General features: G+C 55.3%; 106 protein-coding genes (2 of these 106 only partly in view). 67 read left to right on the forward strand and 39 right to left on the reverse strand.

Annotation, left to right across the window (positions count from 1 at the left end; all coding sequences use genetic code 11):
• A protein-coding gene (locus tag RTX30_RS09935) for an autotransporter domain-containing protein (protein ID WP_312689330.1) crosses the window boundary here: on the forward strand, positions 1–43 show its end. It extends 2,249 nt beyond the left edge of the window; 43 of the gene's 2,292 nt are visible here — the last part of the coding sequence; its start codon lies beyond the left edge, outside the window; it ends in the stop codon at positions 41–43.
• Between the two features lie 88 nt (positions 44–131).
• Here the strand turns inward: RTX30_RS09935 and RTX30_RS09940 are convergent, their stop codons facing one another.
• On the reverse strand, positions 132–1,895 hold the full coding sequence (locus RTX30_RS09940) for a sigma-54-dependent Fis family transcriptional regulator (RefSeq protein ID WP_312689332.1): 1,764 nt from the start codon (positions 1,893–1,895) through the stop codon (positions 132–134).
• A gap of 272 nt (positions 1,896–2,167) precedes the next feature.
• On the opposite strand from RTX30_RS09940, the gene RTX30_RS09945 reads away from it, so the two are divergent.
• Together RTX30_RS09945 and adhP are read left to right on the forward strand one after the other, a co-directional pair.
• Positions 2,168–3,688 (forward strand): aldehyde dehydrogenase family protein, encoded by a 1,521-nt coding sequence (locus tag RTX30_RS09945; RefSeq protein ID WP_312689333.1) that lies wholly within the window; start codon positions 2,168–2,170, stop codon positions 3,686–3,688.
• 26 nt (positions 3,689–3,714) lie between these two features.
• Positions 3,715–4,746 (forward strand): alcohol dehydrogenase AdhP, encoded by a 1,032-nt coding sequence (gene adhP, locus RTX30_RS09950; RefSeq protein WP_312689334.1) that lies wholly within the window; start codon positions 3,715–3,717, stop codon positions 4,744–4,746.
• Between the two features lie 35 nt (positions 4,747–4,781).
• Here the strand turns inward: adhP and RTX30_RS09955 are convergent, their stop codons facing one another.
• Entirely contained in the window at positions 4,782–5,666 is an 885-nt protein-coding gene (locus tag RTX30_RS09955) for an alpha/beta hydrolase (protein WP_312689335.1), read from the reverse strand.
• Positions 5,667–5,751: 85 nt separating this feature from the next.
• Between RTX30_RS09955 and RTX30_RS09960 the strand changes: the two genes are divergently transcribed.
• The gene (locus RTX30_RS09960) at positions 5,752–6,099 is read left to right on the forward strand and encodes a MerR family transcriptional regulator (protein ID WP_312689336.1); all 348 of its coding nucleotides are present in this window, start codon (positions 5,752–5,754) and stop codon (positions 6,097–6,099) included.
• Between the two features lie 46 nt (positions 6,100–6,145).
• Here the strand turns inward: RTX30_RS09960 and gap are convergent, their stop codons facing one another.
• Complete coding sequence (gene gap, locus RTX30_RS09965) at positions 6,146–7,156, reverse strand: type I glyceraldehyde-3-phosphate dehydrogenase (RefSeq protein WP_312689338.1); 1,011 nt, start codon at positions 7,154–7,156, stop codon at positions 6,146–6,148.
• Positions 7,157–7,235: 79 nt separating this feature from the next.
• Positions 7,236–8,216, reverse strand: coding sequence for a helix-turn-helix domain-containing protein (locus RTX30_RS09970; RefSeq protein ID WP_312689505.1), 981 nt, complete (start codon positions 8,214–8,216; stop codon positions 7,236–7,238).
• 408 nt (positions 8,217–8,624) lie between these two features.
• Here RTX30_RS09970 and RTX30_RS09975 point away from each other — a divergent pair, with 408 nt between their 5' ends.
• Positions 8,625–8,834, forward strand: coding sequence for a hypothetical protein (locus tag RTX30_RS09975; protein WP_312689340.1), 210 nt, complete (start codon positions 8,625–8,627; stop codon positions 8,832–8,834).
• Positions 8,835–9,276: 442 nt separating this feature from the next.
• Positions 9,277–10,254, forward strand: coding sequence for a hypothetical protein (locus RTX30_RS09980; RefSeq protein ID WP_312689342.1), 978 nt, complete (start codon positions 9,277–9,279; stop codon positions 10,252–10,254).
• Between the two features lie 64 nt (positions 10,255–10,318).
• Here RTX30_RS09980 and katG read toward each other — a convergent pair whose 3' ends face one another.
• The gene (gene katG / locus RTX30_RS09985; protein ID WP_312689344.1) at positions 10,319–12,496 is read right to left on the reverse strand and encodes a catalase/peroxidase HPI; all 2,178 of its coding nucleotides are present in this window, start codon (positions 12,494–12,496) and stop codon (positions 10,319–10,321) included.
• Between the two features lie 272 nt (positions 12,497–12,768).
• Here katG and RTX30_RS09990 point away from each other — a divergent pair, with 272 nt between their 5' ends.
• The 3 genes from RTX30_RS09990 (at position 12,769) to RTX30_RS10000 (ending at position 16,390) form a co-directional block, all read left to right on the forward strand.
• Entirely contained in the window at positions 12,769–13,971 is a 1,203-nt protein-coding gene (locus RTX30_RS09990; protein WP_312689346.1) for a DUF4303 domain-containing protein, read from the forward strand.
• 152 nt (positions 13,972–14,123) lie between these two features.
• Positions 14,124–15,782, forward strand: a complete 1,659-nt coding sequence (locus tag RTX30_RS09995; RefSeq protein WP_312689348.1) for a DUF6138 family protein — start codon at positions 14,124–14,126, stop codon at positions 15,780–15,782.
• Entirely contained in the window at positions 15,779–16,390 is a 612-nt protein-coding gene (locus RTX30_RS10000; protein ID WP_312689349.1) for a hypothetical protein, read from the forward strand. The genes RTX30_RS09995 and RTX30_RS10000 overlap by 4 nt, the downstream gene beginning before the upstream one ends.
• 47 nt (positions 16,391–16,437) lie before the next feature.
• Here the strand turns inward: RTX30_RS10000 and RTX30_RS10005 are convergent, their stop codons facing one another.
• Complete coding sequence (locus RTX30_RS10005; RefSeq protein WP_312689350.1) at positions 16,438–16,959, reverse strand: SMI1/KNR4 family protein; 522 nt, start codon at positions 16,957–16,959, stop codon at positions 16,438–16,440.
• 355 nt (positions 16,960–17,314) lie between these two features.
• Here RTX30_RS10005 and RTX30_RS10010 point away from each other — a divergent pair, with 355 nt between their 5' ends.
• Genes RTX30_RS10010 through RTX30_RS10025 form a run of 4 tightly spaced genes read left to right on the forward strand, consistent with a single transcriptional unit; the run spans position 17,315 to position 21,778 of the window.
• Positions 17,315–17,770, forward strand: a complete 456-nt coding sequence (locus RTX30_RS10010; protein WP_312689351.1) for a MarR family transcriptional regulator — start codon at positions 17,315–17,317, stop codon at positions 17,768–17,770.
• Positions 17,771–17,797: 27 nt separating this feature from the next.
• Positions 17,798–18,976 (forward strand): efflux RND transporter periplasmic adaptor subunit, encoded by a 1,179-nt coding sequence (locus RTX30_RS10015; protein ID WP_312689352.1) that lies wholly within the window; start codon positions 17,798–17,800, stop codon positions 18,974–18,976.
• A 10-nt stretch (positions 18,977–18,986) separates the two neighbouring features.
• On the forward strand, positions 18,987–20,522 hold the full coding sequence (locus tag RTX30_RS10020; RefSeq protein ID WP_312689353.1) for a DHA2 family efflux MFS transporter permease subunit: 1,536 nt from the start codon (positions 18,987–18,989) through the stop codon (positions 20,520–20,522).
• 20 nt (positions 20,523–20,542) lie between these two features.
• Entirely contained in the window at positions 20,543–21,778 is a 1,236-nt protein-coding gene (locus RTX30_RS10025; RefSeq protein WP_312689355.1) for an MFS transporter, read from the forward strand.
• A gap of 21 nt (positions 21,779–21,799) precedes the next feature.
• Here RTX30_RS10025 and RTX30_RS10030 read toward each other — a convergent pair whose 3' ends face one another.
• Positions 21,800–22,534 carry a MerR family transcriptional regulator gene (locus RTX30_RS10030; protein ID WP_312689357.1) on the reverse strand — a complete coding sequence of 245 codons (735 nt, stop codon included), beginning with the start codon at positions 22,532–22,534 and terminating at the stop codon, positions 21,800–21,802.
• Between the two features lie 95 nt (positions 22,535–22,629).
• The gene (locus RTX30_RS10035; RefSeq protein WP_312689359.1) at positions 22,630–23,853 is read right to left on the reverse strand and encodes a diguanylate phosphodiesterase; all 1,224 of its coding nucleotides are present in this window, start codon (positions 23,851–23,853) and stop codon (positions 22,630–22,632) included.
• 271 nt (positions 23,854–24,124) lie between these two features.
• Between RTX30_RS10035 and ycgZ the strand changes: the two genes are divergently transcribed.
• The 4 genes from ycgZ (at position 24,125) to RTX30_RS10055 (ending at position 26,778) form a co-directional block, all read left to right on the forward strand.
• Complete coding sequence (gene ycgZ / locus RTX30_RS10040) at positions 24,125–24,364, forward strand: regulatory protein YcgZ (protein WP_312689361.1); 240 nt, start codon at positions 24,125–24,127, stop codon at positions 24,362–24,364.
• A 147-nt stretch (positions 24,365–24,511) separates the two neighbouring features.
• Entirely contained in the window at positions 24,512–24,823 is a 312-nt protein-coding gene (locus RTX30_RS10045; RefSeq protein WP_312689363.1) for a hypothetical protein, read from the forward strand.
• Positions 24,824–24,862: 39 nt separating this feature from the next.
• Positions 24,863–25,141 (forward strand): biofilm development regulator YmgB/AriR family protein, encoded by a 279-nt coding sequence (locus RTX30_RS10050; protein WP_312689365.1) that lies wholly within the window; start codon positions 24,863–24,865, stop codon positions 25,139–25,141.
• Positions 25,142–25,353: 212 nt separating this feature from the next.
• Entirely contained in the window at positions 25,354–26,778 is a 1,425-nt protein-coding gene (locus RTX30_RS10055) for an alpha/beta hydrolase (protein ID WP_312689367.1), read from the forward strand.
• Positions 26,779–26,825: 47 nt separating this feature from the next.
• Here the strand turns inward: RTX30_RS10055 and RTX30_RS10060 are convergent, their stop codons facing one another.
• The 7 genes from RTX30_RS10060 to RTX30_RS10090 form a co-directional block, all read right to left on the reverse strand.
• Positions 26,826–28,463 carry a methyl-accepting chemotaxis protein gene (locus RTX30_RS10060; protein WP_312689369.1) on the reverse strand — a complete coding sequence of 546 codons (1,638 nt, stop codon included), beginning with the start codon at positions 28,461–28,463 and terminating at the stop codon, positions 26,826–26,828.
• A gap of 119 nt (positions 28,464–28,582) precedes the next feature.
• Entirely contained in the window at positions 28,583–30,553 is a 1,971-nt protein-coding gene (locus tag RTX30_RS10065; RefSeq protein ID WP_312689371.1) for a methyl-accepting chemotaxis protein, read from the reverse strand.
• Positions 30,554–30,951: 398 nt separating this feature from the next.
• Positions 30,952–32,247 (reverse strand): MFS transporter, encoded by a 1,296-nt coding sequence (locus RTX30_RS10070; protein ID WP_312689373.1) that lies wholly within the window; start codon positions 32,245–32,247, stop codon positions 30,952–30,954.
• Positions 32,244–32,732, reverse strand: a complete 489-nt coding sequence (locus RTX30_RS10075; RefSeq protein WP_312689374.1) for a YhcH/YjgK/YiaL family protein — start codon at positions 32,730–32,732, stop codon at positions 32,244–32,246. The genes RTX30_RS10070 and RTX30_RS10075 overlap by 4 nt, the downstream gene beginning before the upstream one ends.
• 77 nt (positions 32,733–32,809) lie before the next feature.
• The gene (locus RTX30_RS10080) at positions 32,810–33,733 is read right to left on the reverse strand and encodes a dihydrodipicolinate synthase family protein (protein WP_312689376.1); all 924 of its coding nucleotides are present in this window, start codon (positions 33,731–33,733) and stop codon (positions 32,810–32,812) included.
• A 42-nt stretch (positions 33,734–33,775) separates the two neighbouring features.
• Positions 33,776–34,987: a ribokinase gene (gene rbsK / locus RTX30_RS10085; protein ID WP_312689377.1), complete on the reverse strand. Its 1,212-nt coding sequence runs from the start codon at positions 34,985–34,987 to the stop codon at positions 33,776–33,778.
• Positions 34,988–35,188: 201 nt separating this feature from the next.
• Positions 35,189–36,508, reverse strand: a complete 1,320-nt coding sequence (locus tag RTX30_RS10090; protein WP_312689379.1) for a cation:proton antiporter — start codon at positions 36,506–36,508, stop codon at positions 35,189–35,191.
• A gap of 322 nt (positions 36,509–36,830) precedes the next feature.
• On the opposite strand from RTX30_RS10090, the gene RTX30_RS10095 reads away from it, so the two are divergent.
• From RTX30_RS10095 to RTX30_RS10115, 5 genes are all read left to right on the forward strand, one after another.
• Complete coding sequence (locus tag RTX30_RS10095) at positions 36,831–37,319, forward strand: 2-oxo-tetronate isomerase (protein ID WP_312689507.1); 489 nt, start codon at positions 36,831–36,833, stop codon at positions 37,317–37,319.
• A 353-nt stretch (positions 37,320–37,672) separates the two neighbouring features.
• The gene (fdhF, locus tag RTX30_RS10100; protein WP_312689381.1) at positions 37,673–40,645 is read left to right on the forward strand and encodes a formate dehydrogenase subunit alpha; all 2,973 of its coding nucleotides are present in this window, start codon (positions 37,673–37,675) and stop codon (positions 40,643–40,645) included.
• The gene (locus RTX30_RS10105; RefSeq protein WP_312689383.1) at positions 40,645–41,124 is read left to right on the forward strand and encodes a DUF1641 domain-containing protein; all 480 of its coding nucleotides are present in this window, start codon (positions 40,645–40,647) and stop codon (positions 41,122–41,124) included. The genes fdhF and RTX30_RS10105 overlap by 1 nt, the downstream gene beginning before the upstream one ends.
• Entirely contained in the window at positions 41,117–42,517 is a 1,401-nt protein-coding gene (locus tag RTX30_RS10110; RefSeq protein ID WP_312689385.1) for a cytochrome ubiquinol oxidase subunit I, read from the forward strand. The genes RTX30_RS10105 and RTX30_RS10110 overlap by 8 nt, the downstream gene beginning before the upstream one ends.
• Positions 42,514–43,497, forward strand: coding sequence for a cytochrome d ubiquinol oxidase subunit II (locus RTX30_RS10115; protein WP_312689387.1), 984 nt, complete (start codon positions 42,514–42,516; stop codon positions 43,495–43,497). Before RTX30_RS10110 ends, RTX30_RS10115 begins: the two co-directional genes overlap by 4 nt.
• A gap of 10 nt (positions 43,498–43,507) precedes the next feature.
• Here RTX30_RS10115 and RTX30_RS10120 read toward each other — a convergent pair whose 3' ends face one another.
• The 8 genes from RTX30_RS10120 to RTX30_RS10155 form a co-directional block, all read right to left on the reverse strand.
• Positions 43,508–43,639: a DUF2474 domain-containing protein gene (locus tag RTX30_RS10120; RefSeq protein ID WP_312689389.1), complete on the reverse strand. Its 132-nt coding sequence runs from the start codon at positions 43,637–43,639 to the stop codon at positions 43,508–43,510.
• The gene (gene cydB, locus RTX30_RS10125; protein WP_312689391.1) at positions 43,639–44,649 is read right to left on the reverse strand and encodes a cytochrome d ubiquinol oxidase subunit II; all 1,011 of its coding nucleotides are present in this window, start codon (positions 44,647–44,649) and stop codon (positions 43,639–43,641) included. The genes RTX30_RS10120 and cydB (RTX30_RS10125) overlap by 1 nt, the downstream gene beginning before the upstream one ends.
• Positions 44,649–46,049 (reverse strand): cytochrome ubiquinol oxidase subunit I, encoded by a 1,401-nt coding sequence (locus tag RTX30_RS10130; RefSeq protein WP_312689392.1) that lies wholly within the window; start codon positions 46,047–46,049, stop codon positions 44,649–44,651. The genes cydB (RTX30_RS10125) and RTX30_RS10130 overlap by 1 nt, the downstream gene beginning before the upstream one ends.
• A gap of 70 nt (positions 46,050–46,119) precedes the next feature.
• Positions 46,120–46,995: a manganese catalase family protein gene (locus RTX30_RS10135; RefSeq protein WP_312689393.1), complete on the reverse strand. Its 876-nt coding sequence runs from the start codon at positions 46,993–46,995 to the stop codon at positions 46,120–46,122.
• Positions 46,996–47,014: 19 nt separating this feature from the next.
• Positions 47,015–47,521: a DUF892 family protein gene (locus RTX30_RS10140; protein ID WP_312689395.1), complete on the reverse strand. Its 507-nt coding sequence runs from the start codon at positions 47,519–47,521 to the stop codon at positions 47,015–47,017.
• A gap of 73 nt (positions 47,522–47,594) precedes the next feature.
• Positions 47,595–48,092: a ferritin-like domain-containing protein gene (locus RTX30_RS10145; RefSeq protein ID WP_312689396.1), complete on the reverse strand. Its 498-nt coding sequence runs from the start codon at positions 48,090–48,092 to the stop codon at positions 47,595–47,597.
• A 97-nt stretch (positions 48,093–48,189) separates the two neighbouring features.
• Positions 48,190–48,372, reverse strand: a complete 183-nt coding sequence (locus tag RTX30_RS10150; RefSeq protein WP_312689397.1) for a general stress protein — start codon at positions 48,370–48,372, stop codon at positions 48,190–48,192.
• A gap of 542 nt (positions 48,373–48,914) precedes the next feature.
• Positions 48,915–51,308: a phosphoketolase family protein gene (locus RTX30_RS10155; protein ID WP_312689399.1), complete on the reverse strand. Its 2,394-nt coding sequence runs from the start codon at positions 51,306–51,308 to the stop codon at positions 48,915–48,917.
• A 208-nt stretch (positions 51,309–51,516) separates the two neighbouring features.
• On the opposite strand from RTX30_RS10155, the gene RTX30_RS10160 reads away from it, so the two are divergent.
• Positions 51,517–52,410 carry an SDR family oxidoreductase gene (locus RTX30_RS10160; protein ID WP_312689401.1) on the forward strand — a complete coding sequence of 298 codons (894 nt, stop codon included), beginning with the start codon at positions 51,517–51,519 and terminating at the stop codon, positions 52,408–52,410.
• 97 nt (positions 52,411–52,507) lie between these two features.
• Here the strand turns inward: RTX30_RS10160 and gcvA are convergent, their stop codons facing one another.
• Positions 52,508–53,458 carry a transcriptional regulator GcvA gene (gene gcvA, locus RTX30_RS10165; protein WP_312689403.1) on the reverse strand — a complete coding sequence of 317 codons (951 nt, stop codon included), beginning with the start codon at positions 53,456–53,458 and terminating at the stop codon, positions 52,508–52,510.
• A 216-nt stretch (positions 53,459–53,674) separates the two neighbouring features.
• Here gcvA and RTX30_RS10170 point away from each other — a divergent pair, with 216 nt between their 5' ends.
• The 20 genes from RTX30_RS10170 to RTX30_RS10265 all read left to right on the forward strand — a co-directional run bounded on the left by RTX30_RS10170 (position 53,675) and on the right by RTX30_RS10265 (position 70,892).
• A complete protein-coding gene (locus tag RTX30_RS10170; RefSeq protein ID WP_312689405.1) occupies positions 53,675–53,956 on the forward strand; it encodes a hypothetical protein in 282 nt (93 codons plus the stop codon).
• A gap of 26 nt (positions 53,957–53,982) precedes the next feature.
• Positions 53,983–54,324 (forward strand): carboxymuconolactone decarboxylase family protein, encoded by a 342-nt coding sequence (locus tag RTX30_RS10175; protein ID WP_312689406.1) that lies wholly within the window; start codon positions 53,983–53,985, stop codon positions 54,322–54,324.
• Positions 54,325–54,377: 53 nt separating this feature from the next.
• Positions 54,378–55,055, forward strand: a complete 678-nt coding sequence (locus RTX30_RS10180; protein WP_312689408.1) for a cupin domain-containing protein — start codon at positions 54,378–54,380, stop codon at positions 55,053–55,055.
• Positions 55,052–56,119, forward strand: coding sequence for an FAD-dependent oxidoreductase (locus tag RTX30_RS10185; protein WP_312689410.1), 1,068 nt, complete (start codon positions 55,052–55,054; stop codon positions 56,117–56,119). The genes RTX30_RS10180 and RTX30_RS10185 overlap by 4 nt, the downstream gene beginning before the upstream one ends.
• Before the next feature lie 2 nt (positions 56,120–56,121).
• Positions 56,122–57,147 carry an alcohol dehydrogenase catalytic domain-containing protein gene (locus tag RTX30_RS10190; RefSeq protein ID WP_312689412.1) on the forward strand — a complete coding sequence of 342 codons (1,026 nt, stop codon included), beginning with the start codon at positions 56,122–56,124 and terminating at the stop codon, positions 57,145–57,147.
• Between the two features lie 83 nt (positions 57,148–57,230).
• Positions 57,231–57,554: a thioredoxin gene (trxA, locus tag RTX30_RS10195; protein WP_312689414.1), complete on the forward strand. Its 324-nt coding sequence runs from the start codon at positions 57,231–57,233 to the stop codon at positions 57,552–57,554.
• A gap of 133 nt (positions 57,555–57,687) precedes the next feature.
• Positions 57,688–59,109: a cytochrome ubiquinol oxidase subunit I gene (locus tag RTX30_RS10200; protein WP_312689415.1), complete on the forward strand. Its 1,422-nt coding sequence runs from the start codon at positions 57,688–57,690 to the stop codon at positions 59,107–59,109.
• Positions 59,102–60,106 (forward strand): cytochrome d ubiquinol oxidase subunit II, encoded by a 1,005-nt coding sequence (gene cydB, locus RTX30_RS10205; protein WP_312689417.1) that lies wholly within the window; start codon positions 59,102–59,104, stop codon positions 60,104–60,106. Before RTX30_RS10200 ends, cydB (RTX30_RS10205) begins: the two co-directional genes overlap by 8 nt.
• A gap of 12 nt (positions 60,107–60,118) precedes the next feature.
• Positions 60,119–60,259, forward strand: a complete 141-nt coding sequence (locus RTX30_RS10210; protein WP_312689418.1) for a DUF2474 domain-containing protein — start codon at positions 60,119–60,121, stop codon at positions 60,257–60,259.
• A 158-nt stretch (positions 60,260–60,417) separates the two neighbouring features.
• A complete protein-coding gene (locus RTX30_RS10215) occupies positions 60,418–61,356 on the forward strand; it encodes a LysR family transcriptional regulator (RefSeq protein ID WP_312689420.1) in 939 nt (312 codons plus the stop codon).
• 359 nt (positions 61,357–61,715) lie between these two features.
• On the forward strand, positions 61,716–62,993 hold the full coding sequence (locus RTX30_RS10220) for a transporter (RefSeq protein ID WP_312689421.1): 1,278 nt from the start codon (positions 61,716–61,718) through the stop codon (positions 62,991–62,993).
• 200 nt (positions 62,994–63,193) lie between these two features.
• Entirely contained in the window at positions 63,194–64,378 is a 1,185-nt protein-coding gene (locus RTX30_RS10225) for a PLP-dependent aminotransferase family protein (protein ID WP_312689423.1), read from the forward strand.
• A 79-nt stretch (positions 64,379–64,457) separates the two neighbouring features.
• Positions 64,458–65,663 (forward strand): cystathionine beta-lyase, encoded by a 1,206-nt coding sequence (gene metC / locus RTX30_RS10230; RefSeq protein ID WP_312689424.1) that lies wholly within the window; start codon positions 64,458–64,460, stop codon positions 65,661–65,663.
• A gap of 89 nt (positions 65,664–65,752) precedes the next feature.
• A complete protein-coding gene (locus RTX30_RS10235) occupies positions 65,753–66,673 on the forward strand; it encodes a LysR substrate-binding domain-containing protein (protein WP_312689425.1) in 921 nt (306 codons plus the stop codon).
• Between the two features lie 111 nt (positions 66,674–66,784).
• Positions 66,785–67,171, forward strand: coding sequence for a RidA family protein (locus RTX30_RS10240; RefSeq protein ID WP_312689426.1), 387 nt, complete (start codon positions 66,785–66,787; stop codon positions 67,169–67,171).
• Positions 67,172–67,258: 87 nt separating this feature from the next.
• On the forward strand, positions 67,259–67,741 hold the full coding sequence (locus RTX30_RS10245; protein ID WP_312689427.1) for an isoprenylcysteine carboxylmethyltransferase family protein: 483 nt from the start codon (positions 67,259–67,261) through the stop codon (positions 67,739–67,741).
• Between the two features lie 112 nt (positions 67,742–67,853).
• On the forward strand, positions 67,854–68,648 hold the full coding sequence (locus RTX30_RS10250) for an OBAP family protein (protein ID WP_312689429.1): 795 nt from the start codon (positions 67,854–67,856) through the stop codon (positions 68,646–68,648).
• Positions 68,649–68,662: 14 nt separating this feature from the next.
• Entirely contained in the window at positions 68,663–69,517 is an 855-nt protein-coding gene (locus RTX30_RS10255; RefSeq protein ID WP_312689431.1) for an MBL fold metallo-hydrolase, read from the forward strand.
• Between the two features lie 13 nt (positions 69,518–69,530).
• Positions 69,531–70,061, forward strand: a complete 531-nt coding sequence (locus tag RTX30_RS10260) for a GNAT family N-acetyltransferase (protein ID WP_312689433.1) — start codon at positions 69,531–69,533, stop codon at positions 70,059–70,061.
• 81 nt (positions 70,062–70,142) lie between these two features.
• Positions 70,143–70,892 carry a phage antirepressor KilAC domain-containing protein gene (locus RTX30_RS10265; RefSeq protein ID WP_312689435.1) on the forward strand — a complete coding sequence of 250 codons (750 nt, stop codon included), beginning with the start codon at positions 70,143–70,145 and terminating at the stop codon, positions 70,890–70,892.
• Positions 70,893–71,162: 270 nt separating this feature from the next.
• Here RTX30_RS10265 and RTX30_RS10270 read toward each other — a convergent pair whose 3' ends face one another.
• Positions 71,163–71,525 carry a helix-turn-helix domain-containing protein gene (locus RTX30_RS10270; protein WP_312689437.1) on the reverse strand — a complete coding sequence of 121 codons (363 nt, stop codon included), beginning with the start codon at positions 71,523–71,525 and terminating at the stop codon, positions 71,163–71,165.
• 333 nt (positions 71,526–71,858) lie between these two features.
• Between RTX30_RS10270 and RTX30_RS10275 the strand changes: the two genes are divergently transcribed.
• Positions 71,859–73,034, forward strand: coding sequence for an efflux RND transporter periplasmic adaptor subunit (locus RTX30_RS10275; RefSeq protein ID WP_312689438.1), 1,176 nt, complete (start codon positions 71,859–71,861; stop codon positions 73,032–73,034).
• 23 nt (positions 73,035–73,057) lie between these two features.
• Positions 73,058–76,210, forward strand: a complete 3,153-nt coding sequence (oqxB, locus tag RTX30_RS10280; protein WP_312689439.1) for a multidrug efflux RND transporter permease subunit OqxB — start codon at positions 73,058–73,060, stop codon at positions 76,208–76,210.
• Between the two features lie 63 nt (positions 76,211–76,273).
• Here oqxB and RTX30_RS10285 read toward each other — a convergent pair whose 3' ends face one another.
• From RTX30_RS10285 to pth, 3 genes are all read right to left on the reverse strand, one after another.
• Positions 76,274–76,753 (reverse strand): Rrf2 family transcriptional regulator, encoded by a 480-nt coding sequence (locus RTX30_RS10285; RefSeq protein ID WP_312689441.1) that lies wholly within the window; start codon positions 76,751–76,753, stop codon positions 76,274–76,276.
• Positions 76,754–77,088: 335 nt separating this feature from the next.
• Complete coding sequence (gene ychF, locus RTX30_RS10290; RefSeq protein WP_312689442.1) at positions 77,089–78,180, reverse strand: redox-regulated ATPase YchF; 1,092 nt, start codon at positions 78,178–78,180, stop codon at positions 77,089–77,091.
• Positions 78,181–78,305: 125 nt separating this feature from the next.
• The gene (gene pth / locus RTX30_RS10295) at positions 78,306–78,890 is read right to left on the reverse strand and encodes an aminoacyl-tRNA hydrolase (RefSeq protein ID WP_312689443.1); all 585 of its coding nucleotides are present in this window, start codon (positions 78,888–78,890) and stop codon (positions 78,306–78,308) included.
• A 272-nt stretch (positions 78,891–79,162) separates the two neighbouring features.
• Here pth and ychH point away from each other — a divergent pair, with 272 nt between their 5' ends.
• Both ychH and RTX30_RS10305 read left to right on the forward strand, forming a co-directional pair.
• Complete coding sequence (ychH, locus tag RTX30_RS10300; protein ID WP_312689444.1) at positions 79,163–79,438, forward strand: stress-induced protein YchH; 276 nt, start codon at positions 79,163–79,165, stop codon at positions 79,436–79,438.
• 115 nt (positions 79,439–79,553) lie between these two features.
• A complete protein-coding gene (locus RTX30_RS10305; protein WP_312689446.1) occupies positions 79,554–80,609 on the forward strand; it encodes a MerR family transcriptional regulator in 1,056 nt (351 codons plus the stop codon).
• On the opposite strand, the gene dauA is transcribed toward RTX30_RS10305, so the two are convergent.
• From dauA to lolB, 4 genes are all read right to left on the reverse strand, one after another.
• Positions 80,595–82,247: a C4-dicarboxylic acid transporter DauA gene (dauA, locus tag RTX30_RS10310; RefSeq protein WP_312689509.1), complete on the reverse strand. Its 1,653-nt coding sequence runs from the start codon at positions 82,245–82,247 to the stop codon at positions 80,595–80,597. The genes RTX30_RS10305 and dauA overlap by 15 nt on opposite strands.
• A 132-nt stretch (positions 82,248–82,379) precedes the next feature.
• Positions 82,380–83,327 carry a ribose-phosphate diphosphokinase gene (gene prs, locus RTX30_RS10315; RefSeq protein ID WP_007371855.1) on the reverse strand — a complete coding sequence of 316 codons (948 nt, stop codon included), beginning with the start codon at positions 83,325–83,327 and terminating at the stop codon, positions 82,380–82,382.
• Positions 83,328–83,452: 125 nt separating this feature from the next.
• Entirely contained in the window at positions 83,453–84,322 is an 870-nt protein-coding gene (ispE, locus tag RTX30_RS10320) for a 4-(cytidine 5'-diphospho)-2-C-methyl-D-erythritol kinase (protein ID WP_312689448.1), read from the reverse strand.
• Positions 84,319–84,942: a lipoprotein insertase outer membrane protein LolB gene (lolB, locus tag RTX30_RS10325; protein ID WP_312689450.1), complete on the reverse strand. Its 624-nt coding sequence runs from the start codon at positions 84,940–84,942 to the stop codon at positions 84,319–84,321. The genes ispE and lolB overlap by 4 nt, the downstream gene beginning before the upstream one ends.
• Before the next feature lie 201 nt (positions 84,943–85,143).
• Between lolB and hemA the strand changes: the two genes are divergently transcribed.
• The 6 genes from hemA to kdsA are packed head-to-tail and all read left to right on the forward strand — an operon-like array spanning position 85,144 to position 90,459.
• Positions 85,144–86,400, forward strand: coding sequence for a glutamyl-tRNA reductase (gene hemA / locus RTX30_RS10330; RefSeq protein ID WP_312689452.1), 1,257 nt, complete (start codon positions 85,144–85,146; stop codon positions 86,398–86,400).
• Positions 86,401–86,437: 37 nt separating this feature from the next.
• Complete coding sequence (gene prfA / locus RTX30_RS10335) at positions 86,438–87,520, forward strand: peptide chain release factor 1 (protein ID WP_312689454.1); 1,083 nt, start codon at positions 86,438–86,440, stop codon at positions 87,518–87,520.
• Positions 87,520–88,359, forward strand: coding sequence for a peptide chain release factor N(5)-glutamine methyltransferase (gene prmC / locus RTX30_RS10340; RefSeq protein ID WP_312689455.1), 840 nt, complete (start codon positions 87,520–87,522; stop codon positions 88,357–88,359). Before prfA ends, prmC begins: the two co-directional genes overlap by 1 nt.
• A 6-nt stretch (positions 88,360–88,365) precedes the next feature.
• Positions 88,366–88,758 (forward strand): invasion regulator SirB2, encoded by a 393-nt coding sequence (gene sirB2 / locus RTX30_RS10345; RefSeq protein ID WP_312689457.1) that lies wholly within the window; start codon positions 88,366–88,368, stop codon positions 88,756–88,758.
• Between the two features lie 3 nt (positions 88,759–88,761).
• Positions 88,762–89,571: an invasion regulator SirB1 gene (gene sirB1, locus RTX30_RS10350; protein ID WP_312689459.1), complete on the forward strand. Its 810-nt coding sequence runs from the start codon at positions 88,762–88,764 to the stop codon at positions 89,569–89,571.
• 36 nt (positions 89,572–89,607) lie between these two features.
• Complete coding sequence (gene kdsA / locus RTX30_RS10355) at positions 89,608–90,459, forward strand: 3-deoxy-8-phosphooctulonate synthase (RefSeq protein WP_312689460.1); 852 nt, start codon at positions 89,608–89,610, stop codon at positions 90,457–90,459.
• Positions 90,460–90,507: 48 nt separating this feature from the next.
• Here the strand turns inward: kdsA and chaA are convergent, their stop codons facing one another.
• Complete coding sequence (gene chaA / locus RTX30_RS10360; RefSeq protein ID WP_312689461.1) at positions 90,508–91,608, reverse strand: sodium-potassium/proton antiporter ChaA; 1,101 nt, start codon at positions 91,606–91,608, stop codon at positions 90,508–90,510.
• Positions 91,609–91,883: 275 nt separating this feature from the next.
• Here chaA and chaB point away from each other — a divergent pair, with 275 nt between their 5' ends.
• Both chaB and RTX30_RS10370 read left to right on the forward strand, forming a co-directional pair.
• Positions 91,884–92,114 carry a putative cation transport regulator ChaB gene (gene chaB / locus RTX30_RS10365; RefSeq protein ID WP_312689463.1) on the forward strand — a complete coding sequence of 77 codons (231 nt, stop codon included), beginning with the start codon at positions 91,884–91,886 and terminating at the stop codon, positions 92,112–92,114.
• Positions 92,115–92,267: 153 nt separating this feature from the next.
• Positions 92,268–92,966 carry a gamma-glutamylcyclotransferase gene (locus tag RTX30_RS10370; protein WP_312689465.1) on the forward strand — a complete coding sequence of 233 codons (699 nt, stop codon included), beginning with the start codon at positions 92,268–92,270 and terminating at the stop codon, positions 92,964–92,966.
• A 10-nt stretch (positions 92,967–92,976) separates the two neighbouring features.
• On the opposite strand, the gene RTX30_RS10375 is transcribed toward RTX30_RS10370, so the two are convergent.
• From RTX30_RS10375 to RTX30_RS10390, 4 genes are all read right to left on the reverse strand, one after another.
• A complete protein-coding gene (locus RTX30_RS10375) occupies positions 92,977–93,222 on the reverse strand; it encodes a DUF1883 domain-containing protein (protein ID WP_312689512.1) in 246 nt (81 codons plus the stop codon).
• Positions 93,223–93,435: 213 nt separating this feature from the next.
• Positions 93,436–95,220: a methyl-accepting chemotaxis protein gene (locus tag RTX30_RS10380; RefSeq protein WP_312689467.1), complete on the reverse strand. Its 1,785-nt coding sequence runs from the start codon at positions 95,218–95,220 to the stop codon at positions 93,436–93,438.
• A gap of 107 nt (positions 95,221–95,327) precedes the next feature.
• The gene (locus RTX30_RS10385) at positions 95,328–95,681 is read right to left on the reverse strand and encodes a DsrE/DsrF/TusD sulfur relay family protein (protein WP_312689469.1); all 354 of its coding nucleotides are present in this window, start codon (positions 95,679–95,681) and stop codon (positions 95,328–95,330) included.
• A gap of 105 nt (positions 95,682–95,786) precedes the next feature.
• The gene (locus RTX30_RS10390) at positions 95,787–96,338 is read right to left on the reverse strand and encodes a YbhB/YbcL family Raf kinase inhibitor-like protein (protein WP_312689470.1); all 552 of its coding nucleotides are present in this window, start codon (positions 96,336–96,338) and stop codon (positions 95,787–95,789) included.
• Positions 96,339–96,501: 163 nt separating this feature from the next.
• Here RTX30_RS10390 and RTX30_RS10395 point away from each other — a divergent pair, with 163 nt between their 5' ends.
• The gene (locus tag RTX30_RS10395) at positions 96,502–97,911 is read left to right on the forward strand and encodes a YchO/YchP family invasin (RefSeq protein ID WP_312689471.1); all 1,410 of its coding nucleotides are present in this window, start codon (positions 96,502–96,504) and stop codon (positions 97,909–97,911) included.
• 3 nt (positions 97,912–97,914) lie between these two features.
• Here RTX30_RS10395 and narL read toward each other — a convergent pair whose 3' ends face one another.
• Together narL and narX are read right to left on the reverse strand one after the other, a co-directional pair.
• Positions 97,915–98,565 (reverse strand): two-component system response regulator NarL, encoded by a 651-nt coding sequence (gene narL / locus RTX30_RS10400; protein ID WP_312689473.1) that lies wholly within the window; start codon positions 98,563–98,565, stop codon positions 97,915–97,917.
• Positions 98,558–100,357, reverse strand: coding sequence for a nitrate/nitrite two-component system sensor histidine kinase NarX (gene narX / locus RTX30_RS10405; RefSeq protein WP_312689475.1), 1,800 nt, complete (start codon positions 100,355–100,357; stop codon positions 98,558–98,560). Before narX ends, narL begins: the two co-directional genes overlap by 8 nt.
• A gap of 309 nt (positions 100,358–100,666) precedes the next feature.
• On the opposite strand from narX, the gene RTX30_RS10410 reads away from it, so the two are divergent.
• The 11 genes from RTX30_RS10410 to RTX30_RS10460 all read left to right on the forward strand — a co-directional run.
• Positions 100,667–102,058 (forward strand): NarK family nitrate/nitrite MFS transporter, encoded by a 1,392-nt coding sequence (locus RTX30_RS10410; RefSeq protein WP_312689477.1) that lies wholly within the window; start codon positions 100,667–100,669, stop codon positions 102,056–102,058.
• 391 nt (positions 102,059–102,449) lie between these two features.
• Entirely contained in the window at positions 102,450–106,193 is a 3,744-nt protein-coding gene (locus tag RTX30_RS10415) for a nitrate reductase subunit alpha (protein WP_312689479.1), read from the forward strand.
• Positions 106,190–107,725, forward strand: coding sequence for a nitrate reductase subunit beta (gene narH / locus RTX30_RS10420; RefSeq protein ID WP_312689481.1), 1,536 nt, complete (start codon positions 106,190–106,192; stop codon positions 107,723–107,725). Before RTX30_RS10415 ends, narH begins: the two co-directional genes overlap by 4 nt.
• Positions 107,722–108,432 carry a nitrate reductase molybdenum cofactor assembly chaperone gene (gene narJ / locus RTX30_RS10425; RefSeq protein ID WP_312689483.1) on the forward strand — a complete coding sequence of 237 codons (711 nt, stop codon included), beginning with the start codon at positions 107,722–107,724 and terminating at the stop codon, positions 108,430–108,432. Before narH ends, narJ begins: the two co-directional genes overlap by 4 nt.
• Positions 108,432–109,109, forward strand: coding sequence for a respiratory nitrate reductase subunit gamma (narI, locus tag RTX30_RS10430; protein WP_312689485.1), 678 nt, complete (start codon positions 108,432–108,434; stop codon positions 109,107–109,109). The genes narJ and narI overlap by 1 nt, the downstream gene beginning before the upstream one ends.
• 96 nt (positions 109,110–109,205) lie before the next feature.
• Entirely contained in the window at positions 109,206–110,213 is a 1,008-nt protein-coding gene (locus RTX30_RS10435) for a 3-oxoacyl-[acyl-carrier-protein] synthase III C-terminal domain-containing protein (protein ID WP_312689487.1), read from the forward strand.
• Complete coding sequence (locus RTX30_RS10440; protein WP_312689489.1) at positions 110,210–111,226, forward strand: NAD(P)-dependent oxidoreductase; 1,017 nt, start codon at positions 110,210–110,212, stop codon at positions 111,224–111,226. Before RTX30_RS10435 ends, RTX30_RS10440 begins: the two co-directional genes overlap by 4 nt.
• Positions 111,204–112,010, forward strand: a complete 807-nt coding sequence (locus RTX30_RS10445; RefSeq protein ID WP_312689491.1) for an MBL fold metallo-hydrolase — start codon at positions 111,204–111,206, stop codon at positions 112,008–112,010. Before RTX30_RS10440 ends, RTX30_RS10445 begins: the two co-directional genes overlap by 23 nt.
• On the forward strand, positions 112,007–113,293 hold the full coding sequence (locus RTX30_RS10450) for a F390 synthetase-related protein (RefSeq protein WP_312689493.1): 1,287 nt from the start codon (positions 112,007–112,009) through the stop codon (positions 113,291–113,293). The genes RTX30_RS10445 and RTX30_RS10450 overlap by 4 nt, the downstream gene beginning before the upstream one ends.
• A complete protein-coding gene (locus RTX30_RS10455; RefSeq protein ID WP_312689495.1) occupies positions 113,290–114,243 on the forward strand; it encodes an NAD(P)-dependent oxidoreductase in 954 nt (317 codons plus the stop codon). The genes RTX30_RS10450 and RTX30_RS10455 overlap by 4 nt, the downstream gene beginning before the upstream one ends.
• Positions 114,240–115,343 carry the 5' portion of a glycosyltransferase gene (locus RTX30_RS10460; protein WP_312689496.1) on the forward strand. It continues 21 nt past the right edge of the window, so the window shows 1,104 of its 1,125 coding nt (coding positions 1–1,104); its start codon is at positions 114,240–114,242; its stop codon lies beyond the right edge, outside the window. The genes RTX30_RS10455 and RTX30_RS10460 overlap by 4 nt, the downstream gene beginning before the upstream one ends.

Raw genomic sequence — 115,343 nt, forward strand, 5'->3', positions numbered from 1 at the left:
CACTAACCAGTCAGTGAGCCTGCGCTTTAAGAAACTGTTTTGAGTCATCAAAAAAGGCGCACCACCGTGCGCCCTTTATGCAAAAAAGCCGCTACCTTTGGGTTGCGGCTTTTTTGTTGCCTGCCTGCGGCTCAGCCCGGCTGGCGCTTTTCCAGCCGCCGGTAAAGTGTGCTGCGCGAAATCCCCAGTTTTTTAGCCGCCAGACTCATATTCCCCTCTGCTTCAGCAATGGCGCTTTGTTCATCCATTGCCGGCGCCGACACCTGCGCTTGCCGGGTAAGGGTGATTTCGCCAGGCAAATCCGCCAGCGTGATACAGTCGCCATCTTCTGCCAGCGCCATAAGCACACGTAACTGGCTTAACAACTGGCGCACATTGCCCGGCCAGGGGCGGTTCGCCAGCGTCTGGACCACCTCATCGCTCAGCGAAAGGTTGCGCTGTGCCGCCCCCATTTCGCGCCACAGTTGATGAATAAAATTCGCCACCTGCGGCCATTCGCGCAGTGGCGGAATGCGCAAATGATACTCCTGAATGCGGTACAGCAAATCTTCCCGAAAGGCGCCAGAGGCGACCCGCGCATGCAGATCCTGGTGCGTGGCGCAGATGAGGGCAAAATTGACGGGCCAGCTGCTGTTGGCACCAAGCGGCGTGACACTTTTCTCCTGCAATACCCGCAGCAAACGGGTTTGCAATGCCAGCGGCATATCGCCAATTTCATCAAGAAACAGCACACCACCGTCGGCTTCACGGCATTTGCCGATATACCCTTTCTGACTGGCGCCGGTAAAGGCGCCAGCAACATAACCAAACAGTTCAGATTCAATTAATTGTTCCGGCAGTGCGGCACAGTTAATGGCGACAAAATTGCCATTTCGCCACTGGCTGCGGGCGTACAGCTCCCGTGCAAGATGCTCTTTCCCACTGCCGGTTTCACCGGTTACGCACAGCGCAATCCCGGCATTTACAATGCGCAACGCTTTCTCTTTTTCCGCCGACAGCGCGTCTTGTGGATGCGGCATGCCGCGCCCGCTGTAGCGTCTTTCTGGCACTGTCCGCCGGGCGTAATAGCGGCGGTTATCATCACCGATCTGCAGCGTGTTGCTGGTGCGCAGGTCAATGCCGGGAAACAGCGCGGCAAGTGTCATGGCACCAAAGTGACCGCAGGTGAGCGAAAAGGCATCCATCGCCAGTTTATTGGCGCCGAGCAGTGTGTTGTCTTCAAAAATCAGCAGCAGTTCCTGAGCGCTGCCGAGCACCGCCGGATCATGATGCAGGCTCAGCAGCCAGCGATCGGCACCGAGTGCACTGCGGGCCCAGGCATGCTCAATCTCACACACTGCCCGGCGGATCACTGCGGCTGCATCGCGGCGGGGTGCCTGCGCCGGGGTCGACATGTCGAGCACACCAGCGATTTGCCCGTCCGGCCGGAACACGGGCGAAGCGGAACAGAACAGCCCGGCATTCCGACTCAGATAGTGTTCGCCGCCGGAAACTTCACAGTGGCGCTGCAGCGCCAGCGCCGTGCCGATAGCGTTAGTGCCGCGTGCATGCTCCCCCCAAAGATTGCCGGGCGACAGCGCGAAACGCTGCGCTTTGTGCATGAAATCACTGTTACCGTGCGTCTCGAGAACCAGTCCGTTGGCGTCCGACATCACCATAATCGACGGATGTCGGGCCAGCTCCGTCCCGAGGCGCGTCAACAGCGGCGCAACCAGATGGCCGACCCAGCCATTCTCCGCCCGCGCATCTTTCAACAGTGAGGTGGCTACCCACGGTTGAGCGTCATCGTCGCGCGTCAGGCCATAGTTGAGGCTGCGTTGCCAGGAGTCTTCAAGTTGACAGGGCAACCCGGTGTGGGGCTGAGCAGGGGCTAAAGACGGTGCACGTTGCGGCATGTCACTCTCCGGCATGGGTGTGTTGCATTTATGTAGCACAATGGTGTCCCACATGTAGCGACATGCGACACATTTCCCATACCGCGTTCGCCGGATTGTGCGACATGGCTGGGCATGCATCTTTTTTACGTTGATTAACTGACTGATCGCTAAGTGTTAATGCTGAATTGTTGCCGGAGTGTTAGAACCTGGCATAAGAACTGCTTATATCCCGTTGTCCGCATCTGAGCGAGACGCCTCACCTGTACCGCATAATAACAGAGGAACATCTTATGAAATACGCTCATCCAGGCCTTGATGGCGCTAAAGTCTCTTTCAAACAGCGTTATGGCAACTTTATTGGTGGTGAATTTGTCGATCCGGTAGAAGGGCGCTGGTTTACCAATACCTCGCCGGTGACCGGGCAGGTGATTGCTGAGTTCCCGCGTTCAGATGCGGCGGATATCGAAAAGGCTCTCGATGCAGCGCATGCTGCCGCCGACGCCTGGGGAAAAACAAGTGTGCAGGATCGCGCCAATGTGCTGCTGGCCATTGCCGACCGCATTGAAGCCAACCTGGAAATGTTGGCGTTAACCGAAACATGGGACAACGGTAAACCGATCCGCGAAACCCTGGGGGCCGATCTGCCGCTGGCGGTGGATCACTTCCGCTACTTCGCGGGATGCATTCGTGCGCAGGAGGGGACGGCGGCTGAGATCGACAGCAATACCGTTGCTTACCATATCTATGAACCGCTGGGCGTGGTCGGGCAGATTATTCCGTGGAACTTCCCGTTACTGATGGCGGCGTGGAAGCTCGCACCGGCGCTGGCAGCGGGTAACTGCGTCGTGCTGAAACCCGCAGAGCAGACCCCGCTTGGCATCTGTGTGCTGATGGAGCTGATTGGCGACCTGTTGCCAAAAGGCGTACTCAACGTGGTTCATGGCTTTGGGACCGAAGCGGGTGAGCCACTGGCGCGCAGCAAACGTATTGAAAAAATTGCTTTTACCGGTTCAACGCCAATCGGGCGGCACATTCTGTCGTGCGCAGCGGAGAATATCATCCCCAGCACGGTCGAGTTGGGGGGGAAATCGCCCAACATCTACTTCGAAGATGTGATGAATGGCGACGAGGGGTATATCGATAAAGCGGTAGAAGGCGTGGTGCTGGGCTTCTTCAACCAGGGTGAAGTCTGTACCTGTCCGTCACGCGTACTGGTGCAGGAGTCTATTTATCCGCAGTTTGTCGAGAAAGTCATTGCGCGGATGGCCAATATCCGCAAAGGCGATCCCTTTGATACCGACACGATGATTGGTGCCCAGGCCTCGCAGGAGCAGTACGACAAGATCCTCTCCTATATTGCTATCGCTCGCGATGAAGGCGGGGAAATCATTACCGGCGGATCGCATGTGGAACATGGCGATGGGCTGCAAAATGGTTTTTATATCCAGCCGACGCTGATCAAAGGCCATAACGGTATGCGCTGTTTCCAGGAAGAGATTTTTGGGCCAGTGCTGGGCATTACCACCTTTAAAGACGAAGCCGAAGCGCTGCGCATTGCTAACGATACCGAGTTTGGTCTGGGGGCCGGGTTGTGGACGCTGGACATTAACCGCGCCTGGCGGATGGGGCGCGCGATCAAAGCCGGGCGCGTCTGGACTAACTGTTACCACCTCTATCCGGCACATGCCGCGTTCGGTGGCTACAAAAACTCTGGCGTTGGCCGTGAAACGCACAAACTGGCACTGAGTCACTATCAGCAGATCAAAAACTTACTGGTGAGCTACAGCGGCGCACCGTTGGGTCTGTACTAATAAACCACAGTGGATGAGGTGAAGAAATGCAACTGAAAACCATGAAAGCGGCAGTGGTGAAAGCCTTCGGCGAACCCCTGGTCATTGAAGAAGTGATGGTGCCTGGCGTTGAGCCAGGCAAAATCCTCGTCAAAATCGAAGCCACCGGCGTCTGCCATACCGACTTGCATGCAGCAGAAGGCGACTGGCCGATCAAACCCAACCCGCCCTTTATTCCTGGCCATGAAGGTGTGGGCGTGGTGGTAGCGGTCGGGCAAGGGGTGACGCATGTCAAAGAGGGCGATCGCGTCGGGGTGCCATGGCTTTACTCTGCCTGCGGTCACTGCGAGCACTGCCTGGACGGGTGGGAAACACTCTGTCACGGTCAGCAAAACGCCGGCTACTCTGTGAACGGCACCTTCGCGCAATACTGCCTGGCGGACGCCAATTATGTGGGCATCCTGCCGGATAATGTCGACTTTCACAGCATTGCGCCGATCCTTTGTGCCGGGGTCACGGTCTACAAAGGGCTGAAGATGACCGAAGCCCGCGCCGGAGAATGGGTGGTGATTTCCGGCATTGGTGGACTGGGGCATCTGGCGATCCAGTACGCGGTGGCGATGGGTATGAACGTCGCCGCAGTCGATATCGACGACAGCAAGCTGGAGTTTGCCCGCAAGCTGGGAGCATCGGTGGTGGTTAATGCGCGTAATGAAGATCCCGGCACCCGCTTTCATGCAGAGTTTGGCGGTGCGCACGGCGTGCTGGTGACGGCGGTATCACCGAAGGCATTTGAACAGGCCACTACCATGATGCGTCGTGGTGGCACCATGGTGCTGAACGGGCTGCCACCGGGGAAATTCGACCTCTCAATCTTTGATATGGTTCTGGACGGCATTACCGTGCGCGGCTCGATTGTCGGCACGCGCAAGGATTTGCAGGAAGCGCTGGATTTTGCCGGGCGTAATAAAGTGCATGCAGAGATCGCCGTCGAACCGCTGGAGAATATCAACAGCATCTTTGACCGGATGCGTGCCGGGCAGATCACCGGCAGGATCGTGGTCGACATGTCGAAATAACCGCAACACGGGGCAGCGATGCCCCGTGAAGTGTGTTAACGCAGGGAATCCGCAAAATCCGCCAGCTGCTGGTTAAAACGGGCTGGCTCTTCAAGAAACGGGGCGTGCCCCGAATTGGCAAACCACACCGCGCTGATACGAGGATTTACGTTTCTGGCCCGCGCCAGCGAAGCCTGCGGATTAACCAGCTGGTCATGCTTGCCGTAGATAAACTGCACCGGAATTGTTGCTTTTCCTAACCCGTTCTCAAGCGCTACCTGCATTAACGGCACGGCACGCTGCATCTCCCATGAGGCCATAGCGGCGCTGGCTTGCAGGCGGGCAAATGTCACCGCGTCGGGCTGCTGGTAAAAGCAGAGTCGCAGAAAGTCGCGCTCGCCATCAAGATGGGTCGCTAAGTCTGCCGAGGTCATCGCTGCATACACCTGTGCATGCGCCGGGATTTGCGCTGGCGTTAACTCCACCACGGCATCGACATACAGCGCCCCGGACAGGGACTTATCGCCAAAGCGTGCCAGATAGTGGCTGATCACTGCGCCGCCGAGCGACCAGCCCACCAGCAAAGGCTTTTTGGCATGGCTTGCGGTTATCACGGCAGCCACATCCTCCGCCCAGCGCCTTCCCTGGCGATACGCCTCCGTTTGTGTGGGTTTTGCCGACAGCCCATGGCCGCGTAAATCAAAACTGATTAACCGAAAGCGTTGTAAGGCAGGATCCTGGCGCTGTTTTTCCCAGTTCAGGTGGCTGCCTAATAAACCATGAATAAAGATAATCGGCTGGCCCTGTGGCGCACCGGACTCCTGTACGGCCAGGACCACACCGTCCGCTGAGGTCACGGTATACTTCCTGTCGCTGGCAAACAGCGTGGCGGAAAAGCATAACAACAACATGGCAAAACAACGGGCAGGGGATAACCGCATAAAATGTTCCTCCGGATGAATGTACGCCGCTATCCTCAACCCTGACACTGGTGTCAGAGTCAAGCTTTTTACCGGGAGGAAGAAAATGTTATCGATTGGCGAGGTCGCCCGACAGACGGGCATTAGCGTGCGTTCAATCCGCCATTATGATCGCCAGGGGCTGCTATGCAGCACACGCGCCTGCAACGGGTATCGCTACTTTCCACCGCAGGTGATAGGCCAGGTGCGGCAAATTCAACAGTTAATCGCAACCGGTTTCAGCCTTGCTGAAATAGCTGCGTTTCCGGCCTGCATGCGCAATGAAGAAGGGACCGCGTGGTGCCCGCAAACCCGCGCGTTGCAACGTCAACGGCTGGCGACGATTGAGGCGCAAATCGCCACCCTCGAACGCCGTCGCGCACAGCTTCTTGCCGCCCTTGCGGGCACTGAGTAAAAAACGACGCCCGGAGGCGTCGTCGCGTTGCGATGGGCGAGAGGTGTTACAGGCCGCGTCTGGCAATCACATTCGCCAGTTCGACCAGACGGTTGGAGAAACCCCACTCGTTATCGTACCAGGCGAGGATTTTTACCAGATTGCCGCCAATCACCAGTGTCGACAGACCATCGATAATGGACGAGCGCGGATCGCCCTGATAATCGCTGGATACCAGCGGCTCGTCGCTATACCCCAGAATCCCTTTTAATGGGCCAGCTTCTGCCGCTTCGCGGAACGCGGCATTCACTTCATCGACGGTGACATCGCGTTTTAACGTGACGGTGAGGTCAACAATGGACACCACCGGTACCGGTACGCGTAAGGAATAACCGGTGAGACGCCCGTCCAGTTCCGGGATCACTTTGCCGAGCGCTTTAGCCGCGCCGCTGGAATAAGGCACGATAGAGAGCGCCGCGGCACGTGCGCCACGCAGATCTTTTTCCGGCTGGTCGTGCAACGCCTGGCTGTTGGTGTAGGCGTGCGTGGTATTCATTAGCCCGTGTTCAATGCCAAAACGTTGGTGTAACACCTGTGCTGCAGGGGCCAGCCCGTTCGTGGTGCAGCTGCCGTTACTGACGACAAAGTGACGCTGCGGATCGTATTGCTGGTCGTTTACGCCCAGCACGATGGTCAAATCGTCATTTTTACCCGGCGCAGAAATAATGACGCGTTTCGCTCCGCCATGGGTGATGTGCACCGCGGCTTTTTCACGATCGGTAAAGAAGCCGGTCGCTTCAATCACGATCTCTACACCGACGTCGCGCCAGGGAATATTCGCCGGGTCACGCTCGCTAAACACACGCACCGGTTTGCCATCCACCAGAAGCTGACCTTCACCGGCTTCAACCGGCACCGGTAGCGTCCCTAACAGGGAATCGTGTTTGAGCAGGTGAGCAAGGGTTTTACTGTCTGTCAGGTCATTAATTGCCACGATCTGTACGTCGGCATTACCTAATGCTGCACGCAATACGTTACGTCCGATCCTGCCAAAACCATTTATTCCAACCTTCACCATGATTGACTCCTTCTTATGCGGTAACTGCATTCACTGTAGGCCGGAGGGGAAATGGCGTAAATGACAAAAAAGGATCACTTTAGGCCATATTGCGACAGTGGAAGCGCTGACGATATTCGCCGGGTGTCAGATGCAACTGGCGTTCAAAGGTGCGGCGTAAATTGATGCTGCTACCAAAGCCGGTGGCGGTGGCGATCCGTTCCAGTGTCTCGCGGGTCTGCTCAAGACGATGGCGGGCGGCAGCAAGGCGGGCTTCGGCGACATACCTTGCCGGAGAAACGCCGCATTCACGGGTAAAAACGCGGGTAAAGTTGCGCGGGCTCATTGCCACACGTTCCGCCAGTTTTTCCACGGACAACTCTGCCGCCAGGTTTGCCAGGATCCAGCTTTGCAGCTCGCTGATGGGACCCTCGTTTTCAGCCTGTTGCAACTGGTAGCGGCTGAACTGCAGCTGTCCGCCGGGGCGGCGCAGGTACATTACCAGGTCCTGCGCAACATCGCGGGCAAGGGTAAAACCGTAATCCTCTTCCACCAGCGCCAGCGTCAGATCGAACCCCGAACTGACGCCGCCCGAGGTCCAGACTGGCCCATCCTGTATATAGAGCGGGCCACCTTCAACCTTCACCTGTGGAAATGCGCGTTGCAGGGTTTCCAGCAGCCGCCAGTGGCTGGTTGCCCGGCGGCCATTAAGCAGGCCGCTTTCCGCCAGCAGCATTGCGCCGCCGCAGATGGACGTCACCCGTCGGGCATGCGGCGCGGCAAGCTTCAGCCAGTCCACCACGGCGGTGCCTTCCTCTGCATCAATACCGCGCCCGGTAATCATGATGGTGTCGCGTGGCTCCCGCGGATCCAGATCGGGCAAACGATAGTCAGCCAGTAAATTTAAGCCGGACTGACCATGGATAACCTGGTGCGGTTGAGTGGTGGCGATGCTGATTTTATAGCGCGGCGCGGCACCCGCTTCAGTGTGCAGGCGGTTGGCCTGCATCAGGATGTCGGCAATACCGGCGGCTTCAAACAACATGCCGCCATCAGGAACGATAATCAGGAATGTTTTCATGGCCTGAAAAGTACGCTGATCACACAATAAGTCAACAGCGAGAGGTAATGTTTCGACAAAGACATACGTGACAACGTCACGTAAGAAAGCCTGCGCAGCACAATGAACAGTCACGCGTTGCCAGCCCCATTGCAGGCAAGGTAAAGGTTGCGTCCGTCCTGGCCAGCAACAGCACTTGCCAGAGGAGACCGGGAGTGTGATAGATTTGCTCTGCTTTTTGAAAGAAGGGCCATCGTGAGGCCTTTGTCAGTCAGGACAGATCGGCGGCGGAAACAAGTTTGCCGTTGGCGTTGAGGCTCAGCTCATTCTGAAACGCCGTTTTTTTAGCAGCAGGCATGCTCGTTAGTCGCTACTCTATAGAAAGGATATCCATTTCATGTCAGCAGCGTACCGCGTGAGGAATGATCCATGGCTATAGCAAAAGCGTACAATTTAAAACAGGCTTATCAAATGATTAGCTCAGGAAAGCACAAAGAAGTTGAGCTGGCTTTTGATGTTGATGCCGATGCATTTTTTATGTTGTCGACGAATTACGGTATGACCGGGGCAAAAATTGCCCGCCACGACAATCATTTTGTCCTGCGGCTTGAGCAGGAAGCCTCTTCCGCTTCAGGCTAAAAGCAGGGCACCGCTGTGATTGCAGGCGGCACGATAAGAACATGGCCGCCTGACCTCTTTTTTGGCAATCCGTGCGCATGTCATCAGCTTTAAATAATTTTCCCTTTAAATAACCGCGAGCCCTGTCACGGACTCTGCTTCACCCGGCTGACGGCTTCCTGTGTTGTTACCCTTATTTTGGCGGCAGGATCTGCCGTCGTACCTGACTCGTTATCTGTCACTCGCTTCCCGGCACGCGCCGGGATTTTTTTCGCATGATGGCGCAGCGATAATCGCTTTAATGTGCCCTGACGAAAATTTCTGTTAATTAATACTGTAATCAAAGAGAGCCGTAAAAAAAGGAGAAAAATTAAAAAATGTCACCTAAGGTAGCCCATTAACAGGTTTGCGCAGGCAAACCGCTACCGAATATCTGACGTTGATGAGTAACAGGGGAGTGACAATGGTACTACCGCCTTATTCTTCATCTGTGCGCTGGCACGACTTTCGTATTGATACGCCAACATTTGAACTAACCCCGGTCGAAAAACCTGATATGTCGCCCTTTCTTTTTCATATGACCGGACGCAAAGCTATCGAATCTATTTTGTCACCAGAGGATAATTTTCTTTATTGTGAGGGATTTTTACGCGCTTCCATTCCCGAAGCGCAAAGTGAAGATCGTCATTATCAGGCTAAGGTGGTGTGTTTCTCAGAATCGCCTACGTTTGCGCTGGATTTTTTCCGTTATCGTAGTTACAGGCGCTGGAGCAGCGATCAGTTATATGGGATTGGTTTCGATAAAAGTGCTTTAGCGAAGTTAGGTGCCCGACCTTGTATCTATGCTGATGAAAAGCTCAAAAAAGACATCCTGTTTATCAAGCAGAAACTGGACAAGGCAGACATTACTGACGACGAGTTAGCGCAAAGGCTCACGTCGCTGGTGAGTGGCACTTATCCATTAATGATGCCGTTGCTTGAAGATACGGCGAAACAGGGGTTTATGTGGGAACGAGAATGGCGGTATGCAAACGAAGAGATGGGGGGGCTTGTTTTCCCCTATAGCGCTATCCGGGTTATCTGTTGCCCGGAAGATGAGGTTATTAACATCAAACGTATTCTGGGGCAAAGTGCTGAGACAATCGCTTTTATTCATTCCTGGCGCGAATATGATGAAGTGACGACTTATCTCCGGAACCGTAAAAAAGAGATGCATATTCCGCAATCGTGGCATCACAGTAATGAAAAAGAGTTTCTGGAATCCCTTGTCGAACAGTTAAATAACCATGAAAAGGTATTAAATAAAATCAGCGCATTTAAAGGATTTATTGACACCATTGAAAGCAAAGAGTCGGCCACAAATGCAGCCTTGCAGGAATTACAAGAGTCAATCCAGACGATGCAAGCGCAGGTCGATAAATTGAGAGAAAGACTGAAATAACGGCAATCGCCGAAGATAAGAAAAAAAGCCCGGCAAAGGTTATTTTTTCTGCCGGGCCATCAAATTACAGCAGGTCGAAGCGGTCCAGATTCATCACTTTCGTCCAGGCTGCAACAAAGTCGTTAACGAATTTCTGACCGCCATCGTCGCTGGCATAGACTTCTGCCAATGCACGCAGGATAGAGTTGGAGCCAAACACCAGATCGTTACGTGTGGCGGTATATTTCACTGCGCCACTCTTACGATCGCGGCCTTCAAACAGCTCTGCTTTTTCATCAGCCGCACGCCAGGCGGTGCGCATATCCAGCAGATTAACGAAGAAATCGGTGCTCAATACGCCGGGTTTATCTGTAAAGACGCCGTGCTGGCTGCCATCATAGTTTGCCCCCAGCACCCGCAACCCACCGACCAGCGCCGTCATTTCTGGCGCGGTGAGCGTCAGTTGCTGCGCTTTATCAATCAGCAGTGTTTCGGTGGTAATACCGTCCCACACCCGACGGTAATTACGGAAGCCATCGGCTTGCGGCTCCATCAGACTGAACGACTCCATATCAGTCTGGTCCTGGCGTGCATCGACGCGACCCGGTGTGAACGGTACCGTGACCTGAATCCCGGCAGCAGCAGCGGCTTTCTCGATACCGACAACCCCGGCCAGTACAATGATATCCGCCAGCGACGCTTTGCCTGAAGTTTGCTGAATGCTCTGCAACGCCGGCAGCGCTTTGGCGGCAATAGCGTTCACCGGCCAGTCTTTCTGCGGTGCCAGCGCCAGCCGCGCGCCATTGGCGCCGCCACGTTTGTCACCACCACGGAAGGTCGAAGCAGAAGCCCAGGCAACAGACACCAGTTCACTGACCGACAGACCGGATTCGGCAATGGCGGCTTTCAGGCTGGCGATGTCTGCCCCGTTCGGCTGATGGACTGCCGCTGGCAGCGGATCCTGCCAAATCAGATCTTCTTTCGGCACTTCCGGCCCAATGTAGCGCGCTTTTGGCCCCATATCGCGGTGGGTCAGCTTGAACCATGCGCGGGCAAACGCCTCATTAAAGGCTTGTGGATCGTTCAGGAAACGGCGGGAAATCTTCTCGAAATCCGGGTCGAAACGCAGCGTCAGGTCGGTCACCAGCATGGTGGGTTTGCGTTTCTTCGATGGGTCGAAAGGATCGGGAATGATCTCTGGCGCATCTTCGGCGACAAACTGGATCGCGCCAGCCGGGCTGCGGGTTTGCACCCATTCATATTTGAACAGGTTTTCGAAGAAGTAGTTGCTCCACTGCGTTGGGGTTTGCGTCCAGACTACTTCCAGACCGGAGGTAATGGCATCTGCCCCCACGCCGCTACCGTAGTCGCTTGACCAGCCAAGTCCCTGCGCCTCCAGCGGGGCGGCTTCCGGTTCAGGGCCGACGTGGCTTGCCGGGGCGGCACCGTGCGTTTTACCCAGCGTATGGCCGCCTGCGATCAGCGCGACAATCTCTTCGTCATTCATCCCCATGTTGCCAAAGGTTGCGCGGATGGCATCCCCGGCTGAGGTAGGTTCGCCGCTGGCATTCGGGCCTTCCGGGTTGACATAAATCAGCCCCATTTCCGTTGCGCCAATCGCCGCCTGAGCGAGACTTTCCGGGTGGCGGTGCGCCAGCCACTCTTTTTCGTTACCCCAGTCGATGTCCAGATCCGGCTCCCAGACATCTTCACGGCCTGCGCCGAAACCAAAGGTACGGAATCCGGCATTTTCCAGCGCGACGTTACCGGCCAGAATGAACAGATCGCCCCACGAGATTTTTTGACCGTATTTCTGTTTAACCGGCCACAACAGGCGGCGGGCTTTATCCAGACTGACGTTGTCCGGCCAGGAGTTAAGCGGTGCAAAACGTTGCTGACCACGCCCGGAACCACCGCGGCCGTCTACCGTACGGTAGGTCCCGGCACTGTGCCAGGCCATGCGGATAAACAACCCGATATAGCTGCCCCAGTCCGCCGGCCACCACTCTTGTGAATCGGTTAACAGGGCGCGAATGTCGGCTTTCAGCGCCGGGTAGTCCAATTTTTTGAACTCTTCGCGATAGTTGAATTTGTCACCGAGGGGATTAGAACGGTTGGAATGTTGGTTCAGCAAGTCCACGCGCAGTTGATTGGGCCACCAGTCCTGATTGGCGGTCACACGTTTAATGTTCTGCTTGTTTTGGTCATGAAAAGGGCATTTCTCTGCGGAGGCAGAGTGGGTTTTATCGTCTGACATGCTCATATCGGGCTCCATTTGCTGTATGTAGGCTCTACGATATACACCGCGACCTGTTAAAGGTATTTGAATGAATCTACAGATTTGATAGTTAATACCTTTCTACCGAAGCGCAATTTTCCCGGCAGAAAGGCGTATTTCAGACTACGCCTTTTTAAACATTAGCTATTCCTGCACGCTTGCCAGGGTTTTTTTCCTCTCTTTTCGCCGTTTTGTTGACGCTGGTATTGAAAATCTCGCTGCCGTAGACTCAGGCCGACATTCACAGGGAGATGACGATGGCAAAACGCACATTTGACTGGCGGGGACTTGAAGCCGCCGCGATAAACAGCATGGTTAACGCGGTACGCCAGGTTCATCAGCAGTATCCGGATGAGCAGATATACGCGGCCATGTTTCATGCCTTTTACGGTGATGGCGAGCAGATGAGCTGGCCTTGTATTGCCACGGGCACGGAAGAGAGCCTGGCGCAGCGCGTGGCGTACTATCAGCGCGAACTCGGCTACACCACGCCCGCAGAAGCGTTGAGTGAAGAGCTGCGCTGGTCCGGCGCGGATCTGCCACACTGCCAGGAGATCGATGAAGAGGGCGAGCGCTGGGCCGATGCCTGCCAGGCCTTCGCGGCGCAGGACGGCACATTTTCCGGCTGGGAAAACGTCTATAACCGCTTTTTGCACATATTCCCCAAAGCGGCCAAAAAAGCGCGTAAGCAATTGCTGGACGAGGGCATTGTCAGCAAGGCGTTTATTGCCATCGCCGCCGACGAGGCTGAAGAGCTTGTCCCGTTAAGCCTGACGAAAACGCAAATCGCGCGCCATTTTCCGCGCTTTGATGCCGAAGCCGTGGAAAGACAACGCATTGCCGGGTTGCCGGTTGACCAGCAGCTGGCGGAGCTGGTGCCGCAGGTGGTTGGCTCGGCGCCACGGGGCATACTGTATGGCGATTATGAAGCGTTGCTTAAACCCCTGGGCAAGGCAGCGGTTACGCCACTTTGTGCGGTGATCCGTGGAGAGCAGCCGGGTGATAAGTGGAAAGCGAGCATGTTGCTGGCGGAGATCAACGTGTCGACAGACGAAGCCACTGCGGCGCTGTGCCTGTTGCTGGATGACCCGGCAGCGGACGAGAGCGACCGTCGCTGGGCAGCGGCGGCGCTGGCGCGTCTTGACCAGATGGCGTGCATTGCCGCGCGGGTTCCGGCATTGCCCCTGGATATTGCGGCGGGCGGGCTTGCCGGTCCGTATCGGGCATTTCGTGAAGATGGCCACTTCCGGCCGCTGGATTATCGCCCATTAGAACAGGTGCTGGAACAGTTTCCGCAGCTGGAACCGGCGCTGGCGCAAGAACTGGCACCGGGGCGCGGGTATTGCCGGATCACGGCCACGGAAGTTGCCGCGGCGCGTGCAGGGCTTGCATCCCGCTGGCGGGTGATCCGCGAGCATGCCGCTGCGGTGCTGGAGGCGTTTGAAGATAAACTCGGCTGATTTCGCGTGCATCGCGTTTGCCGTGGATGGGCTTTCATGCTAAAGCCCATCGGAGTCCATCAGCATCGCTATGCGCGCCCACCATAATCCGCACTTGTGTCTTTAAAATCATCAGGTTATAAAACGTTCTCACCACAACAAAGGATGCTGTGATGCCTGTTGCACCCTCGCTTTCTGTTGAACGCGCGCTGGCGCTGGTCAACCGCTGGTTTGATGAAGCCACCACCCGCCACGCGCCGGAGGGCGCTGATGATAATCCTCTGCGCGCAGCGGATTACGCCCTGATCCTGAACTGTGAAGCGCAGCGAGTGACGCTGGATAATGAGATCGGCCGTTTCAGAGACGACGACCAGGACGCCGAAGACTGGCTCGGAACGCTGACGCAGACGGAGGTCAACACCGTCTGGCTGCCCGCCATCACCGCGCTTATCCTGCTGCGTCTGCCGAAGGCCTTCAGTTACTACCGCTTCCGGGCGAAGGCGCGCTTCGCCACCGTCGATGGCCTGCTGGAAGCCACGCTGGTGAATGAGATACATCACGCCAAAATCGCGCAGCTTCGCCAGGCGATGGCGCGCTGGCAGAACGCGGTACTGGAGCAGGGGACTGCCGCCACCGATCCCACCTCGACCCTGTTTTATTGCAGCAACGCGCTGAATCCCGATCTCTACCCGCAACCGGATATCGCCATGTTGCTGCGCGGATGCGCGCTTATCGAACAACGCAACCGTGGCACACCGCAACAGGCGGAGCATCGCCACTGGATAGCGTTTCAGCTGAGCGAGTGGGTAGAAAAGCACTTTTTGCCGCACTATTTTACGGTTGAAAAATCTGGCTGGGGCGAGCGCACTTACCACCTGAAACCAGATGCGCCGACGCTTTGCGACAGCGACGACGGTACGCAGCCACTGGATCTGCTGCTCTATGTGGCCGTATTGATCCTGCGCTTTGAACCCAGTTACAGCAAACCGACCGGTTTACAGTATCTGGCGCTGGCGCAGCAATTGGGCAGCAAGAAAGCCGGGCGCTACCTGCGTGAAGGCAGCGGTGCGCTGGCCGAAACGGTGCTGCAGCGCCCGGAGGTCGTGTGCAGTGCGAACGATGTGCTGGCACACGTCACCATTGAAATCCGCGAGGAAAAGGCCGCCGCCTGGCAACATGCACTGGCGTTTATTGTGCGTCTGCTGGAGCAGGGCTTCCCGCGTAATTACAAAATCAAACTCAAGTCGACAGCGAAAAACTACCTGCCGCTAAAAGGGCTGGCGCGGTCCGACACGCACCGTTTTTTTGCCAGTGCGCTGCAATATCCGCCGTTGTTTGCGCAACTGGAGGCTTATGCCCGTAACGCCATGCAGCAATATGAGGTGTATGCCGATGCGGAAGCGGAAAAAAGCTGCATGCCGGGCACATACGCCACGTTTGGTCTGGCCCTGAGTTGCGAGCGTTATTTCCCGCTGCTGCGCGACTATATGTCGCTGGTGGATGAGGAACACCAGTCTGTCCAGGATGCATTCTGTAAGGTGTTTATTGAGCGCTACGCCCTTAACGAAAAGACGCTGCCCGTGCTGGTCGCCTGCCTGCGCTGCGCGACAATGTCGCTAAAATTAAAGCTGCCACAGTTAGAGGATGAGCAGATGTTACGCCTGCTGGTGGCGCAACTGTCGCCCCTACCGGGTTACACCGTTGAACATATTCTGTTTTTGCTGTGGGGCAAGCGGGAGAAGTTAAACAAACTGGCGGCGAAAGCCCGCGGTGAAAAACAGCAGCTGTACCGCGCATTGTGTGCAGCTGCCGACAAAGAAGAGGCAGCATGAGCTACATCGACAGTTACGATCATGAATGGATTGGCGAGTTAGGTTACCTGCCCATTTACCACCCGTTGCAGAACATTGAGGGGGAAGGGCGGGGCGCTTATGACTTCAGCGCCACGCCGGAGAACCTCGTTCTTGGTGGCGGTAGCGGCGAACATCCGGCCCTGGTCGTCCACCAGTTGCCTTCGCTGGCGGCGATTTTCCTCTACGACCAGTTAAGTGAGGAGGAAGAAGCCGCGCTGGGCGCGGAAGAAAAAGCGTTCGTAGAGGATCTCTGTTTTGCTGCGGAGCCGCTGGAGTTTTGCGGATGGCGTGTTGGCGATTTTGCCCGTTTGCAGGCGATGGCGGAAAGCCCGGCATTTATGCACCCGGTCACGGCGGAGGAAGAGGTCGAAAACTGGATCGAAAAATCCCTTGGCGAGCTGATCTGGTATGCATTGCCGGACCTTAACCCGCACCATCAGGCGTTACAGACTATTTTTCAGCACGTTCAAATCTATCCGTCAATGCGTAATGTCTCGACCGCGCCGCCGGGCTACCCACCCTGTGGCGGGCGTCTTATTGTGGAAGGAAAAGTCCGCTGGGGCCTCGGGCGCTGGGGCAACGTGTAGCAGACATCACCCTTCGTTCTGTTAAGGGGCACATCTGGCGCCAGGGGTTACAGGTCATTGTTGATTTTCATACCCCTGGCAAGCGTGTTCGCGGCAATCAGGTCATAGAATGCAGCGAAATCGGGCGTCAGTTTGTAGAGGTTGCCGCTCTCATCTTGCTCCGGTATAGCAAATGCCTGGATGGCATCTTCAGCATGCAAATGGGTTCTGTCCCAGTAATAAACCCCGCGTCTGCTCGCGTCATTGACCAGGATATAGTAGTTTCCGCCAGGATCGTCACCAATGATGAATGCGTTGCGAATAAACGCAATCTCATCGAGAAATTCATCATTATGGTAGTGAAGATCATAATTTTCGTTCAGCGTATGGAGGCCAAATAACGCATCAAACGCAATGATGCCCTCATCAACACCCTGAAAATCTAACGCACAATAATCGGGACTCTTGACGACAAAACCATTTTGTTTTTTGAGAAATTCCTGGTAGTCATCCGGTAACGTGATGGCATATTTTGTTGTCAACGTCTGAACCTCTGTAACGGGCAGAGGTTTCCCACAAGAAACAGGCATGGTAACTCCTTGTTTTAATCGGTGTGAACACGGCCTGGCCCAAAAACCGACGATAAACTGACGGCACATATTATCGTAGTGAATATCGCAAGCCCAACGTTCACTGCACCTTTCACCCTGACAGCACCTTGTTACCTCTCCGCGTAGCGCGGAAACTGGCGTGGAAAAAGCGTACGCCACGGCCGAGGCTGAACCTCTGTTTCAGATTAAATCCTTTATTAACAACGAATCGGGTGTTTATTGGCTGCCTGCACATGTTAAAAAACTGACAAAATGTGCGATCTTCTTGACACGTCATTGACAGTTAACTGCCTGGTCAGTAATTTCATTTGTAATTATTGACCAGGCAAATACCATGACCGACGCTACGGATATTTCTCCACCCAAACTGCATCTTGGTTTGCTGATCCACCTGGCCAACCAGTTTAAGGATCAGTTGATTAGCCACTATTTCTCCGCCACGGACATCACCGCTGCGCAGTTCAAGGTGCTGATCAGCATTTATAAAGGCTTTAACAGCCCGGTTGAGGTCAGCAAAAACCTGCTGATGGATGCCGGGGCAATGAGCCGCATGCTCGAGCGCATGGTGAAACGCGATTTGGTTGTGCGTAACACCAATCAGGACGACAAGCGCCAGGTCATTCTGGGACTGACCGACAAAGGGCGAGCGATCTGCGACCGTTTTCAGAATGAGGCGCTGGCCTCGATTCTGGGTTCGCTGACCGAACGCCTGACCGCCGACGAATCACGCCAGCTCGTCGAGCTTCTGATCAAAATGCTGCCGGATGAGGCCACTCGTCCACATCGCTAAGCTGTCCTGAATAAGGTTACGATAAAGATGCAAACTCCTTCTGACCAACCGGAACGTGCGCCGGGCAAACGTAAGCGCAATTTTGCCATTCTGTTTGTGCTGCTGCTGTTGATTGCCGCAGGCTGTGTTGCCTGGTATTTGTTATATGCCCGCTATTATGAAACCACCGATGACGCTTATGTAAACGCCAACCTGGTGACGCTAACACCGCAGATTTCCGGCACGGTTACCCAGGTGGCGGTCGATGAAGGCGACTATGTGCAAAAAGGCCAGCCGCTGGTGCTGCTCGATCCCAGCGATACGCAGATCGCCCTGCAACAGGCGGAAGCGAATCTGGCGAGCACGGTGCGCCAGGTGCGTGGTCTCTACAGCACGGTGGATAATTATCGTGCGCAGGTCGCGGCCAAAAAGGTGGCGCTGGAAACCGCGCAAAGCGATTATGTGCGGCGACAGAAGATTGCCGCCAGCGGGGCCATTTCGACCGAAGACCTGGCGCACTACCGTGATGCGGTAACCAGCGCCAAAAGCGACCTGGCGGCGGTGCAGCAGGCATTAAGTACCAACCTGGCGATGGTGGACGATACCGTTATCGACAGCCACCCGGAGATCAAAAATGCGGTGGCCACGCTGCGCCAGCGCTACCTCGACAACGCCCGCAGCACCATCGTTGCGCCGGTGAGCGGTTATGTTGCTAAACGTGCGGTGCAACTGGGCATGCGCGTGGACTCTGGCACCACACTGCTGTCCATTGTACCGTTGGATCAGGTGTGGGTTGACGCCAACTTTAAAGAGAGCCAGATGGACGCCATGCGGCTGGGGCAGAGTGTCACGCTGACGGCGGATCTGTACGGCGATAAAGTCGAATATCAGGGCACGATCACCAGTCTGGGCATTGGCACCGGGAGTGCGTTTTCATTGCTGCCAGCGCAGAACGCCAGCGGTAACTGGATCAAAATCGTCCAGCGCCTGCCGGTCCGTATTACGCTCGATCCTCATGATATGGAGAAACATCCGCTGCGTGTCGGGCTGTCGATGTTCGCCCGCGTGGATATTCGCCATGCTGACGGCCACCTACTGCCGCAACAGAGCGTGCAGACGCCGCGCTTTACCACCGATGTTTACCAGAATGCACTGGCAAATGCGGATCAAGTGGTGGCGAAGATCCTTCATGACAACAGCCAGGTGGTAGCCTCCAGCGCCCGCTAAGAGAGTGGTTATGCAAGATAAGTCGGCGTTCGCGCCACCCAGTCTGCTGCTGGCGACCATTGCGTTGTCGCTGGCGACATTTATGCAGGTGCTGGATACCACTATCGCCAACGTGGCGCTGCCGACGATTGCCGGTAACCTGGGCGTCAGTTCGGATCAGGGCACCTGGGTCATTACCTCATTTGCGGTGTGCAATGCCATTGCGTTGCCGCTCACGGGGTGGTTTACCCGTCGTTTTGGTCAGTTGCGGTTGTTTGTCGGATCGGTGGCGCTGTTCACCCTGACCTCTTTCCTGTGCGGATTCGCCCACAGCATGACTGAGCTTATCATTTTCCGCGCTTTGCAGGGGTTCTTTGCCGGGCCCATGTTTCCGATGTGCCAGACCCTACTACTGGTCATATTCCCGACCAGCAAGCGCAGTATGGCCCTGGCATTGTTATCGATGGTCACCGTGGTGGCACCGATTGTCGGGCCGATTACCGGCGGCTGGATCACCGATAATTACTCCTGGCCGTGGATATTTTATATCAATGTGCCGATCGGTATTTTTGCGGCCATCGTGGTATGGACGCAATTACGCGCCCGCGAAGAAACCACGGTCTCCTCGCCTGTCGACTATGTTGGCATTGCCTTGCTGGTGCTGGGGGTAGGGCTGTTGCAGGTGGTGCTGGATAAAGGCAACGATCTCGACTGGTTTGCCGCCACGGAAATTATCGTCATGTCGGTGATATCCGCGATTGCGCTGGTGTCGTTTGTGATCTGGGAGCTGGGAGAACGCCACCCGATCGTAAACCTGCGGCTGTTTAAAGACCGCAATTTTGCCATCGGTACGCTAACGCTGACGCTCGGGTATGCGGCATTTTTCGCCATCAATATTATTCTGCCGCAGTGGCTGCAAACCCAGATGGGGTATACCGCCATTTGGGCCGGTATGGCCGCCGCCCCGATGGGGTTTTTACCGTTATTACTGACGCCCTTTATTGGTCGTTATGCCCACAAGGTGGATTTGCGTATCCTGGCGACGCTGTCGTTTCTGACGATGGGTGTCTCCTGTCTGATTCGCGCTCAGTTCAATACGAACGTCGACTTCCGTACCATTGCCGAAGTGCAGATGTTTATGGGCATTGGCGTGGCGTTTTTCTTTATGCCAATTACCACCATTGTGCTGTCGAACCTGCACGGGGCTGAGGTGGCGGAGGGATCCGGGCTGGCGACCTTTTTCCGCGTGCTTGGCGGGTCGTTTGCCTCCTCACTCACCACCTGGATCTGGTCACATCGCGAGATCTATCATCATGCGACACTGACGGAGAGCGTTTCGGTGTATAACCCGGCGGCGGTCAATTACCTGAGCCGCATGGGTGGAGCAACGCAGCAGCACCTGGCGGCGGTCGATAAAACCATTGAGCAACAAGCCTATATGATGTCGACCATTGATTATTTCTGGGTGCTGGGTTGGGGATTTATGGCGTTAATGGTGGTGATTTGGTTTGCCCGCCCGCCGTTTGTCCGCTCGGGGGCGCCTGGCGCGCCGTCAGCGGGACATTAATGATAAAGATGAGATAAGTTATGGCAGCAGGATCACCCGCCAGTGATGGCCGTTTATTGCAGCACCGTTCGTTTGTGGCGTTCTGGCTGGCACGCACCAGCTCCAGTTTCGGTTTTCAGATGTTATCGATCATTGTCGGCTGGCAGATTTACGCCCAGACACACAGCGCCTTCTGGCTCGGCATGATCGGTCTGGTACAGTTTATTCCCTCAGTGACGCTGGCATTACCCGCCGGGCATATTGCCGACCAGTTTGATCGCCGTCGCGTGGTGCTACTGGGGCAGATCTGTGAATGGGGGGCCATTGCGTTGCTAGCCTGGCTGACCTGGCAGGGCGATGCCGGCGTCAGCGTGATCCTGCTGCTGATTTTTGTCATCTCCTGCGCCAAAACGCTGGAATCACCGGCCATGGTGTCAATGCTGCCCGCGCTGGTGCCTGCGGCGCTGTTGCCACGGGCTACGGCTGCCAGCGCCGTTTCGGGGCAGGCGGCGCAAATTGTCGGCCCGGCGCTGGGCGGCTTTCTTTACGCCACCGGCGCGGATGTGGTCTATACCGCTACCGCCGGGTTATATCTGGTTTCGCTGCTGCTGGTGATGACCCTGCGTTATGAACAGGCGCAGCCGAAGCGAACGCCCGCCACGCTCTCTTCACTGTTCGCTGGCGTCAGTTTTATCCGTCGTCGCCCGGATGTGCTGGGGGTCATTTCGCTGGATCTGTTTGCGGTACTGTTGGGCGGTGCGACGGCGCTGTTGCCCATATTTGCTCATGATGTGCTGCACACCGGCCCGCTGGGGTTGGGACTACTGCGCAGCGCGCCAGCGGTGGGGGCCCTGCTGGTGGGCTTCTGGTTAAGCCATCGTGCGCTAAACCGTCACGTTGGCATGATCATGTTTGTCAGTGTGGCAGGGTTTGGCGTGGCGACGCTGATTTTCGCCTTCTCAAGCTGGATGTGGCTGTCGTTGCTGGCGCTGTTCGCCCTCGGCGGTTGCGATATGGTGAGCATGGTGATCCGCGGTTCGCTGGTGCAGCTGGATACCCCAGATGAAATGCGCGGGCGGGTTAACGCCGTCAATTCGATCTTTATCAACACCTCAAACCAGCTGGGTGAGTTCGAGTCCGGAATGCTGGCCGCCTGGCTTGGCGCAGTGCCCGCAGCGGCTATTGGCGGCATCGGCACGCTGGTGGTGGTCGCGTTGTGGATGAAGTGGTTCCCCGGCTTGCGCCACCGCCAGCGGCTGGAAAGCAGTGCAGAGTAGGGGAAAAACAACCGGCGTGATTCAGGGCGCGTCGTGAATGGCGATGGCGAACCCCTGTTCCCGCCAGTGTGTGAGCTGTTGCGACTGGCTGCGCGTCAGGCTTTTGCCAGTCCAGGCAAAAAGATGTTGCCCGGGGAAAAACTCCGGGTGGGGCGCATCCAGCGGCTCTGCCAGCACATCAATGCGCCACCCCTGTTGCGTCAGACGCCAGGCTTCCAGCCACAGCCGGGTACGATCTTCATTATTCCAGGCCAGTAATAATGCCTCTTTTCCGGCGCTGCTTCGCGCCGCGGAAATGCATGAAACGGCGTAATCAATGAGGGCGCCATCCAGCAGGCTTAACATGGTTCGCGCGGTGTTGTGATCGCGATTCAGCCGCAGACGAACAGGCACAATAATATTATCGATCAGCACATTCGCGCGATGCTTCGTGCCCAGCGCGGCAACAAGGTGACGCAATTTTGCCGGGCGAACCTCGCGCAGCACCGCAAGGATTTCCTCCTGCACGGCCGCCCAGGGATCGGCCGCCGCTTGCGGGTTATCGTCCAGCAACGCTTTCACTTTACTGACGGACACGCCGCTCTCAATCCAGCGTTTTATCGCTTCTATGCGCTGGATGTCCGTGTCATCAAACTGGCGATGGCCGCCGACGCTACGCTGCGGTTTTAACAGACCGTAACGTCGCTGCCAGGCGCGTAGCGTCACCGGGTTGATGCCGCATTTCTCGGCCACCTCGCCAATACTGTAAAGAGCCATGGCTTCCTCGTACTCTTCCTGCTGATAACTGTCTATCTTATAAAAATGGCGAAAGTTGTACAAACGGAGGAATTGTACAACTTGCAGATTGCAGTTTACTCACGCTCGTCCTGCTTTTCAGGCCAGGCAACCGCTGCGACGCCAAGCGCGAGGGGTTTCGCGAACAGGTAGCCCTGAAACTGCGAAATACCGGCCGACTCCAGCCACATCCACTCTTCCGGCTTCTCGACCCCGACGGCGGATACGGCGATCTCCAGCGAGCGACAGCACTGAATAATGGCGAGGATCACCGCCTGCCGGGAGCCGCTTTTATGCACATCCCCAATAAGCGCCCGGTTAATTTTGATCCGGTCCGGCTGGAACTGCGTCAGCAGTAACAGTCCGGCATGCCCTGCGCCGAAATGGTCAATCGCCACGCGAATGCCTGCGCCTTTCAACAGCTTGACCGCTTCGGTAAATTCACTCAAACGCGTGACGATCTCGCTTTCTGTAAATTCCACGATAATTTGCTCTGGCACCAGCCCGTTCGCATGGATCGCCTGCAGGATTACGTCCACCGCGTGGGGAATTTTCACCAGCGTCATCGGTAGCAGGTTGACGGAGAGGGTCTGCTGGCCCAGCGGGAGTGCCCCGGCCAGGGCGAAAGCCACTTTTTTACTGTGCAGATCGGCGGCATAACGCTCGTCATCATCGCACCCGGCGAAGAACGCCTGCGCGTTACCGCCCTCAGGGGTACGAAGCAGCGCCTCCAGCGACACAATTTGCCGCGCAAAGGGATCAATGATCGGTTGAAACGCGAAGTGGTATGGCAGGGTATTCGCGGCACTGTTCGCCGGAATGCGCACCGGCTCACCCTCCGGGATAAACGCCCAACTGTCAGCCTGCGGCAGTTCAAAATAGTGTTCTTTCGCCTCGTCCTCAACAAACGCCTGAAAGAACTGTAATGCCCGGTCTTCATAAACGAGCTGATACCTGGAGGTGCCCCGGTCCAGCACGGTTTGTAATAGCGCTTCCCGGTCGTGCTCCCGGAGATCAAACAGTTCCATACCGGTCTTACCAAACCGCCGCGACGGGGCGTAGTCGCGTAACAATTCGACCAGGTTGTTGTGGCGTAAATCCGCGCAAATGGCCTGATAAATCGCCATCACGCTCTCTTCCGGCCCTTCCAGTAACTGAAAAAAGTGCGTGCCATTAAAAAGCAGAATGCCGGTCACCCCTGCGTTGCCATTCTTTACATTGGCGGCGGCGACCATATCTTCAAGCATGGCATAGGAGATGCTGTCGCACTGATGACTACGATAGATAAGGGTAGTGAGCATACGCGCCCCGATAGTTGAATGAGCGGCCACAGTAGCAAATGTATACCGCCACGTCTTGCCTGATTTTGGGTCGAGAGTTTTACCGTGAATTGTACAGGTAAGGCGTTCCTGTGAAAGATATATCTTTCATGTAACGTATTGATAATAAAGTCTTAAGATAGATAATTTATTAGAGTGCTAATTATTTTGTACAATTTTACTATGCAAAATTGCTAACTTTGTATAACTTTAATTCTACATTGACTGACCACTGAGCTTACAGGAGTAACAGATGCAACAGAACAGTTTAGTTCCGGGAACAGCAAACGCCATTAATCGCTACTTCAACCGTGCGACGCTGCCAGGTCAGCAAGAAATATTGGGGAAAATTACCGTAGAGATCCTTAAAGAGGGGCGCAATCTGAGCCGCAAAGCAATCTGTTCAAAATTGCTGGCCCGCCTGGAAATGGCCACAAGTCAGGAAGAAGAGAGCCACTATCATGCGCTGATTGGTCTGCTGTTTGATCGTTAATGTAAGCGCAACACTTGCGAGCTTTTAAGTGACCTCTGGTGGGAAACGTTAGCCTGGACGGCTGATGCAGCATGAAGCCGGCCCCTCCAGCGGACTGCCAGAATATCTTCTGCGGTTCGGTTAAAAGCGGCAATCTGAGATGCAGTTATGACAAGTAGTGAAAGAGAGCAACTGACAGATGAACTCATAGGCGTGGCCGTGTTGTCGCTCCTCAATGAGAATGCGCCGATCAGCACGCTGGCATTGATAAGAAGGTTACAGGCGATGGAAGCCAGTGAACCGGATAGCCAGCGTCGAGAGACGCTGGGCAACATTATCGCCGAAATCAGCAGCGATAATTTTGCCGGGGCAGGCCATAAGCCTGCGAAACCGTCAACACCATGGGACGATGGGAACCGGGATAATGTCTATCATCTTTTCAGTCTCCAACAACCGTCCGGCGGCAGTAAAAAACACTGACTGCAGCACGGGCATCCTTTTGAACAATGGTATCAATACATGAGCCAGATGATGCTTGAACAATATGTAGGGTATGCGGATTTGCCCGATAAGGCACTCGCCGAATATTTTCTTAATGCGGGTGAGTCGCTGGCGGAAGAGTCTGCCATATTAGGCGCTGTTATTCGTAATATCCTCGCTGACAGTAAGCATATTACGAATAAAGCCATCATCATTGGGCTGATAAAAATGTTGGAATCGACTGAGGATGTTGTGAAAAGCGACATCATTCGCAAAACACTGGAAATTGTAGTTCGCCATACCACGGATGACCTTTAACTTCCCGCTTGCTCATCTTCGCCACAGGTTTTCGCCCGTGGCGATTTTTTTTGCCCTGAGTCTGCCGCGCTCGCGCAGAGCCGCACGGCTGAAAGGGGCAGGTCACCGGGTTTGCAATCGCGCGTAATTACACCCAGACTCCTGTATTACTGCAAACGGCATCGCACAGGGTGGAGAGGTTACGTATTAAGCTGAAGCCACTGGTAAAGAAAATGGTTATTGGCGTGGTTGTGCTGGCAGCGGTGTTCTTCATCGGGCGGGTTTACCAGTCTGAGAAGGGGCCTTCTCTGCACCGCTGGCACACCGGGTCGGCGGATGAAATGCGCGCCAGCGAGATCGATAACGCAACTTTTGCCGATTATCAGGCACGTGAAGCGGCCATTTTCCGCGACATGCAACGCAACATCACAGATGCGCTAAGCAGTGAGGAGAAAACGGGCCTTAACCGCTTCTCGGCGCAAAGCCCGGTTTACCCGCAACGCTTTGACCCCGACTGGAACCGAACATTTATTCTGCTGCCGCAAGGCAAAGTGCGCGGTGCCGTGGTGCTGTTGCATGGCCTGACGGATTCCCCCTACAGCGTGCATTACCTGGCACAGGCGTATCAACAGCGGGGTTATGTCGCTGTGGTGCCGCGCCTGCCCGGGCATGGCACCGCGCCGGGTTCGCTTGCCACGGTCAAACGGCAGGCGTGGGTGGCGGCGACCCGTCTGGCAGTGCGTGAAGCCACGCGACGGGCAGGAGACAAGGTGCCATTGCACCTCGTCGGCTACTCCAATGGCGGGGCGCTGGCCTTAAAATATGCCCTCGATAGCCTGCAGGATCCGCGTCTGCCAAAGCCGCAGCAAATTGTGCTGTTATCGCCGATGATTGGCGTCACCGCCTATGCGCGCTTTGCCGGACTGGCGGGCTGGCCGTCGGCATTCCCGGCATTCGCCCGCACCGCCTGGCTGAATGTGGTGCCAGAGTTTAACCCCTGGAAGTACAACTCGTTTCCGGTGAATGCTGCGCGGCAATCCTGGTTACTGACCCAGGCGCTGCAACAGCAAATTCAGCAGGCGTCACGCAGTGGGCTGCTCGACAAGCTGGCCCCGGTACTCACCTTTCAGTCGGTAATGGATTCGACTGTCAGCACCCGTGCGGTGGTGGAGTCGCTGTATCGCTGGCTGCCAGCCAACGGCAGTGAACTGGTGGTGTTTGATATTAACCAGGCCGCGGATCTCGGCGTGTTGTTCCGCGCCTCGTCCTACTCGGCAGTGAATACGTTGCTGCCTGCGCCGCCGCGCCGCTACCGCACGGTGGTGATTGCAAACATGTCGCCCCATAGCGTGCAAACCGAGGCGCGCATTACCGAAGCCGGGGAGCAGACAGAGACGCGGCAGCCGTTAACTATCGCCTGGCCGCAGGACATGTACTCCCTGTCTCATGTCGCCGTGCCGTTCCCACCGGAGGATTCGTTATATGGCAGTGCGCCAGCGCAGAAAGAACGCTATGGCATCAGTTTGGGGGTTATTTCACCCCGCGGAGAGAGTTCGACGCTGGTTGTCGGGCTGGATACGTTGATGCGTGCAACGTCCAATCCCTTTTATCCGTGGATGATGGCGCAGGTAGAGGCGCGTATCGATAACGCGCACTGAAGCAGCCTGCCAGTTTATGCTGGCAGGCTGGAGCGGATTTTTAACGATTAAAACGTTTCCCATCCGGCATCTGACGGGCCGGATGCAGCCGCCAGGCGCGGTGTTTTCAGCCCGCTGACCCGTGCTGTAGGCGCATGCTGGGCTCCCGGCAGGCGGAACACATTCACCGTTTCCTGCAATTTGGTGGCCTGATCTTCCAGGCTGCCTGCAGCAGCTGTCGACTCCTGTACCAGTGCGGCGTTCTGCTGGGTGGTGGTGTCCATTTCGCTCATCGCTTGCGCAATCTGCGAGATGCCACGGTTTTGTTCATCCGAGGCGGCGGCGATTTCCTGCATCAGATCTTTCACCTGCGTCACAGAGTGGACAATGCCGCTCATGGTTTCCCCGGCCAGATCAACCTGGCGGGTACCTTCCGCTACCTGAGAAACCGATTCCTGGATCAGCGTCTCGATCTCTTTTGCTGCCTGCGCACTGCGCTGGGCCAGCGAGCGGACTTCACCGGCGACGACGGCGAAACCACGCCCCTGATCGCCGGCACGGGCGGCTTCAACGGCGGCGTTAAGCGCCAGAATGTTGGTCTGGAAGGCAATGCCGTTAATCACCGAGGTAATATCGGCAATGCGGTGCGAGCTTTCACTGATCTCTTTCATCCGCGCTACTGCCGCGCCAACGACATTGCCACCTTTGCTGGCGCTGTCCGACGCGGCGATGGCCAGCACACTGGCCTGTTGGGCGTTCTGCGCGTTCTGTTTCACCGTCGAACTTAACTCTTCCATGCTGGCGGCGGTTTCAACGACCGCAGCGGACTGCTGCTCAGTACGGGCTGCCAGCTCGTTGTTGCCGACCGCAATCTGGTTTGCTGCGGTGCTCACCGAATGGGACGCGGCGCGAACCATCACCAGCGCTTCGGACATCCGGCCTAACAGTGCATTAAAGGCATTCACCGCCGTGCCGATCTCATCCGCGCGTCCGGCTTCCAGCGTCTGGTTCAGGTCCAGATTTTCGCTGATATTCACCATGCCATCTTTCATCGCGTTCAGCCGTTTTTTGATGCCCAGCACGGTCAACAGACCAAAAATACCCAGTACAAAGGTGGCCGCAAGGGTAGCAATGGCCGAGATCATGATTGCGTTGCTGATCATGGTGCTGCTGGCCTTATTCGCCTCGTCGACCAGTTTGGTGTTATACGCTACCTGGTCCGCGAAGTCCTTAATCAGGGTATCGACGCTGGCGGCAATGACGCCGCCCGGGCGCATGGCGCCCACAATCGCGTTGCGATCGTTGCTGTCGGAGATAGCAAAATAGTGATCCATTACCGGGCGGAAGCTTTGCAAATCAGCCTGCGTCTTTTTCGACAATTCCAGGTCATGATCGTCAGACACAAGGTCGTTAAGATAATGCTGATGCATGGCCAGCAGTTCATCATAAGATTTCCCAACGTCCTGTTTAATGGTATCCATCTCGTTTTTATCTGTCGCCAGGCCATGCAAAAATAATTTGGCGCGCAGTTGCGTCAGTTTGATGGTTTCCTGATTCATCACATTAAGGCTGGGCAGGATATTTTCCTGAAAATATTCATTATTACTGCCAATTTTCGACAATGAAATCATTGAGATCACATTGGTCACGATCAGGCTAATAATCAACAGTGAAAACGTCAGTAATAAACGCCTGGTAATATTCATAAACACTCCCGGTAAATTCATTGCTATCAATCAAAACGTTAATAAAAAAATGCATGCGGGAGTCCTTCCACAAATACCTTGCCATCTCTGTCTGGCATTACAACGAGCAGAATTAACTCTCAGTGGTGCACCTGCCTGGTCGAAAGCTGTTGCAGAACCGTCAATTGCGCCACGGCTTCCTGCATGGCATCCATGCCGGAGGTCAGGGCGTGCAGGCTGCTTAAATGCTGAGCAATATTTTCACGCTCATGGGTGGTTTTCTGACTCATACTGGCGATAGTATCGGCAGCGGAAATCGAGTGCTGCGCCATGTTATTCGCCGTTTCAACGGTGTTGTTCGCCACGTCGCGAATGCGCGAAATGGTGCTCACTGCCTGGTTAATATTTTCTGCGGTGGCATCGGCCTGCTCTTTAGACGAATGCGCCAGCCGGCGAACTTCGCTGGCGACGACCGCAAAACCTCGGCCCGCTTCACCGGCGCGCGCCGCTTCAACAGCGGCATTGAGCGCCAGCAGGTTAGTCTGAAACGCAATGTTGCTGATGCCGCTGGTGATTTCATTAATACCAACTGAAATTTTTTCCAGCGCGTCCAGACCTTCCACCAGCCGGCTTTGCGCCTGCTGGCTCTGCAGGGCGATGTCACTGATCGAGCGGATGCTGTTTTCCGCCAGCCCCAGCGTCTCATTCTGCGTTTGTGTAGCGGCTTCCAGCATCGGCAGGGCCGCCATTAACGGTGCCAGCTGTTGCTGGTAAGCCACCACGCGATTGATAACCCCCGTCTGGAAGTCATTTAACGCTTCCCAGCGGCGTAAGCCGCGTTGGGCATAGTGTCCGGCATAACTGGCGTACTCCACCGGGAAGTGGGCCATCGCTTTTACCCGGTGATTGAAAAAGACCAGCGCCGATAACGTCTGGTTGATGGGCACACCGAGAATTTCACCAAAACTGGAAAACCCGGCCGCCGGTAAGCCCTTAAAGAAGTGCGCATTATGCAGCTGCGATTCGCTGCCAAGGCGGCGCAAAATACAGTCATTCATCAGGATCGCGGCAGGTTTGCCAAGCTCAGCAATAAACGCTTTCCAGTCTTGCTGGGTCGCTTGTTTAAAATCGGTTTCTTCCAGCAGATAGAGCCGGTCGCCAAACTCAAGATCGCAGAAAAAGTGCACCCCTTGCGCGTCAATTTTAGCAATCGAGCGAATAAAGTACTCATCGCCGACTTTGACGCCAAAGGTTAAGCCTTTCAGCCCCTCTGTCAGGTGCTGCTCGTCACAACGCAGGTGCTGCGCCAGCGCGGCGGTAAAGGACTGCTGCTGGCCCTGCTCATTAAACACCGACGTTACGGTCCGGGCGACGGGATCGGCCTGCGCAATCAGCCAGCTTTTTTTCAGCGGCTTAAAGTTCTGGCTTTTGAACGGGGCGAACCCTTTTCCGCTGGCCATCTGGCAGAAAATAATCACGGCTTTGCCCTGTAAGACTTTGCCGCCCACGCTAATCCAGGTGCCGTCAAACGCCAGCTTGCCACCTGCCGAGCCGCCGATGGCGAGGCACGGGAAACGGCCGCTGTTATACCAGGCCTGCATCAGAAAGCCTTCGGAGGCAGAAAGACCGTCGCAATAAACCATTGCAAAGGTGCGATCGGATGAAAGGGGCATTCGCACCTGCAGGGCTTCTAACTCGCGTTGAATGGCCCGGATGCGATCGGTTGCCGTATGCGTCGTGTTGACGTGCAGGTCAACCACATGGACTTCATGCTTTGCAATCAGACTCTCGGGCAGCATTAACCAGCTGCCTTGTTGACCGGCACCGTCGCAGTAGGTGGTTTCCCGGCCGCTGCTACTGAGCGCACCGCTGGATGAGAGCGTCAACACGGTTAATTTTGGCGAGTTAAAGCGTTGCCAGGCCTGGCTGACCTGCGCATAGTCGGCATTCGGAGGCACAAACGTCATTAGAATGCCGGAAGCGCGATGACTCAAGCCCGCAGCGGATAATGAAGCGGGCAGTTGCTGGCAATCATAAATGCCATTTGCAGGGTGATGCCGGTTGCGCAGAGAACCGCCCGACAGATTTTTCATCGCCTTCAGTAAGGACATATTTTCACCTTAATTTTTATTAAGTTAACTGCTGGTTTTTGGGCAAAACATCCTGGTGAATTTATGTTACTTTTAAGCCGGTTCCGTGCGCGGGCATTTTTTTATTTAAAGGCGCAGGCTGTTTTTGTTATTCAACACAGGAGTGTTATCGCCCGCCTGCAGAAGAACTTTAATCTGCTAACGCCGGTTATTATTATGCTGCGCAGCGCCATGCCGCTAATTATCAGGTGAAAACGAAGCGGCCGCAGCGAAATAGAATTACAGGGTTAAAAAGAGTTTTAATATTGTGATCTTGTGCTAAGAAAATACTTAAGAAAACTTAAGCAAGGAACGTTATTTTATTTCAATAATAAAAACGGAGAGGGAAAAAGCGGCAGCCCGCGGGCTACCGCTTAACGTCAGGCAGAGATTTTTTTACGCACAAACAGGCTGTAGCTCAGTGCGCCAAGGCACAGCAAGCCTGCGCCCAGTAAAAAGACGTAGGTAAATTTTCCGGTGGCATCAAGGATAATGCCAGTCACAATCGGTGCCAGTGCCGCCCCCAGGAACCCGCCAAAGTTCTGGATAGCGCCCAGCGAGGCGACTTGATCCTTCGGCGCGATATCGCTGGCCAGTGTCCAGAGCGCACCTTGCGGCATTTGTGAAAAGAAATAGCCCATCGCCAGCAACGCAATCGCCAGCGGCGTGCTGTCGACAAAGGGAATCGGGGCCACAAAGCAGGCGGCCAGCGCGGCACCCAGCACAATCGGCACCTTGCGCGAGGTGATGGCGGGCAGGCCGCGACGCACCAGACGGTCAGACAACATGCCGCCCACCAGTACGCCAAGGATCCCGGCAAGGAACGGGATGGAGGCAATCCAGCCGGTCGCTTTGAGACTGAATCCCAACGATTTTTCCAGGTAGCCCGGCAGCCAGGTCAAATAAACCCAGATGGTAAACATAATTGAGAAGTTACCGATCACCATCGCCCAGGTCGCCGGGTAACGGAACAGCGCTCCCCAGCTGGTTTGCGCACTGGCCTGCGCCGGGGAGTTCTGACGCTGACCGGCATGCAGCAGCATCTCTTCACGCGCATCGGGATCGCGATAAAACTTCCACCATGCCACCAACAACGGCAAACCCAGCAGACCAATGGCGATAAACATGCCGCGCCAGCCAAAGGCGAGCAGCAGGATCGTCAGGATCGGCGGCGCGATAGCATTCGCAATTTGTGAGCCGGTATTAATGACGGCGGTAGGTAATCCACGTTCATTGTCGCCAAACCAGCGGTGGGTGATTTTGATACCGGAGGTGAAAAACGGCGACTCAGAAATGCCCAGCATCATACGCAGGCCATAGAAAAAGCTATAGCTGTTCACAAAGGCCGCCAGTACCGTAAAGCCGGACCATAAACAGAGCGCGGCAGAGAATATTCGCTTCGGGCCGAATTTATCGACCAGCCAGCCTGCCGGCAGATTCGCCAGCGCGTAAGGCCAGAGGAAAGCCGAAAGCAGCAGACCCATTTCGGTTTGCGAAAAACCAAACTCTGCGGCGATGGTGGTGTTGGCGATACTCAGGTTAGCGCGATCGAGATAGTTGACAATCGCTGCCAGTAACAGGATCAGGATGATCCCCCAGCGTAAACGCCCGACCACGCCAGTCTGGCCCGGTACGGCGATGTTGCCCGGTATAACGGAATCAGTGGCGCTTTTCATTGTGCGGCTCCTTGCTGAAACAGGCTGCAATGAATTTTGATGACTGCTTTACGCAGCCGCGAGGTGCCGTGCGTGTCGCAGCAAGGGCGGTGGATATCGTGCGGGAAAAAGAGGGCGAACATACCCGGCGTCAGCGAAATCATCGATTCGTTGACCGTGTGCTGGTAAAAGACGATGTCGTGTTCGTGGCGAGCTTCCACCACGCGGTGGCTGGCATGCGGGCGCGCCACGCCGATGGTTTCTTCCCCCGCCAGCAGGTACTGAACATCAACATACTCCCGATGGGATTCTGCCCGGCGCTGCGCTGCGGGTTCGGTCTCCATCTCCTGTAACAGGCAGAACATTTTATTGCCCGGTAAAATGTCATATTTTGCCGGTGCCAGCTGTGAAAAGTCGGTACTGGCAATCCAACTGATGGCATGATCAATTATCGGATGGAAGGCAGACTTCTCTTTCGCCCAGTCTGAGCGATCGCAAACAATCATGAGTGTTTCCCCGTATCGTTATCGTTGGCGGGTGTAAGGTGCAGAGTGAGAGGGGAACAACCCCTCCCGCGCCGGGGTTAGTCGGCAATACGTTGTTGCCAGATCGCGGTGCCTTCACGGATTTGCTCCAGCAGCACGCTGAGCCCCCAGAATTTTTCCAGGACGTTGTCTTTGTTTACCCGGCAAAATTCGCTGGCGAAGGTGCCGAGATGCTGGTGGTAAATTTTGGCGTTTTTCGGGTAGCCCAGCGTTTCTGTTACCGCGCTCAAGGAGAGGAACAGCGACAGTTCCTGCGCTTTTTCCGGCTGGCTGGCACCATGGTGGTAAAGCCAGTGGTACAGCGCCGGGTGGAAGTTGGTAAAAACACCGCTAAAGCCTTTGGAACCGGCCTGCATTGCGGGCCAGGCAATGGCGGCATTAGCATTAATAACCTGCAGTGGTGTGCCCGCCGCCAGCGCCACGCGGCGTTGCACCGTAGGCAAGTCGCAACTGACATCTTTCAGTACCACAAAGCGCCCGCTGGTGGCGCAAAAACGGAACTCTTCATCGCTTAACAGACGGCGATACGGTGCCGGGCATTCATACAGGCCCAGCGGCAGTGACGGCGGTAGGGTGTCAAGCAGTGCTTGCAGTGTGCGGTAAAAGACCTCGCTGCCCTGCTGCTGCGGGTCAAGATGATTGGTCACCAGCACCAGCGCGTCGATCCCGGTTTGCGCCATGGCCAGTAGTTCTTCTTTTTGTTGCTGCAGATCATCACTGATATGCCCCGAGGCGATAACCGGCACACGGCCCGCCACTTTATTGACCACAAACTTTGCCAGTTCCACGCGTTCGTCGAGGGTCAGATACTGCATTTCACTGGACTGGCAAACGGCAAACAGCGCATCGACACCCTCTGTCAGATACCAGTTAATCAGCTTCTCAAGCCCCGGATAATCAATCTGATTGTCGGCGGTAAACGGGGTCAACATCACAGGCACGATGCCTTCGATCGGTTTCATTTTATTCTCCTGAGTGCGGCAGTCGCCGCGATAAAAGGGGGTTTAACGCTGCGACAAGCGGGCGGCAACCTGTTCACGATTGGGCATGTTCGCCGCACCTTCACGTTCGACGGCCAGCGAGGCGAAGGCGGAAGCATGCGTGGCTGCCTGCACGATGCTGTGGCCTGCCGCCAGGGCCGAGGCAAGCGCACCGTTAAAGGCATCGCCAGCGCCGGTTGTATCAACACTGACGGCAGGAAAGGCCGGAATATGCTGGAATTGCTGCTGGTCATACAGCAGCGCACCCTGCGCGCCCATGGTGATCACCACGCGGCGTGCGCCGAGACGGGCAATTTCCTGCGCGGCCTGCTTCGCGCTGGCAAGATCGACCACTTCAATGCCCGACAGCAGCGAGGCTTCTGTCTGGTTGGGGGTAATCAGGTCGAGGTAATCAAGACAGGCCAGCACATCCATTGAGAAAGGTGCCGGATTCATGATCACGCGCACCCCCATGCGATGGGCCAGCTTGATGGCGTTAAGCGTGGCGGAAAAATTATTCTCCAGTTGCACCAGCAGAACATCCGACTGCGCCAGTTCATCAGCCATTTCGGCGATTTCGCCATCGGTGAGGGTCTGATTTGCACCGGAATAAATGGCAATCATGTTCTCGCCATTCTCTTGCGAGACATAAATGATGGCGCTGCCGGTGGGTTCCGCTTCTGTTTGATAGAGCTTAAAAGAGTGAATGTCGGAGCCAGATAAGTGGTCGAAAGCGAACTGACTGAACTGGTCGGTACCGACTTTGGAAACAAAATGCACATTTGCCCCCGCCCGGCTTGCCGCCAGGGCCTGATTTGCGCCTTTACCGCCGGGGCCGAGCGCGCTGCTTAGCGCCAACAACGACTCGCCGCCTTTGGGAAAACGCGCTACCCTGGCCACGATATCGACATTAAATGATCCGAGAATACAAACCCTACCGCTCATGCTTTTTCCTTCTGCTTCAGTCCGACGCTGTGGGATGGTGTTTTCCAGTTTTCGCAATAACACTTCAAACTCATCCCCGGTTTCGCTGATCAGGCGCGCTTGCAGATTGCGACGAACCATGATGGCACCCCCGTGACAGCGCTGGATCAATCCCTGTTTCGCCAGCGCGTTCAGGTCGCTGCGAATGGTTTCCCGGGTTACCGCAAGCGTTCGCGCCAGTCCGTTCACCGTGACGCGCTCGTGCTGATCCAGCCAGCGAAGGATCTGTTGTCGTCGTTCCTGCAAAAACATAGAAATCTCCTGATTTGTTAAAAGAATACGGGTGTGATTGTTTGTAAGAATGTGACAGAAATCCTCTAAGGCAGGTCAAAACAAAAGGAAACAAAAAGGGACGCGACAAGAAGGGGATGGGAGCAGCGCGAGAGCGTGCCCCTGAGAGTGGGGGTTAACAGGACTTGCCAGTGGAAAAAATGCTGCTGAGAGGAGAAAGGTTTACTGTTCTTTTTTCCGGCGCAGCGTGAGTAACGGCATCACTGAAATACCGTGTAACAGCACGCTGACAGTCACCACAGTGATGGCGGTGTCGGTCAGCAGGTTGGCACCGCTCCCCTGCAAACCATGCACCCAGGCGTAGGCAATGTAATTCAGACTACCGATACCGCGAATACCGAGCCAGCCAAGGCTAAGCCGGTGCAGTAACGAGGCCTGCGAGCGCCATGTCAGGATAAACACCGCCGCCGGGCGGATGACGATAAACAAAATAAACGCCAGCAGCAGAGCATGAAGATCCCAGTGCTGCGACAGGGTTACGCCAAGCACAATCACCAGCGCGGCCGCAAAAATGCGCTCGACCGTATCGCCGAAGGAGAGGGCATCGCCAATGACCAGCCCGACCGATTTTATGGGGTTATGCTCTTCCAGATCGTGGCGGGTATGGGGGTTGACCTGCATCTCCGCGGGCAGATCCGGATCTTGCTCTTCCCCGGCATGCCGCTTCTGCACGCTGACTTCGGCGCTGCGCAACCCGACCCCTGCGGCAAACGCGGCAAGAAAACCGGAAGCGCTTACCGCCATCGCCAGCGAAAAGCTCAGGCAGATCAGGGCCAGCGCAATAAAATCACTTGGAGCGACTTCGCCCTGGGCGTGGCGTGAACGGGTGGCCACCAGGCCAACTAACCGCCCGAGCAAAAAGCCGATCAGCAGCCCTCCCACCAGGGCCCACACCAGATCGACGCCCAGCCATTTGAGCCACTCTTCATGATGAATTGCACCGCCTGCGTGGTGCCACAGCAGCGCCAGCATCAGAAAGGGCAACGCCGTGCCATCATTCAGCCCCGCCTCGCTGGACAAGGCAATACGCAGTCTGTCGTCATCACGGGCGTCATTGATTGACACCAGGCTGGCCAGCACCGGATCGGTCGGGGCCAGAATCGCGGCTAGCGCCAGTGACAACGGCCACGACAGGTTAAGCAGAAAGTGCGCCGCGACCATCAACCCGGCGATAGTCAAAAGCATGCCGGGCAGCGCGAGTGTGACGCCCATGCGCCAGTATGAAGAGGTGAGCGGCAGGCGAATCTTCAGCCCGGTGATAAACAGCGATGCCGCCATAGCGATTTCGGTAATGCGGCTGGTTAAATGTGCATGAGCAATAAGATCAAGATGAATGATGTTAAACCCCCACGGGCCGCAGGCGATGCCCGTGAGTAAATAGAGGCCAAACACCGGTACCGGAATGCGGCTGATCCAGCCGTAAGAGAGCGACATCAGTAATAACAGGCAGCCCGTTGCCGCCGTCCACGCCAGATAACCCATAGATCTCCATGATTAAATACATGACACCTCAAAGGGTATAGCTGCTGCGCCGGAGATATTCCAGAAAACCAACAAGCGCAACGGTACTTTCTGCGAGAGTATGTGAAAGATATTTAACCTGCGAGCGTGTTTTCATTTTTTACTATTTTACTCTAACCTTTATTTCGCCAGGTAATAATAAATATGTCAGGAGAGGAAGCGTGCATAGCCTAAATAAAGGTGTGTGGAATAAAATTCAGATAACTGCCCAGGCAGAGCACAATAATATACTCCTTGAGTGCGATGTGGCAGCGCGAGAAATTCTTTGGGTCAGGAGGTAATGATGACGAACACATTTACATCTGGGGCGAGTGAGTTAGGCCGCGTATTGGTCGCAAAACAGTTGCAACTGGCGACAGCAGAGTCCTGCACCGGCGGGTTGATTGCTTCGCAACTGTGTGCGGCGGAAGATACACCGTCGTTCTATGGCAGCGGTTTTGTCACCTATACGGATGAGGCAAAAATCAACATGCTGGGTGTTAATGTCCAGACGCTCGCCGCCTGGACGGCCGTCAGCGAGCAGGTTGTTAAAGAGATGGCAGCAGGCGCAGCCGAGCGATCCGGGGCCAGCGTCAGCCTCTCAGTCAGCGGTTATGCCGGCCCTGATGGCGGTGAAGACGGTACGCCTGCCGGGACGGTCTGGTTTGCCTGGCAATTACCCGACGGAAATATTACTACCGAGAAGAAACATTTTTCCGGTGACAGCGAAACGGTTATTAAGCAGGCGGCAAGTTATGCGCTGAATAACCTCATTACGTTATTGTCTGAATAATGTGAATTCTTTTCGTAATAAGATGTTTTACGATGAAATAGTTCTCTCAACGAGAGAGTAATCCACCGCGCTATTTTGTGCCGCCTGGTTATTTTTGCGTAAGGCGGACTATAGTGATTTATTTGAGTATCAGGAGGTGAACATGTCGTATATCGATAAAGACGACCCACATGAAGCACCGGAATCAGGGGATAAAAAACCGGATCCGGTAAAAAAATAACCGTTTATCAAGGGCCACGTCTGTGGCCTTATTTGCTGCATCCCTGTTTCTGACCGCCAACGTTGCTGCGATGCGCCTTTAGTGCAGCGTGCTGAGGGCGCTGGCGTGGGTGTGGCAGGGCAGAGGAAACGTCATGAACAGACAAAAATGTACCGTTATCTACGACGGGCGGCCCCTCGTTGGCCCGGCGGATATTCCTTTAATCGACTTTCTTGATGCTTACCACATCACCCTGCCGCATGTTTGCTATCACACAGCCCTTTCTCCGCTGCAAACGTGCGACGTTTGCTGGGTCGAGCAGGAGGGGCAACTGGTTCGCGGCTGTGCGTTACGCAGCCGGGATGGCATGACCCTGAATAGCGTTAGCGACGACGCCCGCGCCGCGCGCGAAGAGGGGATGGATCGCCTGCTGGCAAAACATGAGTTGTACTGCACGGTCTGTGAACACAATACCGGGGACTGCACATTGCATAACACCATGGTCGACATGCATTTGCCTTTCCAGCGTTATGCCTTTCAGCGTAAGCCGTATGTAAAAGATGAATCGAACCCGTTCTACACCTACGATCCGGATCAATGCATTCTGTGTGGCCGTTGCGTGGAGGCCTGCCAGAATGTGGAAGTGAACGAGACGCTGAGTATTGATTACAGCCAGCCGCATCCGAGAGTGTTATGGGACGGTGGTGAACGTATTGCTGGCTCCAGTTGTGTCAGCTGTGGACACTGCGTGACGGTCTGCCCTTGCAATGCGCTGCTGGAGAAAACGATGCAGCCGGATGCCGGGCCGTTTACCTCAATGAAACCATCGCTGAAACGCCCACTGATCGAGGTGATAAAAACCCTGGAAAATGCCACGGGCGCGGAGGTGATCTCCGGCATTTCAGTGATCGACACCCATCTGCGCCAGCAGGAGATCCGGCGTACCAAGACGGTGTGCACCTATTGCGGTGTGGGCTGTAGCTTCGAAATGTGGACCCGCGACCGCCATTTGCTCAAGGTTCAGCCAGTAACCGATGCGCCGGTAAATGGCATCTCCACCTGCGTGAAGGGCAAATTTGCCTGGGATTTTATCAACAGCCCCGATCGGCTCACCACGCCATTGATCCGCGAAAATGATTGCTTCCGTCCTGCCAGTTGGGATGAGGCGCTTGAACTGGTTGCGCAGCGGTTACTCGCTATCCGCGATGCGTCGGGCCCCGACAGCATCGGCTTTATTGGCTCCAGCAAAGGCAGTAATGAAGAAGCCTACCTGACGCAAAAAATTGCCCGACTGATCATCGGCACCAACAGCGTGGATAACTCCTCGCGCTACTGCCAGAACCCGGCCACCGAAGGGCTGTTTCGCACGGTTGGCTACGGCGGCGATGCAGGCACCCTGCGTGATTTAGAGCAGGCGGAGCTGGTGGTGATAGTCGGCAGCAACACTGCTGAAAACCACCCGGTGATTGCTTCGCGCCTGAAAGCGGCAAAAAAACACCACGGCCAGAAACTGCTGGTGGTTGACCCTCGTCGTCATGAGATGGCCGGGCGGGCCGATCTGCATTTGCGTATCCATCCCGGTACGGATCTGGTCTGGGCCTCGGCTTTGTCGCGCTATATGTTTGACCACGGCTACGCCGACGAGGCTTTTCTCGCCGCGCGGGTGAACAATGTCGAGGCATATCGTCAATCGCTGGCCCCTTTTAGCCTGGCGTACGCGGCGCAAATGACCGGGCTGTCTGTTGCGGCGTTGCGTGAGTCGGCAGAGTTGATCGGCCAGGCGGGCAGCGTGTGTATCATGTGGGCGATGGGCATAACCCAGCACAGCCACGGTGCTGACACCAGCACCGCGCTCTCCAATCTCTTGTTGGTAACCGGGAATTATGGCCGGCCCGGCACTGGCGGCTACCCGATGCGCGGCCATAACAATGTGCAGGGGGCGAGCGACTTCGGTTGCCTGAAAAATTTCTATCCCGGCTATGAATCGGTCAGCGATCCGCAGATCCGCGAGAAGTGGGCCCGGGCCTGGGGCGTTGCGCCCGAAACGCTGTCGCTGGACGTCGGTGAAGACAATTTTATGATGGTAAAACTGGCCAGCCGCGGGAAGCTGCGCGCGATGTATGTGATTGGTGAAGAGACGGCATTTTCTGATGCCGACACCACCAACGTACATCAGGGCTTTAGCGAACTGGAGTTTCTGGTGGTGCAGGATCTCTTTTTTAGCCGCACCGCGCAGTTCGCCGATGTGATACTCCCAGGGTGCCCGAGCGTGGAAAAAGAGGGTACGTTTGTGAATACCGAACGGCGTATCCAGCGTTTTTACCCGGTGATGACGCCGCATGGCGACAGCCGCCCGGACTGGCTTATTCTCACCCAGCTTGCTGCGCGGATGGGCTATGACTGGGGATACCGCCATCCGGGAGAAATCATGGCCGAAGCGGCGAGCATTGCCGAGAGCTTTGCCGGTGTGAGCTATACCCGGCTGGAGGGGTGGAAGTCACAAATCTGGCCGGTCAAACCAGACGGCAGCAGCACGCCGTTGCTCTATACCGAAAGGTTTAAAAGCGCGGACGGGCGCGCCACCCTCTACCCCCTGCGCTGGCAGCCGCCGAGTGAAGAGGCCGACGCAGAGTATGACCTGTTGCTGAATAATGGCCGTATGCTGGAGCACTTTCAGTCCACTAATCAGAGCGGCAGAGGCGGGCGCACTCACAGCCTCTCGCCCGACTGGTATGTAGAAATCAGTCCTGAACTTGCCGCCGGGCGCAGCCTGAACACGGGCGACTGGGCTCGGCTCCGTTCACGGCGGGGATCCATTGAGATCCCGGTGGTGGTCACTGACCGGGTCGCGGGTAACGTGCTGTTCGTCTCGATTCACCAGGGGAAAGACGGTATTAACCAGCTGACGGGAGAGCACCACGATCCCGCGGTGAATACCCCGGCCTATAAAGAGCTAGCTATCCGGCTGGAGCCGCTCGCCCGGCCTGCACATCCTAATCCGTTACCCGAGCATAACTTCCGTCATGGCAAGCGTACCCCCATTACCCGCGTCCCTGTGGAGGCAAAATGGCATCGCGATGACTACCGTGAACCGCCAGCCAGTGAACCATATCCGGAGAGATTTTGATGGCAAAACCCCTTAATTATCAGCCGGAACTGGCAAAAATCGGGCCGGACGCCCATGAAGAGCTTGAGCGCTTAGTGCAAACCCTGCATCAGCATGGCGTGCTGCGTTTGCTTAACGATCTGGTTGCTGCCAATAACGAGGTGGCGCAAGTGCTGGTCAACGGGCTGCAGCGTCCGGGAACCCTGAACGTGTTGCAGAACCTGTCGGTTATGTTGCTGGCGCTCTCGTCTGTGCCGCCGGAACGCGTCGCGAAGCTGGCGTTTGGCCTGAGCGAACTGGTGCAGACGTTAACGGCTCCGCGCGTGCAAAGCGAGCAGAAAGCGCCTGGCGTCCATGGCGTGTGGAAAATGTTGCAGGATGACGACTTGTGGCAGGCGCTCCAGCCGCTGCTCGACGGGCTGAAAGCCTTCTCGCGACGGATAGAGGCACCGGACGAGAAACCCATCTCCACGTTTAGCGGTAAACCCAGCGATGCCTGACATCAGCCAGCACACCCTGTTGTGGCTGGCACGCACACAGTTCGCATTCACGATCGGGTTTCATATTGTGCTGGCTGCCTTCACCATTGGCCTGGCGCTATTTTTGCTGGTGCTGGAAGGGATGTGGTTATGGCGTCAACAGCCGGTCTGGCTGCAGCTCTGGCGCTACTGGAGCAAGATATTTGCCCTTAATGTCGCCGTGGGCGTGGTGACAGGCGTGGTGATGGAGTTCGCGTTTGGCACTAACTGGAGCGAGCTGGCGAGCCGGACGGGCGCGGTCCTTGGCCCGCTACTATACATGGAAGTGCTGGTGGCCTTTTTCCTCGAAGCCGGCTTTATGGGCGTGATGCTCTTCGGCATGGGCAAAGTGCGCCCGTGGGTTCACCTGATGGCAACTGCGATTGTGGCGCTGGGATCGCTGCTCAGCGCCTTCTGGATCCTCGCTGCCAATTCATGGATGCAAACACCGGATGGTTACGCCATTGCCGCCGACGGGCGTTTCCACCCGGTTGACTGGTGGGCTGTTATCTTCAATCCCTCTTTTCCGTGGCGGATGGCGCACATGGTGGCTGCGGCGTTGCTGGGCACCGCGTGCCTGGTCGCGGCCTGTGGGGCGTGGCATCTGCTACGGGATGCCCGGCAGCCCGCCGCGCGGCGCATGTTTTCATTAGCGATGTGGACGCTGTTGATCGTTGCCCCGTTGCAAGGCGTACTCGGCGATCTGCATGGTGAAAATACCCGTGATTATCAGCCGATCAAACTCGCCGCCATAGAGGGGAGCTGGGATCCGCCGCCGCCTGGCGCAGGGGAGCCGTTACGCCTTTTCGCACTCCCGGACATGGAACAGCGTCGCAACCGGCTTGAAGTGGCGATCCCGCATATTGGCTCTCTCTATCTGCGGCATAACTTGCAAGGCACCATTCACAGCCTTAATCAATACCCGGCCGATCACCTGCCCTGGGTGCCGCTGGTATTCTGGTCGTTCCGCGTGATGGTCGGGCTGGGCTTACTGATGATCGCCGCCGGGGTGGCCGGGCTGGTGGCGCGCCTGCGTGGCCGGTTATGGTATGCCCGTGGCTTGCTCTGGCTGATGGTTGCCATGGCGCCCGCCGGGTTTGTCGCCATGCTGGCAGGGTGGCTGGTTACGGAAACCGGGCGTCAGCCGTGGACGGTGTATGGCCTGTTACGCACCGCGCACAGTCTCTCGCCGGTTGCGCCTGGACTGGTACTGGGATCGCTGGTGATGATCGTGGTGGTTTATAGCCTGTTGTTTGGGCTGGGTTTGTGGTTTTTACTGCATCTGTTAGCCCGCCCGCCCGCCGAGGGAGAGACAGGCGCCATGCCGGACGTGGCGGAACGGATCGGCGCAGGCGTTAAGGGGAATGGGATATGAGCGAATTTATGGGTCTGCCCGGATTAGACGCGCTGTCGGCGGCAGCCCTGGCGTTGAGTCTGTGGATTTATATCATGCTCGATGGCTCGGACCTTGGTACCGGCATACTGTTTGGTTTGCAACGTGATCAGGAGGCCCGCCACAAAATAACCCTGTCGTTGTTGCCAGTGTGGGATGGGAATGAAACCTGGCTGGTGCTGTCTGCGGGCGGATTGTTCGGGCTGTTCCCGCTGGCGTACGCCATCATACTCAGCGCGTTGTATGTGCCGATTTTTGCCATGCTGCTGGCACTGCTGGCGCGTGGGATGGCCATTGAGTATCGCCACCATGCGCCGCGAATTTTTGATCCGATGCTGGTCGGTGGTTCGTTGCTGGCGAGCCTGTCGCAAGGGGTGATCATCGGGACGCTGATTGAGGGGATCCCCAATGACGGGCAGCATTTTACCGGGCAGGGCTGGGAATGCTTCACCCCCTTTACCCTTTACTGCGCAGTGTCGCTGGTGGCCGGTTATTGCCTGTTGGGAGCGGGGTGGCTGAACTGGCGCTTTACCGATGCGTTGCAACAGTGGGCACGGCGGATACTGCCGTGGTTACTCTTGCTGACGGTACTCCTTCTTGCCGGTCTGTTGCTCTGGACGGTGCACCAGCAGGACACCTGGCGCCATCATATTAGCGAACCCTGGCTGTGGCTCCCCTTGCTTAGCCTGGCATTGGTCGGGTTGGCCGGTGTGTGGCTGGGGCTGAGCCGACATTACGCCTTTTTGCCGCTGGCGGCGATCCTGCTGCTGGTGAGTTGCGCCTTTGCGGCGCTGGTCTTTACCCTGTTTCCGTTCATCGTGCCGGGCAATATTCTGATCCACCAGGCTGCTGCGCCGCCAGCCACGCAGCGCTTCTTATTGATCAATTTTGCGCTGCTGGCTCCGATAACGCTGCTGTATAACAGCTGGGGCTTTCGCGTGTTCAGCGGCAAGATCCGCTAGTGCGCCGGACTTAACTGCTGCGCAGACCGGCCATCGACATCAATAATTTGATGGCAAAACTGGCGATAAACAGCGCCACCACACTGCCAGACCATAATAGGACGAACCACATAATCCGTGGCAGGATCCGTTTTTGCCTCATCAGTGATACCCCTCACCATGCTGAATTTTCCCGCGGAACACGTAATAGCTCCAGAAGGTGTAAACCAGGATAACAGGAATGATCAGTAACGCGCCGACCAGCATAAAACCCTGGCTCTGCGGCGGGGACGCGGCCTGCCAGAGGGAGATATCCGGCGGAATAATGTTCGGCCAGATGCTGATACCCAGCCCGCTAAAGCCGAGGAAGATCAGCCCCAGCGTCAGGACAAACGGCAAAATGTGGTACTGCGGCTGGCGGAGCGTGCGCCATAACGCGAGACTCAATACCACCACCAGTAACGGGACCGGCGCAAAGAACCAGATATTAGGCTGGCTAAACCACCGCGTGGCAATAGCGCCGTGGGTCAGCGGCGTCCACAGGCTGACGACCCCCATTGCCAGCAGCAGCGCCAGCAGCAGGGTTCTGGCGGTGACCCGCATTTTCTCTTGCAGCCGGCCTTCGCTTTTCATCACCAGCCAGCTGGCACCGAGCAGGGCATACGTCACCACCAGTCCTATCCCGCAAAAGAGATTAAACGGGGTCAGCCAGTCGAGCGCTCCGCCGCGGAAGGTGCGATCGCTGACCGGGAAACCATTGATCACCGCGCCGACCACCACCCCCTGAGTAAAGGTGGCGAGCAGGGAACCGGCCAGAAAAGCCTTGTCCCAAAATGGCTTGTGGTGCGGTGTGGCTTTAAAGCGAAACTCAAAGGCCACGCCGCGAAAGATGAGGCCTATCAGCATTAGCGTCAGTGGGATGGCCAGCGCATCGGTGATCACCGCATACGCCAGCGGAAAGGCACCAAACAACCCCGCACCACCGAGTACCAGCCAGGTTTCATTCCCATCCCAGACCGGGGCAACGCTATTGACCATAATGTCCCGTTCGCCGCCATCTTTCACCGCCGGGAACAGAATGCCAATGCCGAGATCAAAGCCATCCATCACGATATACATCAGCGTCGAGAAAACGATAATGACAAACCAGATAAGCGATAAATCGATACCCATTATTTGTGCTCCCCATGGGATAAACTTTCGCCTGCGGCTGATAACGGACGCGCGGGGCGACCATCGGTTGGCAGCTCATCCACCGGCTGCGGTCCTTTTTTGATCAGGCGGATCATGTAGCTATAGCCGACGCCAAACACCGAGCTGTACACCACAATGAAGGCCACTAAACTCAGGCTCATCTGCAGCGTGCTGTGATCGGCCACCGCGTCAATGGTGCGCAGCAACCCATAGACGACCCACGGTTGCCGGCCCACTTCGGTCGTGACCCAGCCTGCCAGAATTGCCACCAGCCCCGCCGGACCCATCCAGAGGGCAAAGTGGAGAAAAGGTCGTGAGTGATAAAGCCGGTGACGATACCGCAACCAAAGCGCCGCAATACCGAGCGCGATCATCAATACCCCCAGCCCCACCATCAGGCGGAACGACCAGAAAACAAGCGTTGAATTAGGGCGATCTTCTTTCGGGAAATCTTTCAGCGCCGGGACTTGCTCATGCAGCGAGTGGGTGAGGATCAGACTGCCAAGCGAAGGGATTTCCACGGCGAAACGTGTACGCTCCTGCTCCATATCGGGCAGGCCGAACAGCAACAACGGTGTCGCCTCGCCAGGTGGATTTTCCCAGTGGCCTTCAATCGCCGCGATCTTGGCCGGCTGATGTTTAAGCGTGTTCAGCCCATGCATATCGCCAATAAAGGCCTGAACAGGCGCGACCACCAATGCCATCCACATTGCCATCGATAACATTTTGCGCACCGCAGGCGTGTCGTTTCCGCGCAACAAGTGCCAGGCGGCGGACGCGCCGACAAACAGGGCACTACTGAGAAAAGCCGCAATTGTCATGTGCAGCAAACGGTAAGGAAAAGAGGGATTAAAGATCACCGCCATCCAGTCGGTGGGCACCACCTGGCCATTAACCACCTCAAAACCTTGTGGCGTGTGCATCCAGCTGTTGGAGGCGAGGATCCAGAAGGTCGACATCAGCGTACCGAGTGCCACCATGCAGGTGGCGAAGAAGTGCAGGCCGGGGCCGACTTTGTGCCAGCCGAACAGCATCACACCCAGGAAACCCGCTTCGAGGAAGAAGGCGGTTAACACCTCGTACGTCAACAACGGCCCGGTAATGCTGCCAGCAAATTGTGAAAACCCACTCCAGTTAGTGCCAAACTGGTAGGCCATGACCAGGCCAGAAACCACGCCCATGCCGAAGTTAACGGCGAAAATCTTTAACCAGAAATGGTACAGCGCACGCCAGTCAGGGTTTTTAGTCTTGAGCCACAACCCTTCGAGCACCACCAGATAACTGGCAAGACCGATGGTAATGGCGGGGAAGATAATATGGAATGAGACCGTAAAGGCGAACTGCAGTCTTGCCAGATGAAAGGCATCTAATGCAAACATGATGGCAACCCTCTAAAAAAAACACCCCTGATCGCAGGGGTGAATAAAGACAGGCAATAATAACGAGGTGTTATTGCTCTTGTGGATCGCCGCTTCCCAGCTCGGCACCCGTCAGCGGGTCGATGGTGGGATCGGATTGCGTGCGTTGCGCCATCGCTTTTAGCAGGGCTTCTTGTTCCACGGTCAGCTTGACGGTCGCCAGACCATCGCCGCCATCAACCGCGGGTTGCGGATTGGCCACATATTCAAAGTGTTCATCGCTGTTCCAGCTACCGCGCGGATCGTCGCCTTCCGACATGTTGTAGTACACGTTAGTGTACTGCTCGACCGGTGGCAGTTTGCCCGGTGGGAAGTTATTGCGAATGGAGTAGAGCGCTTTCTCAAACGACAGTTGGTGTGCAGCTTCACGGGTCATCAGGAAGCTGAGCGCATCTTTCACACCCGGATCGTCCGTCACATTGATAAGACGTTCGTAAATGATTTTCGCTCGCGCTTCCGCTGCAATATTGGAACGTAAATCAGCGGTCACTTCACCAATAGTGTCAATATAAGCGGCAGTCCACGGTACGCCTGCGGAGTTCGTCAAAGCCGGGCCACCACCATACAGCAGCGAGGTGATGTGGCTATCGTTACCGTTTTCCGTTAACGAGCGATAGAGATCGGCTTCTTTTTCCGTCCCTTCCGCGAGGCGGCCTTTGGCCCCTTTGTTCAACATGCCGACCAGCGAGCCAATGATTTCCAGATGACTCAATTCTTCGGTGGCGATGTCCATCAGCATTTCCTTACGCCCGACATCTTCGTCGCCCAGTCCCTGGGTGAAGTAGCGGCACGCGGCCGCCAGTTCTCCTTGCGGACCGCCAAACTGCTCAAGTAACAGGTTGGCCAGCCCCGGATTGGGTTCGCTGACCCGCACCGTGTATTGAAGTTGCTTTACGTGTCGAAACATAAATCCTCCTGAAGTATCGTTATTTTTTTGCTTCGACGCCGTCGGCGGCATCACGGAGCAAGAATTGAACGGTGACATCCGGCAGGTGATTCAGCGCCCAGTCTGCCATTGCACGTTCTTCAGCGAGAATTTGTTTAAAAATATCAATGCTGGCGGTATCGCCTACTTTTTCCGCCGCCGCAATTAATGATGTGTAAGAAGCAATTTCGAATTGCTCAAAGACATAGCTACTAATAGAGCCTTTGACCACTTCGTCAGAGGCAAACATACCACCGACGGATTGGCCCATCGCCGCCATTTTACTGGTAGTGTCTTTCAACAATGAACGGCTAATACCGTTACGGTCGATAATCTCTTCCAGCAGCTTAATTTGCGTCTGGGTTTCGGTTAAATGCTGTTCGAGTCTTGCGCGCAAATCAGGGTAATTGTCGATACGGCCACTCATTGCATTCAGCATGGATTCCGCTTGTTTTTCCATTGCATGTGCATCGCGTAACCAGTCGTGATAGTTCTCTTGTGGAGTCATACTTTATTCCTCTCATTGCCGCTATGCTTAATCGTTATAAAGTCTCGTATCGTCGTCTTTAAAATAAAATAAATTATTCGACTTCAGCTTTTTGATTAATGTTAGAGGTGGCAATCTTAGTCAGAAGATCGTCAGTGGTTTTTTCTTCTTTCAGCGTTTCAGCTAACAGCTGTTGTGCTTTTTTCAGCCCCAGCTGGCTGGCAAGGGTACACAACGTACCGTAAGAAGCGATTTCATAATGTTCAACTTTTTGCGCCGCCTCGATAAGCCCGGCGTCACGCACGGTGCCTTTTTCCGTGGCTTCAATCAATTCGTTGGCTTCTTCGATCAGGCCTTCCATTGCGTGGCATTTTGTCCGTTTCAGCTTCAGGCCAGATTCGGCTTCCATTATCTGATCGATGCGCTCAATTTGCCCCTGTGTTTCTTCATAGTGCTTTCTGAACGCGTCAGCGAGTTCATTACTTGAGGCTTCACGGGCCATTTTAGTCAGTGCGCGGGTTAATTGCTTCTCAGCACTGTAAATATCGGAAAGAGAATGGATAAATAAGTCGGTAAGGGAATTAATTTGCATAAAATATCACCTGTAAAAAAAGTGAAAATAATAGCGAGCCTCAAAAGGCTCGCCGTAAATACTTATGAGAAAGATGCTCAAAGCAGTATGGTGTTAATTAATCACCTGATTTGCGGCCGCCGCCATGGCTTTGCTGACCGCCTTTTTTACCGGCTTCGGATGCACGCTGCGGATCATTTTTAAAATTACCGCCGCTGTTTTGACCACCTTTACGACCTGCTTCGGATGCTTTCTCACGATCTTCTGCGAAATTACCAGAACCGCCACGATGTTCAGCCATGTTATTTCTCCAGTTTCGTTGTTAAAAGAAAACGACATTATTTGCATCTCATGTCGTCGGTGTTCGTATTAAAAGTTAGTAGGGATAATTTATTAGTCAAAGCGAAGCGGAAAAAATTTACCGGAAAGAAAAATAGCCGCTGGGTTGTGTGGAAAATAGTATCTTGCATTTAGGATATATCTTTTTAAATAAGTAGCTTACGGCGTTTTTAGGTGCAAATCAATTAATCACATATGTGATTACCGGTACCGAATGGGTTGTTTTTAAGCCGCAAACGGCGACGTTTTGAACAGCTTTTTCGAGGTATACCCCCAATGGGGCATAAATTTTGCTTATGATTTTAAGACAAATCTCAACTCAAGGGTTTGGGGGAAAAAGAATGAGCCGGAAAGGCAGGGGAACAGGCAAGAAAAAACCCTCAGGAACAGGAAATCCGTTCTGCTCCTGAGGGTATGCAAGTGCATATTCGTTACGTTCATTAGTCTGCTAATAATGATTAAAAAATCATTAAGAACATTCCTGGATAAAAGCTATCTAACTGATTATTCCGGGGCATTGTCCTGTCCCTGTTGCGACGGCCACGCCCAGTTGCGTACTTCGGGCAGATCTTCGCCATATTCCCGCACATAGCGATGATGGGCGGCGATCTTCTCCGCCAGGGCATCCAGCACGCCGTCGGCTTTATTCTGTAACGCCGGGACGCGAAGAATCGCTTCCTGGGCCAGGTGAAAACGATCCAGTTCGTTCATAACCGTCATATCAAAGGGTGTAGTGGTGGTGCCTTCTTCCATAAACCCGCGCACGTGGAAGTTGTGATGGTTATTCCGGGAGTAAGTCAGGCGGTGGACCAGGCTCGGATAACCGTGGAAGGCAAAAATCACCGGCTTATCTGGCGTGAAAAGCGCATCAAACGCCTCGTCGCTAAGGCCATGGGGATGTTGCTGCTGGGTTTGCAGCGCCATCAAGTCCACGACATTTACCACCCTGACACGCAGATCCGGCAAAAAGTCGCGCAGCAGGCTCACGGCGGCGAGTGTTTCCATGGTGGGCACATCGCCCGCGCAGGCCATCACTACATCCGGCGTTTCACCTGGCTGTACCGTCCCGGCCCAGTGCCAAATCCCCATGCCCGCTGCGCAATGTTTTGCGGCCTCGTCGAGCGTCAGCCATTGCGGAGCCGGTTGCTTACCGGCAACCATCACGTTAATACGATCCCAGGTTTTCAGGCAGTGATCGGCCACGCAGAGCAGGGTGTTGGCATCGGGCGGCAGATAGATGCGCACAATGTCGGATTTCTTGTTCGCGACATGATCGATAAAACCCGGATCCTGATGGCTGTAACCGTTATGATCCTGACGCCAGACATGCGAGGAGAGCAGGTAGTTGAGCGAGGAAATCGGTGCGCGCCACGGCAGTTTGCGGGTAACTTTTAGCCATTTTGCATGCTGGTTAAACATCGAGTCGATAATATGAATAAATGCCTCATAACAGTTGAACAGGCCATGGCGCCCGGTCAGCAGATACCCTTCCAGCCAGCCCTCGCACTGATGTTCGCTCAGGATCTCCATAACGCGCCCGTCTGCTGCCAGTTGCTCGTCATAAGGTTTGCGCGGCGCCAGCCAGGTGCGGTTGGTGACTTCAAACACATGGCTCAGCCGGTTAGAGGCGGTTTCGTCCGGTCCAAACAGGCGAAAATTATCGGGGTTGCGCTGGAAGATCCCCGCCAGATACGCACCCAGCGCGGCGGTGGATTCAGACTGCACTTCGCCGGGGGACGTAACCTTGACCGCGTAGGGCTCCAGGTCCGGGGTGATTAATGCCCGACGCAGACGCCCGCCGTTTGCCCACGGCGATGCGCCCATGCGTTTATCGCCCTGCGGTGCCAGCGCGCGCAACGCTGGTTTCAGCGTGCCTTGGTCATCAAACAGATCGTCCGGCTGGTAGCTGCGCATCCACTGCTCCAGAATCTGCCGGTGCTGTTCATCTTCCCGGCAGGATGAGACAGGTACCTGGTGCGAGCGCCAGAAACCCTCCACTTTTTTACCGTCGACGGTCTGCGGCCCGGTCCAGCCTTTTGGGCTGCGCAAAATGATCATGGGCCAGCGCGGCAATGTCCCGACCTGATCGCCACGGCGCGCTTGTTGCTGAAAGCGGTGGATGGCGTTGAGCGCTGTATCCAGTACTTCGGCCATCTGGCGATGCATGCTTTCCGGCACGTGGCCGCTTATGAGCAGGGGTTCATAACCGTAACCGCGGAACAACTGGCGGAGATCCTCGTCGCTGCTGCGCCCGAGTAGGGTCGGGTTGGCAATTTTATAGCCATTTAAGTGCAGGATCGGCAGCACAGCGCCATCGCGCTGCGGGTTAAGGAACTTAATGCCGTGCCAGCTGGACGCCAGCGGGCCAGTCTCCGCCTCGCCGTCGCCAATGACGCAGGCGGCAATCAGCGTGGGGTTGTCAAACACCGCCCCGAAAGCATGAGACAGCGAATAGCCAAGTTCACCGCCTTCGTTAATGGAACCGGGCGTTTCTGGCGCAGCATGGCTGGGGATGCCGCCAGGAAAAGAGAACTGACGAAACAGCTTTTTCATGCCCTCGGCGTCCTGGCTAATTTGCGGGTAAATCTCGCTATAGCTTCCTTCAAGCCAGGTGTTGGCGACCATGCCAGGGCCGCCGTGGCCCGGCCCGCAGACATAGATCATGTCGAGATCGCGCTGGCGAATCGCCCGGTTGAGATGGGCATAAATAAAATTCAGTCCCGGCGTGGTTCCCCAGTGGCCCAGCAGACGGGGTTTGATATGTTCGGGCCGAAGCGGTTCACGCAGCAAGGGGTTATCCATCAGGTAAATTTGCCCGACGGAAAGATAATTCGCCGCCCGCCAGTAGCGATCGATCAGATGAAGCTCATGGTCAGCATACGTTGATGGTTGTGTCATGTTCTCCTCGCCTTCATAAAGTGCCTTGTCAGGGGAGGGACATTCCCTGACGGATAGGTATGTTTCTCCCTAAGCCTGGCATAGATGTAGCAAGGCTTCCGCGCGGTCATGCAACGGGGCGGCGCGAGCGAATTGGCCATTAAACGTGACAATGTTCACATCTCTGCCAGGATTAAAAGGCACATAAACACTGTCCAAAGGAGAACGTATGATAGAGCGAAGCCAAAAAGACACCTTAGCACCGCAGTATCCCACTCCTCCTTTCGTTTCTCAGCCGCAACCTGCGCCGGGGTTGGCCAGCAAAATGATCCCGGTGCCGGATCATGGCGAAACCAGCTACCGGGGTTCCGGCCGACTGGCTGGCCGCAAGGCGCTTATTACCGGGGGAGACTCGGGGATTGGGCGCGCTGTGGCCATTGCTTATGCGCGTGAAGGGGCGGATGTCGCGATTGGTTACTTACCGGAAGAAGAGTCAGATGCGGCGGAAGTGATCAAACTTATCGAAGCGGAAGGGCGCAAAGCTGTTGCGCTGCCGGGCGATATTCGATCCGAGGCGTTTTGTGAAAAGTTAGTCGAGGAGGCGGTGAGCCAGCTCGGCGGGCTGGATATCCTGGTCAATAACGCCGGGCGGCAGCAATATAACGAGTCGATCCTCACGCTGAGCACCGAAGATTTTGATGCGACGTTTAAAACTAACGTCTATGCTATGTTCTGGATCACCCGTGCGGCGGTGAAACATCTGCCGCCCGGAGCCAGCATTATTAATACCTCTTCGGTACAGGCCTACCAGCCCAGCCCGATCCTGCTGGACTACGCGCAGACCAAAGCCGCAATTGTCGCGTTCACAAAAGCGCTGGCGCAGCAGCTTGGCGAAAAAGGTATTCGCGTCAATGCGATCGCCCCTGGCCCGTACTGGACGGTATTGCAGCCCAGCGGCGGCCAGCCCGACGAGAAAGTAAAACAGTTTGGGGCAAGTGCGCCACTTGGGCGGCCAGGGCAGCCCGTGGAAATTGCCCCGCTGTATGTCACTATGGCGTCGGCGGAAAACAGCTATGCCTCCGGTCAGGTCTGGTGCTCTGACGGTGGGACCGGTACCGTCTGATCCGGGAACACTGTGTGGCGGTTGTGGCTGAGAGCAACCGCCGTTATCACCGGGGCGCACAACAGTGCGCCCCGGTTTGTTTCATGGCTGCTATTGGTTACGCGCGGGTGTCGTCGGGACGGTATAACGCGGCATTAAACGCCGTGGCTTGCTCAATCATCCACGTGCGGAAGTTGGCAATTTTCGCCACGCTGTCGCAGCCGGGGCGATAAACAAGGTAATAGGCCAACGGACTGGGCAGCGACACGCCAGGACACAAGCGGATCAACCTGCCGCTTTTCAAATCGTCATCAACCATTATGCTGCGCGCCAGCGCAATGCCATGGCCTTCAACGGCAGCCTGCAGCACCGCCGCAGAGTTGTTAATGCGCAGACCGGGTTTACGCGCAATGGCCTGCACGTTAAAGCGGCGTAGCCACTGTTCCCAGGTAATAAAATCGTTATGACGTTCCATGGATAAGTCGTGGATCAGCGTCTGTTCCGTGACGCCGGTCAGGCAATTTATCGCCGGGTTCACGGCGACCAGCGACGGGGCGCAGACCGGGAAAACGTCTTCCGACATCAATAACTCAGCGGTTAAGCCTTCCCATTGCCCCAGACCATACCGGATGCCGACATCCATACCCTGTGCGGTGAAGTCCAGCAGCTTGAGACTGGTTTCGAGCCGGACATCAATATCCGGCCAGCGGTGCTGGAAATCCTCAATTCGGGGTAACAGCCACTTGGCGGCAAACGCCGGGCTGATGGTGACATTTAAAATGCCATTGGTCGCGCCTTCACGTAGCAGTGTCATGCCGACATTGAGGCTTTGAAACCCCATACGGATATCGGGTAATGCACGTTGGGCAGGTTCCGTCAGCACTAATGCGGCGCGGCGGTTATGACTGCGATGAAACAGGGGAAACCCCACCACGTCTTCCAGCGAACGCACCAACTGGCCTACGGCCGCGGGCGTGACGTTCAGCTCTTCCGCGGCCAGGGAAAAGCTTTGATGCCGGGCGCTGGCTTCGAAAGCACGCAGGGCATTGAGATGAATGGGTATCTTCATATCAGATAGAAAACCTTTCCTTAAAGCCAAGATTATCTCATTTGTTCATGAGGCTGAACATTAACATAATTCAGAAATGGCGAAGCACTCAAAACAAATTATTGAAATGCTTACGCCTGATGATGCATTTCAAACAAAAAGATTTTCTTTTTATTTGGGGTGGGGAGCCGCCGTTGACCCGCAGCTCCCGTTATTCACTGAACGCAGGAGTTAACCATGGCTTATTTGCAAATCACTCTGGACATTAGCGAGCAGAATCGTGCAGCAGCGGCAGCGGTATATCAAAAATATAAAGCCCCGTTCCTGGAAACCATTGATGGCGCGGTTTCAAAAGAGCTGCTGGTGCGCGCGCAAGATGTGCAGGTGCTGCACGGTTTTAACAGTGCAAGACAGGCGGAAGCCTACCTCGGTTCTCAGTTGTTCATCGCTGATGTGGTGGAAGCGCTGAAACCGTATCTCAACAGTGCACCGGATGTGCGTATTTACGACGTCGTCTGATCTCATTCCTGAAAACGGGGGTAGTTGTGTATTTAAACTGGTCTGAATTGCGTAAAGCGTTACGGGCGGCGGTAGGCAGATTTGCTGGCCTGCAACCAGAGGTCATGAAGGGCATTGAGACGATGGAAAACGGCGCCGCTGCGTCCGGCCATCTGGATGCCAAAACCCGTGAACTGATTGCTCTTGCCGTGGCAATCACCACGCGCTGTGATGGTTGCCTGTCGGTGCATGCCGAAGCCGCAGCAAAACACGGCGCAACGCGCGAAGAGATCGCGGAAGCCCTGGGCGTTGCGATCACCCTCAATACCGGCGCGGCACTGGTTTATTCCACCCGTGCGCTGGACGCGTTTGACACCTTGCCGAAGTAAGCGTACCACCGCGGCCTGCTCTGGCGGCCGCGGCTCCTTTTCAGGACTCCTGCATGTTGATTAACCACGATTTTTCCCGGCGCGTTACCGTCACTCCTGAAGATCATGGCTGGGTGCCTTCTCCCCAGCGAGGGGTCGATCGGGTGATGCTTGATCGTATCGGCGGCGAACAGGCGCGGGCGACGAGTTTTGTCCGTTATCTTCCCGATACGGCATTCCCTTTACATGCCCATCCTGGCGGTGAGGAGATTCTGGTACTGGCCGGGCAATTCTCCGAAGGAGAACGGCATTACCCCGCCGGATGGTACCTGCGCAACCCGCCGGGTTCCTGCCATCAACCTCACAGCACCAACGGCACACTGTTGTTCGTCAAGCTGGGACAAATGCGCCGCCAGGAACGGGTGCAATTGCGTGTGAATACGCGTGACGCGGAAAACTGGCTCACGCGTGAGGGTATGCAAGTTTGCCCCCTGTTTAGCGATGCGCATGAGCGCGTCTGCCTGCTGCGGCTGAGCGTCGGTACGGTATTGGCAGAACCGGGATTACCGGGCGGAGCGGAAGTGCTGATCGTCGAAGGCAGTTTGATTGAAGGCAACAGTATTCACCCACAGGGTAGCTGGCTGCGGATCGCGCCACAGCAGCGGCTGGCTTTGATGGCCGGGTCGGACAACACGGTGCTGTATCTCAAAAAAGGGCATCTCGCCGCTGCGCCGCAGGAACCCTGCCTATGATGCCGCAGGTGACGATTATCGGTGCCGGGTTGAGCGGCTTATATGCTGCCTGTTTGTTAGAGCAGGCGGGTGTCAGTTATCAGGTACTGGAAGGGCGGGAGCGGATCGGCGGGCGGATACTGTCGGCTGGCGATGTGCAGGCCGATCTCGGTGCGACGTGGCTGTGGCCTGCTATCCAGCCCACGCTATTTCAGCTTCTTACCCGGCTGGATATCACCCTGATCGACCAGAATGAGACCGGCGAAATGCTCTTCGAGCGCACCCCGGGTGCCGTGTCACGCTATCCGGGGTTTGTTTCGTCGCCTGCTGCGGTACGTGTGCGCGGCGGCATGTCGCACGTGATCAAAAAATTAGCGCAGCACATTCCGGCAACACGCATCGTGACGGGCGTTGAGGTGACGCATGTGGAACAGCGCAACGGGCGGATCAGGATTGAGGGTAACGGCAACGACCACTCGACAAGCGTCGTCGAGAGCGAACAGGTGTTATTGGCTCTGCCGCCCATGCTGGCCGCGAATATGACCTTTGCGCCGTCGCTGCCGTTACCCCTGTTGCAGGCCTGGCGTAATACCGGCACCTGGATGGCGCCACATGCCAAGTATGTCGCCTGCTATGCCGAAGCTTTCTGGAAACGCAACGGGTTGTCGGGCGAGGCCAGAAGCAACGTCGGCCCAATGGTAGAGATGCATGATGTTTCCCAGCCTGATGGCACGCATGCTCTGTTTGGTTTTATCGGGCTGCCGTTCGATGCCCGTCAGGCGACAGGCGAGACGCAGTTACTGAGTCTGTGTCGCGCGCAACTGGTTCGCTTATTTGGTGAAGAAGCCGCGACGCCCCGCGCAGAATACCTTAAAGACTGGGCGGCCGATCCCTTTACGGCCACCCGGCGCGATCTGGCGTTACAGGCAGGTCACACCGTGCCGCCGCCATCGCCTGCAGAAGGCGTATGGCGTAACACCATCACCGGGATAGCCAGCGAATGGTCATCCACGTTTCCGGGCTACCTGGCTGGCGCTATCGAAGCGGCTGAGGCGGGTGTCCGGCGGATAGTCAATCAGAGGTAAGCATGAACAACACCTATCAGGCAATGCAGGTCACACGTCCAGGACGGCTGGAACAGGTTGAAAGAACGCTGCCGGAACCGGCACCCGGCGAGGTGCTGATTAAAGTGGAAGCCTGCGGTATTTGCGGGGCGGACAGCGGCGTGATTGAGGGGCGGGAAAAGGGCGTTGACTACCCGCGCGTGCCCGGTCACGAAGTGGTCGGCACGATCTGTAAAATTGCTGACGCGCTGCCAGGCTGGCTGAAACCCGGTCAGCGGGTAGGCGTTGGGCGTTTAGGGGGGCACTGCCACGCCTGCGAGCAGTGCCGTCTGGGGCACTTTAACCTTTGCCAGAACCAGCCTGTGACCGGCAGTTCTCGTGACGGCGGCTACGCCGAATATATGCTGGCGCGCGCGACCGGGCTGGTGACCATTCCCGATGATCTCTCTTCTGTTGAGGCCGCGCCGCTGCTGTGCGCGGGGATCGCCACGTTTAATGCTTTAAAAAAATCCACGGCCCAGGCGGGCGATACCGTGGTTATCCAGGGCGTCGGCGGGCTGGGTCATCTGGCCCTGCAGTACGCCAGAAAGATGGGGTTTCGCGTCATTGCCGTCGGCAGAGGGGAAGACATTGCCGCAGAGGTGATGCGGCTTGGCGCGCATCATTATATTGATACCCATCATCATGATCCCGTTGCGGCCATCAAATCGCTTGGCGGCGCGCAGGTGATCCTTTCGACCCTCACCGACAGTGCTGCGGTTGCTGCGCTGTTACCGGCCCTGGTGCCGCAGGGGCAGTTGATGGTGGTCGGCGTGGGGCAGGAAAGCCTGGCGTTAACGCCGGGGCTGATGGTGGGCAGAGAGTTGTCGGTCAGAGGGGCTATCACCGGTACGCCGAGAGAACTGGAAAAAGCGCTGGATTTCAGTTTGCTGGCCGATGTGCGGGCGATGATAGAAACGATGCCGCTCGCAAAGGCACAGGAGGCCTGGCAAAAAATGCGCTCCGGCGAGGCCAAATTCCGCATGGTGCTGACCATGGAAAAGGCATAACAACGCAGTAAGTGCAGTAAGTGCAGTAAGTGCAGTAAGTGCAGTCAGAAATGCATAACTATAAATCGATAAAGGAAGACGTGATGACAATACGCGAATTATCTGCCCCGGCATTCTCTGCTGAGGTCATACAGGCCAGGGTACCGGTGCTCATTGATTTCTGGGCCCCCTGGTGCCAGCCTTGCCGCGCCGTGGCGCCCGTGATGGAGGCGCTGGCCGAAGAGTACGCCGGAAAACTGGCGGTGTTCAAAGTCAACGTAGACGAGCAGCCAGAGCTGGCCGCGCAGCATGGCATACGTTCGATCCCCTTCTTTAAGGTGTTCGTGAAAGGAAAACCGGTGCTCGAGTTTGCCGGGGCCAGGCCGAAACATGATTTCGACGCCCTGCTGAGGAATCTTCTGAACTGAGATAACCCCACTTCGCCTGGCGAGCGTGACTCACAGCGCTCGCGTTTTTACCTATCCGGATATCGCCGTGGCGCTGGCTGCGGCGGTGCTATGGGCGTTACCCGCCAGTGGGTACCCATAACAAGGAGTGCATATGTTTACGTTAGATGCGTTTCATCTGGCAAGGATCCAGTTTGCCTTCACGGTGTCGTTTCACATTATATTCCCAGCGATCACCATCGGTCTGGCCAGCTACCTGGTAGTGCTGGAAGGCCTCTGGCTGAAAAGCCGCCAGACCGTCTATCTCGATCTCTGGCATTTCTGGTCCAAAATTTTTGCCGTCAACTTTGGGATGGGTGTCGTTTCCGGTCTGGTGATGGCCTACCAGTTCGGCACCAACTGGAGTGGTTTTTCGCAGTTTGCCGGGAGTATTACCGGCCCGTTATTGACCTATGAAGTGCTGACCGCCTTTTTCCTCGAAGCGGGGTTTTTAGGGGTCATGCTGTTTGGCCGAAACAAAGTTGGGCCGGGGCTGCACTTCTTTGCGACCTGCATGGTCGCCCTGGGCACATTAATGTCGACTTTCTGGATCCTTGCATCGAACAGCTGGATGCACACGCCGCAGGGTTACACGATAGAGCAGGGCGTGGTGGTTCCGCAGGACTGGCTGAAAATTGTCTTTAACCCCTCGTTCCCGTGGCGGCTGATACATATGACCACGGCGGCGTTCCTTGCCAGCGCGTTTTTTGTTGGTGCCTCTGGGGCGTGGCACCTGCTCAAAGGCAACGACACCCCCGCAATCCGCAAGATGTTTTCCATGGCGTTATGGATGGCATTAGTGGTTGCTCCGTTGCAGGCTTTTTTGGGCGATGGACACGGATTAAACACACTTGAACACCAGCCGGCAAAAATTGCCGCCATTGAGGGGCACTGGGAAAACCGACCCGGAGAAGCATCACCGTTGATCCTGTTTGGCATTCCCGATATGGCGGAAGAACGCACCAAATATGCCCTTGAAGTGCCGTATCTTGGCAGCCTGATCCTGACGCATAGCCTCAGTAAACCGATCCCAGCGCTGAAAAGTTTTGCGCCTGCCGACAGGCCGAATTCGCTTGTGGTGTTCTGGTCGTTTCGCATTATGGTTGCGCTCGGTCTGTTGATGATTGCACTGGGCGTGCTTAGCCTGTGGCTGCGTTACCGCAAGCGCCTTTTTAGCTCACGTTCCTTTCTGTGGTTTGCTCTGCTGATGGGGCCGTCCGGTTTAGTGGCGATCCTCGCTGGCTGGTTTACCACCGAGGTGGGGCGTCAGCCCTGGGTAGTATATGGCGTACAACGCACCCGGGAGGCGGTTTCGGCCCATGGCGATCTGCATATGAGCGTCAGTCTGCTGGCGTTTATCGGTGTTTATAGCGCCGTGTTTGGCGTGGGCTACCTGTATCTGATGCGATTGATTAAAACCGGACCGCTGCCCGGCGAGGGGCAGCATGCAGAGCAGGGCGGGCCAGGGCAGTTGCGCACCCCCGCGCGGCCGCTTTCTGCCGTCGATAATGGACAGGGAGGCGCGCAAAATGATTGATCTTTCGCTGATCTGGTTCGGTATTATCATTTTTTCCACACTGATGTACATCGTGATGGATGGCTTTGATTTGGGGATCGGGTTGCTGTTCCCGTTCAATAAAAATGCGGCGGAGCGCGATGTGATGATCAACACCGTGGCGCCGGTCTGGGACGGGAATGAAACCTGGCTGGTGATGGGCGGTGCCAGCCTGTATGGTGCGTTCCCGTTGGCCTATTCCGTGATAGCCGACGCGCTGGCTGCCCCACTGACCGTGATGCTGCTGGGGTTGATTTTTCGCGGTGTCGCGTTTGAGTTCCGCTTTAAAGCCACTCCGGCGCATCGCCCATTCTGGGATAAGGCCTTTATTTTCGGCTCGCTGCTGGCAACGTTTACTCAGGGCGTGGTGGTTGGCGCGTTGATTAACGGGCTGCCGGTCAGTGGTCGGGAATATGCAGGCCCTGCGTTGATCTGGCTGGATCCCTTTGCGCTGTTTTGTGGAGCCGGGTTGCTGGTGGCTTACGCGCTGCTGGGAGCGAGCTGGCTGGTGATGAAAACAGACGGGGCGCTGCAAAAGAAAATGGCCCGGTTGACGATACCACTGGTCACGGTGTTGCTGATAGTGTTAGCGATCATCAGTTTGTGGACGCCGCTGGCGCATCCGGGCATTGCCCGGCGCTGGTTTAGCGCGCCGAACCTGTTCTGGTTCTTGCCCGTACCGGTACTGGTGTTGGCCTGCTACGTTGGCGTGATACGCGCCATTCGACGCAACGCGCACTATTCCCCCTTTATCTTGACGTTAATGCTTATTTTCTTAGGCTTTTCCGGGCTGGGGATCAGCATCTGGCCTTATATCATCCCGCCTTCGGTCACGCTTCATGAAGCGGCATCGGCGCAGATAAGTCAGGCGTTTATGTTGATTGGCTGCCTGCCGATTTTGCCGGTGATCCTCGGTTACACCTTCTGGAGCTATTACGTTTTTCGCGGCAAAGTACAGCCGGGTGAAGGCTATCATTAAGGAGTAAAAAGTATGCGTACGGAGAAGAACAATGCCTCGTTGCTGAAAGGCCTAGTGTGGCTGGTGATCATCTGGACGGCGAGTGTGGTGGCGCTGGGCATCGTCTCAATGTTGTTTCGGTTGTTGATGTCCGCCGCCGGCATGAAAGCCTGATAATAAAAAGCCTGAGCAAACGCTGCCCAGGCTTTTCATGAAAGAAAAACTTGCGCGATCGGGAAGTTTATCTGCTTTGTTGGCGCGTGAGTTTCACCACATACTGCCCCTCAAAGATGTTCCTGGCTTGAACCTGCGCTCACCCTGCCGAAAAAACTATGCCAATTCCATTAACTATCAAACAGATCGAAATGCTGGTGAAAATCAGCGAAGGGAAGGGGCTGTCAGAAGCCGCACGCCTGCTTAATCTCTCACCTTCCGCTGTCAGTAAGGCGCTGGCGGTGATGGAGGAAAATCTTGGTGTTCCGCTTATCCAGCGCACCACCCGTACCTTTCAGCTGACCGATGCCGGGGAGTATTTTGTTTCCCGGGCGACGGAGCTGCTGAAAGAATTTGATGATATCGTGAATACCACCTGCGGTTATTTCAACCACCCGCACGGTGCGCTACGGATCACCTGTTCGGTGGCCTTCGGTTACGCCCACCTGGTAGATATCTTCAATGAATACCGTAAAAAGCATCATGACGTTGAATTGATCCTCGATCTGGACGACCACCTGACCAATCTGAATGAAAACAATGTCGATATTGCCCTACGGATCACCGCCACGCCGCCGCAGAATTACGCGGCCAGAAAATTATCCAAAATCAGTTGGCTGTATTGCGCCGCACCCGACTACCTGGCCCGCTGTGGAACGCCGACCAGACGCGCAGAACTGGTCAGCCATGACTGCCTGGTTTACCCGGGGTTGACACCGCCGCTGCGTATCACCGACATGACCATTGCGCACCCGCACTGTGATATCAAGCCGCGCACACCCGTACAGGCCAACAGCAGCCTGCTGTTATTAAAAGCGGCACTGTCCGGTCAGGGCATCGCCTGGTTGCCGTCTTATTTGATCAGCCAGCATCTGGAAAGCGGGGAACTGGTGGCATTGAAACTGGATGGGAAGTACGCCTACCCGACACACAGTTTGTACGCGCTGTATTTCCCCAGCAAATTTCGCAACCCCAAAGTGCGATCGTTTATTGATTTTCTGGTGGAGGAAAACCAGCCCTGGCATCGGTGGGAAAAAGCGATTGATGAATTGATTTAAAATATGCGCGCGATCACAGCAAATAAATTAACGCGGCGTCGCCCGATAATAAAAATCTTTTGCACAGATCACATTTAACGATAAATAAAAATTATATTTTGCGGCACTTGTCATATTAATACCAAATACTTTACTTGTGAGTAAAAGTGGAAACAGTTTTCGCTAATATTCCTTCGCCATTGCCGGGGGGCTGTGTAAAGCTTTCTGCATTCAATCATTAATAACAACGCGGTTATTAGGTTGAATATAGCGGCGGCAACGTTGTCGAAGTATTGCGGTTAAAATAAAACAAGGTTGCAGAGTAGAGTTTCAAATAATACTCGGCCGGGTTGATTCTATTTTGTCGATTGGGGTCTCCTATGACAGTAGGAATAAATAACGAAGCAATAAATAAAAATAATATCCCCTTTACCCTGTACGATTTAGGGTGGGTGGTACTGTGTATCGGCGCAGCAATTGGTTCAGGCATCGTCTTTTTCCCTTTGCAGGTGGGTCTTAAAGGTGTCTGGGTATTTGCCCTGGCGGTACTTCTCGGCTATCCGGCCGTGTATTACATGCAGAAGCTGTTTATCGAAACCATGGCGCGTAGCGATGAACACGACTCCTATTTGAGCATCATCGCCAGCTATGTCGGCAACCGCTGGGGAGTCTTTCTCGGGGCGCTCTATTCCATCACTATGTTGAAATCGATGGTGGAGTACGCACTGGCGATCACCAATGATAGCGCGTCCTATCTGAAGACATTTGGCCTGACGACCCAGACGCTCTCTGAACACTGGTGGTGGCCGCTGTTGTTGATTGGCAGTCTCTCTTTGGTGGCGTCGAAAGGCGAAAAACTGCTGTTTAAAGTCTCTGGCAGCATGATCGCCGTGAAGCTGGTGATCATTGTGGCGATTGGCTTTGTGGTGGTGCCGTTCTGGGATCTGAACAACATCGGCGAATTGCCCTCGGTTGGACACCTGGTGGTGGGGACATTCCCGACACTACCATTTGCTATCTTCTCCATCATGTTCGTCGGGATTCTGAACCCCATGAACATTGCGTATAAAAAGCGTGAAGAGGATAAAGCGGTCGCGAAGTATAAGATTTTACGTGTACATAAAGTCGCGTATCTGATCCTTGTGGCGACAGTACTGCTGTTCGTGGTTTCTATTGTCCTTTCCATCAGCGAAGCCGATGCGCTGCGCGCCTACCAGGACAATATCTCAGCCCTTGCGCTGGCGGCGAAAGTCATTCCTGGCGCGGCAGTAAAATACATGAGCGTTATTCTTAACGTGTTTTCAATCGTGACCGCTTTCCTCGCGCTTTATCTGGCGGTGCATGAATCGTTTGTCGGGTTAATTAAAGTCACGCTCGATAAACTGTCCCCAACACGAGAAAGCAGCCCACGACGGGTTTCTGTCACGGCTTTTTTCATGGTAGTGCTGGTCTTGTGGTTAATCGTACTGACGAACTTCCCTATCCTGAAGGTATTTGTTTTTGGCGGCGTGACCTACGGTATTATTAGCTGTATTGTGCCGGGAGTTATTATTCTCAAAAATGACAAGTTTGTTGACCTTCGGGGGGCGTCAGTTTATTACGTGATATTAATTGGTATGCTGATGTGTATCGGGCCGTTTGTTATGCTGTTTTCCTGATAACGTGTGATGAATAAATGTCTGCGCTGTCTTTAGGTATATTAAGTGCGTTTTAAGGCGGCATTATTAATTATTTTATGGGTCATCATTAATCAGATTCATGATGACCCATGCGCCACTTTTACGGTGCAGAAAATGATTATCAAAAACCCGGACATGTGATACTAAGACTGAGAGATAACAAACAAAGGTAGTGGAAGATGTCGCAGAATAAAATTGCCAAAAAAGTACAAAATCTCCAGTCATCGGCAATCCGGGAATTATTGAAACACAGCAAAATGGACGGGGTTATTTCGCTTGGCGGCGGAATTCCTAATCCGGACCTTTTCGATCGTGAAGGGTTACAGATAGCGATGGATCAGGTGCTCTCCAGCGCCTGGAAAGAGGCGTTTCAGTACGGTCTGAGCGAAGGCAGCCCTGAACTGCGTGCGGCAATTTGCCAGTTGCTGGCGGAGCGGGCGATCGTCTGTGATGTTGACGATGTGGTGGTGACTTCTGGCTCTCAGCAATCTCTGGATATTCTGGCGCGTGCGCTGATCGATCCGGGCGACATTGTGGTCGTTGAACGGCCAACTTATCTCGCGGCACTGCAGGTGCTGCAGTTAGCAGAAGCAGATTTGCGCTCCGTGGGTACCGATGGCGACGGCATGATCATTGATGAACTGGAGGCGCTGGTGAAGACCACCCCGGTGAAAGCCGTTTATATCGTGCCGACTTTCGGTAACCCTGGTGGGGTGACGCTGGCGGAGCACCGGCGTAAGCAACTGGTGGAATTATCGCAGCGCTACGATTTCGTCATTATTGAAGACGATCCGTATGGCGAAATTAACTTCACCGACAAAACGTTCACGCCGCTGAAAGCCTGGGCGGCGGAAAGCGGTAACAGTGACAACGTGATTTATACCTCCACGTTTTCAAAAATTCTCGCACCGGGCGCGAGAGTTGGCTGGTTAGTGGTCCCGGGCTGGTTGAAACGGCAGGTGGTGAATCTTAAGCAGGCAACCGATCTTCATACCAGCTCGTTATCGCAGTCGCTGACTTACCACTATCTGAACAGTGGCCGGCTGGCAGGGCAGATTGCGCTGATCCGCGAGGCGTATAAACACAAATGCCAGACCCTGTGTGAGCAGCTGGAAAGCGCGCTGGGCGACCATCTGACTTTCCATAAGCCGATGGGCGGCATGTTTTTGTGGGCCAGATTTAATTATCCAATGGACACCACACAGTGGCTGAAAAAGACGCTGGCGAACGGCGTGGTGTACGTTCCGGGGGAGTTCTTTTACTGCAACGATCCCGATCATGCCACGCTGCGTATGTCTTACGTCAGCGTTACGGATGAGAACCTGAAAGAGGCGGTTTTGCGGTTGAAGGCCTCACTGAATTAGTTGTTCTCGTTAGCCAGTCGGGGGCGGGGACAAGGGCGAAAATACATAGGTACGCGTTGTAAGAAGAGGAAGTGTAATAATGTCTAATCATAGTTTTGATAACCTGGTGTCCCCGGAAACCTATCTCTGCCATGGTCCTTTTGATCCTGAGGTGTTTGGCGGGGTGGTTAACCCACCGGTTTATCATGCCTCAACGGTGATTTTTAAAAACTGCAAAGAGCTCAGTGAACGCCATCAGGCGCTGTTTGAAGATGCAGAAGATGAGGTCATGTATTATGGCCGTTTCGGTACGCCCATCACATTTGCGGTGCAAAAAGCACTGGCGGAGCTGGAGGGGGGCTATCGCGCGTTATTAGTGCCGACGGGGCTGGCCGCATGCACCAGTGCGTTGCTGGCGCTGGTGAAAAGTGGTGACCATATTCTGGTCAGCGGCAGCGTTTACGGGCCAACGCGCGGCTTTGTCAACAATGTGCTGGCGAAGATGGGCGTTTCCGCCACCTTTTTTGATCCCAATATTGGCGCGGGCATTGTCGATCTCTTCCAGCCAAATACTACCGTGGTGTTTACTGAATCACCGGGGTCGCAAACCTTCGATATTCAGGACATTCCGGCCATCACTCAGGTTGCCCACGCGCACAATGCAAAAGTGATCCTGGATAATACCTGGGCGACTCCGCTGTTTTTCAAACCCTTCGATCACGGCGTGGATGTCTCTGTCCATGCGGCCACCAAGTACATCGTCGGCCACTCAGATGCGCAGATGGGGCTGATCACGGCGAATGAAGAGACATGGCAGGCGATCCGTCGTTTTGTCTATCTGTTCGGTTTGCATGCCGCGCCAGACGATGTTTACCTGGCGCAACGCGGTCTGCGGACGATGTCACTTCGCCTTGAGCGGCACCAGGCCTCAGCATTGAAAATTGCTCAATGGTTTGCGGAGCGCGATGAGGTAGAACAGGTTCTGCATCCTGCGTTGCCTTCCTGCCCTGGCCATGAGATCTGGAAACGCGACTTTACCGGCTCCAGCGGACTGTTTAGCGTGGTACTGAAGCCCGGTTATTCCAAAGCCTCTGTCGAGAAGTTTATCGATAGCTTGCAGTATTTCGGTATCGGCTTCTCCTGGGGCGGTTTTGAAAGCCTGGCGATCCCGTTTAACCCGCGCAAAGACCGCCCTGAATATCACTGGCCGTATGCCGGGGAAGCGTTCCGTTTGCAGATTGGTCTGGAAGATCCAGTCGATTTGGTCAACGATCTTGCTCAGGCGTTACGCCACCTGCAGGCGTAACGGCATTTTCCAACGCCAGCCCGCGCTGGCGTTGAGCGGTTTTGGTATAATCACGCGATGAATGAATGCCCTGAATAACGGATATCGCAATGGATATACCAATAGACCTCAAACATTTACATACCCTGCTCACATTGCGTAAAACAGGCAGTCTGACCCGCGCAGCCGTTGCGTTACAACTGACGCAGTCGGCGCTGTCGCATCAGATTAAACAGCTGGAAGATCACTACGGCGTGACATTGTTCGTGCGTAAGTCTTCACCGGTGCAGTTCACCCAGGCCGGTGAGCGGTTGTTGCAGCTGGCCGAGTCAGTGCTTGCTGCACTGGTGGACGCCGATCGCGAACTGTATCAATTCGCCAGCGGTAAACAGGGTATCTTGCGGGTCACGCTGGAGTGCCACACCTGTTATAGCTGGTTATTGCCGGTGATGGATGCGTTCCGCAATAAGTGGCAGGAGGTCGAAATAGATATATTGCCCGGCTTTCAGGCTGATCCGCTGGGGTTGCTGCTGCAAAACCGCGCGGATGTTGCCATCGTCGATGAAACAGAACCGACGGAGTGCGTCAGTTTTAGCCCGCTGTTCAAATATGAAATGGTGGCTGTGTTGCCCAATAATCATCCGTTAACGCACAAGCCTTGGCTGGAGGCGGAAGATTTTCGCGATGAGGTGTTGATTACCTACGCCGTGCCGGAAGAGCGCATTGACCTGTGCCGTAAGGTGCTCAAACCCGCCGGGGTGCCGTTCCGGCGAAAAACCACCGAGCTGACGATGGGCATTGTGCAACAAGTGGCCAGTCAGCGTGGGATTGCGGCACTGCCTGTGTGGGCCGTGGCGGAGTACCTGGATAAAAAATACGTGACGGCAAAATCCATTACCCGGCAGAAATTAATGTCTGAAATCTGGCTCGCATCGCTGACCGATACCAAAGAGAAAGATTACGTGCGTGACTTTACCCATTTTATTAAACAGCGTTGCCTGCGCATGTTGCCAGATATCGAAATATCGTAAGCCAGCATCGGGAATAAAGGAGAGGGGTTTTATGCAAACCCCTTAAGGGGCCGCTTTGCCTGACGCGAGCCGGCACCTGATTATGTTCATGAATTACTGAAAGGAGAAAAAATGAAATCCATTATTAACACTGCCTCCGCCCCGGCGGCCATTGGCCCTTATTCTCAGGGCGTGTCTTATGGCGACCTGGTTTTTACCTCAGGGCAACTGCCGCTGGATCCGGTAACGATGGCCTTCCCGGAAGGGGGCATTAAAGCGCAGACACGCCAGTCGTTGCTCAATGTGAAGGCCGTGCTGGAACAGTCTGGCGCCTCACTGGAGAGCGTACTGAAAACGACCTGTTTCCTGGCAAAGATGGAGGATTTTGCCGCTTTTAACGAAGTCTATGCCGAGTTCTTTGGTGCCGAAGGCGCACCGGCGCGCTCCTGCATTCAGGCCGGTAAATTACCGAAAGAGGCGCTGGTCGAAATCGAAGCCGTGGCGGTAATCAAAAAATAATGCCAGGGGCAGAGCAGAGCTGCAGACAAGACGTTCATGTTGTTTCTGCTGCTGCCCTTTTATTCATACTCACTTGCCGGATTAGGGATGAACACGCTTCGCGACAGGCTAAGAATAATATTGATTCCCCCGGTGTTGCTGGTGGCTTTTTTGCTGGTTGATGTGTTCATCAGCTGGCCTGCCATTGTCGATGCCCGCCATTTACTTAGCGGTGCCCCCTTATCATGGCTGGCCATGGGGATGGGGACGCTGAGTCTTTCTGTGGTAATAGCCAGTCTGCGGCAACTGGTACGCCAGCAGACAACGTTCAATGCACTTCAGTCCGATAAAACACAAACCTTAATTACTGACGGCTGCTACGCCTTATCCCGTAACCCGGTTTACCTCGGTTTTGTGGGTCTACAACTCAGTGCTGCATTGCTGCTCAGCACGCTTTCAGGTGTGCTGATCACCCCGCTTCTGATGGCGCTGCTCACCGTGTTGCATATTCAGGTCGAAGAAGTGCAGATGCAGCGGATCTTCGGGCATGAATGGGCGACGTACTGCAACAAAACCCGGCGCTGGTTATAACGCTTTCATCGCTGCAAGCCGCGCGGCTGGCGCTTCGCTGCCATACGATATTCCTATCGTGATCGGGATCCGTGTACTACGTTCAGTACTGTTGCTGTGACGTGGAGAACCGATGAAACCTTTACTCAGTTTAGTGTTAACCAGCTTCGTTCTGACGGGGTGTGGCGCAAATAACACGCCACCAAAAACGCCGGTACCTGGCGCTCAGACATCAGGTCAACTGCGCACCCTGGAAACGGGCGCGCAAATCATTCAGTCCCGTCCGCCTGTAGAGGCGATAAGTGCCTACCTTGACGGCTTCCATTTTTACAGTGGTGACAAGAATGGCCAGATGGAAGCTCACCATTACGTTACGGTCCTGAATGAGGATGTGATGCAGGCGGTGATCTATGACGGCAACACCCGGGATGCACGTCTGATGGGGGTGGAGTACATCATCAGCGAACGGCTGTTCAAGACCTTGCCACCGGAAGAGAAAAAGCTCTGGCACAGCCATCAGTATGAAGTGAAATCCGGCAGCCTTGTGGCACCCGGTTTACCGGCGCTGGCGGAAAAAGCGCTGATGGGCAAAATAGTCAACACCTACGGTAAAACCTGGCATACCTGGCATACCGATCGCGATAAAACGCTTCCGCTGGGGATCCCGGCGTTAATGATGGGCTTTACCGGGGAGGGGCAGCTTGATCCGGCGCTGCTGGCCGATCGTGACCGTCGGCTCAATATCAATACGCCTGCCATTAAACGTGAACGCGACGATCTGGTGGCGCACCCGGTGATGGCTGGCGCAAATGCCTGGCAGCGCGGTGATGTGATCCAGCTTAAACGCGTTCAGGGTTCTGGCGAGCATGCGCACGGTGACACGACACACTTTGGCACCGCTGAGACAAACGCGTCAGCCAATCCATAACGCCGGAGAAAAGCATGAACGTTCACCATCTTAACTGCGGCTGTATGTGCCCCTTTGGCGGCGCATTATATGACGGGTTCAGTAAAGGGCTGCATGCGCACCTGGCGTGCCACTGCCTGCTGGTTGAAACGGCTCAAGATGGCCTGGTGCTGGTGGATACCGGTTTCGGGCGGGACGATATTGATCACCCGGCGCAGCGGCTGTCTGGGTTTTTTCGGGCGCTGAATAACATCCAGCGGCGTGAAGGTCTGACGGCGCTGGCGCAGATTCAGACACTGGGGTTCAGGGCGGAGGATGTACGGCATATTGTGCTGACGCACCTGGATTTTGACCATGCGGGTGGCCTGACTGACTTCCCTCATGCCCGGATCCATGTGATGCAAAAAGAACTCGATACCGCCCGTACGCGGCAGCGCTGGCTGGACCGGGAACGCTACCGCCCGGCGCAGTGGGGCGGCACTTCCGCCTGGGTGGGGTATCAAACGCAAGGGGAGCGCTGGTTTGGTTTTGATGCGGTGACAGCGCTGCAGGGATTGCCGCCGGAAATCTTGCTGGTGCCGCTGGCAGGCCATACGCTCGGCCATGCGGGTATTGCTATCCAGCAACCACAGGGCTGGCTGCTGCATGGCGGCGATGCCTGGTTTTACCGGGGCGAGATGCAACCGACTGCTCCACGTTGTACCCCAGGGCTGCGTTTTTACCAGTGGATGATGGCGATGGATAATGGCGCGCGGCGGCATAATCAACAGCGGCTGCGGGCGTTGGCACAAACGCATGCGCATGACATCACGCTCTTTTGCAGCCACGATTTGCATCAATTCCAGGCCCTTGCGGGGACGGCCGGGCATAAACACACTACTCAGGCATGAGAAGGGAAAGGTAATGAATGATCTGCCCTCTGCGGCGTGGGCGATTCGCGCCGCGTCAGACGCGGATTTTATGGCGCTGCAGGCTGTGGAACGAGCCGCTTTCGCAACACTGAAAGCCGCAGGGGCGGTGGCGGGGCAACCTGTTGCCAGTACAATTGGCGATCTGCTGCGGTATCAACAAGCGGGCCTGTTATTTGCTGCCTTCGATAATACCGGAACCCCGAGGGGTTTTGCCGGGGGCTACATCGCACAGGGCTGGCTGCATATCGCGGAGATGGATGTCCACCCTGACTGGCAGCGGCAGGGTATCGGGCGGCAGTTGCTGGAAACCCTGTTGCAGGCCGGGCGCGAGAAGAGATGCTATGGCGCAACGCTGACCACCGATCGGCTGGCCGCGTTTAATGCTCCTTTTTATGCCTCCCTGGGTTTCATGCCCGTGAGCAAATCGGTACGGCCCGGTCATCTTGATGCGATCCTGGCGGCAGAAATAAGCGGTGGGCTTGATCCAGCCCGTCGTGTCGCGATGGTCTCCCGTTACGCCTAAAAAATATACTGGATATTTAAACAGGTGATTGTATACTAATGCAGCAAGTTACCTGTATCTGTATTAGTAAGGGGGAGACCCATGTTGATTCCTTTTGACACCCTCAGCGCGCAAATGCCGCAAGCCATGATGAGCAGCCGCGACATTGCGAAAATGACCGGCATTGCGCATACCGAAGTGAAGCGCATGGTAAAAAGCCTCGAAACGGCGCAGCGTCTCTCGCAGCCGGTGACCACGCATCCGTATGAGCGCGAAGGTGAGACGCGGCAGGAGTTTTTACTGAATAAAAGGGACTCTCTGCTTACGGTGTCGCGTCTTTCACCTGGCTTTACCGTAGAAATGCTGGATCGCTGGCAGGAACGTGAGAGAAGCATTAGCTTGCCCGATTTCACCAACCCGGCAGCAGCAGCGCGCGCCTGGGCAGAACAGTATGAAAAACGCCAGCATGCCGAGGAGCAACTGGCGCTGACGGCGCCAAAAGCGGCCTTTTTTGATGACTTTGTCCGGGTGGACGAATCGCTGGGATTTCGTCAGCTCTGTAAAATGTTAAAGGCGAAAGAACCGGAGTTTCGCCAGTTTTTATTAGAGCGCAATATCATGCACCGAGTGAACGGCGCCCTGATGCCACAGCAATATCACATTGATGCTGGCTTATTTACTCTGCATGGCGGGGTGGCAGAAAACAGCCGTAGCTGGTCGCAGGCCCGCTTCACCGCGCGCGGCGTAAAATGGGTGGCCGACCTGTGGGCCAAACATCGTTCTTCACAGCCTGTCGAGATACCGCGTGTCGCCCGCACGGAACCTGCCGCACCGGAGCAGGGCTGGCTTTAAACCGCCCACTGTTATGGCGCGAAGCGGGGAACGTTTGGCGCGCCTGCACCTCACCTGCAAAAGAATCCACGCCGCGGCGTGGATTCTTGTTTTTATCAGCCTGGTGGTTTGCCGGGAAACACAAAAGCCACAGCCGTAATGCAGCGGCTGCCGGATCGATTACACGCGGTCGATTTTTTTATTTATGAGAATGTCCACTCACGTTACGTGTGGATTGCACTGGCAATGCTCTGGCGCAACAGGGATCTGCATTACAGCAAAGGTAAGCCGCTATCTCGTTTGCTGGCGTGATGTCGGCATTGCAGAAGAGCCAATGCTGCGGCGCCATGCGCCGGGTGCTACGCCAAACTGACGCTTGAAGCTGCGATTAAAAGACTGCTGCGAGTCAAAGCCCAGCGCCATCGCTACGTTTAAAATCGGTTCATTGCTGTGTGTCAGTCGCTCGACCGATTTTTGCAGCTTTTGCGCGCGAATATATTCGCCGAGTGTATAGCCAGTCTGTTCTTTGAATATCCGCTGAAGGTGCCATTTTGAATAGCCTGCTCGCCTGGAAACCGTGCCAATGTCGAGACGGCTGTCAAGGTTGTTATCAATCCAGGCGAGTAAATCATGAATAAATGCGCCGTTGTTCATTTTGTTTCCCCCACGCAGATTAGTAAAAAGCATCTTTGTCTGTTGCATTTAAAAGTGGCGCGTTTTTGCGTTAATTGCAAGTTTTATTGTTGCATTTAAATCCTCACCGGGACGGTCGCTTCGGCCCCGATCAAATAGCACATAAAGTGTATTAATTATTCTTGCACTAAATTTAGCGCCTCCCTACAATCGCCGCGATAGTGTATTTGTAACTGTTACAGTTTTGTGGCGATGAACGACACAAATGGCCTTAAGCCAACCCGGACAAAGGAAGTGGCGCAGCGTCTCCCGCTGCGTCTTGCCCGGCGGCTACTCATCAGCGGAATAAAAATAATGAGCCTGCAAAAACCTTGGGTTAACTTTCATTTGCATGCGTTGGGAGCCATGTTGCTCTCCGTACTGCTTGTCGGGTGCGATAACGGTGTCGCGCAAAACGCCGTGCCACAAGCTCCGGCCGTCAGCGCCGCGGACGTGGTCGTCAAATCCATCAGTCAGTGGGATAGCTTTAACGGGCGGATTGAAGCAGTGGAAAGTGTTCAGCTACGTCCCCGCGTCTCCGGCTACATTGATAAAGTGAATTACACCGACGGCCAGGAAGTGAAAAAGGGCGAGGTGCTGTTCACTATTGATGACAGGACCTATCGCGCCGCGCTGGAACAGGCGCAGGCGACGCTGGCGAGAGCCAAAACGCAAGCCAGCCTGGCGCAAAGTGAGGCTAACCGTACCGATAAATTAATCCATACCAACCTGGTATCTCGTGAAGAATGGGAACAACGCCGTTCCGCTGCCATTCAGGCACAAGCCGACATTCGCGCCGCGCAGGCAGCCGTTGACGCCGCACAACTTAACCTGGATTTCACCAAAGTGACCGCGCCTATTGATGGTCGCGCCAGCCGCGCGTTGATCACCAGCGGTAATCTGGTCACAGCGGGTGACAGCGCCAGCGTGCTGACCACGGTGGTATCGCAGAAGACGGTTTACGTCTACTTTGACGTGGACGAGTCGACCTATCTTCACTATCAAAACCTCGCGCGCAGTGGACATGGGGCGTCCAGTAATCACCTGGCGCTACCGGTTGAGATTGGCCTTGTTGGCGAGGAGGGCTACCCTCATCAGGGCAAAGTGGATTTTCTTGATAATCAGTTAACGCCGAGTACCGGTACGATCCGTATGCGTGCGCTGTTAGATAACGCGCAGCGTCAGTTCACACCTGGGCTCTTTGCCCGCGTTCGTCTGCCGGGTAGCGCTGAATTTAAAGCCACGCTTATCGACGACAAAGCGGTGCTGACCGATCAGGATCGCAAATATGTTTATATCGTTGATAAAGACGGTAAAGCGCAGCGCCGCGATATTACTCCGGGGCGGCTGGCCGCCGGTTTACGCATCGTGCAGCAGGGGCTGAACCCTGGCGATAAAGTCATTGTTGATGGTTTACAAAAAGTGTTTATGCCGGGGATGCCGGTTAACGCGAAAACCGTTGCCATGACGGCCAGCACCGCTCTCAACTGATCCCTTACCTGAGAATCCGACACATGGACTTTTCCCGCTTTTTTATCGACAGGCCGATTTTTGCCGCAGTGCTGTCGATCCTGATTTTTATCACAGGGTTAATCGCCATTCCGCTGTTGCCGGTCAGCGAATACCCTGACGTTGTACCGCCAAGCGTGCAGGTGCGTGCGGAGTATCCTGGCGCCAACCCGAAAGTGATTGCGGAGACAGTGGCGACGCCGCTGGAAGAAGCGATCAACGGCGTTGAAAACATGATGTACATGAAATCCGTCGCCGGATCCGATGGCGTACTGGTGACGACCGTAACGTTCCGTCCGGGTACCGACCCCGATCAGGCGCAGGTTCAGGTGCAAAACCGGGTATCCCAGGCTGAAGCCCGCCTGCCGGAAGATGTGCGGCGTTTGGGCATCACCACCCAGAAACAATCGCCGACGCTGACGCTGGTGGTGCATCTGTTTTCGCCCAATGGTAAGTACGATTCACTGTATATGCGTAACTACGCCACGCTGAAAGTGAAAGACGAGCTGGCGCGATTGCCTGGCGTTGGCCAGATACAGATTTTCGGTTCGGGCGAATACGCGATGCGCGTCTGGCTGGATCCAAACAAGGTAGCGGCTCGCGGGCTGACGGCCTCGGATGTGGTGACGGCGATGCAGGAGCAAAACGTGCAGGTTTCCGCCGGGCAACTTGGCGCAGAGCCGTTGCCAAAAGAGAGCGATTTCCTGATCTCAATTAACGCCCAGGGGCGTCTGCACACGGAAGAAGAGTTTGGCAATATCATTCTGAAAACGGCTCAAGATGGCTCGCTGGTGCGCCTGCGCGACGTGGCGCGTATAGAAATGGGTTCTGGCAGTTATGCGCTGCGTTCCCAGCTTAATAATAAAGACGCGGTCGGGATTGGTATATTCCAGTCCCCAGGGGCGAACGCTATCGATTTGTCTAACGCGGTGCGCGCCAAAATGAACGAGCTCTCCACCCGTTTCCCGGAAGATATGAAGTGGGCAGCACCTTACGATCCGACCGTTTTTGTTCGCGATTCCATTCGTGCGGTCGTGCAAACGCTGCTGGAAGCGGTGGTGCTGGTCGTCCTGGTGGTGATTCTGTTTCTGCAAACCTGGCGCGCGTCGATTATTCCGCTGATTGCGGTGCCGGTGTCGGTCGTGGGAACGTTCAGTATTCTCTATCTGCTGGGCTTTTCGCTTAATACCCTGAGTTTGTTCGGGCTGGTGCTGGCTATCGGCATCGTCGTGGATGACGCCATCGTGGTGGTGGAAAACGTTGAGCGCAATATCGAAGAGGGGCTTGCTCCGCTTCAGGCAGCGCACCAGGCGATGCGTGAGGTTTCCGGGCCGATTATCGCGATTGCGCTGGTACTGTGTGCGGTGTTCGTGCCGATGGCGTTTCTCTCCGGGGTCACCGGTCAGTTTTATAAGCAGTTTGCGGTGACGATTGCGATTTCAACGGTGATCTCCGCCATCAACTCGCTGACGCTCTCTCCGGCGCTGGCAGCCATGCTATTAAAACCGCACGGCGCGCCGAAAGACTTCCCGACCAGGCTTATCGATCGTCTTTTCGGTTGGATCTTCCGTCCGTTTAACCGCTTTTTCCACCGAAGCTCGAACCGCTACCAGGGACTGGTTGGTAAAACGCTCGGCCGGCGTGGCGCGGTATTTGTTGTTTATTTGCTACTGCTGTGTGCCGCTGGCGTCATGTTCAAAGCCGTACCCGGCGGGTTTATTCCCACCCAGGACAAGCTCTACTTAATCGGCGGCGTGAAAATGCCGGAAGGTTCTTCGCTGGCACGCACCGATGCGGTGATCCGCAAAATGAGCGAAATCGGGATGAATACCGAAGGGGTGGATTATGCTGTCGCCTTTCCTGGGCTGAATGCGCTGCAGTTTACCAATACGCCGAATACGGGAACGGTCTTTTTTGGCCTGAAACCGTTCGATCAGCGTAAACATTCGGCGGCGGAAATTAACGCCGAGATCAACGCTAAAATCGCACAAATCCAGCAGGGCTTTGGTTTCTCCATCTTGCCACCGCCCATTTTAGGGCTAGGGCAGGGGTCGGGTTATTCGCTGTACATCCAGGATCGCGGTGGTCTGGGTTATGGCGCGCTGCAAAACGCGGTGAACACGATGTCTGGCGCGATTATGCAGACGCCGGGGATGCATTTCCCCATCTCAACCTACCAGGCTAACGTTCCGCAACTGGATGTGCAGGTCGATCGTGATAAGGCAAAAGCGCAGGGCGTGTCGCTGACCGATCTCTACGCAACGCTGCAAACCTACCTGGGATCGTCTTATGTGAACGATTTTAACCAGTTCGGACGCACCTGGCGGGTGATGGCGCAGGCCGACGGGCCGTTCCGCGACAGTGTGGAAGATATTGCTAATTTGCGCACCCGTAACAGCCAGGGGGAAATGGTGCCGATTGGCAGTATGGTGAATATCACCACCTCGTACGGGCCGGATCCGGTCATTCGTTACAACGGTTACCCGGCGGCGGACTTGATTGGCGATGCCGATCCACGTGTACTCTCTTCCTCTCAGGCGATGACCCAACTGGATGCGATGTCTAAGCAAATATTACCGAATGGGATGAATATTGAATGGACGGATCTGAGCTTCCAGCAAGCCACGCAAGGCAATTCGGCGCTGATTGTTTTCCCGGTCGCGGTTCTGCTGGCCTTCCTGGTGCTTGCGGCGCTGTATGAAAGCTGGACCCTGCCGCTGGCGGTGATCCTCATTGTTCCGATGACGATGCTGTCCGCTCTGTTTGGTGTTTGGCTCACTGGTGGCGATAACAACGTGTTTGTGCAGGTTGGCCTGGTCGTACTCATGGGGCTGGCCTGTAAAAACGCGATTCTTATTGTTGAGTTTGCCCGCGAGCTGGAAATGCAGGGGAAAGGGATCATGGAAGCGGCGCTGGAAGCGTGCCACCTGCGTTTACGCCCGATTGTTATGACCTCCATTGCCTTTATTGCCGGGACGATTCCATTGATCCTCGGCCACGGCGCGGGTGCAGAAGTGCGCGGCGTCACCGGGATCACGGTGTTTTCCGGTATGCTGGGTGTAACGCTATTTGGTTTGTTCCTGACACCGGTATTTTACGTTACGCTGCGTAAATTCGTTATGCGCGGTAAACCGGCAAGGGAAGTTTTGCCTGCGTAGCAGGTTGCAGATAATAAAAAACCGCCTTCATGTTAAGGCGGTTTTTTTAGCGTAAGAAAATGATTAATCGCTTTTTTTATCCGAAGTATCCATTTCAGGCACCGGATCGCACCCACTGGTATCCGCTTTTTTGACCTTTTCCAGCGCGCTGGCCACCGTATGGCGAGCTAATACCTCTAACGAAGCCTGCTCCGCTTCATCGGCGATAGATTTGAAATACCAGCAGGCGTTGGCGCTGACCACGCAGCGAGCCGGTATGTCGGGGCGCGACGCCCAGAGCTTTTTATCTTCTATCACGGAAACGTAGATATCTCGCAGCGTAATCTCGTCGGCAGGACGACCAAGGTGAATCGATCCGTTACGACCCAGCGTGGAAACGATAATGCCATCACGCGTGAGCGGAACCATTAATTTGCGGATAAAGCTCGGATTTGCCTCCAGCCCGTAGGCCAGAATTGCACTTGTCGAACGTTCACCCAATTGCTCCGCCATCGCTACGCTGAGAACCATCTGCAAAGCTGTCGGGAAGCGGTAATCTAACATTTTATCGTCCTGGGTTGCGGTGAATCTTGTTCTTTTTGGCACCGCAGAGGTGAATAATCAGTGAGCAACAATATAACAAATACAGTGGTTTTTTTGAAGCCGCCTGCGAATGACCTGACACGTAAACAAGAGTTTCCGGCGAACGGCAGGGCATTGAAAAAGAGTAATCCGCGCTGCGTATTTTGTCCGGTTTAATTCCGTTGTCAGACTCACCGTGGATTGCGCGTTTACGCTGACTGTGAAACATGATGAAAACAAAAATCCACGCAAATGCGTGGATTTTGTAAGGTTTGTTGCACCGCAAGAGATTTAATGCAATCTCATGCGGGAACATGTCAGACGTTGAACAGGAAGTTCATCACATCGCCATCTTTGACGATGTAATCTTTCCCTTCGGCACGCATCTTGCCGGCTTCTTTCGCACCTTGCTCACCTTTGTAGGCAATGAAGTCTTCATAGGCGATTGTCTGGGCGCGGATAAAGCCTTTTTCAAAGTCGGTATGGATTTTGCCTGCTGCCTGCGGTGCAGTCGCCCCGACCGGGATAGTCCAGGCACGTACTTCTTTCACCCCTGCGGTGAAGTAAGTTTGCAGGTTCAGCAACTGATAGCCCGCGCGGATCACCCGGTTCAGCCCTGGCTCTTCCAGACCCAGCTCAGCCATAAACTCATCGCGGTCGGCATCGTCCAGTTCGGCAATATCAGATTCAACTGCGGCGCACACCGCAACCACCACGGAACCCTCTTTGGCGGCGATGTCACGCACGGTGTCCAGGTACGGGTTGTTTTCAAAACCATCTTCATTGACGTTAGCAATGTACATGGTGGGTTTCAGGGTCAGGAAACTCAGGTAGCGGATCGCTGCTTTGTCTTCTTCCGTCAAATTCAGAGAACGCAACATGCCAGCGTTTTCCAGATGCGGCAGACATTTTTCCAGCGCGGTCAGTTCAGCTTTGGCATCTTTATCACCGCCTTTGGCTTTTTTGGCGACACGGTGAATGGCACGCTCGCAGGTATCAAGGTCAGACAACGCCAGCTCGGTATTGATAACGTCAATGTCTTCCGCCGGATCAACTTTGTTGTTCACGTGAATGATGTTGTCATTTTCAAAACAGCGCACAACGTGGCCAATCGCTTCGGTTTCGCGGATGTTGGTCAGGAACTGATTACCCAGACCTTCACCTTTCGACGCGCCTTTTACCAGACCGGCGATGTCCACAAATTCCATGGTGGTCGGCAGAATACGCTGCGGCTTCACGATTTCCGCCAGCTTGTCCAGACGCGGATCGGGCATCGGTACGACACCGGTGTTCGGCTCAATAGTACAGAACGGGAAGTTAGCCGCTTCAATACCGGCTTTGGTGAGCGCATTGAACAGGGTGGATTTACCTACGTTGGGCAAGCCAACGATACCGCATTTGAATCCCATGATGTAATTACCTTAATCTCTTGATATTCAACCCGTTTTTGGAAACGGATTGCAGAAAAGTGAAAAACTTTGCCTATTATACACGTAACCTTCGTTACGCGCGGCAAAAATGCCACAGCCCCGGCTTATTGCGCCTTAAAGGCGTGCAGGCGGTTAGTCGCTTTGGTGAGGCCATCTTTCAACCAAATCTCCGTACAACGTGCCGCTTCGTCAACCGCATCATCGATCAGTTTCTGTTCAGCAGCCTGCGGTTTGCCTAATACAAAACCGACAACTTTATTTTTATCGCCCGGATGACCGATTCCAACGCGTAAACGGTGAAAGTTCGGGTTATTGCCCAGTTTGCTGATGATGTCTTTCAGGCCGTTGTGCCCGCCGTGACCACCGCCCAGTTTAAATTTTGCCACGCCCGGCGGCAGATCCAGCTCATCGTGCGCAACGAGGATTTCGTCCGGATTAATACGATAAAACGTCGCCATGGCCGCGACCGCTTTACCACTCAGGTTCATAAAGGTCGTTGGCACTAGCAGACGCACATCTTCCCCTGCCAGCGTGATACGCGAGGTGTAGCCAAAAAATTTCGGCTCGTCGCGCAGCGGGGCACGCGCGCGCTCCGCCAGTAAATCGACATACCACGCGCCCGCATTGTGACGGGTCGCGGCGTATTCAGCGCCGGGGTTCGCCAGCCCGACAATCAGTTTAATCGTCACTTTTTATTCCTGATCAGATCATTGTCCGGCGCGTAGTTTACGTTGTGCGACGCGCGAAAACAAAATTCTCACAGCGAAACGCGGGGAATGATAATAATTGCGCATCTGAACCATTCGAATTTCAATCAGTTCAGGGGCTTATTTGTAAATTTGTGTTAGTCGACGAGATGTAATTGTGATCCTACGCGCACCCGTTCAAACAGGGGTTGCCTATACTTTAACCACAAGGATTGGGGGGATCCCCATCCAACCCATCGTTCCGGAGGTGACATATGAAACGCAAAAACGCGTCGTTACTCGGTAATGCGCTTATGGGGTTGGGGCTGGTAGTCATGGTTGTCGGAGTGGGATACTCCATTTTAAACCAGTTGCCACAACTTAACCTGCCGCAAATTTTCGCCCATGGCGCGGTGCTGAGTATTTTCCTCGGTGCAGTGCTCTGGCTTGCAGGTGCCCGTGTCAGCGGGCATGAACAGGTGTGTGATAAGTACTGGTGGGTGCGCCACTACGACAAACGCTGCCGTCGCGACAGGCATACTCACAGCTAACCGCGTATGATTTCGATAACGGTTCCTTCGGGAGCCGTTTTTTTTGGCTTTTTTGTTGACCCTCACGTAACGTCAGGCTTCAGAGTCGGGTTCGTGTGAAGGAGAAGGCACCATTATGTTAATTCAGGTGGGTGAACTGGCGCGTCGGGCGGGTATCAGTGTCAGGACGCTGCATCATTATGAACAAATTGGACTGCTGCTGCCTTGCACACGAAGCGCCGCAGGCTACCGGTTATATAACCTTGACGACGTTAAGCGCCTGCAATTAATCCAGGCGCTGGCGAAAGCAGGGATGGGGCTTTCGGCAATTGGGGATTACCTGGCGAAGGAAACACGCCCGCTTGCGGTATTGCTTGATGAGCAAATCACCATGCTGAGCAGACAAATCCAGACCATCGCGACGTTGCGCGAACAATTAGTCGTGCTGCGCGAGTCTCTGGCCTGTGGCGTGGAGCCGGACCTGGAATCCTGGTTACGGACACTGGAGTTAATGCATATGTACGATCGTTGGTTTAGTCGCGAAGAGTTACAGACATTGCCGTTTGCCGCCTATGACGAGGAGCGTAACCGAATCTGGGCGCAGATGGTCAGTGAAGCACAGGCGCTTATGGCGCAGCATTGTCCACCGGATGATCCGCGGGCGATGGATCTGGCAGGGCGCTGGATGGATCGGCTGCAACAGGATACGGCCGGGAAACCGGAATTCCTTACGCGTCTGAATGAAATGCACAGCGTGGAGCCGCAAATGCGTGAACAGACCGGCATCACGACGGAGATGACGGATTTTATCACCCGCAGTTTTGCCGAAAGTAAACTGGCTATCTGGCAACGTTATCTCTCACCGCAGGAGATGGCATTTACCCGCGCGCATTATTTTGATCGCATGATGGAGTGGCCGGCGCTGGTGGCAAAACTGCACGTTGCGCAGCGGGAGGGGGTGGATCCGCAGTCGGAGGAAGCGCAACGACTGGCAAACCACTGGCTGGAGCTGTTCGAGTCCTATGCCGGTACCGATCCGCAAACGCAGCAGAAATTCCGCAATGCCATGCAGCATGAGCCGCACCTCATGAAGGGAACATGGATGACGCCCGAGGTGCTGCACTGGTTACAACGGGCGATAGACGCGATGATGCGCCGCCGCCACGGCGCAGGGGATTCACAGATCTGCTAATGCCGCATCGCGGTTAGGGAAAAACGCCAGACGGCCAGGGATTGGCTGAATACCGGCGCGTGCCAGCGTGCGTAGCGGCTGGAACTCAAGATTACTGACGCGAAGTTCAGTGCCTTCCGGCAGTCTGCTCACAAAGCGGCGGAAGGCATCCAGCCCGCCAGCATCGAGCACCGGCACGGCATCCCATTTCAGTACCACAATGCGCTTGCCAACAATGCGTGACTCCAGATCGCTAAACACGCCTTCAGCAGCAGCAAAGAACAGCGGGCCAATCACGCGTAGCACCAGCACATCATCCGGCACCTCAACATTGACTACGGCCAGACGCGTCATGCGCGCAATACGTCGCATAAAGAGCAGCGAAGCCAGCACGATGCCGACGCTGATGGCGATCACCATGTCGAACAGCACCGTTAACGACATGCAAATCAGCATCACAATAATGTCGTCTTTTGGGGCGCGGCGCAGCAGGTCAATCACTTTGTGCGCTTCGCTCATGTTCCATGCCACCATTAACAGTAGCGCAGCCATCGCTGACAGCGGGAGCCACGAGAGCAGGGGAGCCAATACCAGCAATGCCATGATCACCAGTAACGCATGGATCACCGCCGAAATGGGCGAGGTGGCCCCTGCGCGCACGTTTGCCGCTGAGCGGGCAATTGCCGCCGTTGCAGTGATCCCGCCAAAGAACGGCGCCACAATGTTGCCCAGCCCCTGACCAATCAGCTCACTATTGGCTTTATGTTTGGTTCCGGTCATACCGTCCAGCACCACGGCGCAGAGCAGGGATTCAATCGCGCCCAGCATGGCCATTGAGAACGCAGCAGGCAACAGCGCGCGCAGCGAATCCCAGCTCAGCGTAAATGCTGAATTCGGCAAATTCCAGGGCAGGACCAGTTGCGGTAATAGCTGTGGAATGCCGTTACCCTGCGAGCCGTCTGCCAGCACATAGTGGAACTGAGAACCGATAGTGGCGACGTGTCCACCCAACACATTGACACATAACATAACTGCGCAACCGGCCAGCAGTGCCGGCAAATGGCCCGGCAGACGCAGCCGCAAACGGGGCCAGAAGATCAGCGTGCCGAGCGTTGTCACGCCAATAGCCGCATCGCCAGGATTGATTGTCGGTAAAGCCATGACCAGCGCGCCGACTTTTTGCAAATAGTGTTCAGGCACGTGCGTCAGTTGCAGACCGAAGAAATCCTTAATTTGCATTGTGCCGATGGTGATGCCAATCCCGGAGGTGAAGCCGAGCGTGACCGAAAGGGGAATGTATTCAATCAGGCGGCCAAAGCGCGCCAGCCCGAACAGGATCAGAAAAACCCCGGACATCAGCGTCGCGACCAGTAATCCGGCGAGCCCAAACTGTTGTGATACCGGGTAAAGGATCACCACAAACGCGGCAGTAGGGCCGGAAACGCTGTAGCGGGAACCGCCGCTCAGGGCGATAACAATCCCGGCAACCGCCGCTGTATAAAGGCCATATTGCGGTGCAACGCCGCTGCCAATGGCCAGGGCCATCGCCAGCGGAATGGCAATAATGCCGACGGTGATGCCGGCGATCAGATCCCGACTAAAACGGGCAACGGTATATTTTTCTTTCCAGCAGGCATCAATGAGCGCGCGGAAAGGCATGACATGAGAGGAGAGCAGCTTGTTCACAATGGTATGTCATCCGTGAATGCGTCAGTCAGCTATTAATAAATCGTACAAATGAACTTGTGCAATAAAAAAACCCGCCGCAGCGGGTTTTTTTACAGGCATTGATTAATGCTCGAACATGGCGGAAATCGATTCTTCGTTGCTGATACGACGAATCGCTTCTGCCAGCATGCCAGAGAGCGTCAGCGTACGTACGTTCGGCAGCGCTTTGATCTCCTCGCTCAGCGGAATGGTGTCGCAGACAACCACTTCATCAATGACCGAGTTGCGCAGGTTGTTGACCGCATTGCCAGAGAAAATCGGGTGCGTTGCATACGCAAACACGCGTTTTGCACCGCGCTCTTTCAGCGCTTCTGCAGCTTTGCACAGGGTGCCGCCGGTATCGATCATATCGTCAACCAGTACGCAGTCACGGTTAGCCACATCACCGATGATATGCATCACCTGAGAGACGTTAGCGCGCGGACGACGTTTGTCGATGATGGCCATGTCGGTATCGTTCAGCAGCTTGGCGATCGCTCGGGCGCGAACCACGCCGCCGATGTCCGGAGAAACCACAATCGGGTTATCCAGGTTCAGCTGCAGCATATCTTCGAGCAGAATGGGGCTACCAAATACGTTATCAACCGGCACATCGAAGAAGCCCTGAATCTGTTCAGCATGCAGGTCAACGGTCAGTACGCGGTCAACACCGACGCTGGAGAGGAAATCAGCAACGACTTTTGCGGTAATCGGTACACGCGCAGAACGCACGCGGCGGTCCTGACGGGCATAGCCAAAGTAAGGAATGACCGCGGTGATACGACCTGCGGAAGCACGGCGCAGGGCATCAACCATAACAACCAGTTCCATCAGGTTGTCATTGGTGGGGGCACAAGTGGACTGGATGATGAAAATATCACCACCGCGTACATTTTCATTGATTTGTACGCTGACTTCGCCGTCGCTAAAGCGACCTACGGCGGCGTCGCCGAGAGAAGTGTACAGGCGGTTGGCAATACGTTGTGCTAGTTCCGGGGTAGCGTTACCAGCAAAAAGCTTCATATCAGGCACGAGAAGAACCTCAGGCATGCGTCCAGTGGTGGATAGAGTCGGCCAAAATGTGCGGTCAGGGCAGAAATCTATCCATGCGGTGTATTAAAGAGCGCGATGCAACGTCTGGAACAAGAGTGACGTTGTCACCGGAGCTCAGCTTGCCCGGCGATGGCTTGTGCTAGCGGCGAGAGGTTGACGCCTCGCGCGACAAAACCGTTTAGCCATTCCGGGGCTTGCTCAAGCACCTGACGAGCGGCGGATTCGGTGTCAAATTCGGAAAAGACACAGGCTCCTGTGCCAGTCAGGCGCGACGGCGCGTATTCTAACAGCCAGGAAAGCGCGGCATCAACCTCGCGAAAACGTTTTCTTGCGATAACCTCGCAATCGTTGCCAAATTCACATTTTAGTAACGTATCGATTGACCTTTTGGGTGAATTTCTCGGCAACTCAGGATCTTTGAAAATCAATGGCGTGGGAATGCTCACACCCGGATGCGCGACCAGATACCACTTTTCCGGCGGGTTCACTGGGGTTAATACTTCGCCCACGCCCTCGGCGAAAGCAGCATGGCCGCGCACGAACACTGGCACATCGGCACCGAGGGTTAAACCCAGAGCTGCCAGTTCGTCAACGCTGAGGCCACAGCGCCACAAATGGTTCAGTGCCACCAGCACAGTCGCGGCATCGGAAGAGCCACCGCCCAGCCCACCGCCCATTGGCAGGCGCTTATCGATGGCGATATCCGCGCCGCAACCCACCGCTAAACGCCCGGTTTCGCCAGCGCGCTGCATCAGTAGACGGGCGGCGCGAACGATCAGGTTCTCTTCCGCCGGCACGCCATCGACTGGCGTCAACAGATGGATTTCGCCATCGTTGCGCGGTTCGATGTGCAGGGTGTCGCCATAATCAAGAAACTGAAATAGGGTCTGTAAAGTGTGGTAACCGTCCGCACGCTGGCCGGTGATATACAAAAACAGATTGAGTTTCGCCGGAGCAGGCCAGGTGGTCATCATTTAACGATCCAGTTATCCATTTTCAGCTTAATGCGCTGGCTGCCGTCGCTCAGCTCCATATTGGCAGGCAGAGAGGGCTGCGTTTTGCTGTCGTAGCCGCTGTAAACCACTTTCCACTTTTTACCGCCCTGGCTGTAGTTCAGCTCACTCAAACGGTATTGATCGTCGAGTTTGTAGTCTGTTGCCTCGCCTGGCAGACCGAGGATCCACTGGCGCAGGCTATTTAATGGAATCGGCATCCCGGTCAGTTTACCGATCATCTCTTCGGCATCATCCGCTTTGTAATGCTGGCCTTTGTTATCCACCAGTTCGGCGGAGCCTGGCTGGGCATTGAGCTCCAGTTCTGTGCTGCCCAGCGGGTTTGTCAGCAGCAGACGGTAGCGATCCTGGCCGGTTTGCTGCCAGAAAAAGCGGGCATACACTTTTTGCTGATCGGAGAGATACGCAAACGCGCCGCGGGTCTGGTATTGGCTCAGTTCACGCACTTGCTGCTGGTGCTGGCGCCACTGCGGTGCGTCGGGGCTTTTACCCGGCCCTTTCGGGGCGGTGAGGGTACAGGCGGTGAGCACGAGGCTGGCCAGCGGCAGCAGACGGATAAGGCGGGAGGCAGGTAACGTCATAATGATGACAAATCCTTGAGATACGTTGCAGTAATTACCCCTAATGCTAGCGTCGCCGTGAAACAGCGTCTACGTTCAAGTTGTCTTAAATCATTAAATTACCAATTACTCCGAAAGGGGAGTCTCTCTTTTATTGACCACGCGCATCCTGTATGATGCCTGCAGTCTAACCTTATCAACGTTGGTACTATTCCCGCGCCCATGACCCTTTTAGCACTTGGCATCAACCACAAAACGGCTCCCGTTTCGTTGCGAGAACGCATTGCGTTTTCGCCGGAGTCGCTTGACCAGGCTCTGGAGAGCCTGCTGTCACAGCCGATGGTGCAAGGGGGAGTGGTCCTGTCGACATGCAACCGTACTGAACTCTATCTGAGCGTAGAAGAGCGCGATAATCTGCAAGAGGCGCTGGTGCGCTGGCTGTGCGATTATCACCATTTGCGTGAAGAAGAGGTGCGTCAGAGTTTGTACTGGCACCAGGATAATGACGCCGTCAGCCATTTAATGCGCGTGGCGAGTGGGCTTGATTCTCTGGTACTTGGCGAACCGCAAATTCTTGGCCAGGTGAAAAAGGCGTTTGCCGATTCCCAACGTGGGCACCACAACGCCAGCGATCTGGAGCGTATGTTCCAGAAGTCGTTCTCCGTGGCCAAACGCGTGCGTACTGAGACGGACATTGGCGCCAGCGCGGTTTCCGTTGCGTTCGCCGCGTGTACGCTTGCCCGGCAAATCTTTGAGTCTCTGGCTTCCGTCAATGTGCTGTTGGTCGGTGCAGGGGAGACCATCGAACTGGTGGCGCGCCATTTGCGTGAGCATAAAGTTCAGAAAATGATCATCGCCAACCGTACCCGTGAACGCGCACAGGTGCTGGCGGACGAAGTGGGCGCCGAAGTGATTTCGCTCAGCGAGATCGATGAACGCCTGAAAGACGCCGATATTGTCATCAGCTCTACTGCCAGTCCGCTGCCGATTATTGGCAAAGGTATGATGGAGCGGGCGATGAAAGCGCGCCGTAACCAGCCGATGTTATTGGTAGATATCGCCGTCCCGCGAGACGTCGAACCGGAAGTCGGCAAAGTCGCTAACGCCTACCTCTACAGCGTAGACGATTTGCAAAGTATTATTCAGCACAACCTGGCGCAGCGCAAAGCGGCTGCGGTGCAGGCAGAAACCATCGTCGCCCAGGAAACCAGTGAATTTATGGCCTGGCTGCGCGCGCAAAGCGCCAGCGAGACAATCCGTGAATACCGCAGCCAGTCCGAAGATGTTCGCGATGCGCTGACGGCAAAAGCGATCGCCGCGCTCGAGCAGGGCGGCGATCCGCAGGCAATTATGCAGGATCTGGCATGGAAACTGACCAATCGCCTGATCCACGCCCCAACCAAATCTCTTCAGCAGGCCGCCCGTGACGGGGATGATGAGCGCCTGCATATTCTGCGCAACAGCCTCGGGCTGGATTAGCACAACAATCTCTAATTACTAAGGTGCACTTACGCCTATGAAGCCTTCTATCGTTGCCAAACTGGAAGCCCTGCATGAGCGCCATGAAGAAGTTCAGGCGCTACTCGGTGATGCGCAAACCATTGCCGATCAGGATCGTTTCCGTGCGCTGTCGCGTGAGTACGCGCAGCTTAGCGATGTGTCACGCTGTTTTACTGACTGGCAACAGGTTCAGGAAGATATCGAAACCGCGCAGATGATGCTCGACGACCCGGAAATGCGCGATCTGGCGCAGGACGAGTTACTCGAGGCAAAACAGAAAAGCGAACAGCTTGAACAACAGTTGCAATTATTGTTGCTGCCAAAAGATCCGGATGATGAACGCAATGCGTTTGTGGAAGTTCGCGCCGGAACCGGGGGCGATGAAGCCGCGCTGTTTGCCGGTGATTTGTTCCGCATGTACAGCCGTTATGCAGAAGCCCGCCGCTGGCGTGTTGAGATCATGAGCGCTAACGAAGGCGAACATGGCGGTTACAAAGAGGTCATCGCTAAAATTAGCGGTGACGGGGTATATGGACGTCTGAAATTTGAGTCCGGCGGGCATCGCGTACAGCGTGTACCGGCCACCGAATCGCAGGGGCGTATTCATACCTCTGCCTGTACCGTCGCCGTGATGCCGGAGTTGCCAGAAGCGGAGCTGCCGGACATTAACCCGGCAGATTTACGTATTGATACGTTCCGTTCTTCCGGCGCGGGCGGTCAGCACGTTAACACCACCGATTCCGCTATCCGTATTACGCACCTGCCGACCGGGATTGTGGTGGAGTGTCAGGATGAACGTTCGCAACATAAAAACAAAGCGAAAGCCTTGTCGGTGTTGGGGGCACGTATTCACGCCGCAGAAACGGCCAAACGTAATCAGGCGGAAGCGTCTACGCGTCGCAACCTGCTGGGTAGTGGCGATCGCAGCGACCGCAACCGCACCTATAATTTCCCACAGGGTCGCGTGACCGATCACCGTATTAACGTGACACTCTATCGCCTGGATGAGGTGATGGAGGGCAAGCTGGATATGTTGATCGAACCTATTGTGCAGGAATATCAGGCCGACCAGCTGGCGGCGCTCTCTGAGCAGGAATAATGGATTATCAACAGTGGTTGCGTGAGGCGATAAGTCAGTTGCAGGCCAGCGAGAGCCCGCGTCGTGATGCGGAGATCCTGCTGGGTTTTGTGACCGGTAAAGCTCGCACCTATATTCTTGCCTTTGGTGAAACGCAGCTTACCGCCGGGCAGCAGCAACAGCTGAAGACGCTGCTTGCCCGACGCGTTCGTGGTGAGCCGGTCGCGCATTTGGTGGGTGTTCGTGAGTTCTGGTCGCTGCCGCTTTTTGTGTCGCCTGCCACCCTGATCCCCCGTCCGGATACCGAATGCCTCGTCGAACAGGCGTTGAGCCGTTTGCCTGCCGCGCCATGCCGCATTCTTGATCTCGGCACCGGTACAGGGGCCATTGCACTGGCGCTGGCCAGTGAAAGGCCTGACTGTGAGGTTGTTGCTGTTGATGTGGTGCCAGAGGCGGTGGCACTGGCGCAGCGCAATGCCGATAATCTGGGCTCGGGTAATATTACGATCCGCCAGAGCAGCTGGTTTAGCGCGCTATCCGGGGAAACGTTCTCGTTGATTGTCAGTAATCCGCCTTACATTGATGAGCAGGACCCTCATCTGACGCAAGGCGATGTGCGGTTCGAGCCGTTGAGCGCATTGGTGGCGGCTGACCATGGGCTGGCGGATCTGCAATGCATCATTGACGATGCGCCATCTCATTTGTTACCGGGCGGCTGGTTGCTGCTGGAGCATGGCTGGCAGCAAGGTGCTGCGGTGCGCGAGCTGTTTAACCAGCGTGGCTGGCAACAGGTGGAAACCTGCCGTGATTATGGCAACAATGAGCGCCTGACTCTTGGCCAGTGGCTGCGCGCGGAGTAAGCAGCAATGAGTGCCTTTAAGATCCTGATTACGTTACATTTGACGTCGGTGGCATTGACCATTAGCCTGTTTGCTTTACGTTACTGGTGGCGCTGGTCGGCCCATCCCCGGGCCCAGGCCCGCTGGGTGCGCATTGTGCCGCACTGTGTGGATACGGTGTTGCTGTTAAGTGGCGCAGGGTTGATGTGGGTGACGGGCTATTTGCCGTTTACTGCTAAAGGTGCATGGCTGACTGAAAAGCTGTTTGGCGTTATCATCTACATCGTTTTGGGTTTTATTGCGCTGGGGCGACATCGCCCGCGCAGCCAGCAAACGGGCTTTATTGCCTTTTTGCTGGGGCTGGTGGTGCTGTACATCATCATCAAACTCGCCGCCACAAAAGTACCGATACTGGGGTAAGACATGAGGTCGTTAGCCGATTTCGAATTTAATAAAGCGCCGTTATGCGACGGGATGATCCTTGTTTCCGAACTGATCCGCGATGATTTTCCTTCGCAGTATGTGCATGACGAACTGGAGCGTTTGCTCAGTCTGGCACGGGAAGAAATCAGCATGGCGAAGCCTCAGGACTGGCAGCTGGAAAAACTCGTCGAGCTGTTTTATGGCGAATGGGGTTTTAAAGATACACGCGGTGTTTACCGTCTGTCAGACGCGTTATGGCTGGACAAAGTTCTGGAAAATCGCCAGGGCAGCGCTGTCTCACTCGGTGCCATTTTGTTATGGGTCGCCGGGCGTCTCGATATCCCTCTGATGCCGGTGATCTTCCCGACGCAGCTAATCCTGCGGGCAGAGTGGCTCGATGGCGAAATGTGGCTCATTAACCCGTTTAACGGCGATACGCTGGATGAGCACACGCTGGAAGTGTGGCTGAAGGGCAATATCAGCCCGGTTGCCGAGCTGTTCAATGAAGATCTCGACGAAGCGGATAACGCCGAAGTGATCCGCAAGCTGCTGGATACGCTGAAGTCGGCCCTGATGGAAGAGCAGCAGATGGAGCTGGCGCTGCGAGCCAGTGAAGCGCTGTTGCAGTTCAATCCGGAAGATCCGTACGAGATCCGCGACCGTGGGTTGATTTATGCCCAGCTTGATTGCGACCATGTCGCGCTCAATGATTTAAGTTATTTCGTTGAGCAGTGCCCGGAGGATCCCATCAGCGAGATGATCCGCGCGCAAATCAACACAATTTCGCACAAACAAATTACCCTGCATTAAGCATGAGTTCCGATTCACACTCGATAAGGCGATTCTATGAAACAAAAAGTGGTTAGCATTGGCGACATTAAGGTTGCGAACGACCTGCCGTTTGTCCTGTTTGGCGGTATGAACGTGCTGGAATCCCGCGATTTGGCAATGCGCATTTGCGAACACTACGTCACCGTGACCCAGAAACTGGGCATCCCGTATGTGTTCAAAGCCTCTTTTGACAAAGCCAACCGCTCTTCCATCAAGTCCTACCGTGGGCCGGGCCTGGAAGAGGGGATGAAGATTTTTCAGGAGCTGAAACAGACTTTCGGTGTAAAAGTGATCACCGACGTACACGAAGCCTCGCAGGCACAGCCTGTTGCCGATGTGGTTGACGTGATCCAGTTGCCGGCTTTCCTTGCGCGCCAGACCGACCTGGTAGAAGCGATGGCCAAAACCGGGGCTGTCATTAACGTCAAAAAACCGCAATTTGTCAGCCCTGGCCAGATGGGCAACATCGTCGATAAATTCCATGAAGGCGGTAATGACAAAGTCATCCTCTGCGATCGTGGTGCCAACTTCGGTTATGACAACCTGGTCGTGGATATGCTTGGCTTCAGCGTAATGAAGAAAGTTTCCAACAATTCGCCGGTGATATTCGACGTTACGCACGCGCTGCAGTGCCGTGATCCGTTTGGTGCGGCTTCCGGTGGTCGTCGTGGGCAGGTGGCAGAACTGGCCCGCGCCGGTATCGCGACAGGTCTGGCAGGGCTGTTTATTGAAGCGCACCCGGATCCGGATAACGCAAAATGTGACGGTCCGTCCGCGCTGCCGCTGGCGAAACTGGAGCCGTTCCTGAAGCAGATCAAAGCGATTGACGATCTGGTGAAGAGTTTCGACGAACTCGATACAGAGTAAAACGAAAAACCCCGCACTGGCGGGGTTTTTTATTGCCGCCAACAGCCGTCAGGCAAAAATTGTCATCAGGTACGCAGCGAATAACGCCAGGTGCGCGGCGCCGTTAAGCACATTGGTGCGGCCAGTGGAAAAAGAGATCTGGCACAGCAATAGCGAGGTGACCATCACGATCATTTCAGGCGCACCCAGCGCAAAGATCAGATGATTTCCGGTGAACCACGCAATCAATGTAACGACCGGTACCGTTAGTGAGATGGTTGCCAGTACCGAGCCGAAAAAGAGATTCATCGCCCGCTGAACCTGGTTATTCAGCACCGCTTTCAGCGCGCCGAGGCCTTCAGGCGAGAGAATTAACAGCGCGACAAGGAAACCGGTGAAAGCGACCGGGGCATTCAGTTCACCCAGCAACGTTTCAAGAGGCTTTGCATTCATTTTGGTCACCGCAATAACGGCCACCAGGTGGATGATTAACCACACCGTATGCCAAAGATTCCCGTGCGCAGAGGGTTTACCGTGGTGCGGATCGTCGTCGTCGCTCTCATCTTCATGTTCATAAACAAACAAGCTTTGATGCGTTTTGGTCTGGATCAGCAAAAACACACCGTACATCGCTGCCGAAATCAGCGCGACCAGCAACGCCTGACCGGTAGTGAAATTGGCATCCGGCAACGCCATTGGAAAGACCAGCACAATGATAGCCAGCGGGAAGAGGGCAATCAGATACTGTTTAATACCGAACAGGTTCATATACTGGGTGGCAAACTTTCGCCCGCCAAGCAGTAATGAGAAGCCCACCAGGCCGCCGGTGACGATCATAATGATGGAATAGAGGGTATCGCGCATTAACGTCGGTGCCGCATCGCCCGTTGCCATCAGCGCGGAAATCAGGCTCACTTCGAGAATAACGACCGAGAGGCTCAGAATCAGTGAACCATAGGGTTCTCCGAGGCGGTGCGCGAGGACATCGGCATGGCGTACCACGCTAAACGCACTGGATAAAATACCGATAAGCGCCAGAATATTGATTCCGATTACCGCTGGCAGCGAATGCGAACTTCCCCAGAAGAGCAGCGCCGCCAGCGCCAGCACCGGAAAAATAAGGGAGGTCTCCTTGTGGCGGGTTTTTACCGCCTCGTGTGTTGTTGTCATTGTGATTCTCCATCCACAGTGCGGGTTTTTGACATTATAGTTAACGCTTTACAGCACATTAAAATAGCAAAAATACGCAATTTCGTGATGTTTTTTACTTAATTTTACCGCCATTTGTTCTTTTTAAATTAAGGTGTCTGAATTAAGGTGTTTTATTTAAATACTTTATAAATTACATACAGATATGTTTTTCATTGCGACACAATTTATGCTGCGTTGGCGAAAACAGCATTCCTCGTTCAGACTTAGGGTTTTATCGCAAAAGGAGCCCTAAAATGCCGTATAAAAGCAAATCTGACCTGCCTGAGAGCGTGCAAAATGTGCTGCCTGCACATGCGCAGGAAATTTATAAAGAGGCGTTTAATAGCGCTTGGGATCAATATAAAGATAAAGAGGATCGTCGTGATGACGCCAGCCGCGAAGAGACTGCGCACCGGGTAGCCTGGGCGGCCGTGAAGCATGAGTACGAAAAAGGGGATGACGATAAGTGGCATAAAAAGAAATAGCCACGATTTGTGCTCTGTTCGATAGATTGTCGCTATTGCAAGCGGCCAGTGAATTGCATATGGTCGTAGTAAGCTGCGTTGAAACCAGCAGCATATGTCGGGAAGGCAGCAGTAAAGCAGTTGCAGGGAAGCATGCAGTGGCGGAGGTAAAAGATGTTAACGCGTGATTTCTTGCTCAAAGCCGATTGTAAAACGGCGTTTGGCGACATTGAGGAATCGCTATTATGGTCGGCAGAACAGCGGGCAGCATCGCTTGCTGCAACCCTTGCCTGTCGGCCTGATGACGGACCGGTATGGATTTTTGGCTACGGTTCGCTGATGTGGAACCCGGCGCTGGAGTTCGATGAATCCTGCACCGGGACGCTGGTAGGCTGGCATCGTGCATTTTGTTTGCGTTTAACCGCAGGGCGCGGTACGGCCTGTCAACCTGGGCGCATGCTGGCGCTGAAAGAGGGCGGACGCACGACCGGTGTGGCCTACCGTTTGCCGGATAACGCCCTGGAGCAGGAGCTCGGCCTGCTGTGGAAGCGTGAGATGATCACCGGCTGCTATATGCCCAGTTGGTGTAAGCTGGCGCTTGATGATGGCCGAATGGTGAATGCGTTGGTGTTTATTATGGATCCCCGTCATCCGTTGTATGAGTCGGATACCCGCGCGCAGGTGATTGCTCCACTGATAGCCGCCGCCAGTGGCCCGCTTGGCACCAACGCGCAATATCTTTTTTCGCTGGAACAGGAACTGGTTAAGCTCGGCATGCATGACGACTGCCTGAATGAACTGGTGGGGAAAGTGCGGGGGTTACTGGAAGAAGAAAAACCAGGCCCGGATCTGCAACCTGGTTTCGCCTGCTAAACCACAGCCGTTACGCTGCAACGTAGCTGATTGAGTGCTCCAGCGACTGGCTGTGACTATCAATCAGCACATTCCAGATACCGCTGTAAGGCACTGCAAGATAAGCGCTTGCCTTATTTTGTACACTTAAAATATCCGTCTGGGTTTGCGAAGAGCGGCCTTTCTCGCTCATCAGATGGATATGACAATTTTCAGAACAACGAACCACCACCGTATCGCCGCCAAACAGCTTCAAACTTGCCTTCACCAACGCCATTTTCAACCCCGTAGTCGTTAAACAACGCGCTCCATGCTGGAAAATCCCGTGCGTGATTTTGTTCACAATTCACTCATTGCATAACACCAAAGCGAGGGGTCCTGAATGCTGATTTTGATCAAAAAAAGGCGTAACGATTAAACAAAAATTACATTATTCGGCGTGATGATATGTCGGCGCGTTAAATAAAGCACAAAACGCACCGACATAAGATTAAATGCGGAAATGTCCGGCTGTTTCAGCAAGGTCGCCCGCTTGCGAGCGGAGCGCGCCAGCGGCGGCGGCAGACTGGATCACCAGTTCGGCGTTTTGTTGCACCATGCGGTCCAAATCGATTACAGCGTGATTGATCTCCTGAATCCCTTTCATCTGCTCGCTGGTGGCGACGGTGATTTCCCGCATGATCACTGACACGCTATCGATGCTGGATACAATATCAGTCATGCTTTCCCCGGCCAGACGGACATAGCGTGAACCGGTTGCCACACTGTCGGTGGTGGTATCAATCAGCGTTTTAATCTCCTTCGCCGCCTGTGCGCTACGGCTGGCGAGATTACGTACTTCGCCGGCGACAACTGCGAATCCACGGCCTTGTTCCCCGGCACGTGCTGCTTCCACTGAGGCGTTCAACGCGAGGATATTGGTCTGGAAAGCAATGGCGTCAATCACGCTGGTAATATCACCGATTTTTGTGGAGGCCGCTTCAATTGACTGCATGGTATTGATGGCCTGATTCACCACCTGGCCTCCGCGCGACGCGGCTTGTGATGCAGCATGCGCCTGATCGTTGGCCTGCGATGCGGCGTCGGTCGACTGCGCGACCGAGGCAGTGATCTGCTCGACCGCACTCGCGGTTTCGCGCAGGCTGGAAGCAGCCTGTTCGGTACGCCCGGAGAGATCCTGGTTACCGGCGGCAATCTCCTGCGCCGCCTGTTGTACCGAATTGCTGGAATCGCGCAGCTTCGCCATTACAACAGACAGCTTGTCGCTGAAGGCGTTAAATGCCTGCGCAATTTGCGACACTTCATCGTTACCATTCACTGGCAGACGCTGGGAGAGATCATTTGTGCCGCTGCTAATGGCGTTCATGGCGTCTCGCACGGTCAACAGTCGCTTGAGCAGGGCCGAAACTATCCAGTGCATAAAGGCTCCGGTAATCAACAGCAGTATCACCAGCGTCAGCGCCGAAGCCTTTAACTGCGCGCGTAAGCCGGCGGTAGAGTCTGCACTGTCCAGCGCCACGACTAACAGCCAGTTGGTGCCTTTGACCTGGCTTGCCTGCAACACTTTCTGTTCATCGGCATAATTCCCTGTGATGGGTTTACCGCTACGCAAATCAGCGAAACTGACGCCGCTCACCGCATCGGTAAACGGTTTTTGCGTGAGTTTATCATTCGCCGCGGCAATGATTGTGCCATCGCTGGCCAGCAGCATGCCGCTGCTGTTTGGTGTCGGGCTGATACCTTTAACGTTGGCCACGACGCTGTCCATCGATACATCGCCCGCCACCACACCTTTCAACACCCCGTTCTCTTTCACCGGCACGGCAAACGTTACCACCAGGCTGCCAGTACTGGCGTCAACATAGGGGGCGGTCACGACAGGGGCGTCCGCTTTTACCACTTGCTGATACCAGGGGCGGATTGTCGGATCGTAGTCAGGCGGTACGCCGCCAGGATCGGAGAACTTCGCCGTTTTACTGGCGTAACCGACATAAACATTGATAAAACCGCCAGCGCGCGCGATCTGGGTAAAGACCGGCACCGGGTCGCTGGTCAGGGCCACACTTTGCAAAGAGGCGATCATGGTTGTTTTCGTGACGATCCAGTCGGCAATGGCAATGCTGTGACTGGCGCTGGTACTGGAAAGGATATCTTGCTGAGTTTGCGTGTTATGTCGGCTGGTTACCTGATAATTAATGATGGTGTTAAGCAGCAAAGCGATAACGAGGCATCCCGCTGTCGCCGCCAGAATACGGGCTTTAATCGATCTGAACATTTTTATAGTACCTGCTGTGTTGTCTTAAAGGGCTATCGGCAACCCAGCAGGCAAACTTGATGACGTAAAGGCACCTATAAGAAAAAAATATTAAACTCGCCGCAATATTAGAAAGTTAATACTTTATCTGCCGCCAGCGTCCATTGGGCCAGTTCGATCAGTGTGCCAATTTCGACCCCTTCGATCAGCGGCAATGCGGTGATGCCTCGCCCATCCGTGCAGGTTTTGCACAACTTCACCGGGATCTGTTGCGCCGTTAAAATCTCCAGCATCTGCTGAATATTGTAACCTTCCGCCGGTTTCTGCCCGCGCAACCCGGCGGTCACGGCATCGGACATCAGAAACAGTTTCAGATCCAGTTCAGCGCTCTGCTCGCGCAGCGCAATGGCCAGCCGCAGGCTGTTAAACAAAGATTCACTACCGTAAGCGGCACCGTTAGCAATAATGACCAGTTTTTGCATTTTCACTCCCTCGACAGGTTTGCGCCGCAGAGTTGCCGCGCAGCAGGGGCTTATGCTACTGCGCCGCCGCCCCAGGGGAAAGGGCGGCGGCGCAAACAGGGAGGATTACTGACCAAAACGGCCAATTAATCCGGCAGCGGCAAGGGTGTGGCCTTTCAGCTTGCTGAAGAGCGCTTCCCGGGTGAGCCCGGCAGGCAGGTCAGGGGGGAGCGAGGTGGCAATCAGGGTGAAGGTATAGTGATGAGCCCCACTGCCTGGTGGCGGGCAGGGGCCATGCCAGCGGACATTACCCGGCGTATTTTTCCCGCCGGTATACCCTTTACCGTCGCGCAGATCATTTTGCGCAAAACCCGCAGCAGCAGGCGAAATATTATACGCGACCAGGTGCGTCACGCCGAGGCCGGAGGCACCTTCGGGATCGTGCACCACCAGGGCAAAACTCTGGGTATTGGCAGGCGGATGACTCCATATCAGCGCTGGCGACATATTCTCTCCGGTGCAGTTGGGATTGCTACTGGCGTTGCCGGCAAATTTTTTCTCCATCAGGGCATTGTCGGCAAACGCAGGAGACTGCAATACAAACAGTTCATTAGCAGTGGCCTGGACAGCGCAACTCAGCAATACACAGCATAACGCGGAACGAATGCTTTTTTTCATCGCGGCTCTCTAAAGACAAACAGTCTATTAACTGTAGTTGCGGCGCAGCGGGCGCGATCAGGATTTTCCTGAAAATGGCCGTATGGCTGCAAAGGGGGACAAAAAAACGTTACCCTTTAAGAGTGTATAACCCGCGACGGGGGCGATCCTGATTAAAGTTGTTATGCGTAATGTTATCTGTTCCCCGCTTTGTTCCCTCCTTGTCGTTCTGCTGGCGGGAGGTTCTGTCAGTGCCCGACAGAACAGCTTTGTTCAGCAGGCGGAAAACCCCTTCGACAATAACGGTGACGGTTTGCCGGATCTCGGTATGGCTCCGGAAAATGGCGCGCAGGAAAAACATTTTGCGGAGATGGCGAAAGCCTTTGGTGAAGCCAGTATGACAGATAACGGCCTGACCACGGGCGCGCAGGCGCGTCAGTTTGCCTTTGGCCAGATACGTGATGTCGTTAGCGATGAAGTAAACCAGCAGGTTGAATCCTGGCTCTCCCCGTGGGGAACCGCCAGCGTTGATTTTAAGGTCGATAATGACGGCGGCTTTAACGGCAGCCATGGCGACTGGTTTGTTCCTCTGCAGGATAATAATCGCTATCTCAGTTGGGGAATGCTGGGGCTGACTCAGCAGGATGCCGGGCTGGTCGGCAATGTCGGCGTGGGGCAGCGCTGGATCGCCGGGAACTGGTTACTGGGATATAACACCTTCTACGATAACCTGCTGGAAGATAACCTTGGCCGTGCCGGGCTTGGTGCGGAAGCCTGGGGCGAGTATCTGCGTTTTTCCGCCAACTACTACCAACCTGTTAATAGCTGGGAGTACCAGAGCGCGACGCTGCAGCAGCGAATGGCGCGCGGTTATGATGTGACGGCTCAGGCAAGATTACCGTTCTGGCAACAGCTCAACACCAGCGTCAGCCTTGAACAATATTTTGGCGACAGTGTGGATCTGTTTGACTCCGGTACCGGTTATCACAATCCGATGGCGGTAAAGCTGGGGGTACACTACACCCCGGTACCGCTGGTGACCCTGACGGCCGAGCATAAACAGGGCGAGAGTGGTGTCAGCCAGAATGACCTGGGGCTGAAATTAAATTACCGCTTTGGCGTGCCGCTGTGGAAACAACTCTCCGCCAGTGAAGTGGCGGAAAGCCGCTCGTTGCGGGGGAGTCGCTATGACAGCCCGACCCGCAACACGGTGCCGGTGTATGAGTATCGTCAGCGCAAAACGTTGTCGGTCTTTCTCGCTACGCCGCCGTGGGATCTGCAACCCGGGGAGACAGTGCAGCTTAAATTGCAGGTCAACAGCGTACACGGTATTCGAGCCATTAGCTGGCAAGGGGACACGCAGGCGCTTAGCCTGACGCCGCCTGCTAACGGCCGCAGCGTCGATGGCTGGACGCTGATCATGCCGCGCTGGGACAGCAGCGACGGAGCAAGCAACCGCTGGACGCTCACGGCGCTGGTGGAAGATGAGAAAGGCCAGAAGGTCACGTCCAATACAATTGAACTGAAACTGACGGAGCCGGTGATTGCTCCGACAGCCGACAACACGACGGGCTGGTCACTGCCAGGCCCGTAATGGTCAAAAAATACGTTCCTGATGTACCCAAACCGCCGCTTCGACACGTGATTTGAGCTTCATTTTCTTCAGCATATGTTTGACATGGACCTTGACCGTACTTTCGGTAATGTCCAGACGGCGGGCAATCATCTTGTTCGGTAACCCTTGAGCAATCAGTTTAAGGATGTCGCGCTCGCGCGGTGTTAGCTGGGTGATGTCGCGGTCCGTCGTGGCGCGGTTAGCGCGCAGGCTTGCGGCCAGCACTGGCGTTAATGCCTCGCTTAATACCATCTCACCGGCGGCGGCTTGCTGCAGCGCTTTGAGCAGATCTTCGGGCTCCATATCTTTCAGCAGGTAACCATCTGCGCCACGTTTTAGCGCGGTGACCACGTCTTCTTCATGGTTGGACACGCTGAACACCACAATGCGGCCGGAGAGGGTTTTTTCACGCAGTTTGTCCAGCGTTTCAAGACCGTTCATCCCGGGCATATTGAGATCCAGTAAAATCAGGTCCGGATCCAGTGATTCCGCCAGGTCAATGCCTTGCTCGCCGTTGCTGGCTTCGCCGACGACAGTGATATCGGGTGCCATGCTAATCAACTGTTTCACTCCGGTTCGCAGCATCGGATGGTCGTCGATCAGGAGGATGGTTGCCGGTTCCTGATTACTCATGGGTATCTCCTTGCAGGGATGAGAAAATAGTCTCGGGAATAAACGTCACGACCACCTCAGTACCGCCGGTTGCTATCGGCCGGACCTGACAGTCGCCACGCAGGCTTTGCGCGCGGTCACGCATAATAATCAACCCGTAATGGTTGGTTCGTTCAGCATTGACCGGGATCCCGCAGCCGTTGTCACTGATGCGTAATATTACCCGGTTTTCCTGCTGTTGCACGGCGACGCTGACCGCGGTGGCGCCGGCGTGTTTTAATGCATTGCTTAACGCCTCGCGGGCAATTTGCAGTAAATGAATGGCCTGATGCGAGGGCACCCGTCGCGGCGGTAGCTGATAATCAAGCCGCACCGGGAAACCAAAATGGTTGCTGTACTCCTGGCAACTGGATTCCAGCGCCGGGCGCAGCCCCGGCTCACTGAGCTGCAAGCGGAACGTGGTCAGCAATTCGCGCAGTTGCGCCCACGACGTATTCAGTTCATTACGAATCTGCCCCAACAATTGCTGACTGTTCGGCGGCAATTCGTCGCCCTGCATCTGCAAACAGCTGACCTGCATTTTCATACAGGAGAGCGACTGCGCGATCGAGTCATGAAGCTCGCGGGCAATGGTGGCGCGTTCTTCCATTACCATCAACTGCTGTTGCCGATCCTGGTGCCGGTCCAATGCCAGCGTAGCGGTAATCTGTTCCACCAGGGTATCCACCAGTTGCTGTTGATCGTGGCTCAGGTGGCGTCCCGACGGCAGCGTTGCCAGCAGTAAACCGTACTGCATATGGGCATCGGCCAGTCGCCATTTCAGCGTCGTGCCGCCGCCCGCAGGTGCAGCAGGGGCCCCGCGTGGGCATAAATGGCAGCCTTTGTCGTCGCAACTGGCGTCTGACTGGCAGGTAAATTCCTGATGATTATCCTCATCTTCCATATCATAAACCCGCAGTTCAATGTCATGCAGCAGGGTTAAATTCTGCAAGCCATTGAGCACCGGCGAGAGCCGTTCGCACAGCGGAATGCGTGAATGCAGACGATGGTTGGCTTGCCATAAAAAAGAGAGGATCTGATTTTTATGCTCCAGCCCGGCGGTCTTTTCCTGTACCCGCTGCTCCAGGACGGCATAACTTTCCGCCAGCTCGGCGGACATGTTATTCAGTGCTTCGCCCAGCGTGGCCATCTCATTGCGCCCGCTAATGCTGGCACGTTGGGTAAAGTCGCGGTGGCTAACCGCCCGCGCCATCTGCAACAGCTGCTGCCACGGACGGAGTAAACGCGCCCGTAACCAGACGACGGCAAACAGCAGCAACAGCCCCATTAACACAGCCATCGCCCGGTGCAGTATCACCACATGTTCAATGCGCTGCTCGGTATTGTGGTCAAAGGCGGTGACCAGTTGATCAATACGACTGACAAAAACAGCAATGGTGCTGGCCACTTCCACAGGTTGCTGCGCGCCTTTAATGGCCGGGATCACCTCGTTGTGCCAGTAGTTTTGCAACCCCGCGAGTTGCAGCAGTTGACCGTCACGTGCGGCGGCTTTTGCCAGCTCAGGACTGAAGGCGGTTTGCTCCATTTCATCGATCAGGTAGTGCTCATCTTCGTGCAGCGGAATGGCGGACAGCAGGCGATAACTCTGCATGCGCAGCGAACCGGCTTTGTTGATTGCATGCGCACTGCCCTGAACGCCCTGCACCAGCCAGCCGGAAATAGCCATACCGGCCACGCCAATAGCGGTAGACAGCATCATGATTAACGCCAGTTGGTTAACCAGCGTAAGCGGTGTGAAAAGGCGTTTTAGCATAAGCGAATAAGGCTCCTGAGCCGCTAACGGTGCGGATGGCGTGTATTGTCAGCTATCGCCTGGGGTATACCCATACCCATAAAGAGTTACCCCTTTATTGCCAATGAGTCGACGTTTGCAACAAGGAACGGAGTAGAGGGGGTCAGAACCGTGAAAAACCACACCTTTTTTATCACTATGCGCTACTCACTAATGAGCATGGCGATTTTTTGCCCGCTGAAAGGGCTGCTTTTCCTTTGATTTATATCAACTTAACTGCCGCTGTAAAAACTAAGGTGGCAGGCATCAAACCGATCAGCAGAGGTGTTTATGCAGCACTCATCCATCCCGGAGAAAAGTACGTCCACGCGAGTGATAACCGACTGGCGTCCTGAAGATCCGGCTTTTTGGCAACAACAGGGGCAGCAGACGGCCAGCCGTAACCTCTGGATTTCCGTACCTTGCCTGCTCCTGGCATTCTGTGTCTGGATGCTCTTTAGCGCGGTAGCCGTCAATCTCCCTAAAGTGGGTTTTCAGTTTACCACCGACCAGCTGTTTTTACTGACAGCCTTGCCATCCGTGTCGGGTGCGCTGTTACGTGTGCCGTACTCATTTATGGTACCGGTATTTGGTGGCCGTCGCTGGACGGCGTTCAGTACCGGGATCATGATTATTCCTTGCGTGTGGCTGGGGATTGCCGTTCAGGATCCCACCACCTCGTACAACACGTTTATTATTATCTCGCTGCTGTGCGGCTTTGCCGGCGCTAATTTTGCGTCCAGTATGGCGAATATCAGCTTCTTCTTCCCGAAACAGAAGCAGGGTGGAGCACTGGGCATCAACGGTGGCCTCGGTAACCTCGGCGTGAGCGTAATGCAACTGATCGCGCCGCTGGCCGTGTCGTTCTCGATTTTCGCCGCCTTTGGTGCGACTGGCACCGTGCAGCCGGATGGTTCAACACTGTACCTCGAAAACGCAGCCTGGATTTGGGTGCCGTTGCTGGTGGTATGCACCCTGGCGGCCTGGTTCGGCATGAATGAACTGGCGACATCTAAGGCCTCCTTGCGTGAGCAACTGCCGGTACTGAAGCGCTCGCACCTGTGGATCATGAGTTTCCTCTACCTGGCGACATTCGGTTCGTTTATCGGTTTTTCTGCCGGTTTTGCCATGTTGTCAAAAACCCAGTTCCCGGAGGTGCAAATTCTGCATTTCGCGTTCTTTGGCCCGCTGGTAGGCGCGCTGGCACGTTCGGCGGGGGGGGCGATTTCTGACCGCCTTGGCGGTACGCGTGTCACGCTGGTGAACTTTGTGGTCATGGCAATCTTCAGTGCATTGCTGTTCCTGACACTGCCTTCAGGCGGTACCGGGGGGAATTTTACCGCTTTCTTCTGTGTCTTCCTGGTGCTGTTTATGACGGCGGGACTGGGCAGCGGCTCCACCTTCCAGATGATTTCGGTCACTTTCCGTAAAATGACCATGGAGCGCGTTCAACAAGCGGGTGGCACGGAAAAAGACGCCATGCGTGAAGCCGCAACAGAAACAGCTGCGGCACTGGGATTTATCTCGGCCATTGGCGCTATTGGCGGTTTCTTCATCCCGAAAGCTTTCGGCACTTCGCTGGCGTTGACCGGTTCTCCGGCGGGCGCAATGAAAGTGTTTCTCGTGTTCTATGTTGCCTGCGTGGTCATCACCTGGGCGATATACGGGCGTAAAAAACAATAATACGAAGTACTTGTTGATTATCCTTGCGCGGCGATGGCCGCGCTTTTTTAGCACCATTATTAGTTACAACATACTCTTGTTTTTTATACGGCGCACATCGTCGGCACCGGTGCGGTTTTTTATAACCCGTCATCTACCCCTTAATACCTCGCCCACCGGAAATGTGCAGATGGTTTCCTTATGTAATGAATAAAATTCTTATTTATCAATAATATAAAAAATAGAAAAAGCTAACCCTTTGGTAGTAACTCGCTATTTGGGCGCAGAAAGTACGCTGTAGCGGCTTGATCACCATCAATTCTCTTTGTCTTTGTGGGGGTTACCTTCACGGCAAATCCAGCAATGTCGATTTAGCAAGAGAGCCGAGCAGGCTCCAACAGGAGAACACCCGATGAGTAAATTCCTGGACCGGTTTCGCTACTTCAAACAGAAGGGCGAAACCTTTGCCGATGGGCACGGCCAGCTGTTAAACACCAACCGGGACTGGGAGGATGGATACCGCAGCCGCTGGCAGCACGACAAAATCGTACGCTCAACCCACGGCGTGAACTGTACCGGTTCATGTAGCTGGCAGATTTTCGTTAAAAACGGTCTTGTCACCTGGGAAACCCAGCAGACCGACTACCCGCGAACCCGCCCGGATATGCCAAACCATGAGCCACGCGGCTGCCCACGTGGCGCCAGTTACTCCTGGTACCTTTACAGCGCCAACCGCCTGAAATACCCCCTGATGCGCAAGCGCCTGATTAAACTGTGGCGTGAAGCAAAAGCGCAGCACAACGATCCAGTACTGGCCTGGGCTTCAATTATCGAAGACGCCGATAAAGCGAAAAGCTTTAAACAAGCGCGTGGTCGCGGCGGCTTTGTTCGCTCTTCCTGGCAGGAAGTGAATGAGTTGATTGCGGCGTCTAACGTCTACACCGTGAAAACTTACGGACCTGACCGTGTGGCAGGCTTCTCGCCAATTCCGGCCATGTCGATGGTTTCTTACGCCTCTGGCGCACGTTATCTGTCTCTGTTGGGCGGTACCTGTCTGAGCTTCTACGACTGGTATTGCGATTTACCGCCAGCGTCGCCGCAAACCTGGGGCGAACAGACTGACGTACCGGAATCTGCCGACTGGTACAACTCCAGCTATATCATCGCCTGGGGTTCAAACGTCCCGCAAACCCGTACGCCGGATGCGCACTTCTTTACCGAAGTTCGCTATAAAGGGACCAAAACCGTTGCCATTACCCCGGATTATGCCGAAATCGCCAAACTCTGCGACTTGTGGCTGGCACCGAAACAAGGGACCGATGCCGCAATGGGCCTGGCGATGGGCCATGTGATCCTGCGTGAATTCCATCTGGATAAACCGAGCCAGTACTTTACCGATTATGTGCGCCGTTACACCGACATGCCGATGCTGGTGATGCTCGAAGAGCGCGACGGTTATTATGCCGCGGGCCGTATGTTGCGTGCTGCTGATTTGGTCGACAGCCTGGGTCAACAAAACAATCCGGAATGGAAAACGGTGGCGCTCGACAACCAGGGCACTCTGGTTGCGCCGAATGGTTCCATTGGTTTCCGCTGGGGCGAGAAAGGCAAGTGGAACCTTGAGCAGCGCGACGGTGGTAATGGTGCGGACGTTGAGCTGGATCTAAGCCTGTTAGGTAAACACGACGAAGTCGCGCAGGTCGGCTTCCCTTACTTTGGTGGCGATAACACCGAGCATTTTGCCGGGGTCGAACTCGACAATGTCCTGATGCATAAACTGCCGGTAAAACGCCTGCAGCTTGCCGATGGCACAACCGCACTGGTGACCACCGTCTATGACCTGACCATGGCAAACTACGGCCTGGATCGTGGCCTCGGTGATGAAAACTGTGCCACCCGTTATGATGAAGTGAAAGCCTATACCCCGGCCTGGGCCGAGAAAGTTACGGGTGTGGCACAGTCGCAAATCGTCCGTATTGCGCGCGAGTTCGCCGACAACGCCGATAAAACACATGGTCGCTCAATGATCATCGTTGGTGCCGGCATGAACCACTGGTATCACCTCGATATGAACTATCGTGGGATCATCAACATGCTGATCTTCTGCGGCTGTGTTGGTCAGAGCGGTGGTGGCTGGGCGCATTATGTCGGCCAAGAAAAACTGCGTCCGCAGACCGGCTGGCAGCCGTTGGCGTTTGCTCTGGACTGGCAGCGTCCCGCACGGCATATGAACAGTACGTCGTATTTCTACAACCATTCCAGCCAGTGGCGTTACGAGACAGTCACCGCGCAGGAGTTCCTGTCGCCAATGGCGGACAAATCCCGCTACAGCGGCCATTTGATTGACTTTAACGTCCGCGCTGAACGTATGGGCTGGCTGCCGTCGGCGCCGCAGTTAGGCACCAACCCGCTGCGCATTGCCGCCGAAGCAGAAAAAGCAGGCATGACGCCGGTGGATTACACCGTTAAGTCTCTGAAAGAGGGCTCACTGCGCTTTGCGGCGGAGCAACCGGAAAACGGTAAAAACCACCCGCGTAACTTGTTTATCTGGCGTTCGAACTTGTTGGGTTCCTCCGGTAAAGGCCACGAATTCATGCTTAAGTACCTGCTCGGTACAGAACATGGCATTCAGGGGAAAGACCTGGGCAAACAGGGGGGCGTGAAGCCGGAAGAGGTGGAGTGGCATGACAACGGTCTTGACGGCAAGCTGGATCTGGTGGTGACGCTCGATTTCCGTCTCTCCAGTACCTGCCTCTACTCAGATATCGTGCTGCCAACCGCCACTTGGTATGAGAAAGACGACATGAATACCTCGGATATGCATCCGTTTATTCATCCACTTTCTGCCGCAGTCGACCCGGCATGGGAATCCAAAAGTGACTGGGAAATCTACAAAGGTATCGCGAAATCCTTCTCTGAACTGTGCGTTGGGCATTTGGGCAAAGAAACAGATGTGGTGACGCTGCCCATCCAGCACGACTCTGCTGCCGAACTGGCGCAGCCGCTGGATGTAAAAGACTGGAAAAGAGGTGAATGCGAGCTGATCCCAGGGAAAACCGCGCCGCACATTATTCCGGTTGAGCGTGATTATCCGGCCACTTACGAGCGGTTTACCTCTATCGGCCCGTTGATGGAGAAAATCGGCAATGGCGGTAAAGGCATCGCCTGGAATACCCAGAGCGAGATGGATCTGCTACGCAAGCTGAATTACACCAAGGCAGACGGCCCGGCAAAAGGCCAGCCGATGCTGAACAGTGCGATCGACGCGGCGGAAATGATCCTGACTCTGGCCCCGGAAACCAACGGCAATGTAGCGGTAAAAGCCTGGGCAGCACTCAGTGAATTTACAGGCCGTGACCACAGGCACCTGGCCACCAATAAAGAAGAAGAGAAGATCCGCTTCCGCGATATTCAGGCGCAGCCGCGCAAAATCATCTCCAGCCCGACCTGGTCAGGTCTTGAGGATGAACATGTCTCTTACAACGCCGGTTACACCAACGTGCATGAGCTGATCCCGTGGCGTACGCTCTCTGGCCGCCAGCAGTTGTATCAGGATCATCAGTGGATGCGTGATTTCGGTGAAAGCCTGCTGGTTTATCGTCCACCGATCGATACCCGTTCGGTAAAAGAAGTGCTGGGCGTGAAAGCGAATGGTTACCCGGAAAAAGCGCTCAACTTCCTGACGCCGCACCAGAAATGGGGTATTCACTCCACCTACAGCGACAACCTCCTGATGTTAACGCTGGGTCGCGGTGGGCCGGTGGTCTGGCTGAGCGAAGCCGATGCCAAAGAGATGGGTATTGCAGATAACGACTGGATCGAAGTGTTTAACACCAACGGCGCGCTGACGGCCCGTGCGGTGGTGAGCCAGCGTGTACCCTCCGGCATGACCATGATGTACCACGCGCAGGAACGTATTGTGAACCTGCCGGGATCAGAGATCACCGGGCAGCGTGGCGGGATCCATAACTCGGTGACCCGTATTACGCCAAAACCGACGCACATGATCGGTGGCTATGCCCAACTGGCGTATGGCTTTAACTATTACGGTACGGTCGGCTCCAACCGCGATGAGTTTGTGGTGGTACGTAAGATGAAGAACATTAACTGGTTGGATGGCGAAGGCAATGACCAGGTACAGGAGAGCGCAAAATGAAAATTCGTTCACAAGTCGGCATGGTGCTGAATCTCGATAAGTGCATCGGCTGTCATACCTGTTCAGTGACCTGTAAAAACGTCTGGACCAGCCGCGAGGGTATGGAGTACGCCTGGTTTAACAACGTTGAAACCAAACCGGGCACTGGCTTTCCTACCGACTGGGAAAACCAGGAAAAATGGAAAGGCGGCTGGATCCGTAAAATCAACGGCAAACTGCAACCGCGCATGGGTAACCGTGCGCTGCTGCTCGGCAAGATCTTCGCTAACCCGCATATGCCGGAAATTGACGATTACTACGAGCCGTTCGACTTTGATTACCAGAACCTGCATAACGCGCCGGAAAGCAAACATCAGCCGATTGCACGCCCACGTTCACTGATTACCGGTCAGCGGATGAATAAAATCACCGCGGGCCCGAACTGGGAAGATGATTTAGGCGGCGAGTTTGAGAAGCTGAGCAAAGATCAGAACTTCGAAAACATGCAGAAGGCGATGTACGGCCAATTTGAAAACACCTTCATGATGTATCTGCCGCGTTTGTGCGAACACTGCCTGAACCCGGCGTGCGTAGCGACCTGCCCGAGCGGGGCTATCTATAAACGTGAAGAAGACGGCATTGTGCTGATCGATCAGGATAAATGCCGTGGCTGGCGGATGTGCGTTACCGGTTGCCCGTACAAAAAAATCTACTTCAACTGGAAAAGCGGCAAATCCGAGAAGTGCATTTTCTGCTATCCGCGCATTGAAGCGGGCATGCCGACGGTCTGCGCAGAAACCTGCGTGGGGCGTATTCGCTACCTTGGCGTTCTGCTGTACGACGCAGATGCAATAGAAAACGCGGCCAGCACGGAAAACGAAAAAGATCTGTATCAGCGTCAACTGGATGTGTTCCTCGATCCAAATGATCCAGGCGTGATTGCCCAGGCGTTGAAAGATGGCGTACCGCAAAGTGTGATTGATGCGGCGCAGAAATCGCCGGTTTATAAAATGGCGATGGACTGGAAACTGGCTCTGCCGTTGCATCCGGAATACCGCACGTTACCGATGGTCTGGTATGTGCCGCCACTGTCCCCGATCCAGTCTGCTGCCGACGCCGGCGAACTGGGCAGCAACGGCATTCTGCCAGATGTAGAAAGTCTGCGTATTCCGGTGCAATACCTGGCGAACCTGCTGACAGCCGGTGACACCGCGCCGGTCCTGCTGGCGCTGAAGCGTATGCTGGCCATGCGTCACTTTAAACGTGCAGAAACCGTCGATGGTGTAGAAGACACGCGCGCACTGGAAGAGGTGGGGCTGACTAAAGCACAGGCGCAGGAAATGTACCGCTACCTGGCGATTGCCAACTACGAAGACCGTTTTGTGGTGCCATCCAGCCATCGTGAACTGGCGCGTGAAGCCTTCCCGGAGAAAAGCGGGTGTGGTTTTAGCTTCGGCGACGGATGCCACGGTTCAGACAACAAATTCAACCTGTTTAACAGCCGTCGTATCGATGCGGTTGATGTGACAGTAAAAACGGAGCCGCACCCATGATTGAACTGGTGGTTATTTCCCGTTTGCTGGAATACCCGGATGCTGCCCTGTGGCAACATCAACAGGACCTGTTTGATGCCCTGGCCGCTGGCGAGAATCTGGCGAAAGCGGATGCGCAGTTACTGACAGTTTTTTTGCGCGATCTGACTGCGCAGGATCTGTTGGATGCGCAGGCCAGTTACAGCGAACTGTTCGACCGCGGTCGCGCCACCTCGCTGTTGCTGTTTGAGCACGTGCATGGCGAATCCCGCGATCGCGGCCAGGCGATGGTTGACCTGCTGGCGCAGTATGCGCGACACGGTTTACAGCTCGACAGCCGCGAGCTGCCGGATCACCTGCCGCTCTATCTGGAGTATCTGGCGCAGTTGCCGCGTGCAGAAGCGATTGGCGGTTTGCAGGACATCGCGCCGATTCTGGCGCTGCTACAGGCGCGCTTGCAGCAGCGTGAAAGCCATTACGCCACGCTGTTCGACGTGCTGTTAACCCTGAGTAAAACCGCAGTTGATAACGCGCAAGTGGCGGAAAAAATTGCCGGGGAAGCGCGCGACGATACGCCGCAAGCGCTGGATGCCGTGTGGGAAGAGGAGCAGGTGAAGTTCTTCGCGGAGCAGGGATGTGGTGATTCCGACATTACTGCGCATCAACGGCGATTTGCGGGCGCAGTTGCACCGCAATATCTGAATATCACAACAGGAGGAGAGCGCTAATGCACTTCCTTAATATGTTCTTCTTTGACATCTATCCGTATATTGCCGGGGCGATCTTCCTGGTTGGTAGCTGGCTGCGTTATGACTATGGCCAGTACAGCTGGCGCGCAGGCTCCAGCCAGATGCTGGATCGCAAAGGGATGAACCTCGCCTCCAACCTGTTCCATTTGGGCATCCTGGGCATCTTCGCCGGGCACTTTCTCGGTATGCTGACGCCGCACTGGATGTACGAGTCCTTTTTGCCGATCGAAGTGAAACAGAAGATGGCAATGATCGGTGGTGGGGCCAGCGGCGTGTTGTGCCTGGTCGGCGGCCTGTTGCTGCTGAAACGTCGTCTGTTCAATCCGCGTATCCGTGCGACGTCAACGGCTGCGGATATACTGATCATGGCGTTGCTGATGGTGCAGTGCACGCTCGGTCTGCTGACTATTCCGTTCTCTGCACAGCACATGGACGGCAGCGAAATGATGAAACTGGTTGGCTGGGCGCAATCAGTGGTGACGTTCCACGGCGGGGCGTCTGCGCATCTTGACGGCGTGGCCTTTATCTATCGTATGCACCTGGTGCTGGGCATGACGTTGTTTGTGCTGTTCCCGTTCTCCCGTCTGGTGCATATCTGGAGTGCGCCGGTTGAGTATTTAACTCGAAAATATCAAATAGTTCGCGCGCGTCGCTAAGCGCGTCGTGAATAAAAATCCGGGAATGCAGACTGTTCCCGGATTTTTTTTATCCGTAAACTGTTCGCCCGAAGAAGAACAACAAGGAACAGTTTCATGGGGACACGTTCTGGGCGCACACCTGTTGCGGCACTCAACATCATTGCGACCGGCAGCGCGTTGCCGGCGACTTGTATCACCTCGGATTCTCTGGACTGCCAGCTGGGTAAACCGGCGGGCTATGTGCGTCAACGTTCCGGTATTGAGCACCGTTTTCATGCCCGGCCTGATGAAAGCCAGGCAGAACTGGCCGCGCAGGCATTGCACAATGCGCTGGCAGCACAGGCTATTTCCCCATCCTCCATTGATCTGCTGATCAGCGCCAGCGCCATTGGCATCCAAGCGTTGCCCTGTAGCGCGGCGCACATTCTTAAAGCCGCGGCGATGCCTGCCGGTACCGCCGGATTTGATGTCAACAGCAGTTGCGTCAGTTTTATTACTGCACTGGACGTAGCGGCGGGACTGCTGGCGACCGGCAGCTACCGACGCATTGCGATTGTTGCGGCTGATTTGGCGTCCAGAGGGATCGACTGGCAGCATGAGGAATCTTCGTTGATCTTTGGCGACGGCGCAGCCTGTGCCATTGTTGAGCGTGGCGATGGACATAGCGGGGTGCTGGCCAGCCTGACGGAAGTCTACCCGGAAGGGAGCGCACTGTGCGAGATCCGCGCCGGTGGAACCCGGCGTAACCCACGCTCGGGCATGCATGACAGCGATTTTCTGTTTCATATGCAGGGGAAACCTCTGTTTCGCTTTGCTTCCGCGCGAATTGAAGGCTTTTTCACCCGTCTGCTGAACAAGAGCGGGTTGACGCTGGCTGACATAGCAACGGTGGTGCCGCATCAGGCCAGCCATCTGTCGCTGGAACATATGCGCAAGCGGCTGGCGGTGCCGGACAGGATATTAATTGATATTTATCGCCATCACGGCAACCAGGTCGCGGCGTCGATCCCGACCGCACTGCACCACGCCTTCAGCAGCGGAAAGGTGCGTTCTGGAGAGCCGGTGTTGTTGATAGGAACAGCGGCAGGGTTAACCCTGTCTGGTATGGTGTTGCTGCCGTGAGGGTGCTGGTCACGGGCGCAACCAGTGGGCTTGGCCGCAATGCGGCACAGTGGCTACTGGAGCAGGGGCATCAGGTGATAGCCACCGGGCGCAATCGCGAAGCGGGCGCGGTGTTGACCGCGTTGGGGGCGTCGTTTATGCCGCTGGATCTCGCGACCGCCAGTGTGGCGCAGTGCCTGCCATTAATGAAACACTGCGACGCGGTATGGCACTGCGCGGCCAAATCCTCGCCCTGGGGCAACCGTGCATCATTTTATCAGGCTAATGTGCGGGCAACCCAAACGCTTGCCGGGGCTGCGGGGCAGCTCGCTGTTCCGCGCTTTGTGCATATTTCGACGCCAGCAATCTACTTTGATTTTCGCCATCATTACGATGTGCCTGAAACTTACCTGGCACGCCAGTTTGCCAGCCATTACGCCCGTTCCAAATATGCTGCGGAGCTGGCAATTCAGGCCGCGGTTGCCAGCCACCCGCAAACAACATTTGTGATGCTGCGCCCGCGAGGCTTGTTTGGTCCGCACGATCAGGTCATTGTCCCGCGCCTGTTGCAGCAACTGCAACGAGATGGCGGTGTACTGCGTCTGCCGCGTGGTGGTGAAGCGCTGCTGGACTTAACCTTTATGCACAATGTGGTGCATGCAATGACACTGGCGACGCAGAACCTCGCCGTGCGATCCGGGGATGTCTTTAATATTACCAATCACCAACCCCAGCGGCTGGCAGCGATGCTTGATGCCCTGTTTCATCAGCAGCTTGGCCTCAATTATCGGATTAAATCGGTGCCGTGGCCGCTGTTATCGCTGGTGGCTCGCGGCATGTCGCTGGTCGGCGCTTGTCGCGGTAAAGAGCCACCGATCACCCGCTACAGTGCAGGAACGGTCTGCTTTGATATGACGCTGAGCGCCACCAAAGCAGAGCAGGTTCTCGGTTATCAACCGCAATTTTCGCTGGCAGACGGTATTGCCCTGACTGGAGAGTGGATAAGGACGAATGGCAAAAATCACCGGCTTTGAAGTGGGCTATTGCACGCATTTGGGCTGCATGGCGCTGAAAGGCGCAGGCTTTCGTGTCTGCAAGTTTCCCTCTCGCGCCTGGTTACTGGAAGTCGGCGAACGGTGCTGGCTTTGGGACACGGGGTATGCCTCATGGTTTGAGCAGTACAGCCGGGAAGGGGTGTTTAACGTCTATCGCCAGTTGACACCGGTTTATTTCGACGAAAAGCAGTCGCTCGCGCAGCAACTGCTCGCGCAAGGGCTAGTGGGCCGCGATATCGACGGCATTATTTTGTCGCATTTTCATGCCGACCATGTCGCCGGGCTGCGGGATTTTCCGGGTGTGGCCAGCATCTGTTCCGGTGAAGGCTGGCAGCAGGTGAGAACGCTGCGTGGCTTTGCGGCGCTGCGTCAGGCTTTTATTCCGGGCTTGATCCCGGAAACATTTGAGTCAACGGTACAGTTTATTGAGCACTTCCCGACCCTGACACTGCCCGCTGCGCTGGCACCTTTCGGGCAGGGATACGCGCTGCCGGGTAGCGACGGGCAAATCATCCTTGTGCCGTTACCGGGTCATGCTGCGGGGCATATCGGCGCGTTTGTGTTGACCGATAATGGCTGGACATTGCTGGCGGCGGATGCGGCCTGGTCTCCCGTCAGTTACCAGACACTGCGCGGGCCTTCGCAGCTGGCAAACCTGGTGCTAAGCGATACGAGGGCGTATTACCACACGCTGACGCAGCTTAACCAGCTCTGGCAGCGGGGTGAGGCGGAGATCCTGTTGTGTCATGAGGGCGATATATGAATCTGGCTGGCTTGTTAGGGCGCTATTTTCTGATTCGCCGCCGCCGTTTTCTCTCCCGTGCCAGCCTGGAAGCCTGGCAGGCAAAAAGAATGGCGGCTTTTCGCCATCGGGTTCTGGTTAATAGCCCCTGGTTTAAACCCTGGCTTGATAAGCCGTTTACCGAATGGCCATTGATGGACAAAGCGCTGATGATGACCCACTTTGATGCGATGAACACAGCGGGGTTGCGGCGTGATGAACTGCTGGCCTGCGCGCTGGAAAGCGAACACAGCCGGGATTTTTCGCCAACTGTCGGCCGTTTCAGTGTCGGATTATCGTCAGGCACCTCGGGTCAGCGCGGTTTATTTGTCGTCAGCCCGCAAGAGCGTCAAATCTGGGCAGCCGGGGTGCTGGCGAAATCCCTCCCGGACGGATTATTCGCCCGCGAGCGGGTGGCACTCTTTTTACGTGCCGATAACCAGCTTTACCAGAGCGTAAATAGCCGCTGGCTGACGCTTGAGTTCTACGATCTGTTGCAGCCTTTCGCACAACAGATTGCCCGCCTGCAGCAGCAATCTCCGACGTTGATCGTGGCGCCGGCGCAGGTGCTGCGTGCCATTGCGCTGGCCGTCAGAGCGGACGATCTGGCCCTGAAGGTGAAAAAAGTGATTTCTGTTGCCGAGGTCCTCGAACCGCAGGATCGCGCTTTGTTGCGAGACGTTTTTGGCGAGGTGGGTGAAATCTATCAGGCGACGGAGGGCTTCCTGGCTGCGACCTGCGCCCATGGCACACTGCATCTCAATGAGGAATTTGTGCACATTGAACCGCAATGGATCGATGAACGCCGCTTTGTGCCGGTGATCACCGACTTCACCCGGCGTACTCAGCCCATCGTGCGATATCGTCTGGATGATGTACTCACTGTTCGGGATACCCCCTGTCCTTGCGGAAGTGTCACGCGGGCGATTGCACACATTGAAGGGCGGCATGATGATCAACTGCTGCTGTCTGATGAACGTGGGCGCTGGCGACCGGTCTTTGCCGATGCCTGTAGTCGCGTTCTGGCGCAGGCATTACCGCTGGAGGCGGATTATCGTCTTGTACAGACCGGAGCGGCACAGATCCACCTCACTGCAACCTGTGATGCCGGCGTGCTGGTTTCCTGCCGGGATGCACTCATCAACTGGATGGCAGGCGAGGGCATCGCGACAGAAACATTGCGCTGGACGCTATCTGCTGGACCCATAGACGGTCTCTTTACCCATAAGCGGCGGCGCATTATCCGTCAGTGGAACGGGGTATGAAGATCCTTATCACGGGTGCGTCCGGCTTTATCGGCGGTCGGTTACTGTCTTATCTTGCGGATATTCCAAATGTGGCGGTACGCGGTGTGGGTCGCCGACCGCTGCCACACTCCCCGCACTACCGTGCGCTGGCACTGGAGCGGCTCGACGAACTGGATTTTAGCCCGCAGGTGGTTATCCATGCGGCGGGGCGGGCTTCCCCCTGGGGTACGGCGCAGGACTATTACCGCGACAACGTCGAAACCACGCAGCAGGTTATCGCTTTTTGTCGCCGTAAGGGGTTGCCGCGCCTGATTTTACTCTCCAGTGCTGCTGTGTATTATCGCTTTGCGCATCAGTATGCGCTGCGAGAAGACACCCCTGTCGGACCGCCATTCACCAGTGAATATGGACGCAGCAAATATCTGGCCGAGCAGGTGCTGGCGGATTATGTCGGTGAAAAAACGGTACTCCGGCCTTGCGGCATTTTCGGTGCTGGGGACACGCTACTCTTCCCACCGTTAATCACTGCTGCACGTAAGCGGCAACTGGTGCGTTTGCGCGCTGAAAATATCCCGGCGCGGACGGATTTGCTGCATGTGGATGTGTTATGCGACTACGTGTGGCGTGCTGCTAATCATGCCCCTTTACAACCTTGTTATAACCTTACGGCCAATGCATCCATGGAGATAGAAACCCTGCTCGACGAGGTATTAACGCAGATGGCGTTACCCTTACCCCAGCGGACAATGGGCGTTGCCACAGCATTGCGTTTTGCCGGAGTGATGGAGCGCTTGTGGCGCTGGCTGCCGCTGCGTGGCGCGCCCCCCATCACCCGTTTTGGCGTGGGTGTTTTTGGCTATTCCGCAACGCTGGATGTAACACGGATGCTGGCCGATTTTGGTCCGCCTGGGCGTACGTTTTCTGCGACGCTGTCGGCGTTTCTGCACCAACAGGAGAGACAAAAATGATGCTGATAGCGCTAAGCTGGCTGGCTATCCTGCTGTTTAAACTGGTTTTTGCTCTCCGCGTAATGCGCGAGCAAGCCACTGCTGCACAGGGAGAACTGCGCCGTCTGACGGTGGCGCAACCGATCCTCAGCGGCGATCCGGCACTGGAGTCGGTACTGGAGTCTGCGCTGATGGCACTCAGCGGTGCGCAGTTTATCTGGCTGATTGACGAGGATGATGCCGAAGCTGCCGCCATCACGGCGCGGATTGTGCAACGTCATCCTCAGTGTGCTGTGCGCATTATTGTGACGGCTGCGCCGCCGCAAGGGATAAATCCAAAACTCTTCAAGCTTGAGCGCGCGCGCGCAGTGGCGCAAACGGAGATCTTTCTGGTGCTGGATGATGATGCGCTGCTCAGCGCACGCTCAGCCAGTAAGATGATCGGCGAACTACGTGACAACAGTCTGGTGACGGCATTGCCCTGGTACCGGCCTGCACATAACCTGCCTTCGCGCCTGCTGGCGCAGTTCGTCAATGACAATTCGCCGCTGACTTACTTGCCGTTGGTGCCTTTCTGCGCACCGCTCACCCTTAATGGTATGTGCTATATGCTGCCGCTGGCCCTGTTGCAACGGATTGGCGGGTTTGCGCCTATCGAGCGCCATCTGACGGATGATCTGGCGCTGGCGACCCATCTTACCCGGCAAGGAGGAGAGATTATTCAGTCTGCGGCGACCGTGCGGGTACAGACCAGTATTATCGATGTTGGCCACTACAACCGGCAAATGCACCGCTGGTTTCTGTTCGCCACCCTGTTGCTCCGCGAGAAAAGCGTGGCGACGAGACTGGCGATTTTCCTGTTGCAGGGGCTGCATCCATTGCTAATGTGGGCGATGGTCATACTGGCACTGACTGGCATGACGCCTGCGCTGGTGCTGGCGGCGGTCCTGCTAATACGCCACCTCGCTTTGCGTTGGATACAACGACAGGTTGCTGTAGAGATCACACCGCATCCGTTGTTGTCGCTACTTTCGGAATTGTTACAACCGCTTCATCTGTTACATGCCCTGTGCAATCGAACGATTACCTGGCGCACCCGCCGTTACCGGATCTACAGCAAT

The organism is Kosakonia sp., assembly GCF_032052965.1.
Taxonomy (GTDB): domain Bacteria; phylum Pseudomonadota; class Gammaproteobacteria; order Enterobacterales; family Enterobacteriaceae; genus Kosakonia.

Coding starts and splice junctions, on each gene's coding strand:
- RTX30_RS09940 (WP_312689332.1), bottom strand. CDS start 1,895: ATGCCGCAACGTGCACCGTCTTTAGCCCCTGCTCAGCCCCACACCGGG.
- RTX30_RS09945 (WP_312689333.1), top strand. CDS start 2,168: ATGAAATACGCTCATCCAGGCCTTGATGGCGCTAAAGTCTCTTTCAAA.
- adhP (WP_312689334.1), top strand. CDS start 3,715: ATGCAACTGAAAACCATGAAAGCGGCAGTGGTGAAAGCCTTCGGCGAA.
- RTX30_RS09955 (WP_312689335.1), bottom strand. CDS start 5,666: ATGCGGTTATCCCCTGCCCGTTGTTTTGCCATGTTGTTGTTATGCTTT.
- RTX30_RS09960 (WP_312689336.1), top strand. CDS start 5,752: ATGTTATCGATTGGCGAGGTCGCCCGACAGACGGGCATTAGCGTGCGT.
- gap (WP_312689338.1), bottom strand. CDS start 7,156: ATGGTGAAGGTTGGAATAAATGGTTTTGGCAGGATCGGACGTAACGTA.
- RTX30_RS09970 (WP_312689505.1), bottom strand. CDS start 8,216: ATGAAAACATTCCTGATTATCGTTCCTGATGGCGGCATGTTGTTTGAA.
- RTX30_RS09975 (WP_312689340.1), top strand. CDS start 8,625: ATGGCTATAGCAAAAGCGTACAATTTAAAACAGGCTTATCAAATGATT.
- RTX30_RS09980 (WP_312689342.1), top strand. CDS start 9,277: ATGGTACTACCGCCTTATTCTTCATCTGTGCGCTGGCACGACTTTCGT.
- katG (WP_312689344.1), bottom strand. CDS start 12,496: ATGAGCATGTCAGACGATAAAACCCACTCTGCCTCCGCAGAGAAATGC.
- RTX30_RS09990 (WP_312689346.1), top strand. CDS start 12,769: ATGGCAAAACGCACATTTGACTGGCGGGGACTTGAAGCCGCCGCGATA.
- RTX30_RS09995 (WP_312689348.1), top strand. CDS start 14,124: ATGCCTGTTGCACCCTCGCTTTCTGTTGAACGCGCGCTGGCGCTGGTC.
- RTX30_RS10000 (WP_312689349.1), top strand. CDS start 15,779: ATGAGCTACATCGACAGTTACGATCATGAATGGATTGGCGAGTTAGGT.
- RTX30_RS10005 (WP_312689350.1), bottom strand. CDS start 16,959: ATGCCTGTTTCTTGTGGGAAACCTCTGCCCGTTACAGAGGTTCAGACG.
- RTX30_RS10010 (WP_312689351.1), top strand. CDS start 17,315: ATGACCGACGCTACGGATATTTCTCCACCCAAACTGCATCTTGGTTTG.
- RTX30_RS10015 (WP_312689352.1), top strand. CDS start 17,798: ATGCAAACTCCTTCTGACCAACCGGAACGTGCGCCGGGCAAACGTAAG.
- RTX30_RS10020 (WP_312689353.1), top strand. CDS start 18,987: ATGCAAGATAAGTCGGCGTTCGCGCCACCCAGTCTGCTGCTGGCGACC.
- RTX30_RS10025 (WP_312689355.1), top strand. CDS start 20,543: ATGGCAGCAGGATCACCCGCCAGTGATGGCCGTTTATTGCAGCACCGT.
- RTX30_RS10030 (WP_312689357.1), bottom strand. CDS start 22,534: ATGGCTCTTTACAGTATTGGCGAGGTGGCCGAGAAATGCGGCATCAAC.
- RTX30_RS10035 (WP_312689359.1), bottom strand. CDS start 23,853: ATGCTCACTACCCTTATCTATCGTAGTCATCAGTGCGACAGCATCTCC.
- ycgZ (WP_312689361.1), top strand. CDS start 24,125: ATGCAACAGAACAGTTTAGTTCCGGGAACAGCAAACGCCATTAATCGC.
- RTX30_RS10045 (WP_312689363.1), top strand. CDS start 24,512: ATGACAAGTAGTGAAAGAGAGCAACTGACAGATGAACTCATAGGCGTG.
- RTX30_RS10050 (WP_312689365.1), top strand. CDS start 24,863: ATGAGCCAGATGATGCTTGAACAATATGTAGGGTATGCGGATTTGCCC.
- RTX30_RS10055 (WP_312689367.1), top strand. CDS start 25,354: ATGGTTATTGGCGTGGTTGTGCTGGCAGCGGTGTTCTTCATCGGGCGG.
- RTX30_RS10060 (WP_312689369.1), bottom strand. CDS start 28,463: ATGAATATTACCAGGCGTTTATTACTGACGTTTTCACTGTTGATTATT.
- RTX30_RS10065 (WP_312689371.1), bottom strand. CDS start 30,553: ATGTCCTTACTGAAGGCGATGAAAAATCTGTCGGGCGGTTCTCTGCGC.
- RTX30_RS10070 (WP_312689373.1), bottom strand. CDS start 32,247: ATGAAAAGCGCCACTGATTCCGTTATACCGGGCAACATCGCCGTACCG.
- RTX30_RS10075 (WP_312689374.1), bottom strand. CDS start 32,732: ATGATTGTTTGCGATCGCTCAGACTGGGCGAAAGAGAAGTCTGCCTTC.
- RTX30_RS10080 (WP_312689376.1), bottom strand. CDS start 33,733: ATGAAACCGATCGAAGGCATCGTGCCTGTGATGTTGACCCCGTTTACC.
- rbsK (WP_312689377.1), bottom strand. CDS start 34,987: ATGTTTTTGCAGGAACGACGACAACAGATCCTTCGCTGGCTGGATCAG.
- RTX30_RS10090 (WP_312689379.1), bottom strand. CDS start 36,508: ATGGGTTATCTGGCGTGGACGGCGGCAACGGGCTGCCTGTTATTACTG.
- RTX30_RS10095 (WP_312689507.1), top strand. CDS start 36,831: ATGACGAACACATTTACATCTGGGGCGAGTGAGTTAGGCCGCGTATTG.
- fdhF (WP_312689381.1), top strand. CDS start 37,673: ATGAACAGACAAAAATGTACCGTTATCTACGACGGGCGGCCCCTCGTT.
- RTX30_RS10105 (WP_312689383.1), top strand. CDS start 40,645: ATGGCAAAACCCCTTAATTATCAGCCGGAACTGGCAAAAATCGGGCCG.
- RTX30_RS10110 (WP_312689385.1), top strand. CDS start 41,117: ATGCCTGACATCAGCCAGCACACCCTGTTGTGGCTGGCACGCACACAG.
- RTX30_RS10115 (WP_312689387.1), top strand. CDS start 42,514: ATGAGCGAATTTATGGGTCTGCCCGGATTAGACGCGCTGTCGGCGGCA.
- RTX30_RS10120 (WP_312689389.1), bottom strand. CDS start 43,639: ATGAGGCAAAAACGGATCCTGCCACGGATTATGTGGTTCGTCCTATTA.
- cydB (WP_312689391.1), bottom strand. CDS start 44,649: ATGGGTATCGATTTATCGCTTATCTGGTTTGTCATTATCGTTTTCTCG.
- RTX30_RS10130 (WP_312689392.1), bottom strand. CDS start 46,049: ATGTTTGCATTAGATGCCTTTCATCTGGCAAGACTGCAGTTCGCCTTT.
- RTX30_RS10135 (WP_312689393.1), bottom strand. CDS start 46,995: ATGTTTCGACACGTAAAGCAACTTCAATACACGGTGCGGGTCAGCGAA.
- RTX30_RS10140 (WP_312689395.1), bottom strand. CDS start 47,521: ATGACTCCACAAGAGAACTATCACGACTGGTTACGCGATGCACATGCA.
- RTX30_RS10145 (WP_312689396.1), bottom strand. CDS start 48,092: ATGCAAATTAATTCCCTTACCGACTTATTTATCCATTCTCTTTCCGAT.
- RTX30_RS10150 (WP_312689397.1), bottom strand. CDS start 48,372: ATGGCTGAACATCGTGGCGGTTCTGGTAATTTCGCAGAAGATCGTGAG.
- RTX30_RS10155 (WP_312689399.1), bottom strand. CDS start 51,308: ATGACACAACCATCAACGTATGCTGACCATGAGCTTCATCTGATCGAT.
- RTX30_RS10160 (WP_312689401.1), top strand. CDS start 51,517: ATGATAGAGCGAAGCCAAAAAGACACCTTAGCACCGCAGTATCCCACT.
- gcvA (WP_312689403.1), bottom strand. CDS start 53,458: ATGAAGATACCCATTCATCTCAATGCCCTGCGTGCTTTCGAAGCCAGC.
- RTX30_RS10170 (WP_312689405.1), top strand. CDS start 53,675: ATGGCTTATTTGCAAATCACTCTGGACATTAGCGAGCAGAATCGTGCA.
- RTX30_RS10180 (WP_312689408.1), top strand. CDS start 54,378: ATGTTGATTAACCACGATTTTTCCCGGCGCGTTACCGTCACTCCTGAA.
- RTX30_RS10185 (WP_312689410.1), top strand. CDS start 55,052: ATGATGCCGCAGGTGACGATTATCGGTGCCGGGTTGAGCGGCTTATAT.
- RTX30_RS10190 (WP_312689412.1), top strand. CDS start 56,122: ATGAACAACACCTATCAGGCAATGCAGGTCACACGTCCAGGACGGCTG.
- trxA (WP_312689414.1), top strand. CDS start 57,231: ATGACAATACGCGAATTATCTGCCCCGGCATTCTCTGCTGAGGTCATA.
- RTX30_RS10200 (WP_312689415.1), top strand. CDS start 57,688: ATGTTTACGTTAGATGCGTTTCATCTGGCAAGGATCCAGTTTGCCTTC.
- cydB (WP_312689417.1), top strand. CDS start 59,102: ATGATTGATCTTTCGCTGATCTGGTTCGGTATTATCATTTTTTCCACA.
- RTX30_RS10210 (WP_312689418.1), top strand. CDS start 60,119: ATGCGTACGGAGAAGAACAATGCCTCGTTGCTGAAAGGCCTAGTGTGG.
- RTX30_RS10215 (WP_312689420.1), top strand. CDS start 60,418: ATGCCAATTCCATTAACTATCAAACAGATCGAAATGCTGGTGAAAATC.
- RTX30_RS10220 (WP_312689421.1), top strand. CDS start 61,716: ATGACAGTAGGAATAAATAACGAAGCAATAAATAAAAATAATATCCCC.
- RTX30_RS10225 (WP_312689423.1), top strand. CDS start 63,194: ATGTCGCAGAATAAAATTGCCAAAAAAGTACAAAATCTCCAGTCATCG.
- metC (WP_312689424.1), top strand. CDS start 64,458: ATGTCTAATCATAGTTTTGATAACCTGGTGTCCCCGGAAACCTATCTC.
- RTX30_RS10235 (WP_312689425.1), top strand. CDS start 65,753: ATGGATATACCAATAGACCTCAAACATTTACATACCCTGCTCACATTG.
- RTX30_RS10240 (WP_312689426.1), top strand. CDS start 66,785: ATGAAATCCATTATTAACACTGCCTCCGCCCCGGCGGCCATTGGCCCT.
- RTX30_RS10245 (WP_312689427.1), top strand. CDS start 67,259: ATGAACACGCTTCGCGACAGGCTAAGAATAATATTGATTCCCCCGGTG.
- RTX30_RS10250 (WP_312689429.1), top strand. CDS start 67,854: ATGAAACCTTTACTCAGTTTAGTGTTAACCAGCTTCGTTCTGACGGGG.
- RTX30_RS10255 (WP_312689431.1), top strand. CDS start 68,663: ATGAACGTTCACCATCTTAACTGCGGCTGTATGTGCCCCTTTGGCGGC.
- RTX30_RS10260 (WP_312689433.1), top strand. CDS start 69,531: ATGAATGATCTGCCCTCTGCGGCGTGGGCGATTCGCGCCGCGTCAGAC.
- RTX30_RS10265 (WP_312689435.1), top strand. CDS start 70,143: ATGTTGATTCCTTTTGACACCCTCAGCGCGCAAATGCCGCAAGCCATG.
- RTX30_RS10270 (WP_312689437.1), bottom strand. CDS start 71,525: ATGAACAACGGCGCATTTATTCATGATTTACTCGCCTGGATTGATAAC.
- RTX30_RS10275 (WP_312689438.1), top strand. CDS start 71,859: ATGAGCCTGCAAAAACCTTGGGTTAACTTTCATTTGCATGCGTTGGGA.
- oqxB (WP_312689439.1), top strand. CDS start 73,058: ATGGACTTTTCCCGCTTTTTTATCGACAGGCCGATTTTTGCCGCAGTG.
- RTX30_RS10285 (WP_312689441.1), bottom strand. CDS start 76,753: ATGTTAGATTACCGCTTCCCGACAGCTTTGCAGATGGTTCTCAGCGTA.
- ychF (WP_312689442.1), bottom strand. CDS start 78,180: ATGGGATTCAAATGCGGTATCGTTGGCTTGCCCAACGTAGGTAAATCC.
- ychH (WP_312689444.1), top strand. CDS start 79,163: ATGAAACGCAAAAACGCGTCGTTACTCGGTAATGCGCTTATGGGGTTG.
- RTX30_RS10305 (WP_312689446.1), top strand. CDS start 79,554: ATGTTAATTCAGGTGGGTGAACTGGCGCGTCGGGCGGGTATCAGTGTC.
- dauA (WP_312689509.1), bottom strand. CDS start 82,247: ATGCCTTTCCGCGCGCTCATTGATGCCTGCTGGAAAGAAAAATATACC.
- ispE (WP_312689448.1), bottom strand. CDS start 84,322: ATGATGACCACCTGGCCTGCTCCGGCGAAACTCAATCTGTTTTTGTAT.
- lolB (WP_312689450.1), bottom strand. CDS start 84,942: ATGACGTTACCTGCCTCCCGCCTTATCCGTCTGCTGCCGCTGGCCAGC.
- hemA (WP_312689452.1), top strand. CDS start 85,144: ATGACCCTTTTAGCACTTGGCATCAACCACAAAACGGCTCCCGTTTCG.
- prfA (WP_312689454.1), top strand. CDS start 86,438: ATGAAGCCTTCTATCGTTGCCAAACTGGAAGCCCTGCATGAGCGCCAT.
- prmC (WP_312689455.1), top strand. CDS start 87,520: ATGGATTATCAACAGTGGTTGCGTGAGGCGATAAGTCAGTTGCAGGCC.
- sirB2 (WP_312689457.1), top strand. CDS start 88,366: ATGAGTGCCTTTAAGATCCTGATTACGTTACATTTGACGTCGGTGGCA.
- sirB1 (WP_312689459.1), top strand. CDS start 88,762: ATGAGGTCGTTAGCCGATTTCGAATTTAATAAAGCGCCGTTATGCGAC.
- kdsA (WP_312689460.1), top strand. CDS start 89,608: ATGAAACAAAAAGTGGTTAGCATTGGCGACATTAAGGTTGCGAACGAC.
- chaA (WP_312689461.1), bottom strand. CDS start 91,608: ATGACAACAACACACGAGGCGGTAAAAACCCGCCACAAGGAGACCTCC.
- chaB (WP_312689463.1), top strand. CDS start 91,884: ATGCCGTATAAAAGCAAATCTGACCTGCCTGAGAGCGTGCAAAATGTG.
- RTX30_RS10370 (WP_312689465.1), top strand. CDS start 92,268: ATGTTAACGCGTGATTTCTTGCTCAAAGCCGATTGTAAAACGGCGTTT.
- RTX30_RS10375 (WP_312689512.1), bottom strand. CDS start 93,222: ATGGCGTTGGTGAAGGCAAGTTTGAAGCTGTTTGGCGGCGATACGGTG.
- RTX30_RS10380 (WP_312689467.1), bottom strand. CDS start 95,220: ATGTTCAGATCGATTAAAGCCCGTATTCTGGCGGCGACAGCGGGATGC.
- RTX30_RS10385 (WP_312689469.1), bottom strand. CDS start 95,681: ATGCAAAAACTGGTCATTATTGCTAACGGTGCCGCTTACGGTAGTGAA.
- RTX30_RS10390 (WP_312689470.1), bottom strand. CDS start 96,338: ATGAAAAAAAGCATTCGTTCCGCGTTATGCTGTGTATTGCTGAGTTGC.
- RTX30_RS10395 (WP_312689471.1), top strand. CDS start 96,502: ATGCGTAATGTTATCTGTTCCCCGCTTTGTTCCCTCCTTGTCGTTCTG.
- narL (WP_312689473.1), bottom strand. CDS start 98,565: ATGAGTAATCAGGAACCGGCAACCATCCTCCTGATCGACGACCATCCG.
- narX (WP_312689475.1), bottom strand. CDS start 100,357: ATGCTAAAACGCCTTTTCACACCGCTTACGCTGGTTAACCAACTGGCG.
- RTX30_RS10410 (WP_312689477.1), top strand. CDS start 100,667: ATGCAGCACTCATCCATCCCGGAGAAAAGTACGTCCACGCGAGTGATA.
- RTX30_RS10415 (WP_312689479.1), top strand. CDS start 102,450: ATGAGTAAATTCCTGGACCGGTTTCGCTACTTCAAACAGAAGGGCGAA.
- narH (WP_312689481.1), top strand. CDS start 106,190: ATGAAAATTCGTTCACAAGTCGGCATGGTGCTGAATCTCGATAAGTGC.
- narJ (WP_312689483.1), top strand. CDS start 107,722: ATGATTGAACTGGTGGTTATTTCCCGTTTGCTGGAATACCCGGATGCT.
- narI (WP_312689485.1), top strand. CDS start 108,432: ATGCACTTCCTTAATATGTTCTTCTTTGACATCTATCCGTATATTGCC.
- RTX30_RS10435 (WP_312689487.1), top strand. CDS start 109,206: ATGGGGACACGTTCTGGGCGCACACCTGTTGCGGCACTCAACATCATT.
- RTX30_RS10445 (WP_312689491.1), top strand. CDS start 111,204: ATGGCAAAAATCACCGGCTTTGAAGTGGGCTATTGCACGCATTTGGGC.
- RTX30_RS10450 (WP_312689493.1), top strand. CDS start 112,007: ATGAATCTGGCTGGCTTGTTAGGGCGCTATTTTCTGATTCGCCGCCGC.
- RTX30_RS10455 (WP_312689495.1), top strand. CDS start 113,290: ATGAAGATCCTTATCACGGGTGCGTCCGGCTTTATCGGCGGTCGGTTA.